The sequence below is a fragment of the Nostoc sp. NMS9 genome (assembly GCF_017114995.1).
GTDB lineage: Bacteria > Cyanobacteriota > Cyanobacteriia > Cyanobacteriales > Nostocaceae > Nostoc.
The window spans coordinates 115,344-230,686 of sequence record NZ_JABXKL010000074.1 but is presented as its reverse complement, the minus strand read 5'-3'; the positions used below and the strand labels follow the sequence as shown (position 1 = coordinate 230,686).

The 115,343-nt window shown below is 41.3% G+C and carries 93 protein-coding genes and 7 pseudogenes (1 of these 100 only partly in view); 42 read left to right on the top strand and 58 right to left on the bottom strand.

The annotated features are described in order from the left end of the window. From HWQ40_RS23400 to HWQ40_RS23385, 4 genes are all read left to right on the top strand, one after another. Positions 1–706, top strand: partial view of a YARHG domain-containing protein gene (locus HWQ40_RS23400; RefSeq protein WP_292782409.1) — the end only. It extends 755 nt beyond the left edge of the window; 706 of the gene's 1,461 nt are visible here — the last part of the coding sequence; its start codon lies off the left edge, out of view; its stop codon occupies positions 704–706. A gap of 687 nt (positions 707–1,393) precedes the next feature. Beyond that, entirely contained in the window at positions 1,394–1,753 is a 360-nt protein-coding gene (locus HWQ40_RS23395) for a Mo-dependent nitrogenase C-terminal domain-containing protein (protein WP_292782406.1), read from the top strand. Positions 1,754–1,775: 22 nt separating this feature from the next. Then, complete coding sequence (locus HWQ40_RS23390; RefSeq protein WP_292782404.1) at positions 1,776–2,048, top strand: cupin domain-containing protein; 273 nt, start codon at positions 1,776–1,778, stop codon at positions 2,046–2,048. 389 nt (positions 2,049–2,437) lie between these two features. Beyond that, positions 2,438–3,184 carry a creatininase family protein gene (locus HWQ40_RS23385; protein ID WP_292782401.1) on the top strand — a complete coding sequence of 249 codons (747 nt, stop codon included), beginning with the start codon at positions 2,438–2,440 and terminating at the stop codon, positions 3,182–3,184. Between the two features lie 212 nt (positions 3,185–3,396). Here HWQ40_RS23385 and HWQ40_RS23380 read toward each other — a convergent pair whose 3' ends face one another. The 11 genes and pseudogenes from HWQ40_RS23380 to rimI form a co-directional block, all read right to left on the bottom strand. Further along, on the bottom strand, positions 3,397–3,948 hold the full coding sequence (locus HWQ40_RS23380; protein ID WP_292782399.1) for a Uma2 family endonuclease: 552 nt from the start codon (positions 3,946–3,948) through the stop codon (positions 3,397–3,399). A 288-nt stretch (positions 3,949–4,236) separates the two neighbouring features. Then, the gene (locus HWQ40_RS23375; RefSeq protein ID WP_292782396.1) at positions 4,237–4,428 is read right to left on the bottom strand and encodes a hypothetical protein; all 192 of its coding nucleotides are present in this window, start codon (positions 4,426–4,428) and stop codon (positions 4,237–4,239) included. 93 nt (positions 4,429–4,521) lie between these two features. Continuing rightward, positions 4,522–4,763, bottom strand: a pseudogene (locus tag HWQ40_RS23370) (Uma2 family endonuclease); the annotation flags it as partial. 335 nt (positions 4,764–5,098) lie between these two features. Then, the gene (locus HWQ40_RS23365; protein WP_292782394.1) at positions 5,099–6,316 is read right to left on the bottom strand and encodes a GUN4 domain-containing protein; all 1,218 of its coding nucleotides are present in this window, start codon (positions 6,314–6,316) and stop codon (positions 5,099–5,101) included. A 337-nt stretch (positions 6,317–6,653) separates the two neighbouring features. Continuing rightward, entirely contained in the window at positions 6,654–6,860 is a 207-nt protein-coding gene (locus HWQ40_RS23360) for a hypothetical protein (protein WP_292782391.1), read from the bottom strand. A gap of 137 nt (positions 6,861–6,997) precedes the next feature. Further along, positions 6,998–7,273, bottom strand: coding sequence for a clan AA aspartic protease (locus HWQ40_RS23355; protein WP_292782435.1), 276 nt, complete (start codon positions 7,271–7,273; stop codon positions 6,998–7,000). Between the two features lie 85 nt (positions 7,274–7,358). After that, a pseudogene (locus tag HWQ40_RS23350) lies at positions 7,359–7,631 on the bottom strand (hypothetical protein). A 159-nt stretch (positions 7,632–7,790) separates the two neighbouring features. Continuing rightward, entirely contained in the window at positions 7,791–8,009 is a 219-nt protein-coding gene (locus tag HWQ40_RS23345) for a type II toxin-antitoxin system HicA family toxin (RefSeq protein WP_292782390.1), read from the bottom strand. A 3-nt stretch (positions 8,010–8,012) separates the two neighbouring features. Beyond that, positions 8,013–8,222 carry a type II toxin-antitoxin system HicB family antitoxin gene (locus HWQ40_RS23340; protein ID WP_292782388.1) on the bottom strand — a complete coding sequence of 70 codons (210 nt, stop codon included), beginning with the start codon at positions 8,220–8,222 and terminating at the stop codon, positions 8,013–8,015. 227 nt (positions 8,223–8,449) lie between these two features. Beyond that, positions 8,450–10,918 (bottom strand): ATP-dependent Clp protease ATP-binding subunit, encoded by a 2,469-nt coding sequence (locus HWQ40_RS23335; RefSeq protein ID WP_100898762.1) that lies wholly within the window; start codon positions 10,916–10,918, stop codon positions 8,450–8,452. A 414-nt stretch (positions 10,919–11,332) separates the two neighbouring features. Continuing rightward, a complete protein-coding gene (gene rimI, locus HWQ40_RS23330; protein WP_292782383.1) occupies positions 11,333–11,884 on the bottom strand; it encodes a ribosomal protein S18-alanine N-acetyltransferase in 552 nt (183 codons plus the stop codon). Positions 11,885–11,976: 92 nt separating this feature from the next. On the opposite strand from rimI, the gene lysA reads away from it, so the two are divergent. From lysA to HWQ40_RS23315, 3 genes are all read left to right on the top strand, one after another. Continuing rightward, positions 11,977–13,380 (top strand): diaminopimelate decarboxylase, encoded by a 1,404-nt coding sequence (gene lysA / locus HWQ40_RS23325; protein ID WP_292782379.1) that lies wholly within the window; start codon positions 11,977–11,979, stop codon positions 13,378–13,380. A gap of 147 nt (positions 13,381–13,527) precedes the next feature. After that, positions 13,528–14,451, top strand: coding sequence for a diadenylate cyclase CdaA (gene cdaA / locus HWQ40_RS23320; protein ID WP_292782377.1), 924 nt, complete (start codon positions 13,528–13,530; stop codon positions 14,449–14,451). Beyond that, positions 14,448–15,197, top strand: coding sequence for an isoprenyl transferase (locus tag HWQ40_RS23315; protein ID WP_292782375.1), 750 nt, complete (start codon positions 14,448–14,450; stop codon positions 15,195–15,197). Before cdaA ends, HWQ40_RS23315 begins: the two co-directional genes overlap by 4 nt. Positions 15,198–15,362: 165 nt before the next feature. On the opposite strand, the gene HWQ40_RS23310 is transcribed toward HWQ40_RS23315, so the two are convergent. From HWQ40_RS23310 to HWQ40_RS23295, 4 genes are all read right to left on the bottom strand, one after another. Further along, entirely contained in the window at positions 15,363–15,524 is a 162-nt protein-coding gene (locus tag HWQ40_RS23310) for a hypothetical protein (protein ID WP_292782372.1), read from the bottom strand. 190 nt (positions 15,525–15,714) lie between these two features. Beyond that, complete coding sequence (locus HWQ40_RS23305) at positions 15,715–16,233, bottom strand: hypothetical protein (RefSeq protein WP_292782369.1); 519 nt, start codon at positions 16,231–16,233, stop codon at positions 15,715–15,717. After that, the gene (locus HWQ40_RS23300) at positions 16,227–18,497 is read right to left on the bottom strand and encodes a DUF4157 domain-containing protein (RefSeq protein ID WP_292782366.1); all 2,271 of its coding nucleotides are present in this window, start codon (positions 18,495–18,497) and stop codon (positions 16,227–16,229) included. Before HWQ40_RS23300 ends, HWQ40_RS23305 begins: the two co-directional genes overlap by 7 nt. A gap of 654 nt (positions 18,498–19,151) precedes the next feature. Further along, complete coding sequence (locus HWQ40_RS23295; protein WP_292782363.1) at positions 19,152–20,168, bottom strand: TrkA family potassium uptake protein; 1,017 nt, start codon at positions 20,166–20,168, stop codon at positions 19,152–19,154. 681 nt (positions 20,169–20,849) lie between these two features. Between HWQ40_RS23295 and HWQ40_RS23290 the strand changes: the two genes are divergently transcribed. Continuing rightward, positions 20,850–21,089: a hypothetical protein gene (locus HWQ40_RS23290; protein ID WP_292782360.1), complete on the top strand. Its 240-nt coding sequence runs from the start codon at positions 20,850–20,852 to the stop codon at positions 21,087–21,089. Positions 21,090–21,561: 472 nt separating this feature from the next. Next, complete coding sequence (locus tag HWQ40_RS23285) at positions 21,562–22,845, top strand: aspartate aminotransferase family protein (RefSeq protein WP_292782357.1); 1,284 nt, start codon at positions 21,562–21,564, stop codon at positions 22,843–22,845. 47 nt (positions 22,846–22,892) lie between these two features. On the opposite strand, the gene HWQ40_RS23280 is transcribed toward HWQ40_RS23285, so the two are convergent. The 6 genes from HWQ40_RS23280 to pgmB all read right to left on the bottom strand — a co-directional run bounded on the left by HWQ40_RS23280 (position 22,893) and on the right by pgmB (position 30,134). After that, positions 22,893–23,498: a DUF4129 domain-containing protein gene (locus HWQ40_RS23280; protein WP_292782354.1), complete on the bottom strand. Its 606-nt coding sequence runs from the start codon at positions 23,496–23,498 to the stop codon at positions 22,893–22,895. A gap of 159 nt (positions 23,499–23,657) precedes the next feature. Then, positions 23,658–24,146 (bottom strand): DUF2243 domain-containing protein, encoded by a 489-nt coding sequence (locus tag HWQ40_RS23275; protein WP_292782352.1) that lies wholly within the window; start codon positions 24,144–24,146, stop codon positions 23,658–23,660. Between the two features lie 97 nt (positions 24,147–24,243). Beyond that, positions 24,244–24,636 (bottom strand): pentapeptide repeat-containing protein, encoded by a 393-nt coding sequence (locus HWQ40_RS23270; RefSeq protein ID WP_292782350.1) that lies wholly within the window; start codon positions 24,634–24,636, stop codon positions 24,244–24,246. Between the two features lie 88 nt (positions 24,637–24,724). Then, on the bottom strand, positions 24,725–25,162 hold the full coding sequence (locus HWQ40_RS23265) for an Rrf2 family transcriptional regulator (RefSeq protein WP_292782348.1): 438 nt from the start codon (positions 25,160–25,162) through the stop codon (positions 24,725–24,727). Between the two features lie 368 nt (positions 25,163–25,530). Beyond that, positions 25,531–26,880, bottom strand: a complete 1,350-nt coding sequence (locus tag HWQ40_RS23260; protein ID WP_292782345.1) for an ATP-binding protein — start codon at positions 26,878–26,880, stop codon at positions 25,531–25,533. 251 nt (positions 26,881–27,131) lie between these two features. After that, positions 27,132–30,134: a beta-phosphoglucomutase gene (gene pgmB / locus HWQ40_RS23255; RefSeq protein WP_292782342.1), complete on the bottom strand. Its 3,003-nt coding sequence runs from the start codon at positions 30,132–30,134 to the stop codon at positions 27,132–27,134. A 178-nt stretch (positions 30,135–30,312) separates the two neighbouring features. Here pgmB and HWQ40_RS23250 point away from each other — a divergent pair, with 178 nt between their 5' ends. After that, a complete protein-coding gene (locus HWQ40_RS23250) occupies positions 30,313–30,489 on the top strand; it encodes a hypothetical protein (protein ID WP_292782340.1) in 177 nt (58 codons plus the stop codon). A gap of 56 nt (positions 30,490–30,545) precedes the next feature. On the opposite strand, the gene HWQ40_RS23245 is transcribed toward HWQ40_RS23250, so the two are convergent. From HWQ40_RS23245 to HWQ40_RS23220, 6 genes and pseudogenes are all read right to left on the bottom strand, one after another. Beyond that, positions 30,546–32,957: a sucrose synthase gene (locus HWQ40_RS23245; protein WP_292782338.1), complete on the bottom strand. Its 2,412-nt coding sequence runs from the start codon at positions 32,955–32,957 to the stop codon at positions 30,546–30,548. A 601-nt stretch (positions 32,958–33,558) separates the two neighbouring features. Continuing rightward, positions 33,559–33,837: a hypothetical protein gene (locus tag HWQ40_RS23240; protein ID WP_366934024.1), complete on the bottom strand. Its 279-nt coding sequence runs from the start codon at positions 33,835–33,837 to the stop codon at positions 33,559–33,561. A gap of 31 nt (positions 33,838–33,868) precedes the next feature. Beyond that, positions 33,869–34,402: a histidine kinase dimerization/phospho-acceptor domain-containing protein gene (locus tag HWQ40_RS23235; RefSeq protein ID WP_292782432.1), complete on the bottom strand. Its 534-nt coding sequence runs from the start codon at positions 34,400–34,402 to the stop codon at positions 33,869–33,871. Between the two features lie 30 nt (positions 34,403–34,432). After that, positions 34,433–34,669: pseudogene (locus HWQ40_RS23230) on the bottom strand (PAS domain-containing protein); the annotation flags it as partial. 12 nt (positions 34,670–34,681) lie between these two features. After that, positions 34,682–35,182, bottom strand: coding sequence for a PAS domain-containing protein (locus HWQ40_RS23225; RefSeq protein WP_292782429.1), 501 nt, complete (start codon positions 35,180–35,182; stop codon positions 34,682–34,684). Further along, positions 35,177–36,010: pseudogene (locus HWQ40_RS23220) on the bottom strand (PAS domain S-box protein); the annotation flags it as partial. The pseudogene HWQ40_RS23220 and the gene HWQ40_RS23225, both read right to left, overlap by 6 nt. A 582-nt stretch (positions 36,011–36,592) precedes the next feature. Here HWQ40_RS23220 and HWQ40_RS23215 point away from each other — a divergent pair. Continuing rightward, on the top strand, positions 36,593–36,844 hold the full coding sequence (locus HWQ40_RS23215) for a hypothetical protein (RefSeq protein WP_292782336.1): 252 nt from the start codon (positions 36,593–36,595) through the stop codon (positions 36,842–36,844). A gap of 1,073 nt (positions 36,845–37,917) precedes the next feature. On the opposite strand, the gene HWQ40_RS23210 is transcribed toward HWQ40_RS23215, so the two are convergent. After that, positions 37,918–38,139, bottom strand: a complete 222-nt coding sequence (locus HWQ40_RS23210) for a DUF4327 family protein (protein ID WP_292782333.1) — start codon at positions 38,137–38,139, stop codon at positions 37,918–37,920. Between the two features lie 735 nt (positions 38,140–38,874). On the opposite strand from HWQ40_RS23210, the gene HWQ40_RS23205 reads away from it, so the two are divergent. Next, the gene (locus HWQ40_RS23205) at positions 38,875–40,107 is read left to right on the top strand and encodes a cysteine desulfurase-like protein (protein WP_292782331.1); all 1,233 of its coding nucleotides are present in this window, start codon (positions 38,875–38,877) and stop codon (positions 40,105–40,107) included. 166 nt (positions 40,108–40,273) lie between these two features. Here HWQ40_RS23205 and glp read toward each other — a convergent pair whose 3' ends face one another. Then, positions 40,274–41,539: a gephyrin-like molybdotransferase Glp gene (glp, locus tag HWQ40_RS23200; RefSeq protein WP_292782328.1), complete on the bottom strand. Its 1,266-nt coding sequence runs from the start codon at positions 41,537–41,539 to the stop codon at positions 40,274–40,276. Positions 41,540–41,562: 23 nt separating this feature from the next. Next, positions 41,563–42,189, bottom strand: coding sequence for a hypothetical protein (locus HWQ40_RS23195; RefSeq protein ID WP_292782325.1), 627 nt, complete (start codon positions 42,187–42,189; stop codon positions 41,563–41,565). Positions 42,190–42,499: 310 nt separating this feature from the next. On the opposite strand from HWQ40_RS23195, the gene HWQ40_RS23190 reads away from it, so the two are divergent. The 8 genes from HWQ40_RS23190 (at position 42,500) to HWQ40_RS23155 (ending at position 48,396) form a co-directional block, all read left to right on the top strand. Further along, positions 42,500–43,057, top strand: a complete 558-nt coding sequence (locus tag HWQ40_RS23190) for an RDD family protein (RefSeq protein WP_292782323.1) — start codon at positions 42,500–42,502, stop codon at positions 43,055–43,057. 43 nt (positions 43,058–43,100) lie between these two features. Next, on the top strand, positions 43,101–43,295 hold the full coding sequence (gene rpmG / locus HWQ40_RS23185; RefSeq protein WP_099100649.1) for a 50S ribosomal protein L33: 195 nt from the start codon (positions 43,101–43,103) through the stop codon (positions 43,293–43,295). A 5-nt stretch (positions 43,296–43,300) separates the two neighbouring features. Then, complete coding sequence (gene rpsR / locus HWQ40_RS23180; protein ID WP_012411240.1) at positions 43,301–43,516, top strand: 30S ribosomal protein S18; 216 nt, start codon at positions 43,301–43,303, stop codon at positions 43,514–43,516. Positions 43,517–43,621: 105 nt separating this feature from the next. Then, on the top strand, positions 43,622–45,682 hold the full coding sequence (locus HWQ40_RS23175) for a ribonuclease catalytic domain-containing protein (protein WP_292782320.1): 2,061 nt from the start codon (positions 43,622–43,624) through the stop codon (positions 45,680–45,682). 56 nt (positions 45,683–45,738) lie between these two features. Next, positions 45,739–46,023 carry a type II toxin-antitoxin system ParD family antitoxin gene (locus HWQ40_RS23170; RefSeq protein ID WP_292782318.1) on the top strand — a complete coding sequence of 95 codons (285 nt, stop codon included), beginning with the start codon at positions 45,739–45,741 and terminating at the stop codon, positions 46,021–46,023. Next, positions 46,023–46,328 carry a type II toxin-antitoxin system RelE/ParE family toxin gene (locus tag HWQ40_RS23165; protein WP_292782316.1) on the top strand — a complete coding sequence of 102 codons (306 nt, stop codon included), beginning with the start codon at positions 46,023–46,025 and terminating at the stop codon, positions 46,326–46,328. Before HWQ40_RS23170 ends, HWQ40_RS23165 begins: the two co-directional genes overlap by 1 nt. 39 nt (positions 46,329–46,367) lie before the next feature. Next, on the top strand, positions 46,368–47,210 hold the full coding sequence (locus HWQ40_RS23160; protein WP_292782314.1) for a 2-isopropylmalate synthase: 843 nt from the start codon (positions 46,368–46,370) through the stop codon (positions 47,208–47,210). A 97-nt stretch (positions 47,211–47,307) separates the two neighbouring features. Then, a complete protein-coding gene (locus tag HWQ40_RS23155) occupies positions 47,308–48,396 on the top strand; it encodes a hypothetical protein (protein ID WP_292782312.1) in 1,089 nt (362 codons plus the stop codon). Between the two features lie 82 nt (positions 48,397–48,478). Here HWQ40_RS23155 and HWQ40_RS23150 read toward each other — a convergent pair whose 3' ends face one another. The 4 genes from HWQ40_RS23150 to HWQ40_RS23135 form a co-directional block, all read right to left on the bottom strand. Then, on the bottom strand, positions 48,479–50,077 hold the full coding sequence (locus tag HWQ40_RS23150) for a B12-binding domain-containing radical SAM protein (protein WP_292782310.1): 1,599 nt from the start codon (positions 50,075–50,077) through the stop codon (positions 48,479–48,481). Positions 50,078–50,347: 270 nt separating this feature from the next. Then, a complete protein-coding gene (locus HWQ40_RS23145; protein WP_292782308.1) occupies positions 50,348–51,307 on the bottom strand; it encodes an NAD(P)-dependent oxidoreductase in 960 nt (319 codons plus the stop codon). A 181-nt stretch (positions 51,308–51,488) separates the two neighbouring features. Beyond that, the gene (gene hemE, locus HWQ40_RS23140; RefSeq protein WP_292782305.1) at positions 51,489–52,550 is read right to left on the bottom strand and encodes a uroporphyrinogen decarboxylase; all 1,062 of its coding nucleotides are present in this window, start codon (positions 52,548–52,550) and stop codon (positions 51,489–51,491) included. Between the two features lie 363 nt (positions 52,551–52,913). After that, complete coding sequence (locus HWQ40_RS23135) at positions 52,914–53,600, bottom strand: PEP-CTERM sorting domain-containing protein (protein WP_292782302.1); 687 nt, start codon at positions 53,598–53,600, stop codon at positions 52,914–52,916. A 652-nt stretch (positions 53,601–54,252) separates the two neighbouring features. Between HWQ40_RS23135 and HWQ40_RS23130 the strand changes: the two genes are divergently transcribed. Both HWQ40_RS23130 and HWQ40_RS23125 read left to right on the top strand, forming a co-directional pair. Then, positions 54,253–54,990 (top strand): hypothetical protein, encoded by a 738-nt coding sequence (locus HWQ40_RS23130; RefSeq protein WP_292782300.1) that lies wholly within the window; start codon positions 54,253–54,255, stop codon positions 54,988–54,990. Positions 54,991–55,023: 33 nt separating this feature from the next. Next, positions 55,024–55,647, top strand: coding sequence for a hypothetical protein (locus tag HWQ40_RS23125; protein WP_292782298.1), 624 nt, complete (start codon positions 55,024–55,026; stop codon positions 55,645–55,647). Between the two features lie 38 nt (positions 55,648–55,685). Here HWQ40_RS23125 and HWQ40_RS23120 read toward each other — a convergent pair whose 3' ends face one another. The 3 genes from HWQ40_RS23120 to HWQ40_RS23110 form a co-directional block, all read right to left on the bottom strand. Beyond that, complete coding sequence (locus HWQ40_RS23120; protein WP_292782296.1) at positions 55,686–57,005, bottom strand: ABC transporter substrate-binding protein; 1,320 nt, start codon at positions 57,003–57,005, stop codon at positions 55,686–55,688. Between the two features lie 52 nt (positions 57,006–57,057). Continuing rightward, on the bottom strand, positions 57,058–58,230 hold the full coding sequence (locus HWQ40_RS23115) for a glycosyltransferase (RefSeq protein ID WP_292782293.1): 1,173 nt from the start codon (positions 58,228–58,230) through the stop codon (positions 57,058–57,060). Between the two features lie 135 nt (positions 58,231–58,365). Continuing rightward, positions 58,366–59,019 carry a glycosyltransferase family A protein gene (locus HWQ40_RS23110; protein ID WP_292782291.1) on the bottom strand — a complete coding sequence of 218 codons (654 nt, stop codon included), beginning with the start codon at positions 59,017–59,019 and terminating at the stop codon, positions 58,366–58,368. Positions 59,020–59,308: 289 nt separating this feature from the next. On the opposite strand from HWQ40_RS23110, the gene HWQ40_RS23105 reads away from it, so the two are divergent. Beyond that, a complete protein-coding gene (locus tag HWQ40_RS23105) occupies positions 59,309–59,485 on the top strand; it encodes a hypothetical protein (RefSeq protein WP_292782288.1) in 177 nt (58 codons plus the stop codon). Continuing rightward, complete coding sequence (locus tag HWQ40_RS23100) at positions 59,482–60,069, top strand: class I SAM-dependent methyltransferase (RefSeq protein ID WP_366934025.1); 588 nt, start codon at positions 59,482–59,484, stop codon at positions 60,067–60,069. The genes HWQ40_RS23105 and HWQ40_RS23100 overlap by 4 nt, the downstream gene beginning before the upstream one ends. Positions 60,070–60,100: 31 nt before the next feature. Here HWQ40_RS23100 and HWQ40_RS23095 read toward each other — a convergent pair whose 3' ends face one another. Both HWQ40_RS23095 and dacB read right to left on the bottom strand, forming a co-directional pair. Further along, on the bottom strand, positions 60,101–61,003 hold the full coding sequence (locus HWQ40_RS23095; RefSeq protein WP_292782286.1) for an LD-carboxypeptidase: 903 nt from the start codon (positions 61,001–61,003) through the stop codon (positions 60,101–60,103). Positions 61,004–61,032: 29 nt separating this feature from the next. Beyond that, on the bottom strand, positions 61,033–62,502 hold the full coding sequence (gene dacB, locus HWQ40_RS23090) for a D-alanyl-D-alanine carboxypeptidase/D-alanyl-D-alanine-endopeptidase (protein WP_292782284.1): 1,470 nt from the start codon (positions 62,500–62,502) through the stop codon (positions 61,033–61,035). A 213-nt stretch (positions 62,503–62,715) separates the two neighbouring features. Here dacB and HWQ40_RS23085 point away from each other — a divergent pair, with 213 nt between their 5' ends. Further along, on the top strand, positions 62,716–63,318 hold the full coding sequence (locus tag HWQ40_RS23085) for a hypothetical protein (RefSeq protein ID WP_292782423.1): 603 nt from the start codon (positions 62,716–62,718) through the stop codon (positions 63,316–63,318). Between the two features lie 49 nt (positions 63,319–63,367). Further along, positions 63,368–63,583, top strand: a pseudogene (locus HWQ40_RS23080) (HAMP domain-containing sensor histidine kinase); the annotation flags it as partial. A gap of 54 nt (positions 63,584–63,637) precedes the next feature. Here HWQ40_RS23080 and HWQ40_RS23075 read toward each other — a convergent pair. The 4 genes from HWQ40_RS23075 to HWQ40_RS23060 form a co-directional block, all read right to left on the bottom strand. Next, positions 63,638–63,787 carry a hypothetical protein gene (locus tag HWQ40_RS23075; protein ID WP_292782282.1) on the bottom strand — a complete coding sequence of 50 codons (150 nt, stop codon included), beginning with the start codon at positions 63,785–63,787 and terminating at the stop codon, positions 63,638–63,640. 179 nt (positions 63,788–63,966) lie between these two features. Beyond that, positions 63,967–64,377: a hypothetical protein gene (locus HWQ40_RS23070; protein WP_292782280.1), complete on the bottom strand. Its 411-nt coding sequence runs from the start codon at positions 64,375–64,377 to the stop codon at positions 63,967–63,969. An 8-nt stretch (positions 64,378–64,385) separates the two neighbouring features. Further along, a complete protein-coding gene (locus tag HWQ40_RS23065; protein WP_292782278.1) occupies positions 64,386–65,765 on the bottom strand; it encodes an AAA family ATPase in 1,380 nt (459 codons plus the stop codon). A 167-nt stretch (positions 65,766–65,932) separates the two neighbouring features. Next, a complete protein-coding gene (locus tag HWQ40_RS23060) occupies positions 65,933–67,534 on the bottom strand; it encodes an alkaline phosphatase (RefSeq protein ID WP_292782275.1) in 1,602 nt (533 codons plus the stop codon). Between the two features lie 249 nt (positions 67,535–67,783). Between HWQ40_RS23060 and HWQ40_RS23055 the strand changes: the two genes are divergently transcribed. Next, positions 67,784–68,686, top strand: coding sequence for an ABC transporter ATP-binding protein (locus HWQ40_RS23055; RefSeq protein WP_292782273.1), 903 nt, complete (start codon positions 67,784–67,786; stop codon positions 68,684–68,686). Positions 68,687–68,688: 2 nt separating this feature from the next. Here HWQ40_RS23055 and HWQ40_RS23050 read toward each other — a convergent pair whose 3' ends face one another. Continuing rightward, on the bottom strand, positions 68,689–69,369 hold the full coding sequence (locus tag HWQ40_RS23050) for a tetratricopeptide repeat protein (RefSeq protein WP_292782270.1): 681 nt from the start codon (positions 69,367–69,369) through the stop codon (positions 68,689–68,691). Positions 69,370–70,022: 653 nt separating this feature from the next. Here HWQ40_RS23050 and HWQ40_RS23045 point away from each other — a divergent pair. Beyond that, positions 70,023–70,349, top strand: coding sequence for a YbjQ family protein (locus tag HWQ40_RS23045; protein WP_094327544.1), 327 nt, complete (start codon positions 70,023–70,025; stop codon positions 70,347–70,349). A gap of 316 nt (positions 70,350–70,665) precedes the next feature. Further along, positions 70,666–71,298 (top strand): hypothetical protein, encoded by a 633-nt coding sequence (locus HWQ40_RS23040; RefSeq protein ID WP_292782267.1) that lies wholly within the window; start codon positions 70,666–70,668, stop codon positions 71,296–71,298. A gap of 608 nt (positions 71,299–71,906) precedes the next feature. Here the strand turns inward: HWQ40_RS23040 and HWQ40_RS23035 are convergent. Together HWQ40_RS23035 and sufR are read right to left on the bottom strand one after the other, a co-directional pair. Continuing rightward, a complete protein-coding gene (locus HWQ40_RS23035) occupies positions 71,907–72,167 on the bottom strand; it encodes a hypothetical protein (protein WP_292782264.1) in 261 nt (86 codons plus the stop codon). A gap of 103 nt (positions 72,168–72,270) precedes the next feature. After that, on the bottom strand, positions 72,271–72,954 hold the full coding sequence (gene sufR, locus HWQ40_RS23030; RefSeq protein ID WP_292782261.1) for an iron-sulfur cluster biosynthesis transcriptional regulator SufR: 684 nt from the start codon (positions 72,952–72,954) through the stop codon (positions 72,271–72,273). A 249-nt stretch (positions 72,955–73,203) separates the two neighbouring features. On the opposite strand from sufR, the gene sufB reads away from it, so the two are divergent. From sufB to HWQ40_RS23005, 5 genes are all read left to right on the top strand, one after another. After that, positions 73,204–74,643 carry a Fe-S cluster assembly protein SufB gene (gene sufB / locus HWQ40_RS23025; RefSeq protein WP_292782258.1) on the top strand — a complete coding sequence of 480 codons (1,440 nt, stop codon included), beginning with the start codon at positions 73,204–73,206 and terminating at the stop codon, positions 74,641–74,643. 103 nt (positions 74,644–74,746) lie between these two features. Continuing rightward, positions 74,747–75,535: a Fe-S cluster assembly ATPase SufC gene (gene sufC, locus HWQ40_RS23020; protein ID WP_292782256.1), complete on the top strand. Its 789-nt coding sequence runs from the start codon at positions 74,747–74,749 to the stop codon at positions 75,533–75,535. Continuing rightward, on the top strand, positions 75,535–76,899 hold the full coding sequence (gene sufD, locus HWQ40_RS23015; protein WP_292782254.1) for a Fe-S cluster assembly protein SufD: 1,365 nt from the start codon (positions 75,535–75,537) through the stop codon (positions 76,897–76,899). The genes sufC and sufD overlap by 1 nt, the downstream gene beginning before the upstream one ends. Positions 76,900–76,934: 35 nt before the next feature. After that, on the top strand, positions 76,935–78,197 hold the full coding sequence (locus HWQ40_RS23010; RefSeq protein ID WP_292782251.1) for a cysteine desulfurase: 1,263 nt from the start codon (positions 76,935–76,937) through the stop codon (positions 78,195–78,197). 391 nt (positions 78,198–78,588) lie between these two features. Further along, positions 78,589–80,643 carry a DNA adenine methylase gene (locus tag HWQ40_RS23005; protein WP_292782249.1) on the top strand — a complete coding sequence of 685 codons (2,055 nt, stop codon included), beginning with the start codon at positions 78,589–78,591 and terminating at the stop codon, positions 80,641–80,643. 86 nt (positions 80,644–80,729) lie between these two features. Here HWQ40_RS23005 and HWQ40_RS23000 read toward each other — a convergent pair whose 3' ends face one another. Further along, a complete protein-coding gene (locus HWQ40_RS23000; RefSeq protein WP_292782246.1) occupies positions 80,730–80,894 on the bottom strand; it encodes a hypothetical protein in 165 nt (54 codons plus the stop codon). Between the two features lie 399 nt (positions 80,895–81,293). Next, complete coding sequence (locus HWQ40_RS22995) at positions 81,294–81,776, bottom strand: tetratricopeptide repeat protein (RefSeq protein WP_292782243.1); 483 nt, start codon at positions 81,774–81,776, stop codon at positions 81,294–81,296. Between the two features lie 220 nt (positions 81,777–81,996). Between HWQ40_RS22995 and HWQ40_RS22990 the strand changes: the two are divergent. Both HWQ40_RS22990 and HWQ40_RS22985 read left to right on the top strand, forming a co-directional pair. Continuing rightward, positions 81,997–82,161: pseudogene (locus HWQ40_RS22990) on the top strand (hypothetical protein); the annotation flags it as partial. Positions 82,162–82,720: 559 nt separating this feature from the next. Further along, positions 82,721–83,125, top strand: coding sequence for a DUF2294 domain-containing protein (locus tag HWQ40_RS22985; RefSeq protein WP_292782241.1), 405 nt, complete (start codon positions 82,721–82,723; stop codon positions 83,123–83,125). Here HWQ40_RS22985 and HWQ40_RS22980 read toward each other — a convergent pair. Then, positions 83,106–83,489 (bottom strand): response regulator, encoded by a 384-nt coding sequence (locus HWQ40_RS22980; protein WP_292782238.1) that lies wholly within the window; start codon positions 83,487–83,489, stop codon positions 83,106–83,108. The genes HWQ40_RS22985 and HWQ40_RS22980 overlap by 20 nt on opposite strands. Positions 83,490–83,887: 398 nt before the next feature. Next, positions 83,888–85,192 (bottom strand): CCA tRNA nucleotidyltransferase, encoded by a 1,305-nt coding sequence (locus tag HWQ40_RS22975; RefSeq protein WP_292782235.1) that lies wholly within the window; start codon positions 85,190–85,192, stop codon positions 83,888–83,890. A gap of 86 nt (positions 85,193–85,278) precedes the next feature. Here HWQ40_RS22975 and HWQ40_RS22970 point away from each other — a divergent pair, with 86 nt between their 5' ends. From HWQ40_RS22970 to HWQ40_RS22955, 4 genes and pseudogenes are all read left to right on the top strand, one after another. Beyond that, complete coding sequence (locus HWQ40_RS22970) at positions 85,279–85,527, top strand: Ycf34 family protein (protein ID WP_118167283.1); 249 nt, start codon at positions 85,279–85,281, stop codon at positions 85,525–85,527. Positions 85,528–85,660: 133 nt separating this feature from the next. Further along, positions 85,661–86,299, top strand: a complete 639-nt coding sequence (locus HWQ40_RS22965) for a 6-aminohexanoate hydrolase (protein ID WP_292782232.1) — start codon at positions 85,661–85,663, stop codon at positions 86,297–86,299. A 144-nt stretch (positions 86,300–86,443) separates the two neighbouring features. Beyond that, the gene (gene tsaB, locus HWQ40_RS22960) at positions 86,444–87,103 is read left to right on the top strand and encodes a tRNA (adenosine(37)-N6)-threonylcarbamoyltransferase complex dimerization subunit type 1 TsaB (protein WP_292782229.1); all 660 of its coding nucleotides are present in this window, start codon (positions 86,444–86,446) and stop codon (positions 87,101–87,103) included. Positions 87,104–87,421: 318 nt separating this feature from the next. Then, a pseudogene (locus HWQ40_RS22955) lies at positions 87,422–87,544 on the top strand (transposase); the annotation flags it as partial. 22 nt (positions 87,545–87,566) lie between these two features. On the opposite strand, the gene HWQ40_RS22950 reads toward HWQ40_RS22955, so the two are convergent. Continuing rightward, on the bottom strand, positions 87,567–88,484 hold the full coding sequence (locus HWQ40_RS22950) for an AEC family transporter (protein ID WP_292782227.1): 918 nt from the start codon (positions 88,482–88,484) through the stop codon (positions 87,567–87,569). Positions 88,485–88,586: 102 nt separating this feature from the next. Between HWQ40_RS22950 and HWQ40_RS22945 the strand changes: the two genes are divergently transcribed. Then, positions 88,587–89,396, top strand: coding sequence for a M15 family metallopeptidase (locus HWQ40_RS22945; RefSeq protein ID WP_292782224.1), 810 nt, complete (start codon positions 88,587–88,589; stop codon positions 89,394–89,396). 47 nt (positions 89,397–89,443) lie between these two features. Here the strand turns inward: HWQ40_RS22945 and HWQ40_RS22940 are convergent, their stop codons facing one another. Next, the gene (locus HWQ40_RS22940) at positions 89,444–90,493 is read right to left on the bottom strand and encodes a serine hydrolase (protein ID WP_292782221.1); all 1,050 of its coding nucleotides are present in this window, start codon (positions 90,491–90,493) and stop codon (positions 89,444–89,446) included. 119 nt (positions 90,494–90,612) lie between these two features. Continuing rightward, on the bottom strand, positions 90,613–92,460 hold the full coding sequence (gene mrdA / locus HWQ40_RS22935; RefSeq protein WP_292782219.1) for a penicillin-binding protein 2: 1,848 nt from the start codon (positions 92,458–92,460) through the stop codon (positions 90,613–90,615). 295 nt (positions 92,461–92,755) lie between these two features. Here mrdA and HWQ40_RS22930 point away from each other — a divergent pair, with 295 nt between their 5' ends. Next, positions 92,756–93,883, top strand: a complete 1,128-nt coding sequence (locus HWQ40_RS22930; RefSeq protein WP_292782217.1) for an ABC transporter ATP-binding protein — start codon at positions 92,756–92,758, stop codon at positions 93,881–93,883. Between the two features lie 219 nt (positions 93,884–94,102). On the opposite strand, the gene HWQ40_RS22925 is transcribed toward HWQ40_RS22930, so the two are convergent. The 5 genes from HWQ40_RS22925 to HWQ40_RS22905 form a co-directional block, all read right to left on the bottom strand. Then, positions 94,103–95,992 carry a PAS domain S-box protein gene (locus tag HWQ40_RS22925; RefSeq protein ID WP_292782215.1) on the bottom strand — a complete coding sequence of 630 codons (1,890 nt, stop codon included), beginning with the start codon at positions 95,990–95,992 and terminating at the stop codon, positions 94,103–94,105. A gap of 336 nt (positions 95,993–96,328) precedes the next feature. Then, a complete protein-coding gene (locus tag HWQ40_RS22920) occupies positions 96,329–102,382 on the bottom strand; it encodes an AAA family ATPase (RefSeq protein WP_292782213.1) in 6,054 nt (2,017 codons plus the stop codon). A gap of 159 nt (positions 102,383–102,541) precedes the next feature. Next, positions 102,542–107,953 carry an ATP-binding sensor histidine kinase gene (locus HWQ40_RS22915; protein WP_292782212.1) on the bottom strand — a complete coding sequence of 1,804 codons (5,412 nt, stop codon included), beginning with the start codon at positions 107,951–107,953 and terminating at the stop codon, positions 102,542–102,544. 73 nt (positions 107,954–108,026) lie between these two features. Then, entirely contained in the window at positions 108,027–113,426 is a 5,400-nt protein-coding gene (locus HWQ40_RS22910) for an ATP-binding sensor histidine kinase (RefSeq protein WP_292782210.1), read from the bottom strand. Positions 113,427–113,499: 73 nt separating this feature from the next. Further along, entirely contained in the window at positions 113,500–115,308 is a 1,809-nt protein-coding gene (locus HWQ40_RS22905) for a response regulator (protein ID WP_292782208.1), read from the bottom strand. Between the last annotated feature and the right edge of the window lie 35 nt (positions 115,309–115,343).

Genomic DNA, 115,343 nt, shown 5'->3' with positions numbered 1-115,343 from the left:
GATCGCATATCATCCGCGCGATCGCTATCCCACAGCCAGAGCAATGCTGGATTCTTTGCAGAGCATAGCAAATCCAATTCCACCGACGCAACCCCTGTTGACTCAACCAACTGTAGTCTCTGCACCGCCACCTCAGACAGTGCCTGTCAAAGCACAGCCTAGCCCTCAAAGTAGTCATAGTCAGAATAATATTCTTATGGGTAGTTTGATTGCAGGTGGGTTAATTGGTGCATCTGTGATTATTAGTCAAGTGTTACCAAAATCTTCTCAATCTACAGCAGACAAAACAGTATTACCTTCAGAAACACCGTCAAATGTTACAAGCCCCGTGATAGAAACTCCCACATTTACACCAACTACGCCATCTGTTCCAACTCAATCAGCTTCCTCAACTACATCAATACCACCAGTTGATACCACGACTCTCAACAATTATTTCTGGCTTTCTCAAAGACTTGTAACTGATGCAGATTTGGATGGTAAAAGCGGTTTTGAACTCGATATTATGCGAAATTCGATTTTTGCCAGTCATGGCCGCCGTTTTGATAATACTGAATTGCAAAGTTACTTTAATAACCAACCTTGGTATCGTGCTACATATTTACCAAAGACATTTCCACCTAAATTACTGTCAAAATTAGAGCAACAGAATGTAGAATACATTAGCAAATATCAGGTTAGTACTGGGTTAAGATATTTTAAATAACTCAGTTTTTCATAATCGGGGAGTGAAAATTGGGGAAAATAACCTATACTTTTTTTCTACAAGAGGCTGTGCTAACGGCAAAATCTCACAGTGAGTAGTTGGACAAAGCTGATTATAAAAACTGTAGAATTACTCAGTACAAGTGCCCCTTGCTTTTGTGTAAGTCCTTGTATTAGTTTTGACTTATCAATCGATTTATTGCTATTTATTAGATAATATCTAGGTTAGCTTGTGTAGTATATCAGACAAATTTATGGATATTCAATACCCTAAAATCTAAAGATATTAGGGGCTAATGCTAGCGAAATGTATGTATGGTCAGAACAAAACTGTGTTTATCTGCCATAAACTACATCTCTAGATACTAGTCAGTTTCCGAACCAGGCATTTATATTTAATATATAAGATTGCTATCTGCAATATTAGAAATCTATAAGTTAAAGAAATGCCATTTTTATATTTTCTTTGTTATTTTGTATTTAACGGGACAGTTCTTCATGATTTGGTGGGCTTAAATAACAATTAGTTAAACCATTTCTCTTCCCAAAGATGCATGTAAATTGTTTGCATTATGCTTACTTTGCTTCTTAATCTACAAGCACAATGCAAATTGACTAAACATATTACATTGTGATATTTTCAATCGGCAAATAGTTCATCTACACAAGGAAAACCTTGCCCAAAACTATGCTTAAAACACAGAATCGGCGTATTTTTCTGCCTGCTTTTATTAAACCTTTAGAAGAAAAGAATCAAACAGGTAGTAAAAAGCAATTTACTCAACCCAAATTAGATTTACTGCAACCATTACGTCAATGGCTCGACAAAATTGAGATTCAAAATCGGAAATTAGCCAAATTTATTGCTAAACTAATTCCCGCCCAGTGTCCATTCGAGCGTGATATCATGCTTTTTGGTCGCAAAATAGGCCATATTCCGCCAATGTGCAAGCTGAATCCGCTTTATAACGAACTTGTCTACTTGCGTTTTCGCGCTTTGTGTTATTTAGTAGACAAGTGTGGAGAGGATATTCAATCTTACTGCTGAATATAACTAGATAAAACACAATATGAAAATTAACATTGAGCATCAACCTAGACAAGAATATCTCAATGAATTAGGCGTATTTAAATGGGAAATTTGGAAAAGGGAAGTTTCAAAATTCCCTTGGACTTATGATTCTCAAGAAACTTGCTATTTTTTGGAAGGTAACGTACTTGTTACTCCTGATGGCGGAGAACCAGTGCAAATGGGTAAGGGCGATTTAGTAATTTTTCCGGCTGGTATGTCCTGTACATGGGAAATTACAAGGGACGTAAAGAAGCATTATTACTTTGAATAGTCAAAAATCAAAATTGATCAACTTCTTTTCTTGATTATCCAGAAAAGCAACATTTCATAAATCAATTTTGATTTCTATTATGGGAAGGTTCCCAGCGAGTATCGTAGGATAAAATGGCAGAATCGGTAAATTGCTTATATCCATCTCTGTCGATGTTGCAACTCCATCCCCTAAACAATATTCTTAGAAATAGCTCGTCTCATTCTCTCCAAATTTGGCAGTAAACAAAGATCCCCGACAACTTTTGCGAAGTCGGGGATCTTGTGCGATCGCCAGCACAGAAAATTCAGAGAGTTCATAATCGTGTTAGTGGGAGTTTAATTACAGAAGATGCTATTTAGCAGCAAAAGGTTTCATCCCACCGCAATTTTATTGAGGAAAATCATTAAATGTTACTGCATTTAAGTACTTGGCAAGAAGTCGAAGCTTATTTACAGCAGTCAAAGGGGATTATTTTCCCTATTGGTTCCACAGAACAACACGGGCCAACAGGGTTAATTGGTACTGATGCTATTTGTGCAGAAGCGATCGCAGCTGGTGTAGGTGATGCAACTCAAGCGCTCGTCGGTCCTACAATCAATGTGGGGATGGCACTGCACCATACTGCTTTTCCTGGGTCAATCAGTCTGCGTCCCAGCACTTTAATTCAAGTAGTGCGAGATTATGTAACTTGTTTAGCCAAAGCTGGTTTTAGCAAATTCTACTTTATCAACGGACATGGCGGTAATATCGCCACCCTCAAAGCTGCTTTCTCAGAAACTTACGCGCATTTAGAAGATTTGCAGATTGCCAATGCTCAACAGGTGCAATGTCAAGTGGCAAACTGGTTTATGTGCGGTTCTGTATATAAGCTAGCTAAAGAATTATATGGGGATCAAGAAGGTTCTCATGCAACGCCAAGTGAAGTTGCTCTCACCCAATACGTTTATCCAGAGGCAATTAAGCAAGCACCCCTTTCACCAGAAGTTGCAAGCGGACATAGGATTTATAGCGCTGCTGACTTTCGAGTGCGTTATCCAGATGGACGTATGGGATCAAATCCGGCTTTAGCAACGCCAGAACATGGTAAGCAATTTTATGATTTGGCAGTTAAAGAACTTAGCAATGGATATTTGGAATTTGTGAACGCAGAATAAAACTCATGAAAATACATTGTAGAGATGGGAGTAAAATCTTGTCTCTGCATCAAATATCTTGAGAATGGTTATTAAACATCTGGTGAAATTAAATATACGTTATCCAGAATCCTTGTAGAGATGCGTTGACGTAGCGGGGCATTCGCGATAGCGTCTCGTAGAGAAGCTCAGTCCAATTTCGTGTCTTTATATATTCTTGTGAGGAAATTATCTTAGCTGTTAATAATTTGTTCCACTGCAACAGAAACATCTGGGAATGCAAGCGGTTGAATTATTCCCCCAGTCAATATCAGTTTTGACGCGTATTCTCCATCTAAGACTTCTCGAAACACCACCAGGTGTAACTTTTTTAGATTGACAACCCAATATTCTAAAATACCAGCTTCTGCATAGATTTTGCTTTTTGTCTCTAAATCTTTTTCTAAACTAGAGTTAGCATATTCAATCAACCAGAAAATATTTTCTGGATAGGGATGATGCTCTCGATACTCGCGTCCTAAAGGTTGGACAATGGCAATGTCTGGCTCTGGTTCCGAGTTGTTGGGTAGAGTAATTGGTTTAGCATCACGAATTTTGACGCGTCCAGCTAATAACTTGGCTAGATAGTCACCCGCTTCACCACTACTATAAGCGTGAGGTTCTCCTTCCGGTGAGATTTCGACAATTTCTGCTTTGAGTAGTTCTACTTTGCGATCGCTCAAAATGCCAGCGTCAATCATGCGGTGATATTCGTCAATCGTCCACTTCGCAACTATCATAGTCATGACGATTGATTCCTCCTGATAATTTTTTATATTCTCCCATTTTAAATACACTTCAGGTCTGATTCAGAATCAGTCAATTGATTGAAGATACAGACCGTTTGTCCTGAAGAATACTAATAAATTACTTATAGCCAAGATCCCTTAGCCAGAATAACTGTGTAGTATGTTGACAAAGTGGTACAAGGGTATCATCCTAGAGTGTTTAGAAGGTAAACCAGATGAATAACCAAATTAAGAGTCTATGCTAACAGCACAACCTATCACTAGCCACTTCATACTTACCTACTGTCATGGTTCATACCCTCCAGTTGGTTTAATCTCAAAGTCCAGATTTTCGCCAGCAAGTACGTATAAGTTTCCAGTACGTTCAACTACCCTAACAAGTTCGATGTTTGTGTATAGCCATCCAGGGTAAATGACATTAGTAAGTCGATAACAAAGCCTGTAGAGTCCCTGAGTTTGTTCGCTTGTGGGCTTCATATCCACTTTACTTGATTTACCTACGATTATATCGGTGAATAATACCTGAAATCAGCTGCGAAAGGCGATCGCCGACTTCTTAGTCCATCTTAAGTCTTTGGGTAGGGTAATTGGTTTAGCTTGACGTATTATGACATGTAGTTACCGCCGTAGGCATCACCTAACAAATTTGTTAGATACTTTGCCGCTTGATGACTACAATAAGCATGGGGTTCTCCTGATGACGACATTTCGACAATTTATCCCTGAAGTAGTTCAACTTTGCGATCGCTCAAAATGCCAGCGTCAATCATGCAGTGATATTCGTCAATCGTCCACTTAGTACAGCCCACCATAAATGAGGTACGGAATTCACTTCTGCAATGAGTAGCGTCTAGTGCGATCGCAATTTTTATTTCCGACCCCTTTTTCCGGTGACGTGTACTTAGCAACTATCACAGTCATGACGATTGATTCCTCCCAATGATTTTTTATATTCTCCCATTTTAAAGACACTTCAGGTCTGATTCAAAAGAAGTCGATTGATTGACTATAGATATAGGACTACTATTTGATTTTTGAACAACTAAGCTGCCTAGAAGCTTGACATACAAAGCTTTACTTCTCTGTATACTGAGGAAGATTCAATTAGGACTCCTATAGTCTATTCATTAACTTTGCTCAGTGGATATTAATATCCCCAACCAACTTCAGCAACGAAATCATAAAGTATGTCTTTAACTTCCGGTCTCTCTTTAACTTTTTGCCAGATATCTCTTTGCACGCTGTAACCAAAGAGACCATTACTGTGATCTTTCCAAAGTTTATCAATTTTACGTATATCTTTACATGGAATTTGCTTAAAATTATTTTCATTCAAGTAATTTTCCTGAACATTTACTACTTTCAACAATAGATTTTTAGTAGTTTCATCTGCTTCTCTCCACTCTCCTTTTTGAAGCGAATACTCTAATTCAGCATAGAGTAATATTTCTTCAGCGTCCTTATCGCTTAGTCCCAAATTATTTTTAAGTTCTTTCAAACCAGAAAGGATGTCATCACTAAAAAACTCTTCTTTTTCTAAACTTTCCATCGCAAGCTTATGATATTCTTGCAGGTTTTGTTTGTATTCTTCGTGCCGTTGACAACGTAATTGAAGAACATCATTTTCAATCAATTTAGCCTTATCGGGATCTAGCCCTATTCTCTCCCTTATTGTTTTTAAGTTAGTCTGATTAATTTTATAAATCTCATTATAGGGTTCAGAGAGTCGATCATTGTAAACATAGCCTTCAACCTTTTTACGGTATTCAATCTCCTTAGGAGTCTGCTCTAAACGAGATTTTACTGGCGGTTTCTGAGGAGAAAGTAACATTGGTTCAGAAGGGAGTGCTAGAGGCTCCCCTTCAATTTCTGGTTTTATAATGGTACGTTCTTTTCTAAGACGATAGCAAAGCTCTTGAAAGCTGTTATCATCATTAAGGACATATTTATCTCTGGTATATAGTATAGAAGGAACATAGCCCAAGTCAGATTCAGAAAATACAACTGGGATAAATTTAGTGTCTCTTAACTGAGCGTTGTAAATATCGTTTCTGATAATTGTTCCTTCCCACGAAACCCCTAAACCTTTTCCAGTTTCCTCCTTACCCTCAAATCGTCGCTTGTATGTCTCAGTAAAGATGATAAGCACAAACTCAGCCGACTCAATTCGGTTTGACATCCAAAGATCCCATCCTTGAATAGGAGTATAAGGAGGCTCTGCTCGAACATAACGATCTATTTCTGCGTCAATCCTCCATACTATGCGTAAGGTATTTGCTAGTTTCAACACATTTTCTTTGTGGTCTTCTGAGTCCCAGCTATAGCTAATGAAAACTTTTGTTGGTGTTTGTCCTTCTTCTATCATCTTTGTCTCTCAAGCATAGATAAGCTGTTGCGATCGCTCTGCTTCAAACCCTATTATTTCAAATTTAGGTCAAAATTAACGAGTCTGTTAGTAGCGCAGGGAAGGGGTTGCATGACGATTGATTCCTCCTAATGATTCTTTATCTTCTCTCATTTTAAAGGCACTTCACGTCTGATTTAAAATCAGTCGATTGATTGAAGATAAAGACACGCTGGAAAAGATGTGATAAAACTGATACACGAGTTGAGGTGACAGCTTAGAATCTACAAAATAGTCGAGTATGCAATTATGTTAAGTAGCCTCTGTTTAAATGAAGAACTGAAACTTACTTTTAACATTACTCTTCTATCAGTTGTCTCAGTTCATCCATATTCGAGGAAAACTTTAGTTCACTATTTTGCTGTTCTACTTGCGCCGCCTGAAAATTTTGATAAATCTCTTCACGCCTTTCTTCCCATAGATATTGCTGCAATAACAGTTGAATTTCTAGTTTTTCTTCGCTGGAAAGACTTTTAATTGCTTCAACTACATCACTGAAGATCATAACTGGGAATACCTTTTAGTGCTTATCCGATCAATCTAACATGGTAACGATAAAGCTAAAATTTTAAATCCTATTCAACCCCTTGGGGTAATAATTCTCATTGCTATTGATAGAAAGTCGATATATCCAGAAAGCAACTACAATTCATCAATTGTTACTAAACCACCCTCGATAAACTGTATGACAAGTTCATGCTCATCAAGTAAAGCAGTTCCTAATAGAGGTAGCCGTCCTGTCGCAAGTACATTCACTTTCCGTTCTTCTCCATTCCAAATAATGGTAGCTTGATGTACTGGCAAGATTACATTACTATTGTCAGCTAAATTTGCATACATATCATACACAAAAGGAAAACCCAACAGAGTAACTGCTGCTGGAGGTAGGGAAAGAAACTCTGTAAAACCTGTATCGATAACAAATTCAATAGTCAGTCTGGTTTATTTTGGAGTCGAAATATTATGTTAACGGTTGCGCGTCCGTTTTTGACAATACCAGAAATCAACGATAATCACGCTCCATTTCACCACTGAAGGAAACAGCAACTTTGTAACCGATACGAATACCGAAAAGTCGAGCAAATGGATTATTTTTGCGTAATAGATGTGCCGATTCTAAGCCTGTTTTGTCAACTGCGTATTCACCTGTTTCTATATCAATAATCATCATTTTACTGATGTTTTATTGTCGCTCTACTTGTTGACGAATGCTATTTTCATATAATTCTTTTGCACGTCGTGCAACTTCTTCACGGCTTAGAAGTATGCTTTGCACGTTCTTGCTCCTTGGTTCATGGTGTGTACTTATTCTACTACCAAGCTATACTGCAATGTAGTTGAGCTAAAGATAAAAACAAAGAACATTTTCATAATGTCGCTAGACTCAGCACCAGAAGTTTCGGCTATCTGTTAGAAGTAATTATTAGTTTAACTGCTACCCCAACATTTCTTCAACAGTCAAACCAATGTCACTTGCAATTTGCCGTAGCAATTTAGGTGAAATATCACGTCCCTTATGAAAAGGTACGGTTGTTCCTCGACCATCTTCGTGGCGAAACTGCTTATGTGAACCTTTCTGACGCACCTCTACAAACCCAAGGCTTTCTAGTATCCGAATAACCTCTTGTGGTTTCAAAATCGGTATCTTGCTCATAATCTATTGGATTACAATTTGTTGTGTACCAACAAATTCTGTATCAAATACTAAATTTTCATCCTCCAGAAGCATCTCAATTACTTCACGCAGATTCTCTTGTAATTCATCCAATGTTTCTGCTTGGGAGTGTGCTCCAGGAAATCCGGGAACATAGCCAACATAAAGCTTTGTATCAGAATCTCGCTCAACAATTGCAGTGAAAGTTTTCATAGTTTTAGCATTAAAGCAATGTCAAATATTCACAGCATAGCACTTGCTATTTGGGTAGAGTCACAGCCCCGTCAGAATACATTTTTATATTTAATTTTTCACATTCCTTTAATGGAAAAATCAAGAATGTTAACTCCAGGTATTTTTACACAAAAAAACGGTAGAGAAATAAACACTCTACCGTTTTCTAATTTTCTATTTGAGAATTAAATCCCAAACCCTAAATCTTACTCAACACCTTGGGGTAACAATTCCCGACGCTGTTGAGAACTAACTTGCACAACGCCATTCTCATCCACATCAACTAAGGCTGTATCGCCATCCTTAATGCGACCAGACAGAATTTCTTCTGCTAGGCTATCTTCTAACAGGCGCATAATTGCCCGACGTAATGGCCTTGCGCCGTAGCTGGGACTGTAACCTTCAGTGATTAACCGATCCTTGAAGCGGTCTGTGACTTCTAAGGTGATACCCTTTTCGGTCAGACGACCAAATACTTCCTTGAGCATAATTTCGGCGATTTGGGTCACTTCAGGCTTGCTCAACTGACGGAAGACGATAATTTCATCGAGTCGGTTGAGGAACTCTGGACGGAAGTACTGCTTGAGTTCTTCGTTCACCAAAGAGCGAATCCGGTTGTAAGTTGACTCGCTGGCATCTTCGGAGAATTCAAAGCCGATACCGCTACCGCCTTTTTCAATTACCTTAGAACCAATATTGGAAGTTAAAATCAGCAAGGTGTTCTTGAAGTCTACCGTGCGACCTTTGGCATCAGTTAACCGTCCGTCTTCCAAAATTTGCAGCAGCATGTTGAATACATCGGGGTGGGCTTTTTCGATTTCGTCGAATAACACCACGGTGTAAGGACGCCGCCGCACGGCTTCGGTCAGCTGACCACCTTCGTTATAGCCAACATAACCTGGAGGGGAACCAATCAGCTTGCTGACGGTGTGACGCTCCATGTATTCGGACATATCTAAGCGGATCATCGCTTCTTCGGAACCGAAGAAGTAAGCAGCTAAGGACTTTGCCAACTCGGTTTTACCTACACCAGTAGGCCCAGAGAAGACAAAGCTAGCTATGGGTCGGTTGGGATTTTTCAAACCGACACGAGCGCGACGAATTGCCCGTGAAACTGCTCTCACAGCTTCATCCTGACCAATTAAACGCTGGTGCAAGGTGTCTTCCATGTGCAGCAGCTTTTCAGATTCAGATTCGGTGAGTTTGTTCACCGGTACCCCAGTCCAGGAAGCGACAATGTGGGCAATGTCTTCTTCTGTAACTACAGGTTCTTCACCTTCTGTGCCAGTTGCATTGGTCTTGCTTTGAGCGATCGCCCGAATTTCGGCTTTGATTTCCATCTCGCGATCGCGCAATTCTCCAGCTTTATCAAAATCCTGAGAGCGCACCGCGTCATCTTTTTCTTTTAATATCTGACGCAGTTCTTTGTCTAACTCCTTGGCTGCGGGTGGCAGTTGGGAGTTAATCAGGCGCACCCTAGAACCAGCTTCATCAACCAAGTCGATAGCTTTATCTGGGAGGTAGCGATCGCTAATGTAACGGTCTGATAACTTCGCCGCCGCTACCAATGCTTCGTCGGAGATTTTCAGTTTATGGTGTTGCTCGTAGCGTTCGCGCAGACCATACAAAATTTCAATTGTTTCATCTACTGTCGGTTCGCCAACCATCACTGGTTGGAAACGCCGCTCTAGCGCTGCATCTCGCTCGATGTGCTTCCGGTATTCATCTAGGGTTGTAGCGCCGATGCACTGCAACTCACCCCTAGCCAAAGCTGGCTTGAGGATATTTGCTGCGTCAATAGCACCTTCTGCTGCACCCGCACCAATTAAGGTGTGTACCTCATCAATCACGAGAATGACATTACCCGCCGAGCGAATTTCATCCATGATTTTTTTCAAGCGTTCTTCAAATTCACCCCGATACTTGGTTCCTGCTACGAGCAAACCAATATCCAGCGTGACGACGCGTTTATCTTCTAGGATGTCAGGGACATCTTTGGTGGCAATGCGGGAGGCTAAACCTTCAGCGATCGCTGTTTTACCAACCCCTGGTTCCCCAATCAGCACTGGGTTATTTTTTGTTCGGCGACCCAATATCTGAATCACCCGCTCAATTTCCTTGGCCCGTCCCACCACTGGATCGAGCTTATTGTCAATCGCCATCTGGGTGAGGTTTGAGCCAAATTCATCCAGAGTCGGGGTTTTTGTGCGCCCGGATGAACCGCCTGGTGAAACTTCGGCAGTTTCTCCCAACATCCGAATGACTTGGGTTCTTACCTTAGATAGATCCACACCGAGGTTTTCTAGCACCCTGGCTGCTACGCCTTCCCCTTCGCGGATTAGGCCCAACAGCAGATGCTCGGTGCCAATGTAGTTATGCCCCAGTTGGCGTGCTTCTTCCAATGAGAGTTCTAAAACTCGCTTTGCCCGTGGCGTAAACGGAATTTCCACTGCAACAAAGCCTGATCCCCGTCCTATAATTTTTTCAACTTCAATTCGGGCATCTTTGAGATTGACGCCCATTGATTTCAGCACCTTAGCAGCCACTCCAGTGCCTTCGCCAATCAGACCCAGGAGGATCTGCTCGGTTCCGACAAAGTTGTGACCTAAACGGCGGGCCTCTTCTTGGGCCAGCATGATTACCTTAATGGCTTTTTCTGTGAAGCGCTCAAACATGGCTTTATCCCATCATCTGCGGTCGTGCCGGTATGCTGATTTTAGCACAGGCAAAGCTTTTGGATGCCTGTATAACAGATTATAGACATCCTGAAGCTATGACTTGGGTTGATGGGCTAATTGTTACTATTGACTACTTTTATCTGGCTAGTGTACTGAGGAGCTTTAGTTCACCAGCATTTTTGGGATTTATTACAAATAGCTAACTGCTTAGATTAAGGGTTTCTTGACTCAATCCCAAACATTTATATTTAACATATATATCTTTTAATATCAAGCAAAAATAGTTTATATATATTTTATTTATTTATATACTTTTTTAGATAAAATATTTAAATACAACTAGGTGCGACAAAGTTGCATTTTTTTGCTGAAGCCGCTCACAAGCCCAAATAATTCAAAATTAATTACGAATTAGTTAAAAAGCAAATGCCAAGAGGATTTGTCCAGACGATCGCTGACAATGGAATACCACTGGTCTAAAGTTGCTTGAAATTTGGGGTGTTGTAAATCTGGGAGCCAAAGGATTAAAGCGTCCTCATCGTTATCTTGGTAGTAACGCCGCCGCCGCCCTGCTGTTTTGAAGCCAAATTTTTGATATAAAGATATAGCCCCCAGGTTGGAAGCTCGGACTTCGAGGGTAGCTCGTTCCATTTTGCGATCGCAAGCTGTCTTAATGAGTGAATATAATAAAGCCTGTCCTAAACCTTGACGGTGATATTCGGGATGAACCGCCAAAATTGTAATGTGGGCTTCCTCTAAAATTGACCAAAAGCAACCCATCCCCAGCAGTCTCCAATTAGAGACAGGAGAGAATAAACCCAGTAAATCGCTGTTAGGACTGTCCAACTCTCGTTGGTAGCCCTCCATTGTCCATAGACCACCAAAACAGGCTTGATCCAGTTCCAACAATGCACTTAGATGTTCTGGAGTCAGTAATTTAATTTCTAAGTCTAATGAGATCACATTTATTGAATAACGTTACAAACCCTTTGTAAACTGGGAATCGGGAGACGAACTCAAAGCCCGTAATTTGAACAAGGAAAACTTTTATAGTTATGGTATCGACTCACCCCACTGGGGTTCAACATTCTGGAAGTCAATATTTACCTCAAAGACACGACACCAGCGCAAATCCATCGCCTAATCAAGAACTTTTACCCTTGACTGCCAGAGTTCATCATCATGACCTCTTGGAAATTGGTGGGTGTGATGTCACGACCCTAGTTGAGCAGTTTGGTTCACCTTTATATATTTTAGATGAAGAAACCTTGCGTTCAGCTTGTCAGCAATACCGAGATGCTTTCAAGCAATACTACAAGGGTGAATCTCAAGTATTGTACGCCTCAAAAGCTTGGAATTGTTTAGCAGTTTGTGCGATCGCCGCTTCTGAAGATTTAGGAATCGATGTAGTCTCCGGGGGCGAACTTTACACCGCCTTGCAAGCGGGTGTTAGTCCCCAGAAAATCTACCTTCATGGAAATAATAAATCTCGTGAAGAATTAATTTTAGCGATCGCGTCTGGTGTCACCATTGTGGCGGATAACTGGTATGAATTGCATACCCTTGTCGAAATCGCCCAACCTGCTCAACCAATTCGCATCATGCTACGGCTAACTCCCGGTATCGAGTGTCATACCCACGAATATATTCGCACGGGACACTTAGATAGTAAATTTGGCTTTGATCCCAACGATTTAGATGAAGTTTTTACCTTTGTCAGTCAACAATCTGCCCTGAATTGCGTAGGAGTACACGCTCATATTGGTTCCCAAATTTTTGAGCGCCAACCGCATCAAGATTTGGCCGTTGTCATGGTGCAGTGGCTACGAGATGCTACGAAGTATGGGTTAAAGATTACAGAGTTAAATGTTGGTGGCGGTTTAGGGATTAAGTATATAGAATCAGACGATCCCCCTAGCATTGAAGAGTGGGTAAAGGCGATTTGTGAAGTAATTCAAGAAGCTTGTGCAGCTGAAAATCTGCCTTTGCCGAAATTACTGAGTGAACCGGGGCGATCGCTAATTGCCACAGCTTGCGTTACTGCCTATACTATTGGTTCATCCAAAGTTATCGCAGAAATTCGTACCTACGTGGCAATTGATGGCGGAATGTCTGACAATCCCCGCCCCATTACTTACCAATCAGTTTATCGGGCAGTCATTGCCAATAAAATGTCTTCTCCCCTAACCCAAACAGTCACAATTGCTGGTAAACATTGTGAATCAGGAGATATTCTGATTAAAAATGCTCTACTCCCAAAGACTGAAGCAGGGGATATTCTCGTAGTTATGGGAACTGGTGCGTACAATTACAGTATGGCATCTAACTACAACCGCTTGCCCCGACCGGCAGCAGTCGTAGTGGCGAATGGCGAAGCAAATTTAATTTTGCAACGTGAAACTTATGAAGATTTAATTCGACAAGATCGCCTACCAGAAAGACTGAAAAATCAAGAGTGAGGAGTTAATAGTTAGAAGTTAGGAGTTGTGAATTTTAAGTTATGAGTTGTCAATTAAAGTTTTTTTCATAACTCATAACTCATAACTCCTAACTCATAACTCATAACTCCTAATTGTAATTAGAGGCAAAAGTTTAATCCAGATGTCATGAGAGATTGGTGGAAGCAATGGCTGACAAACCTGGGGTGGTCACAGTCCTTGCTACTTGGGACTCTGGATATTGTGTTAGTGCTGGCGCTGACGTACATGATACTAGTTATTATTAGTGAGCGCCGGACACTATGGATGGTGCGGGGATTCATTATCTTAATGCTAGCCTCAGCACTAAGTGGCAGATTCGGACTACCTCTGCTAAGTTTTGTACTAGAAAAGTTGGTGATTGGTTGTGCTGTGGCGATGGCAGTTGCTTTACAGTCAGAATTTCGGCGGTTTTTGGAGCAATTGGGGCGTGGCGAATTCCGCCAGCTGTTTCAACCCGACCGTCTGGCAATCCCCAAATCTGATAGTGTAATTGATGAAATTGTTGAGGCTGTTAAAGAATTGTCAAAAAACCGCATTGGAGCTTTACTAATTGTGGAAACCACAGGGCCAATTGATGAGCGAGATTTTTCTGTGCCAGGAGTAAAGCTAAATGCGGAAGTTTCTAAAGAACTAATCCAGACAATTTTTCAGCCGAAAACTTTGTTACACGATGGAGCGACATTGATTCGTGGCTCACGGATCGTATCATCCGGTATAATTTTACCACTTTCGGGACGCACAGCCTCGCGCCAGTTGGGAACACGCCACCGGGCAGCAATGGGAATTACTGAGCGGGTCGAAAATTGCATTTGTGTCGTTGTCTCTGAAGAAACGGGTTCTATTTCCTTAGCGGAACGGGGAACCCTAAATAGACCGCTGACGATTCGGAAACTGAAAGAGTCATTAGAAGCTCTTTTGTCCCCAACCGTGGATAGGGAAGCTGTTGCTCCTGGTCTGTTGAGTTTTGTTCGTCGGATAGGTGGGAAGACACTAGCACTGGTTTCACGTTTACTCAGATTACCATCGACCGCTTCTCGAGATAAAAAATGACAGCACAACAAACTAAACTGCAAGATTTACCTACTGATTTAAAACGAGAATTATTGCCGCAGCATGTTGCGGTGATTATGGATGGTAATGGTCGATGGGCTAAACGTCAGGGTCTACCCCGAATTATGGGTCATAAACGAGGAGTAGATGCTCTTAAGGATTTACTTCGCTGTTGTCAGGATTGGGGAATTCAGGCATTGACAGCTTATGCTTTTTCAACGGAGAACTGGAAAAGACCGCAGGAAGAAGTAGATTTTTTGATGACTCTATTTCAAAGAGTTTTGCGCCAAGAACTGCGGGAAATGGTCGAAGAAAATGTTCAAATTAAGTTTGTAGGGAATTTGCAAGACCTGCCGCGATCGCTCCAACAAGAAATTTCCCGTTCAATGGAAGAAACTAAGGATAATCGTGGTATCCGGTTTTCGGTAGCAACTAATTATGGCGGACGGCAGGAAATTTTACAAGCTTGTCAGGCGATCGCAAAACAAGTCCAGCAAGGTATGCTACAACCCGATGAAATTGATGAACAGGTATTTGAAAGCCACTTGTACACAACCGGAATTACTGACCCAGATTTGTTAATCCGCACAAGTGGAGAAATGCGCCTCTCAAATTTTCTTCTCTGGCAAATGGCTTATGGAGAAATTTATATTACCGATGCTCTCTGGCCCGATTTTGACCGTGCTGAGTTTCACCGCGCCCTGTGTGCCTACCAGCAACGGGAGCGGCGATTTGGGAAAGTTTAGGGAATGGGGCATAGGGCATTGGCCAAACACGGAGTGTTGACTGTTGACTGTTGACTGTTAACTCTTAAGTGCTGAGGCCAGGAATTTTCCCCCCGTCCCGCATTAGGATTTCCTGCCATAGACCTCTGCACCTCAGCTCCCCATCTCCCTCATCTCCCTCATGGGTCATGCTTCGTCTGTTGTTGCTGTTTGGATTAGATTATTCGTTGGTAAACCAAAGCTTCGTACTGGGTTCGCCAGTGTCGGAGTAGTTGGTGATATTAGCGACGAATTTGAAAAAGTTGATGTACCTGCTTTCTTGTGCCCAAAGGTGTAACTATCACTCATCTCACCCTTCCTTCATTGATGGGTAAAGCCTGATTCTTGCTGCCAAGCATTTTTAACTAGCAAATTTTACAATTTGTGAAAATGCGATCGCTATCGACTTTCGTCTAAATTTACAGTCAGAACCAGCCGCCAATTTCTGCGTTTTTGTCAGCTATACCGACTTTACAAGATTTGCAATCATATTTAAGCACTACAAGATCGGCGATTGCATTTGCGGAGGCAAATCCTCCACCGACAACGCCACAATTAGGTCGATCTGTTCTTGGGACAAGGCAAGTAACTCTCGGCACGAGGCAAGGTAGGAACAGAACTCCACCAAGGTCTGTCGGCACTCCGCAGGCAGGTAAGGGCGGATAACTGTCTGCCAGAAGTCCGGCTCACTGAGACAGTGGATAGTATGAGCGCGTGTGAGTATATCGTAAAAGATGCCGCAATCTTCCTGAAACTTCAGTCCATCCAGCAGCGACAAAAGATACGTCCCCAGATACGCAGCAGCAGTAGCAGGTGGCAAATCAAGCAACGGCGTACACGCCAAGAAGCCTGGCGATGAGATATCCACTTCCACGGGTGCGATACCGACGAAAGCCCGCCAAGCTTCCTCACCCCATCCCCATGCCATGTACTGCAAGTCCTCTACAGGCGGTGGTGGGATGAGGGACCACGCGGTGCGGACAGAGGCGATCATGGTGTCTGTGTTCATCATCAGCATGAGATTTTTCCGCGCAACTCCTTGAGTTTGTCCAATTGCCTGTTAACATTTTCTAATTCGCCAATGTGACGCATTCGGCGATATGACTCAGTAGTACCTCTCTTAAACCAATCTATTTTGTCACATCCATCATCTATGTAACTCCGCCGCATGTTGAGCAGACGTTCGACCTCAGGAATTAGCTTAAGAAGGAGTGCACACAGCTCTAGTTTTTTCTCGGGTGTGAGTCGATTGTTATTGTAGTCATCTTGAAGGGATTTAATTTGACTGGAGAGTACTGCGTTACTATCCTGTAGGTCTTTATACTTCTCGTGCAGTTCGTAACATTTCTTCCACATTTCTTGGTCGCTTGAGGAAAGACCCTCCTCCATCACAGGTATAGTACGTGGTTTTCCTGATGCAGAGTCGGTTACTGGTTCAGTCTCATCTCTTTTCCAATCCTCATCTCTTTTCCGATCCTCTTCAAGCATCTTATTCTCGTCTTTATCTTTGACGATTGTGGTTGAACTCCATGTTAAAACTGCAAGAATAATTAGTCCTAAAATAGCCAAAAAACCAATACCAACAGCACCAGCACCAGTAGCAGCACCAGTACCAGTACCAGCACCAGCACCAGCACCAGCACCAGCACCAGCACCAGCACCAGCACCAGTTCCAACTGGGTATACACCGCTGATTGGACCAGGTGTACCGCCAGGTCCTGGTAGTGGTGTTAAAGCCGGTTGCATGTTCACTTGTGTAACATCCGGTGCTATATCCATTGGTGTTACACTCTGTGCCGTGTTCGTTCTTGCTTGTTTTGCTAATTCTTCAGCTGCTTGCTGGACTTGTTGAGGAACATCTACCAAGTTGTACAGATCTGCGGGATTTTTGCCACGAATATCCTGTGCAATCTCTGGATCGAGATGACTAGCCCAAGCTTTCAATATCATCCCAGGTCCGCTATTCCAATCCACTTGAATATTAGACGGATTGGAAATCAAATCTAGAGCTTGTCCGCCAACGTCGGTAGCTAAATCTACAGCTGCGCTACCTTTCTCTTTCGCCCAATCATAGGCATCGCTTCCAGCTTGAGTGACAGAATCTACGGCTCCACTGGCTTTTTCTTTCGCCCAGTCATAGGCATCGCTTCCGGCTTGAGTGACGGTATCTACGGCTGCACTGCCTTTCTCTTTCGCCCAGTCATAGGCATCGCTTCCGGCTTGAGTGACAGTATCTACGGCTGCACTGCCTTTCTCTTTCGCCCAATCATAGGCATCACCTCCAGCTTGGCTAACAGTATCAACCGCTCCACTGGCTTTCTCTTTAGCCCAATCTAAGACACCTCCACCGGAACTATTTTCTGGTTCTTTTTTTTCTTCTTCATCATCATCATCAAACCACGATCGCTGTACTCCCATTTCCGAAACAGACGATATTTTGACCGATCGCTGTACTGTTTCCTCTTCATCACAAGCTGAACACTTTAGCTGAACATTTGGCTTTTTAGGAGCTTGATTTGTTTGAACCACACCTGTTTGCTGCACCACATGGGTTAACTCATGAGCAGTCAAAGCATCCTTCGCAGGAGCCTTTCCTGTACCAAAGTAAATATCCTGCTTGTGCGTGAAGGCTTGGGCGTTCAAATCTTGATTCATCTGAACAGATTCGTTGCCTGTATGGACTCGCACGTGGCTGAAGTCGGCACCAAAGCGGGGTTCCATGAATGATCGCACCTCATCCGCTAAGGCACTCCCCCCACCTTTACTACTATTGAGCCGACTCTCAATATTATCCTCTGCTTGTAAGCCCCCATCAGTAGCCGATTCGATAGATGGCTTAGTTTGTACTTTGTCTTCTTCCTGTTCACAGGCTGCACATTTGCGCTGCAAGAAATCTTGTACAGGCTGTACACTAGGAGCGTTAAGTTTCTCTGGCACAACCATCCGCATCACCTGATTTGCCATCCAATCTGCTTCCTGCTCATACTTGTCCCCTGGTTCTCCCACCGTCAGTTTTGCCTGGGGACGATGCAACGATATGCGACTAATGTCGTGACTAAAAGACCGTTGCTGAATGGCTTCTGATAACAAGGATTGCTCGTCAGCAGACTGCGCTTGTTGCTGGTTGATTGATTCCTCAGCTGCTGTTTGAATGACATTATTCGTTGGTAAACCAAAGCCGCGTGTTGGGTTTGCCAGCGTTGGAGTATGTGGTGAGACAAGGGACGGATTTAAAAAAGTTGATGTACCTGCTTTTTTCCACCCAAATGTGCGATCGCTCATCTCACCCTTCCTTCATTGATGGATAAAGCCCTAATTTATACTTTCAGGCATTTTTTATTAGCACATTTTATAATTTGTGGAAATGCGATCGCTATCGACTTTCGTCTAAATTTACAATCAAACCCAGCCACCAATTTCTGCTTCAGTGAGTTATCTGGGCATTACCACAAAACTTGTTAACTAAGGGGAAGAATTAGTTTTAACACTGCGATCGCACATTGGCGCGAATTTGAGCCATTGCAGTCGAGCCATCAACGACTTTGCCCCGCTCGGAGGCTTCCCACCCAACACATGCTTCTTGTTGAAGGTCTTGCAGTTGTCCTTGATAAATGTCTTCTTGTTGTTCTAGGAGTTTTATACCCGTAAGAATAACTTTGATCGCGTTCTGATACTTACCGAAGCGTCAGTTGACGTTGAACTAGGGCTTCTACTTCAGGTGGCAGAAAGAAAGATTTGCATAGATTTTTGGGCGAGTAGGAGTCACATTAATTGTAAGCGATGTCTATCGACAAGCCGTTGCGCGTCTACGCTTTTGATGGGGGCTTTTGTCAGAGGCGATTCCTAAAGTAAGTTTTATTGCATGATATTATACTATTTATTTGTGTAATTACACTATGAAATTTTGGTATAAAAAAGTAATGAGGAAAAATAAAATCAGTTATTTTTCGGTCGCCGCAGTTGCTTGGAACCAATTGGGCCAAGAATTTGATTCAGGCTACGCAACTGCTCTTCTGTACCCATACCAATTAGCCGATCTCCCGGCATTAAAATCGTGTCGCCAGTGGGGCCACCGATTAAAGTCCCATCAACACGGCGAATTGCCAGAACTAATGCCCCAGATTGCGACCGCAATCTCGCCTTTTGCAAACTTTGACCCACAAAAGGACAGAAAGCCGGGTCGAGTAAAAATTCTTCCATATACAACTGACGGTCTGCACCTGTCAAAATCCCGTCTACAAAGTCCAATACTTGGGGTCTGAGAGCCGCAGCAGCCATGCGCTTCCCACCAGTAATATAGGGGGATATCACTTCATCTGCACCACCACGTCGTAACTTCTGCAAAGCTTCTTCTGTACTTGCCCGTGCGATCACCCGAATTGCCGAATTCAATGTTTTGGCTGATAAAACAATATATAAATTTTCGGCATCTGAAGGGAGGGCTGCAACAATACACATCGCCCGTTCAATGCCAACTTTTAGCAGTGTGTCATCTAAGGTTGCGTCACCTTGGTATGCTGTGTAACCTTCTGTCTGCGCCCTTTGCACAGATTCCATATCTGAATCAATCACTACAAAAGATACACCTTCTGCCCGAAATTCCTTGGCAATTTGGCGACCAGTCCGACTAAATCCACAGATGATGTAATGTTCTGATAGGGATTCCATTAACCGCCTCTGTTGCTGTAGCCGAATTCCTTGTTGAAAGTAGCCTTGAATGATCGCTTCTGTAAATCTGTTGACAATGTAACCGATATTGACTACACCCAACAAAATCAGGGCAATTGTAAATAATCGTCCTCGGCTACCGAGTGGGTGCGTCTCTCCATATCCCACAGTCGCTAAAGTTATGACTGTCATGTAAGCCGCATCTTCCCATGACCAGCCCTCCACTAACGAGTACCACAAAGTGCCAATGAAGAAAACACCGCCAAGAGCGATCGCCCCAGCCATCAACTCCTTTTGGATACGTTGATATTTTTGCTCAAGTGTTGAGAATGAGGTAAAAATAGTACTTTTAACCTACTTTTTCTAGTTTTCTGTTAACTTTTTAATATTCGTCCTTTTTAGTATATTTAAAGTAAGTAAGTGGGCAAGAATAAATCTAACTAAGTTATGCCATGTAAAATTAATTAAATTGCCTCTTAGCAAGGGCTGGAGCCGCTTACTACAAACCTTTAATTATTCATACCCACTTGCTTTAATTAAACATGAAGAAAACACTGCCAAGAGCGATCGCCCCAGCCATTAACTGCTCAATCACCATACTGTACTGTGTAGATAGTAGCTGCAAGGTAGATAACTAGAGATGATTGCTGCTGTTGTTCGACCTCTGAATTTAGTAGTTGCTTTGCTGCGATCTTGTTGTTTCTTGCTCACAAGCTGTCATCCGACACAGATGAAAAGCAAAGCATCTCTGGCTAGTCAAGGCTCATTTCATCGGTTTAACCAAGGTACTCCAGTAGGAAAACCCCCACTCTAAGGATGGGTAGTTTCTGAATGGGAGAGAGAAATAGGTAAGAAAAGTGGGTTAAGTAGGAAAAGTAGGTAGTTTTGTATAAATACTTTACTAGCTTGTTGATATGCAGTAATATGATGTACTAAATACAAAATTATATATTTTTAGAGAAACTCATGGCTGATATCAAAATCGCTGATTTACAAAAAATTGATGCAAAAGCCGCAGTGATGGAAGAACTGTCCGAAGAGGAAATGAGGGCAGTGATGGGAGGAGCAGAGGATGGAATACAGAACGATTTTGCAGGAACAGGGTTTATGTTCAGTCTAGGCAACATTGTCGTAAGCGGTGGGAGCAGACTGAAGTTGTTTAACCAGAATTCTGATAACATAGCAGATCCAAATAGTACACAATAGTACACAACTTCTTTCATAAAAGTAATCAATAGTTTTGAAAATAAATAATAATTTAAAAACTAATACCTTTTGGGAGCTTTCCTAGAGGGTATTAACTGTGATGAAGTGATTTCAGTTGAACAATGTTACAGTTTTCCCAGACACAGCAAAGGTAATTTCGTCATTTGCCCTAGCACTGTCAAAATCGCAGGCTAGTATTTGACGAGTTAGGCTTGGACATCAGTGAGAAAACCCCTGGAGCTACCCAAGACTTGCAATACCAACGACGGGCTGCGCCTATGCAAATTGCCTGTCGCTCATCCTCTTGATCAAATGTTGCATACAAAATTTTTTCACCACCGCCATGCGTTTGAAGTGATATAAGCGTTAATTTAAGAAGAAGTACGAGTTGTCTAAATAAAAAGTATTTTTTAGGGATTTCTAGGAAACTAGTAAATAACTATATAATGAAAAACTTTCAGGAGGAGCGGTAGTGAGCCTAGAAACTCTCGTTGAACAAACCACCATCCCCCCAGATTCAGGGTCTGTAGCATCTAGTCCCTTTGATACAGATAGCTTTAATGAAGCTGTCATGTCTACCTACGCCCGGTTTCCCTTAGCCCTGGAACGGGGTGCTGGATGCCGGGTTTGGGATACGCAGGGGCGGGAATATTTGGACTTTGTAGCGGGAATTGCTACTTGTACTTTAGGACATGCCCACCCAGCAATGGTAGAAGCGGTAACACGCCAAATCCAGAAGTTGCACCATGTCTCTAATTTGTATTACATTCCTGAGCAAGGTGAATTGGCAAAATGGCTTGTCGATCATTCCTGTGCCGATCGCGTATTTTTCTGCAACTCTGGAGCTGAGGCTAACGAAGCCGCAATTAAACTGGCGCGGAAATATGCCCACACAGTATTGGACATTGAAAAACCGATTATTTTAACCGCCAATGCCAGTTTCCACGGACGGACTTTGGCAACGATTACCGCTACAGCACAACCGAAGTATCAAAAATATTTTGATCCTTTAGTTCCTGGGTTCCACTACGTAAATTACAACGATATTAACGCTGTAGAAGTGGCGATTAGCGAGTTGGATGAAGGCGATTATCGGGTAGCGGCGATTCTGATCGAGCCATTGCAGGGAGAAGGCGGTGTGCGTCCGGGAGATGTTGCCTATTTCAAAAAGTTACGGCAAATTTGCGATGAAACTGGTATTTTGTTGATTTTTGACGAAGTGCAAGTTGGTATGGGGCGCAGCGGCAAATTATGGGCTTACGAACATCTTGGCGTTGAACCGGATATTTTCACCAGTGCTAAAGGCTTAGGTGGCGGTATCCCCATCGGTGCAATGATCAGCAAGAAATTCTGCGACGTTTTTCAACCAGGAGAACACGCCAGCACCTTTGGCGGTAATCCTTTTGTGTGTGGTGTAGCACTCAGTGTTTGCCAGACATTGGAACGGGAAAATATTTTGCAGAATGTGCAAGACAGGGGTGAACAGTTGCGATCTGGATTGAGAGCGATCGCAGCAAAATATCCTCAGCAAATTGGTGAAGTTCGGGGTTGGGGTTTAATCAACGGTTTGGAATTGCGAGCCGATATTCAAATAACCGCAGCAGATATCGTCAATGCTGCCATCAAAGAGGGCGTATTGCTAGTACCAGCCGGGCCAAAAGTAGTCCGATTTGTGCCACCACTTATTGTCACAGAGGCAGAAGTCAATACTGCTTTGGAAGCTGTGGATCGAGCGATCGCGATTCTTACCAAATAGAATATTGTTTGTTTTATGTAGAGACGTTGCAATGCAACGTCTCTTTTTCATTCCGGGGAAATTTCTCGATAAGCTTGCCGACACTGCTGATAATTGTCTGGCAAAATTTCGGCATTACCAAAACATAATTGCTCGTGAGTAGTAATTAAAGTTTCATAAGGCTGTATGGGAGTCACAGAAGCTCGCAGCAATTGCAGATATTCTCCATCAGTACGGCTGAGTTTGTGGGGTGCGATTGCATTTTTATCCAACTGCTGCAACATCGCTAAATAAACACAACGGCAAGCCTCACGGTAGTTACCTTGACGATAAAATTCTTGCGATCGCTCCAACAAAAGAGCAATGGATGACTCATTGGAGCGAGTTTTTACACGAAAATCAGTGAAATTGCCACTTCTATTTAGCCAAGAATATATATAGGGACTGAATTCTCGCCATAATCGCCAACCCACCCACGCTATAAATAATCCCAGTACCAGCCAAAACAGGAATTTCAGCAATTCACCTAGCCTTGGGCTAATTGACCATCCAGTAGGCAATTGTGGTAAGGCCTTTTCAAAGCGGTAAAACTGGTATTCCCACCATTCACCCGCTTGTTGTTGGAATTGAGACAAATGCCAACTCCAGCTAGTTTTTTCAAAAGTGTCTGTCATAGAGGTGCAGGGGAGCAGAGGGGCAGGGGGGCAGAGGGGCAGGGGAGACAAGGGGCAGGGGAGACAAGGGGGAATTATTGAACAAGTCTCTCACTTATCTCCCGCTTCTTCCTTGTCTACCTTGTCTCTTCCCCATGCCCAATGCCCAATGCCCAATGACTAATGACTAATGACTCTTGACTCTTTTTTTATCATTAGCCAGCCGATGAGAACAAGTAGGGCACCGAATGCCAGAAATCCTAGATCCCAAGCTAACTCATTTGGACCTGGTTTAACATGATGGACACCAAGAATTTGGTGGTCAATTAAACCTTCAACCAAGTCGAACAATCCACCACCAATCAGTATCGATCCAATAAAGGTCTGTGATGACCAAGGAACATCATTACGTCTTCCAGCACGCCATAGTAACACAAGTCCAGTCGCGGTGAATACCCAATCCAAGGTATGAAAGAACCCATCCCACACCATATTCAAATCTATATTCGCCCTGTTTGTCAGAGGTCGAATGTTACTGAGCATGTGATGCCACTGGAGGATTTGATGCAGTAAAATTCCATCAATAAACCCTCCAAGACCCACACCAAGAAAAATTCCAGCAGTGATTAGTGGTGCGTGTCGGTTGAGGGTTTCACTTTTTGCCTCCATTGTCAACCTCATAGATAGGCTTTTTTACCAAGATACAACTCTTTTGAGAGAAATATCTTCTATCTTGAGGCAAGTACGCTCGTTTAACTTAAATTAATCAATCTTCAAATTTAATCTGTATATCCGCTTTCGCTGGGTCGAAATCTTGGGGAAAATGGGTGTTGCGATCACAGTCTGCTTTTTCCAGGTTCGCTCCTTTGAGAGCGGCTTGACGAAGATTCGCTGACATCAATAATGCTCCCCTAAGATCGGCATCCTTCAGATTAGCTTGACTAAGAAAGGCATTGCTCAAATCAGTTCCCCTCAAATTAGCGCTACTCAGGTTAGCTTCACTCAGGTCAGCATAACTCAGGTCAGAACCTTTCAAGTTAATACCTTGCAAATCAGCATTACCCAGTTCTGCTTTACTAAAGTTCCGTTTCCCTGCTGCATAACTTTCCACGAGAGTAGGGGCACTATTTATAGGCTGTTGAAAATTGACTTCAGGCATATAACAGCGTCACAGGTTGTCTCGTTATTACTTTCACGTATCCTTTTTAATTACGAATTACGAATTAGTAATTATTTGGCCATCCTTGTTAAATGTAATACATTAATTCCTTCTGTTGTCGGATCGATCTTCGTTCACAAAGGTCTTGGAGTGTATATTTTTCTAAAACGGAGTTAGCAGCCTGACGTGCTTCCTGCCAAACTTCCTGAATTAGCTCACCTTCTACCGTGTTGGGAGTCGGCTCACAAGGAGAGACAACAATATCTGTCCCTTCCATGCAGCTAAAAGCATCCAACACTGTGATTTTTCCGGGATCTCGTGCCAGAACATAGCCACCTTTGGCTCCGCGTATACTCTTAATTAAACCTCCACGTCTTAATGTTGCCAGGAGTTGTTCTAAATAGCGGTTCGGGATGTCTTGCAATGCCGCTATTTCTCGAATTTGTAGGGCTTCACCGTTAGGGTAGCAGGTTGCCAACTCTAACAGGGCTAGAAGTGCGTATTCTGATTTGTTAGAGATTACCACAGGCGTAATATTTTAAGCTCATATTTTTTTAAAGATACAAAGTGTTTGAGTTCGTTTCCCTAAGCTACTGCGAAGAAAAACTTTACAATCAACCTATTGTTGACCGACTTACTCCACTTTAAAGACCTTCTAGCATACAAGCAACTACTTTTTTTTTTAAATTCGATAAATAAAAGTGATTGATTAGAGTACAGTCTTCCTAAAGGAAAACTGACTTAAAAGTTTAAACTGTCTAGTTTTCAATCAAATTACAGTGATTATTGCATCAACCAAAAGCCCTTACCCTAAATCCTTCTTCCAAGCTTGGGGGAGGAACTTTGAAATTTGAATATCAAATGGGAGCGCAGCAAAATTCTGAGTGCAAGCCGCTATGCATGGAAATTTATTGAAAATGGCAGAATGACTTTAAAGGTAGTTCCCGCACCGATCGCACTTTCGACTGTAATCTCGCCGCCGTGTAAATCTACAGCTTGCTTGACGATGGACATCCCTAATCCCATTCCTGGGATATTGGCTGTATTATTGGCGCGATGGAAGGGTTCAAAGATGTGTTCAATGTCAGAAGCGGGAATGCCAATACCAGAGTCTTGAGTCTGGAATATAGCTTGCTCGTTGGCAGTGGTTACAGAAAACCTAACTGTACTACCAATGGGAGAGTATTTTAGACAATTCGAGAATAAATTACTTAAGATTTGCCGTAATAGTTTGGCGTCTAAATTAGCTGGTGTACATTGGCACTCACTGCTAAAAACGATCGCATGTTGTGAGCGATCGCTCTGTTGTAATTCTTCTAATAAATCGCGGCAAAATTCCACTAAATTTATGGGTGTTGGGTTAAACTCTAACTTGCCTGTTTCATCCTGACTTACCACCAATACATCATTCAACAACTGGGTTATGTGCATCACTGATGTTTGAATGCGACGTAGATGGGTCTGTTGTCGCTCTTCGCTCCAGAGGTGGCGATAATATTCTAGTAGTTCCGCAGAAGAGTGGATGGTAGCCAAAGGAGTACGAAACTCATGGGAGGTGATGGTAAGCAAGCGGGATTTAAGTTCGCTAAACTGCCTTTCTTTAGCAAGCGCTTGTCGCATCGCCTCTTCTGCCCATTGCAGCTTGGCTTGGGTTCGCTTGCTTTCGCTAATATCCCGCAATAGCCAGCGCAGACCAACTAACTCACTATATTGATTACGGATAGCAACCACCTTAACCGCAGCCATAATAGGTGTTTTATCACGCGGTCGCAGGTTTACTTCCCACTCTTGCATTTTCCAGTCTGGGAATTGGGCGCGATCGCGCAGATGAGTTAGTTTCAAATGAAAAGCAATTCTTTCTTTCTCAAGTACAAAAATCCCTATGGATTTGCCCAACAACAAACTTTTAGAAATGTTAAGCAGAGTGGTGGCGGCTGAGTTAGCTTCCTGAATTATTCCTTTTGTATCAGTCACAAAATAAGCGTCTGGTACTTCCTCAAATAGTTCTTGGTAGCGCTGACCTTCTGCTACCAAAGCCTGTTGAGTATTGGATAATTCTTCATTCTGCTGCTTTAAATCTTCATTTACTAGTTGCAGTTCTTCCAAAGCTAGGTAAACTTCTTTGAATACTGCGTTGACGAGTTCAATATCTGCTTGTGCTTTTTGCTGTTCACTCTGGCGTTGCAAGAGGGCGACGCGCTTACGCATATTCTCTATCTGCAAAGCTAAATCGTCCAAATTCACGCTCTTGCTCCTAATTTTTAAAGTTGGGTTTTATTTTAGATTCCCTACTTGGACGATTTTAGCTTTTGGAGTTTAGCAGTTATCAGTAATTTCAGTGTAGTTTTAGGTAATTTTAGTTCTTTGGGGTGATTAGGACTGAATACAGCAGAATTCAGAAGTAAAACACTCTTTCTACCTGGCTTTAAGACGAATCGTTGTGTACTTCACCTTCCTTCAAATCTGCTGTAAGTAATCAAGCGCTTCTCATTTGTTCACTGTTTTTGTCTGGAAATGTTACTCAATTGCTCTCGTAGGTCTGCCCATTTAATACCTGCTAGGCTGGGTAAAACAATATGAGCGGCTCCAACTCGTTCAACAGGGCCGAGTCCTACTGCCCACATACCAGCGGCTAGAGCGGCTTCAACACCTGCTGCGGCATCTTCTACAACCACAGATTGCCCTGGTTCGATTCCTAGCTGCTTGGCTGCGTACAGAAATAGGTCGGGTGCTGGCTTGGGTTCTTGGACACTGTAACCGTCTGCGATCGCATCTACTTTGTCGGCAATCCCCAATCGCTCTAGCACTGTGCGAGCATTTTTACTCGCTGAACCAATACCGATCTTAATATCAGCTTGCCGCAGTTCATCCAACAAGGCGATCGCACCTGGCAATAAATCCTGGGGTGTCATATTTTGGATAAATTCCACATAGTAGCGATTTTTACGCTCCATCATCTCCTCGATTTGTGCTTCCGAATACGGCCTATCCGCAATAATTAGCATCAGGGAAGCACGACGAGATACACCCCGCAACGCTTCGTTAGCCTCCCGATTAAACGGTATACCCTCTTCATCTGCTAGCTTTTTCCAAGCTAGATAATGAAGTTCTGCTGTATCTGTTAACACACCATCTAAATCGAAGATGAATCCTTGGATGTTGGGTATTGGGGATTGGGCATCGGGCATAAGAGGCAGAGGAGCAAAGGAGCGGAGGGGCGGAGGGGAAAAACTTACTGCAACTTCTCCCCTGCTCCCCTGCTCCCCTGCTCCCCTGCTCCCCTGCTCCCCTGTCCCCACTCCCTCATGCAGATCGAAGTCGTGCCATTTCCCGCGCCAGTGCAGTTTAAACTTTAGGCGCGTCCAGCCAGGGGGAAGATGGGGATTGGCTACGGGGCCATTTTCGGTTAGCTGGATGCCACCGAATCCAAAAATTACAGCTTGCCAAATGCCACCTGCACTAGCACCGTGAATTCCATCGTTGGTATTACCTCGGTTATCTTCAAGATCAACCATTAAGGCTCGCATAAACTGTTCGTAAGCTTCGGTTGATTTGCCCAAGTCTGAAGCTAAGATGGCCTGAACTGATGGGCCAAGGGACGAACCATAAGTAATATCAGTCCGGGGTGCGTAGTAGTCCCAGTTTGTCTGCAATGCTTTTTCGTTATAGGGAAAATCTGCTGATTCCCGCATTAAATATAGGAGCATTAATACGTCTGGCTGCTTGAGTACTTGACATTTGTTGGTTTTATCAATACCCAAGATCGCTTGCATGGAGCGATCGCGTGGTTCATAATCTGCTAAGTTGATATCTTCCGATTGGAAAAATCCCTCGAACTGCTCGATTAGTTCTGTTGATGGGTCATAGAGAAACAAGATTTTAGCGACGATCTCTTGCCAGTGCGATCGCTCCTCTGGGGTCAGCTTTAAATTCTGTTCTAGTTCGGTGGCTCGTTCGGGAAACTTGTGAGCCAACCAATCATAAATTGTGATCGCTTTTTCTAGATGCCATTGCGCCATCCGGTTTGTAAAGGCGTTGTTGTGGACGAATTCATGGTATTCATCTGCTCCGATTACTCCCCGAATTTCATACCGTTCGCGCTCAGGATTGAATTCGACTCGACTACCCCAAAAGATCGCGGCATCTAAGATAATCTCTGCGCCGCATTTTTGCATCCAGTCATCATCACCGGTGGCTTGCCAGTAGTTCCAGACTGCGTAGGGGATATCTGCATTGATATGAATTTCACGATCGCGGCACCAAATCCGCACGTCTTCACCATAAAAATCACTGCCGATGGCCCAACGTGGTGTCACTTCATCTCCGGTATCAGCACTTTCCCACGCAAACATTGCCCCTTTATACCCGTAATGGGCTGCCTTGCGTCTAGCTCCTGGTAAGGTGTGCCAACGGTAACTGAGTAAATTGCGGGCGATCGCTGGTTGGGTAAACAGAAACAAGGGCTGCATAAAAATTTCTGTATCCCAAAAGATATGACCGCGATAGCCAAACCCAGAAAGGGTTTTAGCAGGAATGCTCACCTTGTCATCATGCCGTGGTGCAGCAATCAGCAGTTGAAACAGATTGTAGCGAACAGCAAAAGTAGCTGTGCTATCCCCTTCAATGAGGATGTCACTTCGCTGCCAAACCTCATCCCACGCCTGCTGATTGGCTTTTAGTAATGTTGCGTAGTCTGGCAGGTGGACGAGTTTTTCTTGAGCAGCTGGCACTGGTGTGTCAATTTCCCGTGAGGTAAAAACTGTCACGATTTTTTCTACCGTCACGGTCTGTTGCACTTTAGCTAAAAAGCTCGTACTTAAGGTCGGATAACCAGGTGCAGTATTGACTTGCAAAGATGCTTCACTGCCTAATATTGTCACCTTAGCTGCCATACCGAGTTCAATTCGGGAACTGCGGGTGCGGCGTTGCAACCAGATTCCTTGGTCGATTTTGCCCTGATCTAGTCCTTCCCAGTGATTAAAACCCTGATTTTCTGGATAGCCGTTGATACTAGCTTGAATTTCGATTAACCCTTCAAAATCTACTGGGGTTATATGGCAGCGTAACGCTAGCACATGCGGATCTGCAAGACTAGCAAAGCGTTCAAAGCTGATGTCTATGGTATTCCCACTGGGAGAGCGCCAACGCACGGCCCGGATCAGTAGTCCTTGGCGTAAATCAAGTTGGCGATCGTAGCGCAATATCTCACCTTGATCGAGACGGAAGCGATCGCCATTTACAATCACTATCAAGGGTAGCCAGTCAGGGCAATTTACCAGTTCAGTGTATACCACAGGTACATCATCGTAGACACCGTGGATAAAAGTAGCTGGCAATGCATGAGGATAACCTTCTTCAAAACTGCCTCTTGTTCCCAGGTATCCATTGCCGATTGTAAAGACGGTTTCTTTGGAGTGCAATTGCTCAGGATCAAACTGGGTTTCGATTAATATCCAGTCTGTGTAGATAAAATGGCGAGAATGACCTTTTGTTTGCATAAGTTGGCGAGTAGAGATTTTGAGTCTTTGAGCTAGATGAACGAGTATCTGAGGTGGATGAATCCAGTTCCGAGGTGGATGAACGGAGTTCCGAGGTGGATGAACGGAGTTTCAAGGTGGATGAATCCAGTTCCAAGGTGGATGAACGGAGTTCCAAGGTTATGAACTGAGTTCCAAGGTGTATGAACTGAGTTCCGAGGTGGATGAACCGAGTTCCAAGGTGGATGAACCGAGTTCCAAGGTGTATGAACTGAGTTCCAAGGTGGATGAACGGAGTTCCGAGGTGGATGAACGGAGTTCTGAGGTGAATGAATCCAGTTCCGAGGTGGATGAACGGAGTTCTGAGGTCGGATGAATCCAGTTTTAACTCTCCCCTGCTCCCCTGCTCCCCACTCCCCACTCCCCACTTCCTCATCCCCCCTTATGCTTTTCCAAAATCTTTTCGACTCTGGGTTTATAAATGAGATGAAATAAGGTTTCCATGTAGCGATCTCTGGCTTCGTTATTTTCGGGAGCAACAAAGTTCCAAAAACTAAACATTTTAGCAAGCAATAGTAATTGAGTGCTATGTAAATGCCAATTATATTTGTGATGAATTCGCTGACTCATCCATTCTGAAATTTCTTGCCAGTATTCAGCATGAGTATCACATTTATCAAGAAAGTCTAAAATTTTCGTTGCTGTTCCTTCTAAATCTGTAGGATTAACATGAAATCGGTTTTCTTGGCTCTGGATAATTTCTAAAGAACCGCCAAATTGAGTAGCAAAAGTTGGCAAACCAGAAATCATAGCTTCCAAAATACTGCGACCGAAGGATTCAAAACGGGCAAAATGGACATAAATTCCCTGAGAATCGGCAATAACTCGGTAGGCTTCGCCGATGTCGCTGCTAGAGATACGCATTCCCACCCAACGAATCTTGCCATCGAGATGATATTGATCGATAATGTCATGGAGTTTTTGAATTTCTTCTGCCTCTTCTGGATTTGTAGCTTCATGTAAATGCAGTTTAGTGGTTAAGAGAATCAAGTTGCAACGCTCTTGCAACGCCTGACTTTTACCAAAACATTCAGCTAAACCAGTGAAATTTTTGATTGAATTTATGGTATCAAGGGCAAATATTGGTCGCTTATAGGGGCGGTCTAAATGACCAAGGATTTGTGGATCTTCGCGGTTAAATAGTAAGTCGTGAACTTGTGTGCAAAGGTTAGAATCTCGGTTTTCTTGTTGGCTGTAGGGAAAGAAAATATTTTCATTTACTCCCGGCGGTACTAAGTTAAATTTAGGACTAAACAAATCAATTCCATCAACCACGTGATACAACTGCGGCATCGTAAACCACTTGTACGACTCATATTGACCTATAGTGTCGGGCGTGCCGACAATTTCTTGATAGGACGAGGTGATGATAAAGTCGGCTGCATTCATGCTAATCAAATCAGCGGTGAATTGTGCTGAGAAATGATATTTATCTTCTAAATCTTGCCAATATAAATTGCTAAATAGATATTTAGGTTTTTCCAAAGAATGGGCAATGTTACACTGGGTGACTTTCATTCGGCGGGATAGCAGAAAGGCCACTAAGTTACCATCGCTGTAATTGCCAATGATGAGACTAGGTTTGCCTTTGAATTGAGCTAGTAATTCTCTTTCTGCATCTATCGCAAATTGTTCTAAATAAGGCCAAATGTCAAATTTAGAAATCCAATTATTCGTAATTTCTGGATTGAATTCACCAAAAGGAACGCGCAATATCCAAGCATTTTCAGTATCTTGGACTTTTTCTAAGGGCAGGTTACAAAATGTGCCTTCACAGTTAGGAATTAATCGAGTCAGAATAATCACATGGGGTTTAATACCTAGCTGGTCGAGTCCAGCGAGTTTGATTTGTTCGCGCAGTTCGTTTTCTAAGCTGCGAGCTTGTTCGAGGACGTAGATAACTTGACCGAGTGTTTCATCTCTTCCCAAAACATCCTCCTGTCCCACCCAGCCGTGGATGGAGATGAGGACGACGCGAAAGACGGCGGGGACGCGGGCTACAAATGTTTCTAAGATGCCAGGTTCTGGGGAGTAAATAAGTCGATCGAGAAGTTCTAAAGTTTCAGAGACTCGCGCCGCAGTGTTACCCCAACCCGGCTCAAAGCCGAGTTCTTGGAGGTCAAAGCTAAATTTTTCATAAGGTTCATCAGGCGATCGCTCGCTCAGAAATTTGAGCGCTAGCTTAATTTGTTTGGCTAACTGAATACCGGAAGGAATGCGATCGCTCAACAATAGGCGAATACCATTGCATTGCAGCCCATGTAACGCTTGAAATAACATTTCTACCCAATATTGGGGGTCAGTCAACAATTGATTGCACAGATAACGGTTGAGGAAGGCTAAACCTTGACCTATATTTCTAGCATCGTCGATTCTTGGAGAACTCTCATAGAAGGGGTGGAGGTCGATTTCGAGGATATGGGGTTGGTAGCGGTTGACTAGACGATCTCTCACATCTAACAGTGCTTGAGGCGTCATCTGCTCGAACCTGCTAAAATCGGCTGTCAGTTGCCAAACTTCTTGATTCGCAATCCTCGGTCGAATCACAAACCATGTACTTTCCTCTTCGAGAATTATTTCGTGGGTGTATTGTATTAGTTTGCCAACAGAAGAAGAGTAGTAAAAATAGGCTGGCTTTTGGGATTGATGACAGTAGTCGGCAAAAGCTTGCAAAATCTCATTTCTTAGGAAGTAATGCTTACCTGAAGTACTCAACGCATAAATCAACTGATGTAGAGCAGTTTTTTCATCACCGTTGGAGAGAGCTTGAACTAGTTCATACATGATGACGAATTCCAGAAATTTAGCTAGGTAACAACCTCATTTTTCTTTCCAGTTTTCGGTTTGATGAGGTATATTCCCCAAATGATCATAAATTACTATAATAATCTTTGCGTCTAGCTCTGGGATGAAAGGCTGTGAGAACTTCAAATCTATGGGATGAGGAACTAGAGCAAGGTAGACATGGGAGAATTATTGAACAAGTTTCTTTCTCAATCAGGTATAAAACACTATTCTCGATTAAGTACTAAAGCAAAATTGGAGCGATCGCTACTAGAACATCACGCCATAATTAACAATTAAAAATTAAAAATTAATTTACAATAAATTAAATCCAGCAATTTTTAGCAGAATCCAATCTAAATGTGAGCAGATTAAAATCTGTTTACTACTTTATCATCTAAAACTGTGAGTTGATATAGCGCTTATCGTTTGCGTGAGGTACATCCGTAGGGGCACGGCAGTGCCCCTACACCCCGCGATATAATGTTGTACCGCATCTAAATGGGAACCGCTATAACTATATAAAAATACCATTTTATTTCTGAAAAAATCCGTTAATTCCCTATTCCCTATCTCTACGAGTAATTGAAAAACTCAAATACTAGTCTGATATCAAGCCTAAATTAATAATTTTTTGTAGTGCTTTTTCAAAGCCTATACCCTGTTGAAGAGCGATATGCAAAAATACTATTGCAGCTGAACGAATTAAATTATCACAATATATCAGAGTCGGTTTGGGTAATTCAGTGATAGTCTGATATATCTGGAGCGTACTTTGATGATTAATGTCTTCACATTTAGTTGGGAAATTAAGATAATACAATCCCAAAAGCTCAGTCTTTTCCTGTTCATTCGCGAGTATGCCTGTTTCGTCAGCCAAACGTAGATTCACTACAGACTTATAACCCTCATCAGCTATTTGTTGCAGCTATTCCGTTATCAGCAACGGTAATCACAATATAATGCCCAACCTTGGCATCAAGATTCATTCTGGTATAAGCTTCATCAATAAACTTATTTTCCACAGAAATATTGATATTGCCACCATCTGGTAAAGCATCGCGGGCATTTACTAACAGATTCATTAACACTTGATGTAGTTGTGTAGTATCCCCAGCGATCGCGCAAATGTCTTCTGGGATGACGGTGAAAAATTCAATAGATTTGGGAAATGTCTGTTTAGCAATTTGGATAATTTCTGAAATCAGATACTGGACTTGGATAATTGTCGGCTCTCCTTTATATCCTCGCGCAAAGGATAAGACCTGCTTCACTAAAGCTGCTCCGCGTTTGGCGTTGCTTTCTATAAGTGTCAGCAATTGCCCAGAACGCTCCTCGTCTTGGAAAAATTTTCCCTGTAATAATTGAGCCGCTGCCAAAATTGGTGTCAATATATTGTTCAAGTCGTGAGCAATACCACCTGCAAGAGTACCAAGGCTTTCCAATCGCTGGGTGCGAAAAAACTGCTCTTCGAGTTGTTTCTTTTGGGTGATGTCAGTGTCAACAGTCAGGATGGATCTGGGTTCTCCCGCAGAATCACGCATCAATGTCCAACGGCTTTCCACAATAATTTTCTGACCGGATTTTGTAACTTTATGTAACTCACCTTGCCACGAGCCACTCTCAATTACGCTTTTTAGTGGTTCTTTCAATTGCTGCTGAGTTCCATCTGGGTATAAAATCTCGTGGAGGTCTTTTCCCATAACCTCTGTAGAAAGCCAACCCTACATCCGCTCTGCACCTTGATTCCAGAATAAGATTTGAGACTGGAAATCTCGAACTAATATGGCGTCGGTAGCGATATCAAGTAGAGCGGCTTGTTCGGAGATTTTTTGTTCCGCTAGCTTGCGCTCAGTGATATCCCTATTTGTACCGATGAGCCGGATCGGCTGACCGATTTCGTTATAGTAGACCTGACCTTTGCAGTTTAACCAGTGTAGGCTGCCGTCGGGCCAGACAATTCGATATTCTGTAGATCCCTTTCCTTCCTCAATCATACGAGCTATACTCGCAGCTACAGATTCGCGGTCTGCTGGATGGATTAAATTGAAATAGTCTTCAAAGGTTGGACACAAGGTATTGCTTGGCAGACCATAAAGTAGCTCCATATTGGCAGACCAAATACAAGTATTGGCAATCAGGTTCCGATCCCATATACCTATTTGGACAGCTTCGGTAGCTAAACTCAATCGCGCTTCACTTTCTTGGAGTGACTCTTCAGCCAGCTTGCGTTCAGTGATATCTTCAGAAATGCCACCATAGTAGTTAACTTTTCCTTGGTCGTCATAGACAGCAAAGCCCCGATTCCAAATCCAGCGGATCGATCCATCAGGTCGCAAAATCCGATATTCTGCTGAAATGGATTGACTACCACTAAGCAGTTGCTTGATTGATTAGGTGGCGCGATCGCGATCGTCTGGATGAACTGCGTCTACCCAAGATTTTGGCTGCTCAAATAGACGTTGGGAAGATCGACCCCAAATCTTCTCATAAGCAGGACTAATATACAAAGGGTAGAATGAATCTGCGCTAGCAATCCAGATCATTGCGTGGGTATTTTCGGAAAAAGTGCGAAATTTCTCTTCACTTTGGCGTAGTGCTGCTTCGGCAAGTTGGCGGTCGTGTAGCGCGGCTTGCTGTTCGGTAATATCTCTGCCTACCTGTTGTATTTCAACAACCTCTCCTTTGTCATTAGGAATTGCGATCGCATTCCATTGAAAGTAGCGGATACCCTTGACTGTCAATGCACATCTTTCACAATTAGTCAAGGGATAGTATGAAGTTGCTAAAGCTGTGATACTTTCCATCACTTGAGGCAAGTCATCTGGATGAAGAAGCTGGAAAAATGACTGACCACGAAACTCATCTTGTTTCCAGCCAAAGGTTTGACAAGCTGCCACATTAGCAAAGGTAATCTGCCCCTGCAAATCAATGCGGATAATTATGTCAGTTTGGCTTTCCACGAGTTGGCGATAGAGGTTTTCGCTCTGCCGTAATGCAGCTTCTGCGCTTTGGCATTCAATAATTTCTTGTTGCAACAAGACGTTAGACATCACAAGTTCTGCTGTCCGTTCCGTCACTCGTTGTTCTAACTCCTCGTAAGCTTGGTGCAGTTTTTCTTTCACAACCTGGAGTTCTTCGAGGGCTTTCTGAAGTTCCTGATTAACTTGCATCATTTGCATTTGAGCCGATTGTGCCTCAACCGATAATTTTAAGTTATTTTGACTTTGGCTGCGGACTTGCTCTATCTCAATTGGCTGAATATTTTCTGACTTACAAAACTATCAGGGCTAATCGATCGTAGAGAATGATTAATAACATAATTTAAGCTTGCTAATTTAAGCAGTTGCTCGTTGAACCTTATGGTTAATTTGTAAATTATAGTGATCTTCCTGAAATTTCTCTGAAGATAATTTGAGGATTTTCTGAAAAACCACTAAATCAGCCTGAAAGTATTACTTAAAAAATATGTATAAGTTTTGCCAAAATATTAAGTATTTTAACTATCCTCACAAGTTCCTCATATTTAAAGACTATAGTCAAAATATAGACAGTTTCTTTTAAATATCTACGGGCTTATCAAGTAGCTGCCCTGAATTGCAACAACACTTTTATAAACAGGATTTGAGAAAAATATGAATTACTGCCCTTGCTGCTCAAGTTTACTTTTAGAACATATACGCGGTGCAGAGACTTACTGGTTTTGTCGCCACTGCTGGCAGGAAATGCCTATTTATAATTGCAACGAATCGAGTTCATTCGCTGATGTTGTCATGGGAAAACTACCTAGAAAGCCTCAAAAAGAAAAACGTAGGAATACTATTGTTCACGCAAGCCAATGGCAATCGATTACCGAATGGATTGGGCTAGAGGAGTTATCTACCTAATCCAATTTACTGGAATCGATTAGTCTAATTATTTTTCTTGATTTCAGTAATTAATTGCTCAAGAATGTGAGACTGTAGCCTAAGCATCAGGTATTAACTGACACATTTATAAAAAGAAGACAGAAAAATTTCTCAAACCCACAGCCAAAGAGGTGAGGTTGCTTCTGAGGTTAGGCTATGTCTGACTGGAGGTAGCAACCCCTAACTAACCATTCCCATGCATAGTAGGCGAACGAGAGGACAATGATAATACCATTTCTTTGTGAGGCTGCGCCAAACCCTCTTAACTTCTTCTTTCTTTCTTTGTGTCCAACTCTTACGAGACGCTGCGCGAATGCGGTTCGTTTTTCTTTCTTGTACTTAAATATGGTTTAGCCCATCTTCATACAGAATTGGTATAAGTTTGTAGGACAACTCTAAAAAACTTGTGTGTACACCGTAGCTCGGTGTCAATAATTCTTGTTGGGATAAAGAAGGGAGAAAAAGGGTTTGAGTCTTGTTTACTTTTTTTCACACAGCTTGTTTTTATTGTGTAAACTTGCTTAACAGAGAATTATTACTACGCTAGCGATGGTTCTCTTACAGGGTTTTGCAAATATATGAGGTACACGCCTCTTCAACCCTCCCCTTACCAAGCAGGGCTGTTTCATTCCATTTAAAACAGGATTTGTCAAGATGGTTAGCAAGAAAATTGTAAGTAAGGGTGACGATGAGATGAACATTTAAGCACTTAAATACCAGTAAAATAGTTCATTATCTCAGCACGCTGGTAACAAAATAACCAATTTTTAATTGCTAGAACCCTTGATTTTTAAAGCTCTTTGGGGAATGAAACAGTCCTGCTTTCCAAGGGGAGGGTGCGCGATAGGCGGGTGGGGTATTTCTTATACCTCACCAAGTTGAAATCTGCTGTATCTTTTCAAACCTAAGCCATCGATCAAGATTTATTGCTTACTTTAATAATCTTTTGCTTATAGCCCCCGATTAATTCGAGAGCTTTTAATTTTGAAAAATGAATTTGTAATTTTGATTTTATTGGGATGCAGCTAATAGTGGTTTAGCTTCATGCAGCCTCAATCATCTTCCCAAGATTCGTGATTCAGTAAATCGATAATTCTATCTCTGAGTAGAAATTCATTTTTTTCTAACTCAAGTTCAAAATTAACCCAGTCACGATGAGGAATATATTTACAGAGGGTATAAATTGGCTGCTGACGGTTAACAAGTCTCTTTTTAACAAGTTGAAGTGCTTCTTGCTTGATAACCTTGATGTCATATTTAACCGTAGTGTTCATAAGTCGTTCCTTTATTTTCAATCAAGGAATTAAGACTCAAAACAATAGTTGCTTTGACTCTACCTTAAACTTATCAAAGAAAATTGGCGAGAATTGTGAAGAATCAAGACATTAATAGTTGCTGAAAGTTAAATACAGGAGATTTCAACTTCTTTACGAACGCGAACAGCGTGTTGGAGACAGAGGCTACGCCAACATGAGATACAGAAATACCCGACCACTTTCCCCTTGTAAGGGTTGCCACTACGTTGGTCAGCCCGACTGACTTGTTCGCTCTTAGCCTTCTTGCTATAAAAGCAAAGCAAGTGGAGTGAGGTTTGGGGAGGGGTGTAACTTGTATAGTTACAAATAATAAAATAGTCTTTATGGGTTTAAGTATACCCTCTTTAGATAGGTTCTTGTAGAAGACATCTCCAGAAATTAAATAATATACATTATCTAGAACCCTTGTAGAGACATCGCACTGCTACATCTTTTTCACCAGATATCTAGAGCAAGAAGGCTGGCACAGCAAGCTGCAAACATCAAAAGAGAATATAGATGTTCTCTAGGCGACTTATCAGAAGGTAGGCTAGGGTAAAGAACATTCGACTTCTTGCATAAATCAAAAAAAGAACCCCACTCCGCCTTTGACTTACGTCAAATTCTCCCCTCCCCGCCTGTGGTGAAGGGTTGGGGATGGGGTATTAGGGGACTTTTGCAAAAGGTCTATTCTCTAGAAAACTTACTTATACTATGATCCTGAATCTTGATAAAGTTCGTGAATATTTTCCTGCTCTAGCTGGTGAATGGACTTTTTTTGATAATGCTGGTGGGTCACAAACCTTGAAAAAAGTAGTAGATAGAATTAGCCAATTTCTTCTAAGTTCTGATGTCCAGTTAGGAGCCTCTTATACGATTTCTCAACTTGCTGGAGAACGATTGGCTTTAGCAACTAAGGGAATGGCTACTTTCATTAATGCTAATTCTTCTAAAGAAGTGGTTATGGGCCCATCTACTACAATGATGTTGAAAGTTCTCTCAATGTCTCTGGGTCAAACCTTTACACCTGGTGATGAGGTTATTGTTACTAATTGTGACCATGAGGCTAATATTGGTGCTTGGGTCGCTCTTGAAAAACAAGGAATGAAGGTTAAAGTGTGGCAAGTTCGCCCAGATACTTTGGAACTTCATTTAGCAGATTTAGAACCATTGATGAGTCAGCGCACAAAACTGGTAGCCTTGACTCATGCTTCTAATGTTCTGGGAACCATCAACCCAATCAAAGAAATTGCTGCATTTGTACATGATCGCAATGCAATGATTTGTATAGATGGTGTAGCTTATGCACCTCACAGATTAGTTGATGTCCAAGATTTAGATGTTGATTTCTATACTTTGAGTTTTTATAAAGTCTATGGGCCGCATCATGCCTTACTTTATGGTAAAGAAGAACATTTATTAAGATTGCCTGGTCTTAATCATTATTTTATTACACAGACAGATATACCTTATAAATTTCAGTTAGGGAATGTCAATTTTGAATTAAGTTATGGAATGTTAGGTTTATGTGATTATTTAAGTGAATTAGCACAATTGCACTACGGGGATGAAACTGCACCTGATTTGAGAAATCAAATGGTACAAGCATTTGATTTAATTAGCATACATGAAGAAAAGATTAGCGATCGCCTCCTAAATTACCTTAACAATAAGCCTAATGTGCGAGTCATTGGTCAATCAAAAGCTGACCGTCAAACCCGTGTGCCAACTATATCTTTTGTCGTCGATGGAATAAATAGCTCAACTATTCCGGCAAAAATTGACCAAAATTATATTGGGATTCGCTATGGGGACTTTTATGCTAGACGGCTCATTGAATACTTGGGGTTAGCATCCCAAGGTGGAATAGTTCGGGTGAGTATGGTGCATTACAACACCCTTGAGGAGGTTAACAGCCTAATTGAGGCTTTTGAGCAGATATTTTAAGATTGGGCATTGGGCATTGGGCATTGGGCATTGGGCATTGGGCATGGAGAAGAGACAAGGGAGAGACTTGTTCAATAATTCCTCCTTGTCCCCTTGTCTCCTTGTCTCCTTGTCTCCTTGTCTCCTTGTCTCCTTGTCTCCTTGTCTCCTCACTCCCTACTCCCCATTACCCGTTACTAAGCTGCAAAACTTGCACTTCTTCTTGTGGAGAAATAAATGTTTCACCCACTGGGAGAACACCTAAGGCATTGGTTTGAGCTAAATTAATTAAATTGCCAGAACTGTGACTACCTCCAGCTTTGTGAAATTCATAAACACCATTAATTAAATGCAATTTACCCCAAAGGTAAGTTTCACGTTTGCCATCTGATCGCAATTCATCATGCGATCGCACTTTCAAAAATACTGGTTCCCAACCTTCAGTAATTCCCGAAAGTTTCTTGATTGCTGGTAGCACAAACCGCCAAAATGTCACCAACACAGAAGCAGGGTTTCCTGGTAAACCAAAGTATAGTGCTGAGTAGGGAGAGACGCGATTAATCGCATTTGTACTGGGGAAGGTGGCGACAGTGAGGGGTTTTCCTGGCCTTATCTGTACAGCCCGAATGTGGATTTTTGCTCTTAGTGACTCTAAAATTTTGTCAACATAGTCATAATCTCCCACTGAGACACCACCAGAAGAGAGAACTATATCAGCGATCGCAATGGCGTGGTTAATAACTTTCTCCAGAGCAACTGGATCGTCTTTCACAATGCCTAAAATTAACGGTTCTGCGCCACTTTGTCTCACCAAAGCTGCCAGTGCATACTGATTAGAATCCACAATTTGCCCTGGTTGTAACGGTTGCTCAACTGTCACCAACTCATCACCAGTGGAAAAAATTGCCACACGCGGACGACGATAAACACTTAATTGCGGACACTGTGCTGCTGCTAATACGGCAATTTCTGAGGCATTTAACTTAATTCCTGCTGGTAGTAGTTGTGTTCTAGCTTGATAAAAAGATGCTTTATGTCTGACAAATTCTTGCGGTTTTGGCGCATCTAGGATAAATACGCGGTTTTCCTCGCGGCGTGTCTTCTCTTGCATGACTATAGTATCTGCACCTGCTGGGATCACCGCACCTGTAAAAATTCGTGCAGCTTGCCTTGGTTGAATCGTAGACTTGGGCTGATACCCAGCCGGAATCTCTTCAACAATTTCTAAAATAGCTGGTTGTTCGGTGCTAGAGTGCTGTACATCTTCGTAACGAACTGCGTAGCCATCCATTGCCGAATTATCCCAATGGGGAAAATCTAGCGGACTGGTGACAGGTGTTGCCAAAATGCGACTATCTGCTGTCAATAAATCTACAACTTCTGTATCCCGTTGACAATCCAACGGCTGCACCAAATTTAAAATAATTGCTTGTGCATCGCTGACTGATAACATAGCGATCGCCTCCAACTTTTCTTTTATTCTTGGGTAGCTTTGTCTAGATTTCTATAAGCGGTAAATCCCAAACTACACACTGCTAGTAAACCGATAATTATGCTTCCTTCAGGGACTTTGGATACCTGAACCGAATTGTTGCTTAAATCTAGTATTTGCTTTGTGCCTGCTGCATTTCTGTTATACAAACCAAATTCTTTAGCTACAACTTCATCACTCGAATCTTCATCTATGAGTGCGAGATTATTATTAAGCCATGTGTCACCAGCAAGATCATTATCCTTGCCAACATCAAAGGGGCCAAAGATTTGCTCTTTAGTGCTATCAAAGTTGAATCTCAAATAGCTGTAGTTAGATATACCACTAAGTACGGGAGTGAAACTATTTATGAGATTACTCAAGGGATCAAAGAAGGAAATTGAGAGAGATTGCAAGTTCTTCGTAGCTCTCAAGCCTGTTTCAGAAATGACGCTGGGAGCAGTTGATGTATCGTAGTTAAATGAACCTTTAGCTGAATAACCTGTGTCTCCTTTCCAGTTAAAGTTGAACTCAGCAGCATGAGCTAGGTCGTTAGTGGTTATGGCGATCGCTAAGGCTAAAGCAGTAGTCGTCACCAGACTAATAGCTGTTCTAGTAAATAGATGTGTCATCAATGCAACCCCGAAATTAATTAAAATTAAGTTTCTACAACAATACAATACAGATGTACAACCCTGCTGTGTGTTGCATCCATGACGTGTAACGGCTACTCTGTGAGATGCTTACTAAGTATCAGCAGAGTATCAAAACTGCCATAAAAGCTTAATCCTATTTTTGAGTTATGCAGTTGTTAGTTGCACAAATTTTTGTTAACTGGTTTTTGTTCTTTTCTAGCGCAGCAACTAGCCGAGTCATCATCTTAATATTAAAAACAGGAGCGATCACTATTTCCTAACCCCTAAATAAAAATACTTGTTTTGTATGACAATCGAACGAGTTCCCCAAAAACACTATCCCAAGGCTGAGATTGGGCGACGAGGTATGGCATTGGGACTTGATTTCCTTGGTGTCTGGTTAATCAGTTCTCTACTGGGAGGCAGCGATATCGGGATTCAATTTGTTGAAATCTTAGTTTTTGTAATACTTTGGCTGGTTTTGCGGGTGCTAGTGGTATACAACAATCAAGGGCAAAGTTTAGGGCGTTGGGCGTTCGATTTAAAGGTGTTGTCAGTCGAAGATGGAGAAGTAGTGGGCAGAATTCCAGATTTGCTCTCACTAATGAAGCGAGAAGCGATTATCGGCTTGGGTGCTTTATTAGTGTCAATTGCCCTGAGCAATATTAGAGCCAATCCCACTGCTATACTGCTAGTAATTCCCCTAGCAATTGATTGCGGGACTGCCTTCTCTGATACCCAGATGCGGCAGGCTTTACACGATCGCTATTGTGGAACTTTCATCGTTTCGTCGCGTCGTGGCTACTCGCTCGATATAAAAATTAAAAGATTAGTTGAAAATATGCGGCGGAATGTGAGAAGATAGTCATTTGTGTTAATTCTCTTCAGGCTTCACTGTTTGTAAGATTATGGCTAAGAGTAAAGGTGCCCGCATTATTATCACACTAGAGTGTACTGAGTGCCGGACAAATCCAGATAAGCGTTCTGCTGGTGTTACACGTTATACCAGTACCAAGAATCGCCGCAACACCACTAACAGGCTAGAACTGAAAAAGTTCTGCACCCACTGCAACAAACATACCGTTCACAAGGAAATTAAGTAAAAAAGATGAGTTATTTCCGTCGTCGCCTTTCTCCGATCAAGCCAGGAGAACCAATCGATTATAAAGATGTTGATTTATTGCGTAAGTTTGTCACCGAGCGGGGAAAGATACTGCCACGTCGGATTACTGGACTTACATCTCAGCAACAGCGAGAGTTGACATTAGCAATTAAACGTTCGCGGATTGTGGCTTTGTTGCCATTTATCAATGCGGAAGGCTAAAAAGAGTTATGAGTGATGAGTCATGAGTTAAGAATTAAAACTCCTAACTCCTAACTCCTAACTTAAAACTATTTAAACTGTTCACCAAATTAGAGTGCGAGAGTTGTGGAGAAGGGGACGCTAGTTGAATTTAGGGTTCAAGGCGATCGCCGTCTGGGCATCGTAGAACGTCCAGACGGAAAAACCCGCTGGTTTGTGGTAGACGAACGTGGTCAATCCCACAGCCTCGCGCCTAGACAAATAACCTATACAGTTACCGGACAGACTTACAAAGCTTCTGAGATTGCCAGCTTTTTGGAGCAGATCAAGCCTTATTTAGACCCATCTAGTTTAGAAGTGGCTTGGGAATTACTGGTTGAAGATGGCGAAACAGTTACCCCAGACCAAATGGCGAATCTGCTATTTTCAGAATCAGCCGCACCTCCTTGTTATGCCGCCTATTGCTTGTTATCAGACGACAAACTTTATTTCAAGCAGAAAGGAGACGCTTACGAGCCGAGAACTGCTGCTCAAGTGGCAGAACGCAAGCACCAACTGGAAGTAGAGGCACTAAAAGCTAAAGGACAGCAGGAATTTTTAACTCGTGTAGAGCAAGCACTCAAAGGTGAAGCAGTAGAGTGGCAGCGCCACGATCGCCAGCGCTTAGAAGGACTAGAAAAATATGCAGCGCTAATAGCTGACACCGTGCGGACGGGAGTTAATTATGACTCCTTGGCTCGTGCTTATCCGCCTAGTGCTGCGGTATTAGAAACTATGACCATGCTGGGACGACCCACAACACCCCAAGGAGCCTTTCAACTATTGGTGGATTTGGGTTGCTGGAGTCCTTATGAAAACTTGTTCCTGCGTCGTTCTTCAATTCCAATTCAATTTCCTCATAAGGTATTAGAAGTGGCGCAACAGCGTTTGGATTTCCCGCCGATTGACTCAGATACAAACCGCCTTGATCTGACTCACCTGAAGGTTTACACCATTGATGATGAAACTACCACGGAGATCGACGATGGTCTAAGTTGGGAAGTACTCCCCGATGGACGGGAACGCTTGTGGGTGCATATCGCCGATCCTACTAGATGGTTAGTACCGGAAGATGAATTAGATTTGGAAGCCAGAAAGCGCGGTAGTACAGTCTATTTACCGACGGGAATGATTCCCATGTTTCCAGAAGTGTTGGCAACTGGGCCAATGAGTCTGATCCAGGGAAAGGTTTGTTGCGCCCTCAGTTTCGGGATTATTTTAGGTACAACTGGGGCAGTAGAAGATTACAGCATTCATACCAGCTTCATTAAGCCGACTTATCGCCTCACCTACGAAGATGTAGATGAAATGCTGCAATTACGGGTACAGGCAGAACCGGAAATTGCAGCGATCGCAACTTGGGCACAGCGGCGTAAAGCTTGGCGTTACGCCCAAGGGGCAATTAGCATCACCATGCCCGAAGCGACAATCAAAGTCAAAGGTGAGGAGATCTACATTGATATTTTGGACGATTCCCCATCACGGCAACTGGTAGCAGAAATGATGATTGTTGCCGGTGAAGTTGCGGCTCGTTATGGTAAAACTCATAACATACCTTTGCCCTTTCGCGGTCAACCGCAACCAGAATTACCTCCAGATGAGGAATTGCTTCTACTTCCAGCCGGATTCGTTCGCGCTTGCGCTATGCGTCGTTGTATGCCCAAGAGTGAAATGAGCATTACGCCGCTGCGCCATGCAGGTTTGGGTTTAGATACCTACACCCAAGCAACCTCTCCCATCCGCCGCTACAGTGACTTACTCACCCACTTCCAACTGAAAGCCCATTTGCGGGGTGAAGTTCTACCATTTTCCGCAGATCAACTTAAAGAAGTGATGATGACTGTCACCAGCATCACCCAAGAGGTGACGATGGTGGAACGACAAACTAATAGATATTATGCTCTAGAGTATTTACGCCGTCATCCAGAGGAAACTTGGGATGTGACAGTGTTGATGTGGTTGCGAGAAGACAGCAACTTAGCCCTAATTTTGTTAGAAGATTTGGGCTTGCAGTTGCCAATGGTTTTCAAACGTTCTGTGAACTTGGGCGAACAGATAGTGGTGAAAGTTAGCCACGCCGATCCACAAAAAGATATGATCCAGTTTCAAGAAATAATTTATCAAGAAGCCCAAACAGCGGCGAATTAACTTTGCTCCAACTCCTTTCGGTTAGGATATAGAGTAAATGGAATGAGGTAATAATTGTGAATGTATCTTTGACCCCAGAACTGGAGCAGTTGGTTAAGGATAAGGTTAATAGTGGTCGATACCACTCAGTGAGTGAGGTGATGGGTGAAGCATTGAGATTGCTAGATGAACGTGATCGCCTTCAAGAAAAACGTTTAGCAGAATTGAAAGCTAAAATCCAAGTTGGTATTGACGAACTCGAACGTGGTGAAGGAATTGATGGTGAAGAGGTATTTGCGGAAATAGAGGAAGATATTCGACGCGCCCAAGCCCAAATGCAACAAGCTGAGGCTGCTAAATAATGAGTAGGTGTATTTTAGCGCCTTCAGCTAGATTAGATTTGAAAGAAATTAGCAGCTATATTGCCCGCTTTAATCCTGATGCGGCTGGAAGACTCAACGAGAAAATTAAACAGCAGTGTAAATTGTTGGCTGATTTTCCTAATATGGGGCAAAGTTGCGATAATTTTGGCAGTGGTTTACGGAGTTTCCCGATAGAAGATTACTTGATATTTTATCGTCCCATTGATGGCGGTGTAGAAGTTGCACGTATTGTCAGTGGTTATCGGGATTTAGAGACAGTTTTCTTAAGTGAGGATATTCCTTAATATTGCATTTAACAAAAGCGATCGCTATCTCTAGCCAATATGTCAGGAAATAATCACAAAGTAATTATTTTTGATACCACCATGCGTGATGGAGAATTGACGCCTGGTGTAAAGATGAATTTACAACAAAAAATCACTATCTCTCAATTACTCGAAGAAATGGGAGTAGATATTATTGAAGTTGGTTATCCAGCAAGTTCTCAAAAAGATTTTGATGAAGTCTTTAATATTTCTAAAATAATTAAAAATTCTACTATTTGTGGGCTAGCTAGTTCCAATTCAAATGAAATAATCACTCTTGCTGAAGCAATTAAACCAGCAATCAGAGGTAGAATTCACACTTATACTCCGGTAAATCTTAAAAATCAGTCTAAATTAACCAAAGAAGAAGTATTAGAAACAATCAAAGAGAGTGTTTCTCTAGCACGCAATTACTGTGATGATGTAGAATGGAGCGCTTTTGATGCTCCCAGAAGTGAGCCAGATTTTTTGTGTAAATCTATTGAAACTGCAATCAAAAGTGGTGCTACTACTGTTAGCATTCCTGATAGCTTAGGTTTGGCATCGCTAGAAGAGTTTTCGCAACTTCTACAAATGATTTTTAATCGAGTACCAAATATTGATCGAGTTGTCGTTTCAGTACACTGTCATGATGATTTGGGTATGGCGGTAGATAATTCACTCATTGCTTTAAGTTGTGGCGTGAGACAAATTGAATGTGCAATTAATGGTTTGGGTGCGAGGAAAGGTAACGCAGATTTCAGTAAAGTTGTGATGGAGATTTTAAAACAGGGGAATTATCAACTTGAGATTAACACTTCGCTAATGAGTAAAGCCGCAGAGTTAATTTTTCAAATCACTGGGATGGGAAAGGCAAAATAGCTAATACAAGTAAATACAAGTAGACATAAATCAAGATAAGTATAATTTTAAACAAAAATTAGAAAAAGAGGATAGCATATTAGTTTTAAGAAACAGTATGCAAAAGCAAGACTTTTATCGCGCTGATCCTGTTGCCCGTTGGTTAATTGACAAATGCCAATTGACACCTGTCAGTTTAGGAATGCTCTCAATCGTCATTACATCTGGTCTTTATTTAATTGCTGCTACGCTAAGTAAGACGTTGATATTACATGAAAAACATTTAGGATTGCTACAGGATTGGTTCGCCTGGGTATGGATCTGCCTGCTCAATCCAGTTATCTTTGGCTATTACCTGTGGTCATTTAAGGCAATCTATCAGCTAATTGAATACCTTGAGCAATCGGATATTGTTGACACTACCGAAGCAGAAATTAATTTGGTATTATTGCCTTACCAAAAGTCGTGGCGTCAATTTTTTGGATTAGTAACAGCGATCGCTTTTGGAATCTGGTATTTCTCCGTACAGCAAGATGTTTCTAACTGGACAGGATCTGATGGAGGAATTCCTGCCTTGACGGGTGCAATTAACGCTGTTGCAATATTTTACGCAGGAAGTGTATTAGTCTTGAACCTAACAACTAATGTTTGGTTACTGCATGAACTTTTGGGTAAGAATAATAAGCAACTTAAAATTAATCCACTCCACCCCGATCGCTGTGGCGGTTTAAGTCCGTTGAGCCGATATTCATTGAATACAGCTTATCTAGCAGCTATATTTGGTACGATGATCACATTGAGTAAGTATCAATTTATTAGTCAAGGAATCGCGCAGGAGTATTGGTATTTTAATTTCACAATCCTACTCTATATTCCCATCTCCTTAGTATGTTTTTTTGGCCCTCTCCTTGCCGCCAGCAGAGGTATGAAAAAAGCTAAACAAGAATTACTAGGCGAGATTGCCAAGCAGTTTCAAATAGATTATAAACGCATTCACACAAGCTTGAGTAGCGATGGAGAAACTTTGAAGAAAGAAGCTGTGAAACTTCAAGAATTGCGTTCTATCTACACATTGACTAATGATTTTCCTGTGTGGCCTTTTGATGTTACAACCTTCCGTCAATACTTGCTTTCTGTAGTGACACCACTTCTACCCCTGCTAATCAAGTTAGGAGAGTACTATTTTAAGCGCATGGTTGTAAAGTAATTTAAACTCAAATATTGGATTTGCATAATTTTAATTGAGAACGGGTAATAAGTAATTTATTTACTATTACCCATTACCAACCTTAACTAACTACCGCTTCCGCTTTTTCCTCAGCTTTTTCTTTCACTAGTACATAAGGCGTTTCTGCACCTTGTGCCAAATACTCAGCTAGCTGACTTTCAATCTGATCGCGCACAATTTGGCGATACTCCAGAAAATGCTCGTTGTGGGCGCAAGCAGAAATGTAATGTTCAATCACTCCAGGGTTACGCTTGAGAATGCTGAACAAATGATGCCAGAATTTCCAGCGGGTTTCCCGTTTGATTCCTTGTCGCCAAATTACAATCAGCAACGCTTTCACAACTACCCACTCTGGCATTTTTGCTGGGGCTTTCCAACTGGGCAAGCCCATCATCAAGAAGCAGCGATAGGTGCGATCTAAATACTGTACTGGGTCATATAAAGTACAGAATGCTTCAATATATTCTCTGGCAAGTTCTTCCAGGGGACGAGTAGGCAGGAAGTTCATCAATGTTGTTTGGTTGATGTTACCATCTTGATTTTCCCGCAGTCGTCCTTCCTTTTTCAGGCGATGCCAAAGCGCAGTGTTAGGTAACGCTTGTAACATCGCAAAGGTCGTTGAGGGAATTGCTGCTTGTTCAGCAAAGCGGACAATGCGATCGCCTGCACCTGCTTTTTCGCCATCAAACCCAATAATAAACCCAGCCATTGGGCGCAATCCCGCCCTGGTGATGGTTTCCACTGCCTCAGTTAGAGAACTGCGAGTATTTTGAAACTTCTTGGTCATTTGCAAACTATCCTCATCCGGCGTTTCGATTCCCAAAAACACCGCCGAGAAACCAGACTCAACCATCAACTCCAACATTTCTGAGTCTTGTGCTAAGTCAATTGAAGCTTCAGTGTCAAATCGGAAGGGATACTTATGTTCTGCCATCCAGACTTTTAACTCTTTCAGCAACAACTTCACATTTCGCTTGTTGCCAATAAAGTTGTCATCAACCATGAACACACCCCGCCGCCAACCCAATTCATAGAGGCAATCTAACTCTGCTAAAAGTTGGGCTGGGGTTTTGGTGCGCGGTTTGCGCCCGTAGAGAACAATAATGTCGCAAAATTCGCACTGGAAGGGACACCCACGCGAAAACTGCACCGACATCATGTCATAAGCATTCAATTCTAATAAATCAAAGCGGGGTATTGGTGTACTTGTGACATCAGGTTTTTCTGTGGCGCGGAAAGTCCCAGAAGTTTCACCCCGTTCAATTGCCTCAATAAACATGGGCAGCGTGATTTCCCCTTCATCCAGAATTAGAAAATCTGCGCCAACATTTTCAACTTCGTGAGGTACAGATGTGGGGTAGGGGCCGCCAACTGCGACTAACTTGCCACGTTTTTTTGCTTCCTGGATTTGCTCAAGTAAATCTTGTTTCTGGACAATCATCGCAGAGAGAATTACTACATCTGCCCATGCCCATTCTGCTTCTGTTGCGGGGCGGATGTTGCGATCGACCAGTTTGAATTCCCATTCTTGGGGCAAAATCGCCGCTACTGTTACTAAACCCAGAGGTGGTAATAAAACCTTGCGATCGACTAACTCCAAGATTTTTTCGTATGACCAAAAGGTTTTAGGAAATATCGGATACACTAACAAGATTCGCATGTAGTATCAATCCTCACACTTTGATTGTTATCCCACTCTAACGAAAATAAAGAGTTATTGACTTTTTATTAAAGTTGTTTTATTTTACCATTGATATTTTTAACTCAAATGAAGGCACTGGGGAGCAGAGAGGAAAGAGGTAATTTTCCATTCTTCACCCATACTCAATGACGCCAGTCGCTAATGGAGAAAACCCCAGAGGCTCTCTACGAGATGAGGATAATTTTCTGCTAATATTTTACAAACGTTGTCAAAAGCCACAGATTATAATCAATTTTTAGCCTTTTCAACACCGCTAATTTTCAAAACATCACTCATGGTTGCACAATAATTTGGCAAGCCGAAACTATCGGGATTGATGAATTTTTCATAGGTAAAATGCCGATAGTTCATGCAGAACCGATCCCAAGCGGCCATCCGAATGCGGAACAGAACAATAATCAAATTAGCCAATGCTATAGATATGGGAATGCGAAAGTAAATCTTTTTGCCCAGATAAGCACAAACTTGTTTCACTGCTTGATTAGCAGTTAATGGTGCTTGACCTAAAACAAGCCGACGTGGTTGATCATTTTTGGCAGGATGATCAATTAAATATCGTACGACAGTGGCAATATCTCGTCCGTGGATAAAGTGAAAACTGCCATCTGCTTCCAAAAAGCGAATCAAATTAATATATTTCGTAACTTCTGGAATGCCAGATGTGACAGGAGAATAGGGTTTATTAGCATCCCCACCCAATACTAAAGTCGGAAATACTGTGGTAATTTTGGGTGCGATCGCTAATTTTTCTTTTTTCTCTAAGCACTCATATTTAGAACGGATGTAATCTGTCCCAATTTCCCCGGCTTCTTTCAATGGTTGATTGTAGCGATCCAAAACGCTAGCTGTCGAAAAATAAATCACCTGTTGGCAACGTTCTGGATCTAGCAGTTCCAACAACTCTATAGTCTTGACGACATTAATATCAAATGTCTCATCACCACCCCAAGCTGTGGCTGTGAGTACCGCCGTATCAATTGTGGATAGCAAATCGGCAAACTGGCGAATATTTTGCATATCACCTTGTAAAACGTTGATACCTGAACGTGCCTTAGTATCAACTTGTAATTTGCTTGGGTTCCTAACTAGTAGATACAGTTCGTGATCTGTTTCCTTAATTAAGGCTTCTGTTAAATAATGACCTACACAACCACTTGCACCAGTCACTAAAATCCGTTTCTGGCTCATAGATAATTTATCAAACGTTAGGAGTTAAAACTAAAGAGTTAAAAATAAAGTTAAAAGTTCCGAATCAGGAGTTAAAAATAAAGTTAGGAGTGAGAAGTGAGGAGTTAAAAATAACTTTGCACTTCGCAACTGATAACTCCTAACTCATAACTCCTAACTCATAACTCATAACTCATAACTCTTAACTCTTAACTCCTACAAGATTCAATTCCTTTGCGGTTTCAAAGAAGAAAGCGACATTTTCTTCGGGAGTTTCTGGTAAGACACCGTGACCGAGATTGAGAATATGACCCCAATTACCAGCTTTGCGAACCGTATCGAGAATGCGATCGCGGATAAACTGTTTAGAGCCAAATAGCACGCCTGGGTCAAGATTTCCTTGAACTTTCACTTGCTTACCCAATCTGGCTCGTGCGTCTGCCATATCCACTGCCCAGTCTACACTGACTATATCGGCGCCAGATTGTCCCATTCTTTCCAACACACCCGCACTACCACTAACTAGCAAAATCAAAGGTGTATCAGGATGGGTTTGCTTGACTTGCTGGAAAACTCTTTGCTGATAGGGGAGAGCAAAAGTATCATAATCTTGAGGACTCAATTGACCCGCCCAAGAATCGAACATTTGCACAACTTGAGCGCCAGAGTCAATTTGGTAGCGGGCATAGATGGCGATCGCATCTGCTAATTTAGCTAACAGTTGATGCAATATCGTCGGATCTGAAAATGCCATGTTTTTGATGATGGAGTAGGTTTTAGAACCTTTTCCCTCAACCGCATAAGCTGCTAACGTCCACGGCGCACCCACAAAGCCCAACACCGTTGATTTATCGCCTACTTCCGAACGCAGCGCTTGCAAAATTGTTTTGATAAATGGTAGAGCTGCTTCTGGTTCTAAAGGATGCAAACTATCAATTTGTTCTTGAGTGCGGAGGGGTGAGTGAATAATTGGCCCTTTACCTTCCGCAATGTCCATGTCAATGCCCAAACCAGGTAATGGCGTGACAATATCAGAAAATAAAATTACTCCGTCTGGTTGGAAGGCTTTCCACGGTTGCAAGGAAACTTCAATTGCTACATCTGGAATTTCCGAGCGATCGCGAAACGAAGGATACTTATCTCTTAAGTCTCGATATGCTTTCATATATCGTCCCGCTTGTCGCATCATCCATACAGGGGGACGATCTACTACTTCACCACGAGCAGCCCGTAAGAGATGAGGAGTTGTTAAAGAAACACCCATTTATTACTTCATCCTATTTATGCCACTGTTTAGCTTATCATTCTGGGATTACGCTTTTCCAGCACGTTGTTAGGAAAAGGTGAGTAGCAGGGCATAAAGTAATATTATTTTATAATATTTTGATTATTGGATATGAGCGCTCGGTTGGCTTGACTACAGTAATTAATGCCACCAAGTGCCACAAATTATTCTTTTTTTGGTTTATCTGATGAAATCATCGCTTTGAGTTCCACGTAGAAATGCACCTCTGGCTTATACATCAAGGGAACGCATGAGGAAAACTGCATGACAAATAACAAATGTGTCTCTACGCTTGACGTAGAGACACATCCTTAAGGGTTTTCAATCGGTATCGCGATCAATTTATCCTTTCACTGTCGCTTTATGTTGTGAGCGTTTGAAAAGTGAAGTCATACCACAAGCACCTATTGCTAACACACCTAACATCGCACTAGGTTCGGGAACGCTCTCGGCTAGTCTATAGGCGTGGTTATCTGTTTCAAAGGCAATACCATTTGAGCGCATCACAACTCGGTCAAATGTTTCTCCTGTATCAGCTACAAGATTGACAAACATATTAGCTTGAGAGCTAGTCCAACTACCATCAGCTATAGCAGTTGGCACATCTGCACCACTAAAACTCTTTAACAACTGATTGCCTTTGTAAATGTCAACAAAGTTGTAACTATCCAATGAGCCTGCATAAAAACCGAAGTAATTAACAGCTTCTTTGAAGTTAATATTAACAAAACCACTGTCACCTGCAACATTACTACCTGATGGAGAAATTGTTAGATATTTGGTGTTATCCCCATAAGGTGAGGCGTATTGACCAGATACGCTACCTTGAACAATGTTAGAAGTAATATTAGAATAAGTAACAAATCCATTAGGATCGTTTGCTGTGCCATCGTCAAAGGTGACAGTTTTGGCATCAGCGTAGCTAGAAAACGGGCCACTGTTGACTTGCATAGTCACAGCACTAGCTGGATTTGCACTCACGATCGCAATAGTTGTTCCGATTAAAGCCAATGATAATTTTTGCAGCATTCTAGTAATAGAGCTTGAAGAACACAAAGAGAATTAAGACTGAACTTTTCTTGAAACCTAGCTATGAAAAGCTGGTTTCATTACTCCAACAAATTAGAAGAAAATCACAAAGATTGTTAGGTCTTTATATCTGACTGTTGTTGGGTAAAACAAGCTCGAAGATGTAAGTTTATCTTGATGCTTTGTAATCCTATTTTGATTTTTATAACTCGCAAAAGATACGGTGTATATACTAAAATTTCTTTAAAGATTAAGTGAAGGTTATTGTGCAATTGTAGTGGGCAGAACAAACGCATCTAAATTACTCTTGATCGCAACCAAGGTTAAGAACCAACCAAAAATCACCATTTATAGTTTGATTTAGTTTCCCAGACTCAAAGCGATGTCTAGGATGGGCTACTCCTAAATCTTTAGCAAGAAGAATAGGTTAATGAAATTCTATTGAGAATAGACTGTTATTATTGACATAATATTCTCGCCTTGGGGAAGTGACGAGTGGTGAGTGGGGAATAGAAAATAGGGACTGGTGATTGAGAAATAGGGTAAAACAAGAATCAATATTTAATTGAGGATTGGGCATTGGGCATTAGTTATTCTCCCTCTGCTCCCCTATCTCCGTGATCTCACTATTCCCTCACTCCCCTAACTTGTTATGCAAACTGACTCTAATAATCCCGATCATCTTGCATCTACTAATAACAAGCCTAATCTAGGAAAGTTTTTGATTCCGCGATCGCAGCGACAGAGGTTCTTTATTCAGTTTACCTTAATGACCCTCATCGGATGGGTTGTGGGTGGCGTTGCCAGTATCGCTTTAGAGAAAATTATTCTCCAAATTCTCTCACCTAGCGTTGTTATCCAACCACAAACATGGAGCATTTTGGTTAGAAGTCTTAGTAACGTTGTATTTGCCGTGATTTTCGCTGCTGACCAAGCTTTTGTGCTTTACCGATATTTACCGGGTTGGCAGTGGCTATTTGCTACTAGTGTAGGTTGGCTGATTGCCAATGGTGTTTCTACAGCCTGGATTAACTACATTTCAACCATTGCCTCATCATCTTCTGAAGATACTTTGATTTTTGGATTTTTGTCTGCGATCGCATATATAATTTCTGGAATTTGGCTAGGGATTTGCCAATGGCTGGTATTGAGGCGATATACAGCAGGCATTTGGTGGTGGAATTTTTTACCCTCAATCTCTTTCTTCTGGATCACTATTTTGGTTTGGTTACTTTTTATTATGCAAAATTTTATTCCAGAAACCTACCGTACTCCCATACTATATTGGAGTGGACAAGGACTTACAGCAGCTATTTTAGGAGCCATACCAGCAATTGGTTTGTGTAGATTAAAAAGAAATTTACATCCCAAAACTGGAGTCTCTTCCTAACTTTTATCGATATATTCCACAACCTTAATATTTATGACTCGCCCGCGCATTCTCCAACTTGGTCAAAGTTATACATTTAGTAAGTATTTTGAATTACCTTATGCCCCAGCAGATATCTTGGCGGAACTGGGATGTAGTTACGAACGCGCATCGCTACAACTACCACAATATTCAGGTATAATTGACTATTTAGAGTTTTTACAGCGTTACTTACGGCGCAATATCATGCACGTAAATCCTATCAGTGAAGCTGCAAAACGTGAAGTTTTAATTGCTCCTATTTTGTTGGAAATTTGCGACCAAACGCAAACTCAACTAAACATTGAGTACCCCATTAATGTTAGCGAACAACTCAAAGGAAGTTTTGATTACTATATTTCATCTTCCAATTCACTGTTAGTAGTTGAAGCCAAGCAATCCGATTTAAGCCGGGGGTTTACTCAACTTGCAATTGAATTGATAGCACTCGACCAATGGACAGATTCGCAAACACCAACTTTGTATGGTGCTGTAACAAATGGAGAAGATTGGCGATTTGGAATATTTTATCGGCAAGATAAACGGGTCATGCAAGATATCAAACTTTATCGCGTTCCAGAAGGTTTGGAAGAATTAGTGCGAGTACTTGTAGGAATTCTTACCAATGCTAGTAGTTAATTACAGTAATTTATTTTACATGAACTACTAGTTCTAATTTATTTGTCATCCCAAATCAAATCTAAACGCTCTTGTGCTTTCTTGAGGGCTTTTTCAGCAGACTCTCCTAGTACTGTCGCTTCTATAGCTCGACCAAGACTGTCAGAAAGACGACTATATCCAGCAATAGTTGGTTGAGAATGTGCCACAGGTAATTGGTCAAAAAACACTTTTAACACTGGTTTTTCATTGATGAATTGCTGATAAGCTTTGCTTTGAGCTGATGTGAGGGTAACTGGCAAAAAACCCGTCCCCATACTCCATGCTGTTTGGAATTCCTCGCTCAAAACATACTCTAAAAATTTGAATGCTGCTTGCTCTCTTGCTGGTGTAGTCTTCATCACAAAAAAATTTCCAGTACCTGTGACTGTAGCAGCTTTGACACCTGCTGGTATGGGTAATACCTGATGATCGACCTCAGATTTCATGATTAACGTCCAAGGGCCTGTAATTTGCATTGCAACACGACCTGTAAGAAAAGCTTCCTCTTCATAACCTCGTTCTGGGGCAGAAAGCATTACTGAACCATCTTCGATCAAGTCTTGCCAAAATTTTAAGGCCGCGATCGCACCTGCATTCGTTAAATTCGGGCGATTATTGGTTACTATCTCGCCATCAGCACTATATAAAAACGGCAACCAACTAACCACAGTCCATCCACCTTTTCCTAAAGGCAGTAACATACCATACTGTTCGGGGCGGCCATCCCGATTGCGGTCTATAGTTAATTTTTTGGCAACTTGTCTCAACTCCTCCCAGGTTTTGGGTATTTCTGTAATTCCCGCAGCTTTAAAAAGTTTAGGTCGGTAAAAAATTCCAATATTACTGGTGTGCATTGGCACTGACCAAATATGACCATCTAACTGCATTTCTTCTAATAAGTTAGGTCTAATGTCTGACTTGATGGGCAATTTGTCCAACCAATCTTCTAAAGGTCGAAGTGCCCCTAATTCCACAAATTGACCTGTATATTCAGGGTGGAATGACAGGATATCTGGGGGCACATTAGCAACAACTGATGTTAATATTTTTGGTAAATTGGGTTCCGGTTCAAACATAGACTCAACCTGAATATCAGGATGAGTTTGATTAAATTTATCTACTAATTTTTCAAAAATCTCTCGATGTGAAGGTGGATTAATAGCTTGCCAAAGTGTCAGATGAATTACCCCGTCGTCCTTTTGTCTAATTCCCTGACAACTAGATAAAAATATCAGAGACAAACTCAGAATAATTCCTAAAATTGAAAGCTGACCAGCAGAATTTGTCAATAAACACCAAAAATATCTAATTTTAGAAGTTAGAAAATTAATATTCATACAAACTTTTTAGATATAAAGATAGTCCATTTAGCACATTATTCCTAATTAATTACACCGATTGAGAAACAACTTGCTCAATTAAACTTTCTAACTGGTTGGCACAGCTAGTTTCACTAAAGAATTGTGTAATTTGCTCAGAGCGATCAATCTTCTGCTGAGGAGTTTTTACATGGTCAATGATAGCTTCTGCTAATGCATCAACATCGCTTGGTGGCAGTATCGTTCCACATTTCAGTACTTCAAAAATATCACGAGGGCCAACTGGACAATCACTAGCAATAAATGTTACTCCACTGGCTACAGCTTCAACAAGAACCAGTGGTAAGCCTTCAAAATGAGAAGCAAGTATAACCACTCTAGATTGTGAGAAGTAAGCTCTAGGATTACTTACAAAACCAGCAAAGAGGACAATATTATTAATAGCTAAAGAAGTTGCCAGAGCTTTTAATTCTGTCTCTAATTCCCCGTCTCCTAGCAAAATCAGCCGAATATTTAAGTGATTTTCACTAACTTTAGCAAATGCCTTGAGTAAGGTTTTATGGTCTTTTTGATGGTGAAATCTAGAAGCACATACAAAGGCAATCAACTGCGAATTGTCAAACCAAGATTTGGCTATAGGATGAAGAGGTTGGTTATTTATATCATCTATAGCTGGATTGTAAGATATCACTATTCGACGGTGCTTAAAGCCAATATTTGCAAATCTTTGATAAAGAGCTTTGCATACAAAAACTAGTCCGTTAGATTGCTGAAGAGCCTGCAAATCAATCCGGCTAGTAATACTTATAGATATGTTATTAATCAATTCACTGATAGGGTTTGTTGTGCGTTCAGTCTGTGATTCAGAAATATAATCGCTATGGATATAACTAATATATGGAATAGATAAACTTCCAGGGATAAACTGAGATAAATAAAATAGTTTAGTGATAAATGCACTATGACAAATAATAATATCTGGTTTCTGTTCAGCAATAATCCTATTTAATTGGATTGCTACCCATATTTGATGTATCGCTCTGCCAATATAAAATAAAGTACCTGCAATTTTCATCACAATGACTATTTGGGCTGCCTTAAAAGATACCTTCCATCGTGGATCTAAAATAGTAAGTACCACGGTAGAGACTTTATAGCCAGCTTTGACCTGAGAAGAAATTAGCGAATCCGCTACTTTTGGCGCTCCACCAAGGTTATTCAAAACTATATGACAAATATGCATACTACAGTTAGATTTCACTCACTTTAGCAAAATAGACAAACTCAAATTTAGTAGTACAGAATGATAGAAATAATTATACAGTCAGCAGGGGAGTGAAGCAGCAACTTCTGACTTATCTTCTCTATTTGCCTGATTTTATGAATACTCTTCTAAAACACTTTTGGTAACACTGGTTTCCGCTCTTGTGTAAAGATATGTTTCTGGGACAGTGACTTTTTGCGTTTTAAAAGTTTTTGCTGCCCGATGCCAAAAATCTGTATCCTCTCCATAGTGGATGTTTTCAAAGCCCCCTAACTCAAAAAATACTTTTCTCTTGCCGAAAAATGTCGGGCCTAAAACACATTCTCGCAAATTAATTGTTTTACCTGGCTGAAAATAATCCGCTACAAAAATCTCTTCATCACTGGCAAATCCACCTTCAATTAAATCAATTTCTGGATGATTTTTCATATATTCAAGCCGTGATTCTAGATGATTGGCTTTGTAAGCATCATCACTATCGAGAAGTGTAATATATTTGCCAAAGGATGCCTGAATACCAGCATTTTTAGCGTAGGATTGTTTTTTATTTTGATGTTTGAGATATCGAATATTGGAGAATTTCTGGACATAAGGATTGACAATTTCAAAGGTCTTGTCTTGGCTACCATCATCGACTATAATAAGTTCCCAATCTTTAAAGGTTTGATTGATAACACTATTAATGCCATTATCTAAATATTTGGCGCGATCATAAGTACAGATGACAACTGATATTTCTGGCATTGGGTCAAATTTTATTGGACTCATAATGGATTGTAATTAAAATTAGGTATTAGTACTGAAAAAAAGGGTTCTTAGCATAACCATGCAATCGCTAAATTTACACCCCGTGCGTATAGTACTCTAAATTATCACAAGGCTCCGCTAGAAGGAATTACCCTAAAGGAGGTGAGATCATTCTCCTTTGAGGATTGTATCAATTCTGAAAACTATGATTTTTTCTCAGTATTAACTATTCAACCATAATATGGTACTGTATTCGGTTGGTAAAGCTGACAAAATTCGTAGATAACAAATTCTTTAGAGAAGAACAAATATGACTGAAACTAATGAAATTATTAAAAATGTCTCATTGTCAACTTGGGACTATATTTCACCCGGATTTGAGATAATTTATCCTGATTCCGCCTTTCCCAATATGATCGTTGAAGATCCCAAGAGTTCCTATTGGCCTTATTTACGTCCAATGTGGATAGATAAGAGCCATTCATAGGGTTCCTGAATCGAGATGAAGCACATATTTTATATAATACAGCACTCAAATTTGCTGGAAAAAAAGCTTTAGAAATTGGTTGTTGGCGGGGTTGGTCTGCCTGCCATCTGGCATTAGCAGGAGTGGAATTAGATGTAATTGATCCTGTTTTAGCCAAAGAAGATGTTAATGAAAGTGTAACTACTTCCTTGCGACTGGCTAATGTTCTTGACTCCGTTAATTTAGTGGACGGTTATAGCCCACAAAAGGTAGAGGAATTAGCTAAACAATTACAATGTAAGTGGTCATTGATTTTTATTGATGGCGATCATGAAGCACCAGCGCCTCTCAATGATACGATTATCTGCGAACAATTGGCTGAGGCGGATGCTTTAATTTTATTCCATGATTTAAATTCTCCTGATGTCACACAAGGCTTAGATTACTTAAAGCAAAAGGGTTGGAATACAATCATTTACCAAACTATGCAAATTATGGGGGCTGCTTGGCGTGGGAATGTTGAGCCAGTAAGACATCAGCCAGATCCGAAAATTAATTGGAATTTACCACAGCATTTAGCACATTATTCTGTGAGTGGATTATGACTGTTTAACCTTAAGCGGATCTGATTTTAACTTAATGTGGATGCGCGATCGCTAATATTCCTGCATCCCCATCTAAAGTTACCTCTATACCCACTGGTAAGGCTGCATTGGGACTATCATGGCCAAAAGGCAAATCGGAGACAATCGGAATCCCCAAATCGCCCAAGCGATCGCGCAATACTTCTTCTACACTAAAACTAGATATAGTTGGTGGCGCTTCACAACGAGTAAAACCGCCCAACGCAATACCGCAGACTTGAGATAAAGCACCGCTCAAACGCCACTGTGTCAACATCCTGTCAATACGATAAGGTGCTTCGGTAACATCCTCGAAGGCCAGAATTACACCATCCAGATGTGGCAAGATTGGTGTACCCAAAAGGTGAGTAGCCACTGTCAGATTACCTGGTAGCAAAGTACCATTAATCACACCACCACCCCAACCGCAACCTTTGAGAGGGGTGAAAGAACTACCTTCTAGCCAATCAAATAATCGCTTAATTGACCAATCTGGCTCATCTGCCAAAGTTGTCATTACAGGACCGTGAACGCCGGAAATTCCTGCTATATAAAGGCTCCATAATAAAGCTGTGATATCAGAAAAACCTATAAGCCACTTGGGAAGCGCTGAAGTTGGCCAATTCCAATTTTCTAAGATGCGGGTGCTGCCAAAACCACCTCTGGCACAGAGAATACCACGACAATCAGGATCTTGCCATGCTGCTGCTAGCTGTTGACGGCGGTTTTCGTCTGTTCCGGCTAGATAACCCCATTTGTCATCTATCTGGGGACTGATTTCTAATTGATAACCACGCGATCGCCAAATTTCTAGACTCTGTTTAAATTCCTCGAATTCTCGCAAAGCACCACTAGGGGCAATTACTCGTAGTAAGTCTCCAGGTTTTAGGGGCGGTGGTAAGATTTTGGCTGGCATGAAACAAGTTAGGAGTGAAAAGTATAATATTAACAATGCTGCAACTGTGTTAACAACACAACAACTTCATCAATTGCCTGCCGTATTACTGTTGCAGATTGATCCGACTGATTCACGATAATACTAAAAACTAGCGGCTCATATTTCGGCGCATTCATATATCCAGATAGAGAAACTACACCCGTTAACGTACCTGTTTTTGCTTGCACAATGCCCTCAGCAGGTGTATCTTGAAAGCGGCCTTTCAGAGTTCCACTTTTACCAGCCACGGGTAAAGATGCACGATATATATATGCAGTTGGGGTTTTTGCCATTCCCCGCAGAGTTTGTACAAAAGCTTCTGGTGTCACTAAGTCACGACGTGATAAACCTGAACCATCGACCAAAATGTAATTAGCTGGATCGACCCCCAATTTAGTTAAACTTGCTTTGACAACTTCTAAACCGACATCAGCACTAGTCTGATTTTTCAGTCTGGTTTTTTTCACAGCTAATGCTCTCAGTAATGCTTCAGCATAAAGATTATTACTATTTAAATTAGTTTCTGCTAATAATTCAGCTAAAGGTGGCGACTCTACAAATGCTATTTCCCCTTGATTCACACCACCATTTACTACTAATGTTTGTCCCAAAGTAATTTTTTCTGTTGCTAAGGCAGTACGGAAACGTCGTAAGAAGTAATAATTAGGGTCAACTACAGGCAAATCTATTAAAGATTCTTCAGAATTCGTTGTCAGTTGTCCTTGAATTCGTAATACTGTTCCTGATAATTCGCGGGTGACATTGACGTAGCTCGGTTGATTTTGAGGGACGGTTACTGACTGATTAATTATCCGCCACTGTTTTGCTTCGCCAGCATCAATCCACACCACTTGCAAAGATTTACCTACAGCCTGTGGTACAAGTTTGAAGCTAAAAATATTTTGATTTAGAATAAAGCTGCTGACTGGTACGCCATCACTTGACTGCACATCTTCCCATTGCCAGGTGGGATTAACAATATCACCTTGAATATAACTATCATCAGCAATCAACCGCTGAATTTGGGTAATACCTTTCTGTTTTAACTGCTGTGCCAATTTTTGCAGTTCAGTATCACTTAAGCTAGGATCTCCTCTTCCGACAACACGTAAAACACCATTGTCATTCTGATAAATAGAGGTGCGAATCCGAAAATTAGCACCCAATTCTTGCAACGCAGCTGCTGTTGTCAGCAATTTGAGGTTAGACGCCGGAGTAAAATATTTTTGAGCATCTCGACTGTAAAGAGTTTGTCCAGTTGACAGGGGTTGTATCAAAATTCCCCAGCGCCCCCGACTAAATAAAGGACGATTGATTACAGCATCTATAGCTGTTCCCAGTTGGCTAGAGCAAATTGATTTTGTGGTAGTTGTTGGTGCAACTGGGGTTTGTGCTTTTGCAATAGAACTAAATCCTATCTGGCTAGTCAAAAATATTAATAAAACACATAGTGGTTGATTTAAAGTCTTAAGTCTCACCAATTTTTCTTATCCTAAAGACAGATATTTTTACCTTGCGAACAATTTCTTTCCGGAGAAAGAAGAATTGGCTCAGTAAAGTTACTTAATTAGTATAAGGAAGATGTTCACATGTTTCATATATAGGCGATCGCACAAACATAATTTATGGGATTACAAAATAGAAACGTAAGTCAACCTGCATATACAGAAACACGAAATCGAGGCAACGGTGTGAGTACATTTTTATCTGGTGTAGCTGTATTACTCTCTACTTTGGCTTTGGGATGTAGCGGCTATGTAGCTTATGAAGTTTTCACGTTACGGGAGACACTAAATGCTACTAATACAGTCGTCAGTAGCAGCATTCCTACTCAAGTGCCAAGTCCTACAGCTACAACTTCTCCACAAGCAACGGCCTCACCATCTCCAGCTAGTGCGACAATTTCAGCAATTAGCCCTGGTCAATTTGTGCAGCCTGCTTTTGGCAAAAAGGCAGAAGTTGAGTTACTTTCAGCAAAACGAATTAAAGATCCAGAAACTGGAAACCGTGATGTGGTAAATCTGCAAATGCGTATTCGTCGCCTTGCCACAGACGGAGTTGTTGGTAGCGATATTATATCGGTTGCTAGTACAACAGCCCGCAATCCTGACACTAGCGTAACCTACAAAGGAGTTGCTCTTAATCGCTCAACAGGAAGTGTTTCTTTGTTCCAAGTACGTCCACAAGCCTCCGCAGATGCTTATATCTGGCTAAGAGTTCCCGATGGTATCAATAATTTAGACATTTTTGTGCCAGATACAGCCGCATTTAAAAATGTACCAATTTCATTTTAGCTAGCTAACTGATATTAAATAACTCCCCATCCAGGGGAGTCACTAGTGATTAGTCGATAATGGTACTGGAATTCCCAAGGATATACAAAAGCGATTATTTGACCCCTTCTTCACTACTAAACCCGTCGGTAAAGGCACTGGATTAGGGCTATTTATCAGCTATCAAATTGTTGTGGAAAAACATTGTGGTCAACTGCAATGTATATCTACTGTAAAAGAAGGAACTGAATTTATTATTACAATTCCGATGCAACTTAATTCCTGACAAGTTAGTTAAAAAACCTCTATTTTGGGTAAATAGTAATCGCTCAAGGATATTTTATGCTTTTGTTCGGCTGCTTCGGCGTGTAGGTGGCTGTGGTGGAGGTGGTTCTTGAGATTTTAGCTTGTCATCATCAGTCAAAAATTCTACATGGAAACCTTTTTGGTAATAGTGCCAACCCAAGATGACAATACTAGCATCACCCATAGAAGTCTTTTCTACAGCTTGATTGGGGAATTTAGCGGCTAAGTCAGAACTAGCCCTTTCAAGGTGAACGTTTGTACTATAAAATAAATGATGTTTTTAACCCAATTTTGGGATTTTGGCGATTGCGATCGCTTAATTTACAGTCGAAAAATTTGGAGTTTAATGCATAGATTCTTTGCTCAATTCCAACCGATGCCTGAAATGCCGTAAAAACTTGGATAGTACAGATGCTCACCTTGAAAGGGCTGGTTCTGTAAGTTTTTCAATTCTTCCTCCTCCCAAAGAACAATTTGCTCACGGAACTTAGCCCAAGGTGTGGTTTCATCAGCTGCATAAGTCATAATTTCGGCAAATTTTTCAGATGCTATACGTTTACTTTCTGAATTTGCTGTTTTAGCCTGTGCAATGTGATTACCTGTTTCTATAACAGCAGCTAAAGGTAGTACCAGCGTTGTTGATTTGGCGATTTCTACCTGGATTTTTTGATTTACACGCTCAAAATCCCATTCATTATTACCAGCAGTTTCTCTACCTGGAACTTTTAACCAAACGCATAAAAGCGATGTATCGATGAGTAGCACCTTTCTCATATTAGTAACTATTCATTACGAGAAAGGCTTCTTTCAATTGCACCCTTAGTTGTCATATCGCCCAAAGAATATGATGCAAATAGTTTAGAGAAATTATCAATATCTTCTAAAAGTGTAAGTTTGCTTTCTCCAGTTTCTTTATCGCGGTGTGCGACAACCACAAAAGGAACTATCTCTGGCCCTAAAGCATCAAGTAAAGCTGGATTATGAGTAGTTATTAAAATATCAATTTTTCTTTTGCTACCAATTTCTCGCAGTATTCTTACCAGCAATTCTGCACGTGAGGGATGAAGACCATTATCTATTTCTTCAATTACTAGTTGACTACCTTCTGGTCTAGTTAGTAGTGCTGTGAGAATTGCTAGAAAGCGGAGAGTTCCATCTGACATACTTCTAGCATCTATTAGTGTCATCTCTCCAGGCTTCCATTCTTCTTCACAGTAAAGCATCGCATCAGTTTTAAGTCTACCAATTGGTTCTGCAAATACTGTTTTAATATCGCCTTCAGGGAAATCTCTGATGTAGGCTGATAGAGTTGATTCGACTTCGGCTTTTTGTTCACCATCCAATGCTGCTAGTACACCAGCAATATTAGAACCATCGCTTTCTAAGATGTCAGATAAGCGTGAATAATCGCGCATCGTAGAAGGAACGGGATTTAATATAAAAATACTACTAATTTTATTAATTATAATATTTATTATGTCGAGATAATTACTAAGTAAATTAAAGTTATCATCATCTTCATAGTTTCTTTCAATTAAATCATTTGTTTGTTTCTTGACATCTTCTATTTTTTCAATAATTACTTCAAATTTTACCTCATTATTAGTTATTTTTTCTTTTAGTATATTAACTTTTTGTAATAACTCTTGGTTGGCATTATGTAACTTACTAAGTTTTAGCTTCAAGTTATCATGTTCCTTTTTCCCTTGTGCAAATAAGTAGTTAACTTCTGACAAATATGATTTATGAGTTAATAGATTATTATTGATTAACTTTTCATAATTACTCTGAGAATTTGATGAAATTTTTTGTATCTCAAGAGATTCTTGGACAATATGAACATCTGGTTTAGTCTGTACTGTAATACTATAAAAATAATCTGTATTGTCATCTTCACCTTGAACTAGTAGTTTTAATATAAATTGAGTTTCTGGTTTAAGAGCAGCCCATTCAACACCGCCTCGAATGGAGGAAAGAGTTTTATTTCCTTCTAAAGCTACTTCAATATCCTCACCTCTAACGATTCTTTTGAGCAACTCTAACGTTTCAACCACATTAGACTTACCACTTGCATTTGTACCAATCAGAACAGTCAAAGGGTCAAGTGGAAGCTCTGCATAACGGAAACTTTTCCAGTTTTCTAAGATGAGTTGCTTAAGCATGATCAACTCCAAAACTCTACCTACTTAAATTTAGCTCCTACCAATAGCGATCGCACAAATTTTTCATCCTTCAAAATCTCACCAAAAACAACAAAGCCAGCAGACAAAGTAAAAAATTGCGTAATTACTCTATCTAACTGGCTACATCTCACTATGATTTTGGCGATTTATTTTTCTGGCGGTAAATCTACACTGTAAACAGTCTTCCCAGCCAAGTTACGCAATGTTACCGTCATCACCTTTGTATTTCCATCAATTTTAACTCCTCCAAAGAATTGCAAACCTTCACTTGGCGGTCGATTTGCTTTTGTACCTGGAGGAATGCTTTGAAATATCAATTGTGGCCCAAAAGTATTTTCTAATTCGTTTGGCCCAAATGTGCCAGAGTTAAGCGGCCCAGCAACAAACTCCCAAAAAGGCTTGAAGTCGGTAAACTGAGCTTTGGCGGGGTTGTAATAGTGGGCTGCTGCGTAATGTACATCAGCAGTTAACCAAACAACATTCTGGATATTCTTGTTTTTGATAAATCGTAGTAAATCGGCAAGTTCTAGTTCTCTTCCTAATGCTGGACCATCTCCATTAGCCCAAGCTTCAAAATCTGTGCTACCGTCTGGAACTATCAGCCCCAAAGGCATATCACTAGCAATAACTTTCCATGTCGCTTTTGATGATAGCAATTGCCTTTTCAACCATTGCACTTGTTTTCTGCTCAAAAAATCTGTTTTTTTACTTGGTACTGGCTGATTATTAGGGGAGTTTGGTCCCCGGTAGGTGCGCTCATCCAACATGAAAATGTCTAATAATGGGCCATAGTTGAAAGAGCGATAAATTTTCGCTTTATCTGGATTATTGCTTTCATATCCAATAGGCAAATATTCTAAAAATGCTTGTCTTGCTCTTTCGGCTAGCAAGTTAACATCCTTAACTGTATAACGGTCATCGTTGACGATAATTTGCCCAGGATACCAATTGTTTCTTGTTTCGTGGTCGTCCCACTGTGCCAATATGGGAACTTCAGCATTGAAACGCTTGATGTTTTTATCCAGCAAATTGTAAATATAGTTGCCACGAAATTCTGTGAGAGTTTCTGCTACTTTGGATTTTTCTAGTGTAGTGATGTTTTTCCAAATAGTGCCGTCGTCTAAAGTCACTTCTGATTGAATGGGGCCATCAGCATAAATATTGTCGCCAGAATGAATAAAAAAGTCGGGATGAAGTTGGCGCATGGTTTCGTAAATTTTCATCCCACCAAAATCAGGATTAATCCCCCATCCTTGACCGGCGGTGTCGCCACCCCAAACAAAGAATACATCTCGTCCAGATTTGGGGGGAGTTCGGAAAGTACCATAAAAAGGAGCGCTGCAAGTACGCTGATAATCTAAATCTTGGAAAATCACCCGATAAAATAATTTTTGGTCTGGTGGCAGGTTCCTCAGATAAAGTCGTGCTGTAAAGTCGCTATTTTTTAAAGCATTAGGCCCGACAACTCGTTGCACATTTCTAAAAGATTCGCTGGTAGAATATTCTACGATCATTTTGGTGGGGCGATCGCTCCGACTCCAGATGACAATGCTATCGTTAGATATATCTCCGCTAGCTACACCATAAGGTATGTCAGGACGCATTTTATCAGAGGTGATAATTGCAGGTGCTTCGCCAAAAACTGGTGATTTGGCTACAAGGTTTGTGGAAATAATTCCACCGGCTGTGATAGCTGAACGTAGCAAAAACTGACGCCGATTTAGCTTCAATGGGTGATGCAATTTCATACTAAATAATAGCAACCTTAAACTAAAGTATTACAGGATAAGTGTTTACCACACGTTCTTATATCAACAAGTAAAGATTGAGTTATCTAACGGTTAATAAAATATATTTAGTTTGATGTAATTAGAATGGTAGTCTTTATTAAGAGCAAATTTATCCATGACCGAAGCAGAAAAGGATACAGAGCAACTAAATTTATTTATGAGCTTGTTAATTTTTAATTTTTAATTTTTAATTCGGAGCGAAGCGACGTGACTGCTGCTGTCTTTCTAGAAAATGTCTACAAGTTTTACAACAATGTACCTGTAGTTAATGACCTGTCATTCCAAATTGAAGCGGGGGAGATATTTGCTCTACTTGGCCCAAACGGTGCGGGTAAATCAACTACAATTCGGATGCTGACTACACTCACGAAACCGTCCCAAGGACGCATAGAAGTAGGTGGATATGATGTGATAAGCCAAGCAACGTTGGCAAAACAGAGTATTGGCGTAGTCTTGCAACAGGTCAGTGTGGATAACGATTTAACCGTCTGGGAAAATATGGAACTGCATGGGAGACTACATCACATTAGTAACCCGCAGCGACAAAAATTGATTAATCAATGGCTAGAGTATGTTGAGCTAGCACAAAAACGTGATGATTTGGTAAAAACCCTGTCTGGGGGTATGAAACGACGGTTGCAGATTGCGAGAGCTTTATTGCATCAACCGCAAATTTTGTTTTTGGATGAACCAACAGTAGGACTAGACCCCCAGACCAGGCGACGCCTCTGGGAAATTATTCGGGATTTAAATAAACAAGGGATGACGATGCTACTGACGACCCATTATATGGATGAGGTCGAATTTTTGTGCGATGCCTTTGGTTCTACCAAGCCAGGACGCATCGGTATTATGGATAGCGGTAAGCTGATTTCTTTGGGAACTTTACAACAGCTGCGTTCTGCTCACGGTGAAGGTTTGGTGATGAAACAATTAGGTATATCTAATGTGGGAAGTGATGGCGCTCGTAATTGGGAATATCTGTTTTTCCCATCCTTGGAAGCAGCAAATATCTACTTGAATAAACAGCCCGATAAAACCGGAATGATGGTGCGTCCCTCTAATCTGGAAGATATTTTTGTAGAATTAACGGGACGCCAGTTAGATTAACCTCATCCTCCTAACTGCCTTAGCATGGCTTCTACCCTTTCTACGCCATCTGAGTCATTGCGCCGCTTGTACAAGTCACGGGCTTTCTGAAGCAGGCTGTTTGCTTGTTTGGCTTGTCGTCGTTGTTTATACATCGAACCCATCAACTCATAAGTCTGGGCGTTGTTTTTATCCAAATCGATTGCTTGTTGGTATGCCCAGGTAGCAGCAGAATAGTCTCCCATACGCGATTGGGTCACAGCCAATCCTAAATAGGCGTTGACGTTGTTACGGTTCAGCTGTATGGCACGACGATAACCTTCCTTTGCCCCACGTGTGTCGCCCAAATTGGCTTTGATGTAACCCACAGCGTAGTAAAAATCACTATTGTTAGGGTTGATACCGATCGCCCGACGATAAGCTGTTAATGCTGCCTGGTAATTTCCCTGTTGAGCGTATAAATACCCAATACCTGAATGGATTTTAGCATTCTTCGGATCTATACTAGCTGCTTGCTGATAAACAGCGATCGCACCACCATAATCCCCGGCATTCACTAACCTCCGTCCTTCCTCCAGTAATTGCTTTAACTCTGGGTTTTTGGCTTGCGCCACTAATACCTGAGCCTGAGCTACTGAAGGTATGGTCAGAGTAAAACATCCTAGTAACACCACACTAAACACGAATGATGTTGGCTTGTACACAGTAAATTTCCTGAAATTTTAGAGGACTTTTTTCTTGTACATTAAAACAAAAATATGGACTTTTGAAAACTGTATTTCTTCGTATTGATTAAGATGTTAATAGTTCATTTTCCTTTCCTTTACATTTAGCAGTACATAACAGAGTTTTTACTGAAGGATGAAGTGTAAGCGATCGAGGAGCAGGTAAAAGTACTCTACATATAAACCAGTACTATAGCAAAATAACACCTTTTTTCATCAGTAGTTATACGTGTTACCCGGAAACACTCAACAGGCATCTGACTTAAACCTAGATTCTGATGCAGCAAGCTTATAGGCTTTGACATTTATTCCTATTTTTATTTCATTTCAGAATTTACTGACTCTGTATCCAATTTTTTTTGACATTTTTAATCCTTGATACTACCCTTTTAGAAGTTATCATCCAGGCATTTACATCCTTTTATGGTCATTCAAAGGTAAGATAAATTTAAATTGTAAAATATTCCATTAATCTGTTTAGGACAACACTAAAGCCCAAAGTGCAATCTAAAATTGTGTGAGAGGATGTTTATCAAACCTGTATTCTGTAATAAGAGTTACAATTATTAAAGCATTTATCAAAATACTTTAATAATAAATATCAAGATGTATCCCATATCCGAGGTTAATTTATGATTATAACTACCACTGATGTAATTCAAGGAGCCGTGATTGAGTCATATTTAGGCATTGTGACAGCAGAAGTAGTCTACGGCAGCAATTTCTTGCGGGATTTTTTGGCTGGTATTCGAGATATTATCGGTGGACGCACTGCTAGCTATGAGCGTCTATTTGAACAGGGTCAACGCAAGGCATTAGAAGAATTAGAACAACGCGCACAACGTTTAGGAGCAAATGCTGTGATTGGGATTGAAATTGATACTGGCACAATAAATCTTGACCAGTCAGGAGTTCTTTTGCTGATTACTGCCACAGGCACTGCTGTGAGGATGCGTTAGTTTTTGATAATTTTTACTTTTGACAATCATTAAAAAGTTTTAATTAGATTAAGTCTAATTGCATACATAGTTAAAGCTACTTTCTGATAGTTGTATTTTAAGTTAAGAATTTTTATATGAAAATAAGACATAAATAAGTACTAAAATATATTAAAAATTATTAAATCAAGTTTGTTTTTTTCTAGCTAAAGATAGACCTATTAAATCTTTCTATTGATAGAGACTAAAACAGAACATTTAGTTATTTAATTTGAAGCATAAAGATGAATATACCCGAGCAGGAACTTTGCTGAAACAGCACTGGAGAACATAAGCGATGTCATACGTAAATCGGACAGGCAATGACGTTATATCTACTGATACTGGGGTAGCAGGTAGAGTAGCTGAATATCATGATCGTGTTCGCTGGGGGCCAATTATTGCTGGTTTGTTGGTTTCTTTGGCTACACAATTAATTTTGAGTTCTATCATTGCTGCGGTTGCGGCAGGCACAGTTGCGGGTTCAGGTGCACCTAGAACAATTGCCCCTAACGCTGCCGGTAATGCGGGGCTTTGGTCAACTATCGCTTTACTAATTTCCCTATTTACTGGTGGTTGGGTTACAGCCCGTGCTTGTGGCCCGATGAACCGCAATACAGCTCTTCTTAACGGCGCAATTCTTTGGGCAACGACTTTGGCAGTTAGCTCATGGCTTTTAGCAAGTGGAGTATCTGGTGCTTTTGGTGTTGCTGCTTCTAACGCAGGAGAAGTCATAAACCAGGTACAACAGCAAGGTGGTGTTAATGTACCACAAGCAAACATAAGTGCCCAACAAGCTCGTGAAACGGCAGCTAATATACGTTCGGGATTGTGGTGGTTTGTGTTTGGTTCTTTGTTGGGTTTAATAGCCTCAATGATTGGAGCTGTAACTGGTGCTCGTACTCCTCGTACTAACAATTACAATGCCTAAATCCTAAATAATTATTTGAAAAATCAAATGTTATTTATTTTTAAATAAAGGCACCTTTATTAAGGTGTTTTTTGTTTATTATTTCAGGTTGGCATTTGTAGCGTCTAATTAATTCTGCTGTTGCTAAAACTTGATAGGTAAGTAAACTCGTAGTAATGACTTTAGTCCTTATTTTTTAAGCACTAAAGTCATTACTACAAAACCCTCTTAAAAGCTTGATAAAGTATTAATTTAGTATAAAATAAAAAATATTTAAACATTTTTAGTCAAGACTGTGGGCTTGATATTCATATATTTTTTCTACATTCTACATAAAGCATAAATTTTACTGTTTTTTATATAGTAAATTTACCAGTAAATAGCAACAAAGGTTCTCGTTCCAATACGGTTGAGTTAAGAAATTTTGGTATTGATTTTAAACCTGTAGAGATGCAAAATTTTGCGTCTCTAGTAATAATCTTGGGCTGAACTGAACGGTATCGCAGCATAGCAGCATACTTTATCTCTTAAGATCGCGCTTCTAAAAAACAGAAATGTTTCTTAGAAGCGTGATATTTTGTATGGTTATTTTTTCTAAGTAAATGCAACGAAAATTTTACTACCGCAGATCACCATTTCAGATATGAACCTTCAATTCCCTGCTCACGTCGAATTTTGCCATCTTTTTCAAACCAGGCAATTACTTGCTGCGCTGTCAAATCTTCAATAGTAACACCGTATTCTTGGGCAATATGCTTCAAAAGCTTCAGTGATGAAATTGTCAATCTTGTTAAAAACTTTTCTGGGGAAGACAACAAGGCTGCATCTACTTTTGCTGACTCTTCCAGAGTTAAAAATTGGGCTGATGGTTGCTGTGGTGGTACATCCATAAATGCTATCTCAAACTTAGTTGATTATTGATAATAGGTAGTTACTATTCAGCTATTATCCATTACCACGGCTAGATGTAAACCGAGTTTATCTATGATGATTTTACTGGCGAATTTGTACCAAATAGCCACAACGGTGTTCGCCATCAATAATCCAGTGGGTGCGTTCTACGGTACAATCAGGTAAGACGGCTGCAAACATTTCTAATTCGTGACCACAAATGCTGGGGAAAGACTCGGCAACGTTAGAAATGGCGCAGTTATGCTCCATTAAGATAAAGCGATCGCTCTCAAAGCAGTCATTCACATCAACCGGGTGATACTCCGCCATGAAGCCTTCAGCTTTTCTCAACTCTACTAAGTTGGCTACACGTTCTCGCAGTGAACCGTTACCGACGCGATCGCGGTATTCTTTGGCTTTGCGCTGCCACTGTTTCTCTAAAATCGATTTAAATTGATCGTGTCCTACCGTTTCGGCTAAGGTGTCTAGCAGCGAAACCGCAAAATTTCCGTGGCCATCACCAAAGCGATCGCTCATTGTTCGATGCAAGCGATCGCGTCCTTGACGACTCAATTCATAAAGGTGTTGCGGACGCCCCATACCCGCAGCCTGCACTGATGTAGAATACAAAACTAGCCCTTCCGTCTCCAAATCTTTGAGATGGCGACGAATCGCTTGGGGGGTAACGTCTAAAACTTCAGCTAGCTCCAAAGCCGTTGCTTTTTCGTGTTTGTGCAGATACTCAAGGATATCTTGCTTGGTTGAGGACTGGTGGGTAGTCGCCATCTTCATTTGGTGCGAGACGTTCAGCGAACATCACAAAAAATTTTTGGAAAATTTGACTTTGACAACATTGTTGTTGTTAATCTAGCGTAAAATGAAGATAGGTTAAACAACAATGAAGTTGTTTTAGTCTCCACCACTATTCTAACAGCCGTGTAACCATTCCGTAACGCGAGATGGGAATCGGCTAAAGAAAAGTCCGACTCCCATCCTTATAGAGATTCAAGTTCCGAACACGAGAGATTATTACTGATGAGTGCCACTGTCAAAACCTTAGTCAACCAACCCTACAAGTACGGCTTTATCACCGATATTGAAGCCGACACTATTCCGCGTGGACTAGACGAGGACGTTATCCGCTTGATCTCTTCTAAGAAGAACGAGCCGCAGTTCATGCTGGACTTTCGCCTCAGAGCTTATCGCCAGTGGCAAAAAATGACGGAACCAACTTGGCCGAATGTCAAGTATCCGCCAATCAATTATCAGGATATCATTTACTACTCAGCGCCGAAACGTAAGAAAGAAAAACTAAACAGTTTGGATGAAGTTGATCCAACCCTTTTAGAAACCTTCGAGAAGTTAGGCATTTCCCTATCTGAACAGAAGCGACTGGCAAATGTCGCCGTCGATGCGATTTTCGATAGCGTCTCTGTCGCTACTACATTTAAAGAAAAGCTAGCGGAAGATGGCGTTATTTTCTGTTCGTTTTCCGAAGCGTTGCAAGAACACCCAGAACTAATCAAAAAATATTTGGGTAGCGTTGTTCCCATTGCTGATAACTATTTTGCCGCCTTGAACGCCGCCGTATTTAGCGATGGTTCCTTTGTCTACATTCCTAAAGGCGTGAAATGCCCAATGGAACTGTCTACCTACTTCCGCATCAACTCTGGTGACACGGGACAATTTGAGCGGACTTTGATTGTCGCCGAAGAAGGTAGTTATGTTTCTTACCTCGAAGGTTGCACCGCACCGATGTATGACAGCAACCAGCTACACGCCGCCGTTGTGGAACTTGTCGCCCTCGACAACGCCGAAATTAAATACTCCACCGTCCAAAACTGGTACGCTGGAGATGCCAACGGTAAAGGCGGTATTTACAACTTTGTTACCAAGCGCGGTTTGTGTCAGGGCGTAAATTCCAAGATTTCCTGGACTCAAGTAGAAACAGGTTCGGCAATTACTTGGAAATATCCTAGCTGTGTTTTGGTGGGTGATAACTCTGTGGGTGAATTTTACTCGGTGGCGCTGACAAATCATCAGCAGCAAGCTGATACCGGCAGTAAGATGATTCACGTAGGTAAGAACACCCGTAGCACAATTATTTCTAAAGGAATCTCCGCAGGTAAATCCAGTAATAGCTATCGGGGTTTGGTGAAAGTTAACCCGACGGCGAAAGGGGCGAGAAATTATTCTCAGTGTGACTCAATGCTGATTGGGGATAATGCCCATGCGAATACTTTCCCTTATATTCAGGTGCAAAATAACGGTGCGAAGGTGGAGCATGAAGCTTCTACTTCTAAGATTGGGGAAGATCAGTTATTTTACTTCGCTCAACGGGGTATTTCTTCTGAAGATGCTATTTCGATGATGATTAGCGGCTTCTGTAAGGATGTTTTTAATCAGCTACCGATGGAGTTTGCTGTGGAAGCTGATAAGTTGTTGAGTTTGAAGTTGGAAGGCAGTGTTGGATAAATGGAACTAAAGATAAACACAGATACATCAGCGTTCTGTGTTTATCTTTAGGAAGAATAACAAACCGCCAAAACTCCAAGAGCGCAAAGAGAGAAGAGAGAAGATGATTATTGAAAATAGTGAAGTTGTGCTGTCAGTAAGGAATCTGACGGCTAATGTTGATGGGACACCGATTCTTAAAGGTGTGAATCTTGATGTGCGATCGGGTGAAATTCATGCGATTATGGGGCCGAATGGTTCTGGTAAAAGTACCTTTTCTAAGGTGTTGGCTGGGCATCCGGCGTATGAGGTGACTGGCGGTGAGGTGATTTTTCAAGGGCAAAATCTGTTGGAGTTGGAACCGGAAGAACGCGCAAGAAGTGGTGTATTTTTGGCGTTTCAGTATCCGTTAGAAATTCCTGGTGTGAGCAATTTGGATTTCTTGCGGGTGGCGTACAATTCCCGGCGCAAGGCGCAAGGTTTAGAGGAAATAGACGCTTTTGATTTTGACGATTTGATTGAGGAAAAGCTGGATGTGGTGAAGATGAATCCCAGTTTTCTCAGTCGGAGTTTGAATGAAGGGTTTTCTGGTGGTGAGAAGAAGCGGAATGAAATTCTGCAAATGGCGCTGCTGGAACCAAAGTTGGGAATTTTGGATGAAACAGATTCGGGTTTGGATATTGACGCGCTCCGAATTGTGGCGAATGGGGTAAATCAACTGGCAAATCCAGAAAATTCTACAATTTTGATTACCCACTACCAACGGTTACTCGATTATATTGTGCCTGATTTTGTGCATGTTATGGCACAGGGGCGAATTATTACCAGTGGCGGTAAGGAACTGGCACTAGAATTAGAGTCTCGTGGTTATGACTGGGTGCTGGAAGAGTTTGCAGCTGAGGTGGGTGTGTAATGAGTATTCAAGTATCTCCTAGTCCAATACCTAACTCGAATTTAGTCAGTTTGACATCGACTCTGTTAGATAAAGATACCTATCTAACGGAATTGTTAAATCAGGTAACTGCACCCAAAACAGAGGGGTGGTTACAGGAATTACGTGAAGGTGCTGCTAGTTGGGTACGCCACTCGACTATTCCCACCACCCGCGAGGAAGAATGGCGATTTACTGATTTGTCGTCTCTGCGAAAGCTGCAATTTAATGTAGAGACGGTAAATTACGCGTCTTTAGAATTTGATATTTTGCCAGAAGCGGCTAATAGTCGTTTGGTATTTGTTAATGGCGTTTATGCGCCGGAGTTATCAGCAGTTTCAGATTTGCCATCTGGAATTGTGGTGAGTAATTTGGCTGGCTTACCTGCGGTTGAGCAGCAAGCTGTACAGCAGTATTTAGCTCAAGCTGAGGGAGCGCAGGAGGTTTTTACTGCTCTCAATACGGCTGGGATAACTGATGCAGCTGTGGTGTGGGTGAAGAAGAATGTGGTAGTTGAAACGCCAATTCATTTGGTGTTTATTTCGGTTGGGGGGGAGACGGCGACGATTTCGCAGCCGCGTTGTTTGGTGGTGGCGGAAGCTGGTTCGCAGGTGACGTTGGTTGAGGAGTATACGAACCGCAGAGGCGCAGAGAAAGGAGTCTATCTTACCAACGCGGTTACAGAAGTTTGGGTGGGTGACAATGCCGAGGTGAGCCACACTAGGGTTGAGCAAGAAGGTGCAGAGGCTTTTCATATTGGGAAAACTGCGATCGCACAAGCTCGTGATAGTCGATATACTTGTCATGCCATAACTTTAGGTGCGAAGTTATCGCGGCACAATTTGGAGATTTTGCAAACTGGTGAGCAGACACAAACTTCTCTCAATGGTTTGACGATAATTTCTGGTAAACAGTTGGCGGATACTCACAGTGCGATCGCACTCAACTATCCCCACGGTACAAGTGACCAATTGCATAAATGTATTGTAGGCGATCGCGCTCATGCGGTGTTCAATGGTAAAGTTTTTGTACCCAAACCAGCGCAGTTGACAAATGCAGCCCAGTTGAATCGCAATTTACTGCTATCATCTAAAGCCAGAGTTGATACCAAACCCCAATTGGAAATTACGGCGGATAATGTAAAGTGCGCCCACGGTGCTACCGTTAGCCAATTGGAAGATGATGAAATATTTTATCTGCAAAGTCGGGGAATTGATGAAAACGATGCTCGGAAGTTATTAATTAACGCCTTCGCTGCTGAAGTTATCAACCAAATACCAGTTCCTTCTCTGCGAGAAATCCTGTTAAACACAGTCAATAATCTTAAGTCTCTGACTAATGACTAATGACTAATGACTAATGACTAATAACTAATCTACCAATGACTTTCACCTCTACCAAAACCCTTGCTGATCAAGTTCGCGCTGACTTCCCGATATTGCATCAGGAAGTCAACGGCAAACCCCTGGTTTATCTCGATAATGCTGCAACATCGCAAAAGCCTTTGTTGGTGTTAAATACCCTACGGGATTATTACGAACACTATAATGCTAACGTGCATCGAGGTGCCCATTCCCTGAGCGCTAAAGCTACTGATGCTTATGAAGGTGCGCGAGATAAAGTTGCCAAATTCATTAATGCTGCATCCCGTCAAGAAATCGTCTACACCCGAAACGCAAGCGAAGCGATTAACTTAGTAGCCTATAGCTGGGGAATGAATAATTTGCAGCTTGGGGATGAAATTATTCTGTCGGTGATGGAACACCACAGTAATATTGTGCCTTGGCAATTGGTAGCACAAAAAACGGGTGCAGTACTGAAGTTCGTGGAACTGACACCAGAAGAAACTTTTGATTTGTCACAGTTTAAAAAGCTGATTTCCGATAAAACAAAGTTGGTGTCGGTGGTGCATATTTCTAATGCTTTGGGTTGCATTAACCCAGTGGAAGAAATTGGTGCGATCGCTCACCAATACGGAGCTAAATTCTTAGTTGATGCTTGCCAAAGTGTTCCCCACTTCCCGATTGATGTACAGAAAATAGATTGTGATTGGTTGGTAGCTTCTGGTCACAAAATGTGCGCTCCAACTGGGATAGGATTTTTGTATGGCAAGTTGGAATTGTTGGAATCAATGCCACCATTTTTTGGTGGTGGTGAGATGATTGCAGAGGTATATTTAGACCATTCCACCTATGCAGAATTACCGCATAAATTTGAAGCTGGTACACCTGCAATTGGAGAAGCGATCGCACTTGGTGCTGCGATCGATTATCTTAGCAGTATTGGCATGGATAAAATCCACGCCTACGAAGCAGAATTAACAGCTTATTTGTTCCAACAATTAGAGCAAATTCCCCAAATACGGATTTACGGCCCCAAACCAAATGCTAAAGGGGAAGGTAGAGCCGCTCTTGCGTCATTTACAGCCGGGGAAGTGCACGCCAACGACTTATCTACATTATTAGATCAAGAAGGCGTTGCTATCCGTTCTGGACACCACTGTACTCAACCATTACACCGCTACTTAGGTCTTGCTGCAACCGCACGAGCAAGTCTATCTTTCTACAACACCCGCGAAGAAATTGATATTTTCATCAAAGCACTGAAAGAAACCCTGGAATTTTTTGCGGGTTTCCTTGCTTAAAGTTACAAAATATTCAGATCCTAATTGTGCCGATTATCAGCAACATAACTTGCTAATAATTGGCACAATTTAATTATTTGGCTTTTTTAGAGGAGCAACTAAAGTGTCATATAGTGACTTTAATTTATATATAGTTAGAAAAACCTTTAGCTTAACAGAGTAAAAGAATTGGGTAAATTGCTTTGTTGAAAGTTTTTCGTGCTTGGGTGTAGGAGAAATTAGGATAGTTTGGTGAAGTTTTGTACTGTGAAAACTGTACGTAACAATTAAATTACTAATAAAATTTTAATATTCCTTAGAAACACTAGTAATGCAAATCTGAGTGGTATCGATTTGAGGTTAACTGAACAACTTGGTGTTACATTAGAGGGTTAGATAAAATAGCAAACTTATGAGTAAACTGATAGCATTCGGTTGGTATGGAGGGAAATACAGTCATCTTGACTGGCTTCTACCACTCTTGTCAACAACGACTCATTACTGTGAGCCTTTTGGAGGTTCAGCAGCAGTTTTGATCAACAAAGAGCCATCACCTGTAGAAACTTATAATGATATTGATGGCGAACTAGTTAACTTTTTTCGTGTACTAAGGGACGAGAAAAATGAACTCATCAGAGCTATTACTTTCACTCCTTTCTCAAGACGTGAGTTTGAACTTGCCATTTCTCTACCCACTCAAGAGTTATCTAATTTAGAGAGAGCTAGACGATTTTTTGTTCGAGCTAGACAAGTCAGAACAGGATTAGCTCAGACAGCAAGTTACGGTAGATGGGCACATTGTTTGTTAACAAGTCGTGCAGGTATGGCTGGGGCTGTCTCAAGATGGTTAGGAAGTATAGATGACCTTTCTAAAATAGTTCAAAGATTTCAGCGAGTTCAACTAGAAAACTGTCCAGCAATTGAAGTTATTCAAAGATATGACAGCGAAGAAACACTCTTTTACTGTGACCCTCCTTATCCACATGATTCCCGTGGAGACAGCAATGCTTATGGGTATGAGATGACAGATGAAGAACATTATAAACTAGCTTATGTCCTTCACAATGTTAGTGCTAAAGTTGCTATCTCAGGATACGACTGTACCCTGATGGAAGAACTATATGGTGACTGGCGACGTATTCCAGCACCGTCAAAGTCGTGTCACTCTGTTAAAAAGTTACGCACAGAAGTTCTCTGGACAAACTATGACCTAGAATATCAAACTGTACAAATATCTCAAAGTAAGTCCAAAAAGTTTAAAAAAGCTATTATGTCAATGCCTCCAGAGATTCTTAATTCAGCTTTTCATAGAGCATCTGAATCCATTAGAACGGGCGATTCAATAATAATTGCTCCAGAAATTGTTGATAGAGTCGAATTTGTATGTAGACACCCTCAAAATAAGGCTGGCATAAGGCTTTTATTAGCTTGCTTATTAGCGAAAATTTATCAACCTCATCTAGATATTCGTAAACCGTTCACTGAAATTGGCACAAAAGATTCTTACTCAGGTCGTTTTTATGATGAATCATATATAGCATTTTTTATTAATGAACGTAACTTACAAGATGTATGTAATCCAACAACTGCTTTTCTGACACCCGCACTTCGTACTAAAGCAATACCTTTAACTTTAGATGCTAAGTTGATAGGAAAACCTATAATATTATACGAGACTGTTATTCAACTATTTGACGATGTTTTTACAGAGCGTGTAGCAACAGAAGACCTGCTTGTAGAAACTATAAAATGGCTTTTGATTCTTAAAAAAGAGAAGGCTCAACGAATTCAAAGTCTTATTGCTAATTTAAATACTTTAGATGATCAGGCAATTCCTCTTTCTGCTGAAGCAATTGTAAAACTTATTAGACAGCATTTGGATTGTCCGAGAGCAAGTCGTTTACCAGTGCTTATTGTAGCTGCTGCTTATCAATCAGCCTCAGAACATTTAGGAGAACGAGGTTTACCGCTTGAAAGTCACAATGCCGCTGATAAACAAACTGGTTCTTTAGGTGATATTGAAATCAGGCTCATAAATAGTAACAATTTAGTAACTAGCTATGAGATGAAAATGAAACGTATTACTATAAATGACATCAATAATGCCCTTCAAAAAATTACACTAAGAGTAGAACAAACTGGATATAAAATTGATAATTACATATTTATAACTACTGAAAGTATAGATAAAGATGTAGAAGACTATGCTGCTAGTATGTATGAAAGGACAGGAGGTATAGAAATTGTAGTACTTGATTGTCTTGGTTTTTTACGGCATTTTTTGCACTTGTTTCATCGCTTACGGATGCAATTTGTGGAAGAATATCAAAAGCTTGTGCTTGCAGAACCCGACAGTGCAGTTAGTCAACCCTTAAAGGAGGCTTTTTTAGCATTGCGCCAAGCTGTTGAGAGTGTTGAAGTAGAAATAAACTCAGATGTTGAGACTGAATTGGATACTCTACTTTGAAAGCTTACTTCTTGTAATAGCCTACCCCTTTATTCATAAATTGCTTTTTGATCTTCGCTAAAACCATACTTTGCTTTGAGTAATGGTCAATAGATAATCTTAGCAGAAGCAGAGACATAAATTGGTTTGCCTTTAAGATCGGCAAGAATTTTAATTGCTGAGTTGGGATGTGCAATAAGACACCAGGGGTCTTTCTTGAAAATTGCTGTAACTGTGGCTATGACATTCACGGCATCTATGCCATAAATCATAAAGAAATCTACCGTACCCCCATCAACAATTGAGTACCACTGAGAACCTAGAGACCACTCATTTTGATAGTTACATCTAAACTATAGTCTTTGTAAATACCAGTGGCGTAGGCGCAGCCCGCACTTCTCTACGAGACGCTGCGCGAATGGCACAGTGACCATCGTAGACATTGCTTAGTAAAATCCACCATGTTCCGCTTGTGCTATCTAGTTTGTACTAAGGTTAGCTTTATTCAACCGAGAATTGCTAGTTGACGGTTGGTTACTGTTAGTACAAGCAGCAATGACGCTGCTATTAATTCAGATAGAAGCGTATTGAATAAAATTATGGCGACTAAGGCGATGAATTGTTGTTGATGAGGATGATAACGGATTCATAAAACAGTATGATGCTCTCTCCTATCTGCCGTTGTAGCTGAATCTAAATGTACATTCTAGAATCAACTTTTGATTCACTAGCGAATAGGGCTGAATTTCTAAAGCACGTTGAAAAGCTCGGATAGCTTGACCATACTCTCCTATTGCTGCATAACATAAGCCCATACCATGAAGCGCCCCAAAATGTATTGGATTTATCTGTACAACCATTTGACAATCTGCCAGAGATTTTTGATAATCGCCAATACTGTAATAGAGGAAAGCTCGACGATTCCAAGCTTCGGCAAAATCTGGCTGGTCTTTAATTAATGTTGTCAGCGCTGTTTCAGCTTCAGCAATTTCACCTGCATCCAGTAACTTTTGACTGCGGTCAATTATTTCCAGCCCATAGATTCCCTTTTGCTGAAACCAGATCCGCCATATTTTTCTGGTTGCCTTGTCGCGCACTGTGGCATCCGGGTTTTTCAACTCTTCAAGTAAGGAATTGATAAATAAAGAATCCATGAATTTGAGATCAGTGAATATACCTTTGTATTAACTTTCTCACAAAATATATCGATTAAATCATTTTTAAAGTCATCTTTAAATTAGCCGTGATTAATCGCTGATTATGAAATTCCTGTGTGATTTATTGTATTCAACAATACGACTAATACCACACTAGATATTTAGAGTCATAAAAATAAAAACTGACTAGAAGTAGGTAACAGATCCTTTTGGCGACATCAATATGCCAGAACTGCATCTTGCAGTAGACAAAGGTTGTTTGCAGGTAGATGGCAAGATTATGAAACCAGGCGGTAATTTGGTTATCACCAAAGCCGCAGTTGAGCCAGTTTGGTATTTACCAGGAATTACTAAGTGCTTTGACATTGCAGAATCACAGTTGCTTTGCCCGTAAAGAATGTGTCACCAGAGTGGAAGATATGGGCTTCTAAGAATTAATGCCGAATATGTTGTATTGGTTTTTCACAAATTGTCTTAGTGGCTAACATACTCTTTATTAGAACCTAAATTTATCTGCTTACTCGCTGCACCGGAAGCTATAGAGAGTCTTGTAATGTACATTACATTCTGATGTGGCACTGTATGCTTCTGTCATTGATGACCATTTGAATGAACATGGATTAAGTGCTGGGTTGTGAGATACAGGCACGGCGGGCTACACCTAAGCTTATGTATGTAGCACAAAATAAGCTGATTACCCATGACAAAATGACGATCAAATCCAGTTATTAACCTAATACTGCACAAATCATTAGTTAATAAATTTTACTTCATCCAATTTGGAAATATTCTTAAATAAATGCATACTAAATACATCACATTGATACACTAACTTCATATAAAATAGTCATTAATTTTCTCAGCTATTCCATAATAATCTACTATAATATTGGATACTTCAATTCCCCGCTTAGAACGATAAATTTACATAGTAGGTACTAATGCTACAACCGACTATCGGACAATTAGAAACAGAAATATCACAGCGAATCATAAATTTATATAATGATAAACTAGGGAAATCTCCTAGCAAAATCATTTGTCATTTTTTTGATACTGAAATCGTAATTTCTATAGAAAACTCTGTTACCCAAGCTGAACAAACTTTACTGAAAGGAGGTTATGATCCTTTAGCTGAACAAGTACGATTATATTTAGACAAAATAATTAAACCAGATTTAAAAAATTTAATTGAGGAAATTATTGGTCAACCTGTTCTCTACCTGATGACAAACACAAATTTAATAACAGATCGTACTGGGATTGTTGTAATTCTCAAGGAATTACCTGAATTTCGTAATCCCGAATCTATTCCCAAGATAAATGTTAGGAATTTAGCTGACTGATGTGGCGACTGATTACCACTTCTAATTGATTAAAATCATAGGGTTTAGTAATGCAATCATCAAATGCCGTGAGTATCGTGGAGCGATCATCTTGTACCGTTGTTAGAGGTGTGACTGCAATGATTGGAATGGTAGCAGTTTTTGAGTCATGTTTGAGATCGTCAATGACTTGGTTCGCACTCAAATTAGATAGCTTCATATCTAGCAGGATTAAATCTGGTTGATGAGTTTGTGCTAACATCACAGCCCTCACCCCTTGTTTGGTACAAATACATGAAAAATTTAATATTCCTAGATGAGAATTAAGTAACTCTAAATCATGTAAACTCTGTTCTACAACCAAAATTAAAGGCTGTCCATTCATAAGCAGTTAGTCCTGTCCAAGAAAAGCTAGGCATAAAAATTCTACCCAGCAGGAAAACCTGAAAGTCTTTGTTTCTAGTAAATGTTTAATTCAATATACGACAGTATCTTCAGACGACCAACTAAGGCATAAAAATCAATAGGTTAGTGTATACTTCATTCTGTTATCCATCGGCGCTAAATTTTAGGAAATAACATAGCAAAGCAGTCATAATATCAAGCAAATAGTAGCATAAATGATGTATGTAATTGCAAGGATTGACTATAAAGATCGGTATTTTCTAGTAAGTAGGGGATACTTAAAGTACTTGAAGTTGCAGATTTACCAGCCTTAGCCAGGAGTGCTAAAATTGCGTAGGCATCGCCTTTGTTACATTACCATAAATTAATTAAGTATATTTAACCATCAATTAACTGACGTGCATAAGCGATCGCCTCTGTTGGTGTTGAAAGTTTCCCCTCAGCTTGTGCTACGCCAATTTCTGTTAACAGTTGACCGATGACTGGCGAAGCTGGAATATCTAATGCTATAATCAACTCCTTCCCGCTTACTAGTGGAGTGGGATGAGCGATCGCATCATCAGGGTTGAGGTAGCGGTTGATCAAAGGTGCTAAGACTTGGTAGCTCATTGCCTTAGTTTCCACTGCTGTGTGTAGTGGCTTGTCACCAGATATTGCCTCTACCAAATTATTAATTGCTACAGCTAGCACTGCCGTAGCGGGGAACACAATATCTGCGTCATGAAACAAAAAGTATTGTTCCCGCAAGGACATATCAACTACTTGAAATTGCGGTAACAGTTTCAGAGCAGTAGTTACACCTCGGATTTCGGCACGACTATAAGTTAGTTCCTGTAGCTCTATTTCTGCTAATACTGGATTTGGGTTGACAAGACAAGCAAGTTTGGCAATACCTAGCCAAGTAGTTTTAATACTATCGCGGACATATTCTTGCAGTTGTATCCCTAGTTGTTGCCACTTTTGTGTGAGTAAGGCGGCGGCTGTGTCAACTGCTGCTAGTTTGAGCAAGCTTTCACGGGTGGCATTTTTGAAGAAAAGGGCAAGTAAACCATCTTCCCAAGCCTTTGTAATCCAAGGAGTACCCTGAGAATTGCTGAGTAGATAGCCAATTTCTACCCTAACTCTTTCGGCTGCAACTTTGCCAAGATGTGATGCCAAAGAACGAATTGCGGCTTGGGTAACTGGCTCAATAGTAAAACCTAGTTGGGCGGCTTGGCGATAACCTCGCATTAACCGCAAAGGATCATCTTCTAGGTTCGCGGATGATACCATTCGCAAAATGCCCTGTTGTAAGTCTACATAACCTTGCAGAGGATCGATAATTTCTTGCGTATGGGGATTATAAGCGATCGCATTTACTGTAAAGTCTCGTCTGTGCAAATCAACTTCTAAACTATCTCCTTCCTGTTGGGCAAAGTCAGCTGTAGCGTGGGGAAAAACCACACGCGCAATTTGTCGTTTTGCATCGAGTAACACAAAACCAGCTTTGTAATGATGAGCGATCGCTCTCGCTACCTTTACCGCCTTGGATGGTATAACAAAATCTAGATCCAGATATTCGCGAGTTCTGCCAAGGATTGCATCTCGGACAGCGCCACCTACCATGTAAGCGGGTTGTGGCAGAAATTCCAAACTAAAAGGCCAATTTTCGGGAGCTAGGGTAGAAGGAATTGATTCATGCATTGTAATAAAAATCAACCCAGCAACTCATGAATAACAGTTGGGCTTAAGTTAGATTAACAATAAAGGCCCCTGGAGTTGGTTCTATTATGTGTATTTGCGTGAATTGCCACTATGTAGACAGCTGTGTTACCTATCATGCCGTAGAAGGGCAGCACCAACAGCCTCACTTGACTGAAACACCAAATTTTGATCCAAATGAACCTTCTATCAATGTCAACATTCGGACTAAAGATGATGTAATTGAAATGGAATGGGATGTTGTTGGTTGTCTGAGCTTTAAGCGGGAAACAGGTAAGTGGTCGAAGTTGCGTCCTGGTGAATTAGTGCCGACTTGATAGAAAATGAACAAGAGTGGCAGTACTTAGAACGATGGGCGGCAAGAGAATTTTTAAGCGTCCCATAACTAACAAAAGTTATTGTCACTCAAGTAATCGCAGAAGATAAAAAAGCCAGCCAAGACAAAACAGCATGATCAACGCACAGCGACTAGAGCATGTAGAAGATGAACTCGAAACTGTTAAGCGATTGCTAGTGTCTACTGCTAGCTACGGAGAATCAGCAAGCAGGCGGCTTAATGAGTTGACCATAAAACAAGACCTTACCCAATCTCACCTTGATGAGTTGACTATAAAACAAGACCTTACCCAATCTCACCTTGACCAGATAGGGGGCAAGGTTGACCAGTTGACCATAAAACAAGACCGTAGCCAATCTCACCTTGATGAGTTGACTATAAAACAAGACCGTACCCAATTTCACCTTGACCAGTTGACCATAAAACAAGACCGTACCCAATCTTACCTTGATCAACTAGGGGCACGTCTTGACCAGGTAGGGGGAAAAGTTAACCAACTTTCTGATAAGATTGATAGTTTTATCACTCACACGCAACGCCTATTTACAAAGACAGGCAGTGAGATAGAGGAAACAAAGGCACGAACTGAGCGATTAGAAGCACTCATGCTAAAGCTTGACCGAAACTTTGAGGAACAAAAATCTCAGTTTCAGGAGTTTCAACTCACCACGGGTGCTGCCTTGGACCGAATTGACCGAGTTTTGGACTATCTATTGAGACAGCAAGGCGGTAATCCAAATCCCCCATCCTAGTTGCGATCGCACAGAGGAAGTAAACAGTATTGGCTCTCACAAACCTTGGAACAAGACCGTTTGACTGATTTCAATTAAGGAGCACTATGTTATATGCTGGAATAAGTCACATTAACTCTATAAAAATAGATATTTTAAGTAACTTTGACAACGGAACAAGAACACCTTGTAATAAATAAATATGCCTTAGCACTACACACTACAACTCCCGAATTGGGTTTGGTAATTAGTAATTTTACAGGCGAAACTCGCTCTCAAGTTTGGAATTTGGGGCGTGATTTATCTAGCTTAGTGCATCAATATTTAATTGAATTTCTCAAACCGCAAACTTGGGCAGATTTGTCCTTTATCGCAGTTGCAAGAGGTCCTGGCGGCTTTACGGGAACTCGGATTGGTGTTGTTACTGCTCGTACTTTAGGGCAACAGTTAGATATTCCTGTATTTGCGATTTCAACTTTGGCTGCGGTAGCTTGGTCAGAAGTAGGCAAAAGTCAAAATTTAAAAACTTGTGCTGTGGAAATGCCAGCACAACGAGGTCAAATTTTCGCTGCTATTTATCAGTTTGAGCCAGATACTTCTAAACTAAAAGTGTGTTTGTCAGATAGAGTGTTGACACCAGAAGTATGGCAGCAAACTTTAGCGAATTGGAACACTAATTATCAGCTGATTCAAGCTCAATCTGATCTAGCAGTGACAGTGACAAGTATTTTGGAACTAGCTAATCTCGATTGGCAAGAGGGCAAATTTCCTAATTGGTCAGAGGCTTTACCATATTATGGGCAGCATCCAGTACAGGATGCATAGCCATCATGAACGTGGAAAAGCCACGAAAAACCTAACCCCCTAGAACACCGATTCATTAATAAAACACAAGACTGATAAACCCTGTTTTAACCTCTTTTACAACCAAATTTTCCTTGTTGCAACCCAGCGAAACCTAGTGTTTTCGTCATGATTCTGAATACGGAATCGGTGTTCTAGTAAATACATAAAAATTACTGCTTTCCCAAGTATTAATATTTTTCTTGACTTCTAGTAACTAAAGCAGGAAGAAGCATCTTTATCTTTTGAAGCGCACGAGTTTTACGCAAAACCTGTCATTTGTTTACAAAAATACATGAACAAGGTTCTGTCGGCTGGTATTTTGGTTTCAAATTACACCTAATTATTAACGTTCTGGGTGAAAGAATCGCCTTCAAATTGACAGCAGCCTATGTCGATGACCATACTCCTGTTCCAGATATATTTTACCAATGATGGCATTGTTCTAAAATAGCCACAGCCAAATAGGGAGAGTAACCAGCAATACTATAGCTCCAGCAGCTAAGGCAGTTACTGCCAGATCGCGATCGAGATTGAATGTCTCAGCAATTACCAGTGTGGCGAAAGCTGGAGGCATGGCCATTTGTAGCACGATTATCTTTGCTATCGGCCCAGTTAATCCAAACAGTGGTAAGATGCTGCCCAATATCAAGGGAACTAGCAGCATTTTGATTCCCAAGCTCATCCCTGCTTGTGGTAGGCTACCCCAAGATTTGAGCAGCGCCAGTCGCATTCCAATTAACACCAAAGATAAAGCTACACTACTCCAAGCAAATTTCTCCAGGTAAAATTCTGCGATTGTGGGAATTGTCACCTGCCGAAACAGCAAGCCAAATCCGAAACCCCACAGGGCAGGATTAATTAAAATCGCCCTAGTAATCTGCCAATGATTCTGGACACCGCCACCAAAACTAGCTGCTAGCAACACACCCAGGGCATAAGTTCCTGGGAATGAACCTAGCAAATCGTAAAATAACGCCCAAGCAAAGTATTCCTTGCCTAGCATTGCTAAGGTGATGGGAAAGCCAAAATAACCTGTATTACCCAACATTGCGGCTAATATCAAGCTAGCCTGAGTTGGTGCTTGGGGGACAGTATTTCTAAAATAGGCTTGTGCTTTAATCCCTAACCAAGCTAAAAATGCTCCTAGTAAAATAGCTAGGTAAGCAATCGCAGGTGCAATCCAAATTTGTCCTGATAAACTAGATTGACGCAAAAACGATACTATGCTTATGGGTACTCCCACCCAAAAAAGAAACAGTCCCAAACGTGTAGGAACTGTCACAGGTAGTTTGCGTCCCAGAATAAAACCTACCAGGACTAATCCTCCCAGCTTGACGTATAGTTCTAAAAGGTTTGTCAAGATTGCGCCTAAGAACCACAGATGTAAAATGCTACCTGTTACGTTTACTTTTGTCCAGTGCAAAATCTGTTATGGCTATTCCACAAAAACAGGAGTTTACCCTTGAATAAGGCAGGGTTTTCTGGAAAACCGCAAAACTCATCGAATGATCTTGGTGATGATATTCCAGTGGCTGTACGCGATACCCCTGATGCAACACCTAAAATTTGGTTGCAAACCCGAATTGTGCTGATTGGGGGAGTAATGGGATTTGTTCTGCTGGCTTTAGTTAGCGGTTTTTTGTTTTTCGTCACTGCACCCAAAAAAACCGCCGATTCTCAACTTTTACCAGCTACTTCTACTCCTACAACTCCAAATCCGACAGCATCTAATAATTCCAGCGATACTGTGTTAGGGCATTTTCCATACCCAGAAGCCCCTGAATCAGAACTAGTAACCATCTCCGCAAATAGGGGCATTAGAATGCGAAAAGCTGCTGCCCAAAAGTTTGAGGAGATGGTAGCAGCAGCCCGGAGTGCAGGTGTAATTTTAGTACCAATTTCTGGCTTTCGCTCAGTCAAAGACCAAGAGCAGTTGTTTTTTGCTGTCGGTGCCCAGCGAAATCAAACGCCAGCAGAACGAGCCGCCCTCAGCGCTCCTCCTGGTCATAGCGAACATCACACAGGTTATGCTGTGGATGTTGGAGACGGAGCAGTACCAGCAACTAATCTCCAAACTAACTTTGATAATACCAAAGCTTATCGGTGGCTGCAAGCAAATGCAGCGCGTTTTGGCTTTGAAATGTCTTTTCCCAAAGATAATGCTCAAGGTGTGAGTTATGAGCCGTGGCACTGGCGTTTTGTAGGCGATCGCAATAGCTTGGAAATGTTTTACAAAGCCAGAAACTTGAAACCCGCTAAGATATCACGATAAAAGACAACAGACAGGAGTCAGGAGTAATTGGTTTTACCCCTCTCTCCCTACTTTTTCTCCCCTAGTGGTGGCTGAAGCACTAGTTCTGTAAGGGCTGGACAGTAGTATTCAGCAATTTTCTTAGCGATCGCATCTGGTCGAGAAATTTTATCTAGATTGCAAAGTAAAATCACGGTAATTTTGTCATCAATAAAGCGGGTAATGTTACTTGCAAATCCTAATATCGAACCATTATGACCAACTACTTGGCGATCGCCATAATTCAATACCCACCAACCTAATCCTGCAACGTATCTTAACTTTTCCCAATCATCGCCCTGATTTGGAAAATGAGGAGTCCACATCAAATCAAGGGTTGATTGTTTTAACAGATTTGCACCACAAAGCGCCTGTTCCCACTTCACCATATCTTCCACACTGGAAAGTTGACCTCCAGCAGAATAGGTAACAGAAGGACTGTAGTAAGGTTTGTTAACGAGTTTGCTGTTTGTCAACCGATAGCCAGCAGACCGGCGTGGCACTATGTCACTGGGATTATTCATCACGGTTGCATTCATTCCCAAAGGAGCAAAAATGCGCTCTTGCAACAAATCTCCATAAGATTGTCCAGTTACCTTTTCTAGGATCAAACCCAGTAGATAGTAGCCTGTGTTGTCATAGGCGCTAAACTCACCCGATTGGAACTTGAGGGGTAGGTGAGTAACTAGAGCCAAAATTTCAGATTTCGATAAATTAAGATGGGTAATTTCCCAGTAGTTTGGGGCATCGGTATAGCTGGGAATTCCAGACTGATGAGACAAAATATGCCCAATTGTGACATTTTGCCATGTTATGGGTAGATGATCGAGATAGTCTGCGATCGCATCTTCTAACGAAATTATCCCTTGTTCCACCAGCATCATTATGGCTGTAGCTGTGAAAGTTTTACCAACAGATGCAATTTCATAAACTGTATGTTCAGTAGCTGGAACAGAGTGTTCAATATTCGCCAGTCCATAGCCTTTAACTAAAACGGGTTCACCTTCCTGCACCACTGCAACAGAAAGTCCAGGAATCTGGTTTTGAGTCATTGCGGCTCGAATATAGTCGTCAATCATAATTGACCTGTCTCATTAAATACGATCAGTTTGTAGTAAGCACAAAGCGTGCTTAAAAATCCAGGACTAAAGTCCTTACTACGAACTTATTCACCCCTTGTAACTCATGGGACAGACCACTAGTCTCCAGTACCATGTCCTGAACTCTGAGTTTTAGCTTCTGATGGGTCAGGCTGAGGTTTTTTATACTTACCTGGATACTTATGCTGAAAATAAGCTTCTAGTACTTGTAAAACCATCGGCCCGCAAATAGTACCGCCATGTTCGCCAGTATTTTCACCAAAGGCCACAACCACAATTTCTGGCTTATTACTGGGCGCATAAGCACCAAACCAAGTATGATTTGGGCGACCAACACCAGCTTCAGCTGTGCCACTCTTCCCAGACGCTGGGGCAATTGTCGGCACGTCCAAGCGCTTACCAGTGCCTTCACTTACCACCTTCCGCAGTCCGTCGCGGAGAACTTTGATAGTTGTCGGCTTCATATTTAAGGATTCTCGCCAACTTTTTGCTTCTTCGTTATCTTTAAGCAAATGCGGCTGAACTCGATACCCACCATTAGCAGGGACAGAAAACATAATCGCCGATTGCAGAGGTGTCACTTGCAAAGCGCCTTGACCAATTGACATATTAATGGTGTCGCCAACAGTCCAAGGTATTTTCCAAGTTTTTTGCTTCCATGTTTCATCTGGAACCAAGCCTACTGATTCTTCATCACGAAATTCAATACCAGTTCTTTGACCAAACCCGTATTTGCGACTCCATTTAATTAAAGTTGGGCCGCCGACTTTTCTACCAACTTGATAGAAGAAAGTATCACTACTCATAGCGATCGCTCTGGGAAATCCCAATGGCCCGAATCCAGCGTGGTTCCACTCACCAAATGTCACGCCACCTACGGTAAGAGAACCAAAGGTCTGTAATATTGTATCAGGAGAAAATTCACCTGATTCCAGTCCGGCTGTCGTGGTGACAATTTTAAAAGTACTGGCGGGTGGAAAGGCACTCAGGGCACGATTAACCAAGGGATGATCTTTACCTTGGACACTTTCCCAATCTTTCTGGGAGAGTTTTTGTTTAGAGAAGATATTCGGGTCAAAGGTGGGGTAAGATACCAACGCGAAAACAGCACCATTATTTGGATCGAGTGCTGCGATCGCACCTCGGTGATTTCCCAAAGCTTTTTCGGCTGCCTTTTGCACATCCAAATCTATGGTTAGGTGCAAATCATTACCAGCTTTTGCCTGTTTCTCTCCTATAACCCGGATTGGTCTACCTGCACCATCCACTTCCACTTGCTGACCGCCCCATTCGCCCCGTAGAGCTTTCTCATAAGCTTTTTCCACGCCCATCTGACCGATTACATCTCCCAGTCGGTAGCCTTGCTCCTTCTTGCCCTTCAACTGGTCGGCGGTCAACTCTCGTGTATAACCTAGTACGTGCGCTAATTCCTTGCCGTGGGGATAATAACGTACAGAATCTGTATTGATTTCCACTTCTGGAAGTTCATTTTTATACTCCTTTAATGCCGTGATTTCTGCTTCATTTAAATCGCGAGCAACCCGGATGAGTGAAGAAGAATTAGCACCTGCTTGTTCTAATTTCTTTTCCATCTCATCTTGGGGAATGTTGAGAATTTGCGCTAGACGCGGGCCGACTACAGACCAGGAAGGCTTAGTATGTGCCATTGGCCACAAATATACTGAGCTAGGATAGCGAGTGCTGGCTAAAAGTTTGCCATTCCGGTCAAAAATATTGCCCCGTTCTGGTTGTTTGGGAATCATCCGAATTCGGTTTGCTTCAGCTCGTTCCCGGAGTTTTGGCCCTTCAACTATTTGCAAGTAAGCCAAACGAGCCTCAATCCCAGTGGTCATTAATAGGGTAAATACGATTAAAAATATTGATTGGAAACCACGTCCAACTGTACGTGTATCTTTTTTGCTGCCAAGTGATGGGAATAAAGACATAAGTATCAATTCAAAATTCAAAATGAATAAACGCAATTCCAGCCAGGCTTTTAGCAATTGCTAATATGCAATTTTAAGGTTTGTTAACTTAATCGCAGAATCTCTAAGTAGTAAGATGGGTATATAAATTTACCATAATGTTATTCTCGTTACTGGGTATGAAAGAATCGGGCGAGTATATTCTTGAACAATTGTTTTTGGCGGATACAATAAACCAAAGTGTCAAATATAGTCTGCCCAAAAGACTAGAGCAATTGACAAAATAACGTAATATCACGGCATTCTACTGAGGATTATGGCTCAAATTGTCATGCAAAATCAGAGGGGGATAACAAGTTTTCAGCCACTTGATGTTGAACTGCGTAACGTCTTCAAGTTTTTTAACCAAGAACCAGCAGTAAATGGAATTGACTTGGATGTCAGACAAGGAGAATTTTTTAGTATTTTAGGCCCCTCCGGTTGTGGTAAAACAACAACATTGCGCTTAATTGCTGGGTTTGAAATTGCTGACGCTGGCAAGGTGTTTATTCAGGGTCAGTCCATGACTAATGTGCCCCCTTACCGCCGACCCGTCAATACTGTATTTCAAAGTTACGCTCTATTTAACCACCTGAATGTCTGGAATAACATCGCTTTTGGACTGCGGTTAAAAAAAATACCCAAATCGAAAATTGAAGCTAGAGTCCAAGAGGCTTTAAAACTCGTGAAAATGGAAAGTTTGCGATCGCGCTTTCCCAATCAACTTTCTGGTGGTCAACAGCAGCGAGTCGCTTTAGCAAGGGCTTTAGTCAACCATCCCACTGTCGTCCTACTGGATGAACCTTTAGGGGCGTTAGATTTAAAACTACGTAAGGAAATGCAGGTTGAGTTATCAAATTTACACAAAGACTTGGGGTTAACCTTTGTGATGGTGACACATGACCAAGAAGAAGCATTGTCTTTGAGCGATCGCATTGCCGTGATGAATCAAGGCAAAATTGAACAAGTTGGCACTCCCAGCCAAATTTACGAACGTCCCTGTACATCCTTTGTTGCTGATTTTATTGGTGATACTAATTTATTCAGTGGTGAAATCGTCGCGGTAGACTCCTCTAATATTAAAATTTCAACAAAAATAGGACTCTCAATTGTTATTAGCCGCGCTGAAGATACACCAACTGAATTATCACAAGCTGTAGTAGTGAGTGTGCGTCCAGAAAAAATACAGCTTTCGCTTTATCCACCTAATTTGCCAGCTAACTGCTTTGAAGGACGGCTTGTCAACGTTATGTATTTGGGCACACATATTAATTATGTTGTGGAATTAACAAATGGCGTTAGCATTAATGTGTTGCAACCTAATACTTTTGGCATTTTACCAGACCGCGACACACCTATTTACGCCTGGTGGGCAGAAACTGATTGTTTAGCTATTAGTCAATAGTCAATGATCGTACAAAGCAGTGGCAAACCAGTACCGCAAGGCGGAAGTCAAAAGTCAAAATAATTGTATTCCGAGCTTCTTGCACCATTTGAAATGGTATGTTTATTTGCGCCGTGCTGTACTAGTACAACTTCGTGGTTAAAAAGTAAAAAGATAATTCTGATAAATAAGTTTAGAGGCTGACAACCATTCTTTATTTTCTGTTTTTGCCTTGTTCGGTCAATGCTGAATTGGAATTGTAATTACAAACTCTGTTCCTGCTGCTGGTGTTGAATGACATTCCAGTTTGCCACCATGTGTTTCTGTGATGATTTGATAACTGATAAACATTCCCATACCTGTTCCCTTACCTACAGGTTTGTTGGTGAAAAACGGATTAAAAACTTGTTTTTGAATCTGTTCTGACATACCTATTCCATTATCAGCGATCGCAATTTTTACCCAACCGGAATCGATCACTGAGGTACGAATGGCGATTGTGGGAGTTAACAAACCAGATGTTAAATTATCTATTCTTAATTGTGCATTCTCGATTGTCCATTCTTCTAAAGCATCAATGGCATTTGCTAATATATTCATAAACACCTGATTGAGTTGTCCGCCATAGCATTCCACTAAAGGTAATGTGCCGTAGTCTTTGATGACTTGAATGGCTGGAAGCTTTGTTGTTTCTTGGAAGCGATGTTGCAATACCATTAAGGTACTATCGATGCTTTCGTGAATATCCACTGCTTTAAACTCGGCTTCATCTATGCGTGAGAAGGTTCGTAACGACAGCACAATCTGACGGATGCGCTGAGTGCCAACTTTCATCGAACTCAATATTCTTGGTACATCTTTCTGGATGTACTCTAGGTCAATTTCCTCACACAAAGCCTGAAATTCCAACTTATTACCAGACTCTTGCTGCTGATGGTAAATTATTCGCAACAGGTCTTGAGTATATTCTTCAAGATGGCTGAGATTACCGTGAATAAAATTAACGGGGTTATTGATTTCGTGAGCAACTCCAGCCACAAGTTGACCCAGGCTGGACATTTTTTCTGCTTGAATCATTTGTGCTTGAGTTTGTCTGAGTTCTTGAAGAGTTTGTGCTAAATTTTCTGTTTGTTGTCGCAGTTGGTCTTCCATCTGTTTGCGCTCATTAATATCCCTGGCGACACAAACAACAGTGTTTTCGCTCATGCTGGCAATATTCGCCTCAAACCAAACCTCTCGGTCGCCTATAGGCAAGCTATATTCTACCTTCACAGTTTTTTTAGTTAAGAATGCTTGTTGAATAGAGTTAAGAAAATAGTCGGCACAAGCAGAGGGTAAAACCTCATGTATTTTTCTGCCCAGCAATTCCGCAGGAGGTTGGTAGAGTAAGGGCGCACCACTAGGAGCGATTTTGAGGTATCTTCCTTCGGCATCCAAGACAAGAATCACATCCTGCATAGCATTGAACAAGGCGAGTAATTCTGCTTGCGAGGCTTTAATTAATTCTTCAGCTTGTTTGCGACTGCTGATATCGCTAATAGCGCCATGAAGACCAATAATTTCACCGTCTGAGTCGAAAATTGGCGAAGCTACTGACCTCATCCAGCACCAATTTCCATCCTTTTGTCGGTGGCGAAATTCTATTGCGATCCGCTGCCCCTTGGTTTCCACCATTTCTTGGATTTTTCTCTGAGCTAGAGGGAAATCATCAGGATGAAGCAGGGGAGCAAAGGGTTGACCAAGTAGGTCTGAAGGTTCCCATCCTAAAACATTTTTATACTGTGGTGAGACATAAGTAAAAAGACCTTGCACTGACATGGAAAAAATCAGATCGCTGATATTTTCCACGAGTTGGCGATACTTAGCTTCACTCTCAGCCAAAGCAGTTGCTGCCGCTTGGTAATGCTGTCCGCGAATTTTCTTTGCTGATTCCACAAAGGCAGAATTATCTTGCAATTTCGACTGTAATTCTATCAGTCGTAAATCCTGTGGAACTTCATCAGTAACTAATTCCTGTTCGGCTAACAGCGTAGTTGAATAAAGGTCTTGCAAAGCTCCTAGCTGTTGCAGCAATTGGGCATTTTGCTGACGTAAAAGCGATATCTCTTCATTAATTTTGTTAGTACACATGTTCAACTCCGATTTACTTTACTTAGTGCTGTTTGCGAATAGCTAGGGTTGAGACAGTCCTGAGTCAGGCAGGACTTATACCATTTCACTTTTAGATTGATCCAAATGGCAGCAGGGGGAAAGAGTTAGAGACAAATCATTTGTATCAAACATTTTGTGAAATGGTATTACGCAAAAATTGCTCAAAAGCTTAATTTGTTGAACCGCCTTCTCTGCGGCTTCCGCCAACAGTATCCGTCTCGTAGAAAAGACACCTTTCCTGCGTGAAGGCTACGTGCCCATGAGCAAGTGGGGTGACAGAATCTTCTTAGCTAAAGTTGGTCTACTCAGCACTGTTTATTGCCGCACTGGAATTGCAATCACAAACTCTGTACCTTTTCCTGGGGAGGAGTTGCAGTGTATTGAACCTCCGTGTTTTTCCACAACAATTTGACGGGCGATCGCTAATCCTAAACCCGTTCCTTTTCCCACAGATTTCGTCGTAAACAAGTGGTCAAATATCTTTTGCTTGACTGCTTCATTCATGCCATTAGCATTATCAGCAATCGTTATTTTCACCTGATTATCTTTCAATGAGGTTTGAATTGTAATCTTGTGAGGATTTTCTTGGATTTCTGCAAAATCCCGCCCAGTATTCGACTCATCCAAGGCATCAATGGCATTAGCTAGGATATTCATAAATACCTGGTTTAATTGTCCAGGAAAACATTCAACTTGAGGCAAAGTGCCATAATCGGTTATTACTTCAATTGCTGGACGTTGCTCATTGGCTTTGAGGCGATGTTTGAGAATTAAAATTGTACTTTCAATCCCTTCATGAATTTTAAATGGCACTTTGTAATCTTTATCAGCACGGGAGAAAGTTCTTAAACTAGTGCTGATATTTTTGAGGCGATCGCACGCCATCACCATTGAATCTATTGCCTTGGGTAAATCTTCTAAGCTATAATCTAAGTCAATTTCTTCTGCATGGTCAATAATTTCAGCACCCGGATTAGGTAAACTTTCTTGATAAAGTTTCAAGTGTTGCACGACATCAGCAATAGTGGGTTTAGCTTGTTTAAGACTCGCAGCAATAAAGCCCAAAGGATTATTCATTTCATGGGCAACTCCAGCAACTAAATTACCCAGTGCAGACATTTTCTCACTTTGAACAATTTGTAATTGAGCTTGTTGTAAATCTTCTAAAGCTGTTCCGAGTGCTTGAGATTTTTCTGTCACTGCTGATTCAGCTTGTTTGCGATCGCTAATATTAATAGTTGTTGCAACTATGCGATAAACTTTGCCCGTCTGATCTTTTAATGGACTGAGTGTGGTTAACCACCAAGTTTTCTGGTCATTAAATGTTAGACATTCTTCATAGGTGATGGGTATTCCACTTTGGAAACAACGCAGATAATTTTGAGATACCACTGCACCTTCATCACCATGTAATTCTTGGGGAGTTTTACCCAGCACTTGGGAAGCAGATATACCAACTGCTAATTCGCACGATTTACTCCATCCTGTGTACTCAAACTTACCATTATCCCGGACATCAATCACACAGATCAGACAACCAACACCTTCGTAAATACTACTGAGGAACTTTTCTCGCTCCTGGAGATGATTATATAACTGGGCATTTTCCAAAGAAATTGCGGCTTGAGTGCAGAGGAAATTTACAAGAGAAAGGCGATCGCTAGTAAATACCCCTTGAGTCAGTTGATTTTCTAGGTAAAGAATCCCTACTAAACGCCCTTGATTAAGAATCGGGGTACATAATACACTCTGGGGTTGTATTCGGTGCATATATTCCCCAATCAACCCAATAATATCTGTTTTGCAATTGTCTATAACAACTGTTTGTTGAGTATTTTTGACGTAATTGATAATTTTTGCGGGAATCTCTTGACAATTAGCGAGTGATTGTGGCTCAAGAATGGTTTGTATTTGGTCATGATTGATAAAGGTAATTGCCCTAACTTGCCAATTATCACCAGACACTTTCTTCAATAAGGGTTCCCCCCGCACGGCAGTGTCCTCATCTTGGGGAAGAATTAGTACAGCTTTCTTGGCGCCAGAGTTTTCTAGGATAATGTGGGTCAAGCTGGCAATCAGTTGATCTAATTCCAGAGAACTGGAGATAGCTTGAGCGGCTTTGAGGACAGAGGTAAAATCTAGTGTCTGGGAAATACTAGTGCTGCCAGTGGTAGAAGTGCGAGTAGATGAGGAGGTGCCACGAAAGCTAATAGTTTCTAGAGTATTGAAATTGATTCGTTGCTGTTGCAGAATGGATTGGAGTAGTTGGGGATAGCGTTTTTCTAGGTCTTCTATTTTGGCTTTTGCACCCCAACGAGCGTAACAGTAGTATGCTTCTTGCATATATGCTTGGGCAACTCTTTCTTTACCCCAATCGAGATAAAATTTGGCTACTAGTTCATTGCTAAGTGCTTCTTCTTGGATGTAGCCGTTGGCTTTAGCTAGAGTTATGGCGCGATCGTAATTTTCAAGTGCTTCTGCTTTATTACCCAACACTCGTTGTTTTTCAGCCTCAACTAAATGCCATTTATGCAGATGATTTGTGGGAGCATTTTGCGCCCATTGGTGCAGAGTGGTTTGATGGATTTCTACCTGGGCGAGAATTACGGAAAGTTCAATTTCTGGCTGGGTGGAAAATCGGGCTAGGTATGTCAGAGCTGCATAGAAATGGGAAATCGGAATAAAAATCAATCCTGATACCGCAAGTAAATACTTTTCCCCTTCCTCAATGTAAGCGATCGCAGCTTTGTAATCACCAAAAGAATAGGCAAGCAATAGTTTGTAGATATACAACTCAGCCATCACCGTGAGTTCATTAGCCTGACGATGTTTGGGAATCATCACCGTTTCATCGTAGATACTGCCGCTCAAACAATCGGGCTGAATTTGGGTTTCCCTGAAATTCTGTGCCGCCTGCCGCATAATACTTACATAAGTTTGGGCAGAATGTTGCTTCGCCTGAGTTAAAGCGGCGTTGTAACTTGCTATATCTAATTCCAAATTGCTAAGTTCAGAGCCACTCCAAAAGACTGCATAGCTGTAACAACATACGTTATAGCCAGCGTGTAAAAAATCGCCAGTTTCCATACCAGAGGTAAAACCAGCTTTCAGCAACGGTATCGTTGCCGAGAGAGCTTCTTGGTGATGTTGAATAAAGCCACCAAACAACATGGAAATTGTGGATTTGAATTCCCGCGCATTAAACCGATCTAGCAAATTCAATGCCAATTGCCCAAAGCCGTAGCCCCCTTCAACCTCTCCTAAAAATGCACACAGCACCATTCCATGCAGCCCATATCCCACCGTGGAGGCAGGCGTATTCCCAAACTTAAGCGATAGGCTGACCATTGTGCAGCTAATTAGGGGCAATAAACCCGGTATTCCCTGAAAAACGGGTGCAAACAACATTCCTAACAGTTGCATGGCTGCCTGTGCTTGGAGATCGGTCATCACTGGGAGGTCAGCTAGTTCCTCAATTCGTTTGCCTGTGAGTTGACTAGCAAGGACTTGTAAAGCTTTACCAATCTCAGCATTGTTTGGCTCAATGGGTAGCTCAACTTCCAATTGCTTTAAGGCATCTCTGCCAACTGCGATCGCTTCTAATAGTCTGCTTTGGGCTGTCTGGGCAGCAATTTGAATTTCGTAAATTTTAACTTTGTCTAAAATCGTCTGGGCTGATTGCAACACCTGTACCGCGATCTGTTCCATGCCATCAAAGTCAGCATTTAAGTAGGCGGCTTCAGTGGCGGCAACATAGAGACTCAGGGTCAATTCATATTGATCTTGCCAGCAATTCACTGTGAGTAGCTCAATCCCCGTCTGTAAATAGACTCTGGCCGCAGTGTATGCGGTGGAATTTTTGGCTTTATCTCCTGCTGCTAAGTTAAGTCGAGCCAAGGCTTCTCGCTCGTTTGATTGGGCAATCAACTCTTGCCCTAAATTCAAATGTCCAACAATATCAAACAGTTTTTCTTCTTTTTCTATTTGAGAAGAGTTTTGTAGAAGTAATTGACCAATTTTGAGATGAGTTGCTTGTTTTTGGTTATCAGGAATTAGAGAAGAAGCCGCTTGTTGTACTCTGTCATGTAAAAATCTGTATTTGGCTAATTGTTTATTAGTATTCCCAGTTGACAGCGCCAATCGATCGTGATTTTCTCCCTGATAAAATTTATAAACATCACTAATTGGTAAAATCAACCCTTCTTGTAAAGCTTTCCATAAACTAGCAGCTGTTTCAATTTCTGATGACTCCCAAACAATCGCCAAAGTTGCTAAATCAAATTGATTGCCAATGCAAGCGGCTAACTGCAATATATTTTGAGTTGATTGAGGCAGTCTTCGTAATTGAAATACCATGAACTTAACAACATCATCTGTAACCGCTTGCTGATTTATTTGGGTGATATCACATTGCCACCCCCCCGTAGCCCCCCCCTGGTAAGGGGGGGTGAATTCAATTAATCCATCTTGGTGTAATGCTTTGAGAAACTGTATGGCAAAAAACGGATTACCTTGAGTTTTCTGAAATACCAATTGAGAAACAGGTAATGCCGAATCTTTTGTACATTTAAGTGTCTCAGCGACTAATTGATTCACTTGCAATTGACTCAGAGGCGCTAAAGTAATCGTATTAATTGTGGCTGCTGTTTTTTGGATATCATTCAAAGTCAACATTAATGGATGTGCTGAATTGACTTCGTTATCACGATAAGCACCAATTAAGAAAAGATGTTTGGTATCAGCCATTAATAACTGGATTAACATCAACGATGCTGAATCTGCCCATTGCAAATCATCTAAAAACATCACTAATGGATGTTTTTCACTGGTAAAAACTTGGGTAAATTTCTGAAATAATAAATTAAACCGATTTTGGGCGGCAGTTCCTGATAATTCTGTAGCAGGTGGTTGTTGACCAATAATTCTTTCTAATTCGGGGATGACTTCAATAATCACCTGGCCATTATCACCTACAGCCGCTAAAATATTGGTTTTAAATTGCTGGATTTGAGCATCACTTTCGGTTAATAATTGCCCCATTAAATCGCGGAAGGCTTGCACAAAAGCACTAAAGGGAATATTTCGTTGAAATTGGTCATATTTCCCTTTGATAAAATAACCGCGTTTTTTGACGATTGGTTTATGAACTTCGTTAACTACAACGGTTTTACCAATACCCGAAAAACCAGCCACCAGCATCATTTCTGTCGCACCTGTACTAACGCGCTCAAATGCTTGCAGGAGAGTTTCTACTTCTGTTTCTCGTCCATAAAGTTTATCAGGGATAATAAAGCGATCGCACAGATCCCGTTGAGCAATTGGGAAATGCTTAATTTCACCAGTTTCTTGGAGTTGAGATAAACAAGCTTCTAAATCAAATTTCAGTCCTAATGCACTCTGATAGCGGTCTTCAGCATTTTTTGCCATCAATTTCATTACGATATCTGACAACACTTGCGGAATCTCTTCACTTTTGAGAGCCAGTTGCTTCTCCTGTTGGAGACGCTGCGCGAACAAGTCGGCAGAGCCGGACGCCAGTCGCTCATGGGGGAAACCCCCATCGCCCTTGGCGTCTCCCCTTGGGAGAAGACCGCGCTGGCTCCCCAACACACTGGCTCCTTTTGACTTTTGACTTTTAACTTCCCGCAGGGATGGTGGAAGTTTTGCTAGATGACAATGTACCAACTCCATCGGGTCGTTTGAATCGAACGGTAGCTCACTCGTAAGTAGTTCGTAAAAAGTGACACCTAAAGAATAGAAATCAGTCCGGTAGTCAATCCCCCGATTCATTCTTCCTGTTTGTTCAGGAGAAATATAACCAAGTGTCCCTTCCAAGACATTGGGATTCATCAGTGTTTGAGTTTCGCGTGGTAGTAGGGATGCAATACTAAAGTCAATTAATTTAACTTGTTTAGTTTTTGGATTAATTAAAATGTTGGCAGGTTTGATATCTTTATGAATAATTCGATCACGATACAATATATCTAAGGTATTGCACAGTGCGATCGCTATTTCTAAAAACTCCATTAAAGATTCTACGCTTTTGCCCACTTCCCACTCCCCACTTCCTACTCTCCAATCCTTGAGAGAAATCCCGCCAAAATCTTCCATTACCAACGCATAGCCATTTTGGTAGGGTTCCAGGCTGTAGGTTTGAACGATCAGAGGTGAGTTAAGATTTTTGGCAATGGTGTACTGATTACGAAACGACAAGAGTTCGCTGAAACTCGGATAAGGATTTTTCAGCAACTTAATCACCACAGGTAATGAGTCAGTCTCTCGATACCCTCGATAAACGATGGTTCTAGAACCATTGTAAAGTTCTTCGCTAACCTTGTATCCAGGAATATTGACTCTTGTACTAACCATACTGCTAAATCTTTAAGACTTCAAGATATAGTGTTCCCAGATATAAAGCGAACCCGTCGCTCCACGACTTGAAATTTTGAAGATTTAGAGTCAAAGAAAATCGGCGCTAATCCCATCCCTTCTCTACGAGACGCGGCGCAAACAAGGAGTGTCCCGTATTCATACCGGAATTTCAATCGTAAATTCTGTACCTTGACCCAGAATCGAGTTAAAACTCAATTTTCCACCGTGGGTTGATTCGACAATTTGACGAGCGATCGCCAACCCCAACCCCGTCCCTTTCCCAACAGCTTTGGTAGTAAATAAATGGTCAAATATTTTCTCTTTGACTGATTCACTCATCCCCTTACCATTATCAGCAATACCAATTTTAACCAGATTATTTCCGACTGAGTTTGTAATTGTAATGCAATTAGGATTAGCTTGAATTTCCTCAAAAGTCCGTCCCTGATTAGATTCTTCTAACGCATCAATGGCATTCGCTAAAAGATTCATAAATACCTGATTTAATTGACCAGGGAAGCATTCAATTTGAGGTAAATTACCGTAGTTGGTGACAACTTTGATTGCTGGACGTTGTTCGTTTGCTTTGAGACGATGTTTCAAAATTAAAATCGTGCTATCAATGCCTTCATGGATGTTAAATGGCACTTTGTAATCTTTGTCAGCGCGTGAGAAAGTGCGGAGACTAGTACTGATATTTTTTAGGCGATCGCACGCCATAGACATAGAATCAATCATCTTGGGCAAATCTTCTAAGCTATAATCTAAGTCGATTTCTTCGGCATGGTCAATGATTTCTTCACTTTTGTTGGGGAAACTTTCTTGATATAGTCCGAGATGTTCAACAATATCAGTAAACGTAGGTTTAGCTTGTTTGAGACTGGCAGCAATAAAACCGAGGGGATTATTCATTTCGTGAGCGACACCAGCAACTAAATTGCCTAGTGCAGACATTTTCTCACTTTGCACCATTTGTAATTGGGCGCGCTGGAGTTCTTGTAAAGCGGCTTCTAGCTGTTGGGCATATTCGAGCGATCGCTCATAAAGTTGGGCATTTTCTAGGGAAATGGCAGCTTGAGCGCAGAGTAAATTCAGTAGTTCGACGCGTTCGCCCTTGGCGTTGGCGGAGCCATCGCTCGTGAACGCCCCCGTCGCTAAATTATTCTCCAGATATAAAATGCCCAGCAACTTACCTTGATGCAAAATCGGGCTGCACAAGATACTATGAGGCTGCTGACGAATGATATAGGGATCGCTGGCTAAAGTCCGATCGGTCGTCACATCCAGCAGCACAACAGTCTGCCTTTCGTGCTTCACTTTGTAAATCAGTCTTAAGGGAATGTCCAGGCTGTCCTCAATGGGAAGACGCTGCAACACAACTGGCTCCGAACCCTCAGTAATTGACCCTTTAATCAGCAGGCGTTCGTCTCGCACGAGCATTAACACGCATTTATTAGCCCCCGCATTTTCGATAACGAGAGAAAGCAATGATGAAACCAGTTTTTCCAGTTCAATTTCCCCTGAGATAATTTGGGAAGCTTTGAGAATGGTAGCTAAATCTAAAGCCACAGAAACAGTGCTGCTGGAAGTGGCGGAACTGGTCGAGGTGACACTCTCCCATGTGAAGATAGTTTCGTTAGTTGAGAGGGGAGAACGGGTTTGTTGGAGGATGGGGGCGAGGAGTTGAGGATAACGAATTTCCAGATCGACGACTTTGGCTTTGGCACCCCATTGGGCATAACAATAGTAGGCTTCTTGCATATAACCAGCAGCAACTTTTTCTTTACCCCAGTTGAGATAAAACTTGGCAGCAAGTTCATTGGCAAGGGCTTCATCTTGAATGAAGTTGTTAGCTTTGGCGCTGCTAATAGCGCGATCGTATGCGTCAATGGCATCGGTTTTGTTTCCTAGCACGCGATATTGCTCGGCTGCTACCAGTTCCCAGCGATGCTGATGATTACTAGGAGCGAAGGTTGCCCAATTGTGCAATTTGTCCTGATGCTGTTGCACTTGGAAAAGAATTGCCTGACGCTTTTCTGGGGATGCTGCTGGGTACTGGGTTAATTGAATCAGCGCATCATAAAAGGAGTAGAGGGGAATCATAAACAGCCCCACGCCACCATCTAGGTATTGGGCAGTTTCAGCAGAGGTTTGAGCCGCCTCCCGCTCTTGTCCAAAAAGATAATAAAGAACGGCTTGGTTAATGTGCCACATGAACAATGCGGATCGTTGATTGCCTGCTTGCAGTTCACAGAGAGATTTTTCCTGGTTAAAGATTTCTCCAGTCAGGAGATAAGGAACCTCAGCCTGCCCCAATAAATTAAGTACAGTTTGTTGATAAATCTCTTGATAATGGCGGGAAGCTGCGTGTTTGTATTGATAAATAGCTTGACGATAGGTATCTATTGTCCGAGCCAGTTCTGCTAATTCCTGCCCCGCATAATAAGCATAATAACTGTATGATGTCGCACTTAGGCAAGCCGTCTCAATATCTCCGGTTTCTAGTCCGCTGCGGTAGGCTTCTTGTAACCCAGGAATCACTTTAGAGAGGAGAATTTTCCAATGTTTAATGAAGACGTGAACCACATACCAGTTTCGGCATTTTAATGATGCCAGTTGGAGGCTTTCTCGAAGGCTTAATGCCAATTCTCCAAACTCGTAACCGTTTTCGAGATCGCCAATGATGCCACACAGGATTAAGCCATATTCACTATAAGCAAAGACGGAAATGGGACAATTGCCCGATTGAATGGATAATTCAACTTGCTTGAAAATCAGCAATGGCATTAAGTTAGGATCTACGGCATAGGCAGCAGGCACCAAAGTTGTCAAGATTTCCATCGCCGCCAAAAGCTGGGGATCGCGCATGGTGGGTAAATCTAGCAAACTGCTGGGTGCTTTATCTGCCCACAGCGATCGCGTTACACCAAATGCTTGCCCAATATCTTCTTGGGTGGGTTGTTCTGGAAATTCAATCCCCAAGGAGTTTAACACCGACAACCCAATCTGAATCGCCTCTCGGAGTTGCCCTTGGGCTTTCGCCCCCAAAATCCGAGTTTGCTGAACTTCGATCGTGTCTAGGAGGGTTTTGGCCTGTTGCAACACCACGCTCACCCACCGTTCCATCTGCTCAAAATCGGTGTTGAGATAGCTCGTCTCGGCAATGCCTTCATGGAGTGCCAGAGTCAAGGAATAATGGCTCTCCCAAGCATCTTTGGGTAAAAGCTCGATTCCCGTTGCAAGATAGGCACTTGCCACACTATAGGCGGTGGCGGTTTTCGCTTTGCGCCCTGCGGCTAGATTTAACTGTGCCAGATTTTCTCGCTCCTGGGGTGGTGTAATTAGGGCAATGCCAATATTTAAATGATTGACAATTTCAAATAATCGCTCTTCGCGATCGCTGATGGAAGCATCGCGTAACAATAGTTGCCCCATTGACAGATGGGTTGCTTGCTTGCGATCTTCAGCAATCAGAGAATAAGCCGCTTGTTGAACGCGATCGTGCAAAAACCGATAAATTGGATTCGCTGCGGCATCAGAAACCGAGGCACTGTCAGATTGAATAAAAAACTTATAGACTTCCGTATTCGGAATAATCAAACCTTCTTGCAAGGCTTTCCACAAATCAGTTGCGGCTGCTTCTAGGGACTTTTCTGAAACAATTGCCAATGTATTCAAATCAAACTGCGCCCCAATGCAGGCTGCTAATTTGAGAACCTCCTGAGTTGGGAGCGGCAATTTCTTCAATTGCAGAGCCATAAACTCCACCACATCATCGGTGAGTGCTAACGCTTTGACTTCAGCAATATCGCACTGCCAATGTCGGATCTCCCAATCAAAGGTAATCTGTCCATCTTCATACAATGCTTTGAGAAACTGCGTGGCAAAAAATGGATTTCCTTGGGTTTTTTGGGACACCAATTCAGTTAATGGTTGAGCTAGGGATAATTCGCAATTTAGCGTATCCGCAACCAACTGATTCAGATCGACTAGACTCAACGGTTGCAGTGTAATCGTATTGACTACACCCCCTGCTTTGACTATCTCATCGACTGTTAAGATCAAGGGATGAGCGAGTGACACTTCGTTATCCCGATACGCACCCAATATTAATAAATACTTGCTGTCTTGCATCAATAATTGCAGTAAGTTCAGAGAAGCCGAATCTGACCACTGCAAGTCATCTAGAAACATCACTAATGGATGTGATTGACTCGTGAATATTTTCACAAATTTCTGCATCAGCAGATTGAAACGATTTTGGGCAGCACTTCCCGATAGTTCCGTAGCTCTTTGTTGAGTGCCAATAATCCGTTCGAGTTCTGGAATCACATCAATTAAAACTTGTCCGCTGTCTCCAACAGCCTCTAAAATTTTAGTCTTCCATGTTTGCAATTGGGCATCACTTTCTGATAATAATTGCCCCATCAAATCTCGAAAGGCTTGGACAAAAGCAGAAAAGGGAATGTTGCGCTGAAATTGATCGTATTTGCCTTTGATGAAATAACCCCGCTGACGGGCGATCGGCTTGTGTACTTCGTTGACAACGGCGGTTTTTCCAATGCCTGAGAAACCCGCCACTAGCATTATTTCTGTATTACCAAGACTGACGCGATCGAAAGCATCCAGTAAAGTCTGTACTTCAGTTTCTCTGCCGTAGAGTTTTTCGGGGATGGTAAAGCGATCGCACACATCCCTTCGGGCAATTTCAAAACTCTTAATTTCACCAGAAACTTGTAGTTGATGTAAACAATTTTCTAAATCAAACTTCAGTCCCAATGCACTTTGATAGCGGTCTTCGGCATTTTTTGCCATCAATTTCATCACAATATCTGAAATCACCTGCGGAATTTCTTCCCTTTTCCCTAAAAGTGGTGGTTGTTTTGCAATATGAGAATGTACCAACTCCATTGGCTCGTTTGAGGCAAAAGGTAACTCACCGGTGAGTAACTCGTAGAATGTCACACCGACTGAATAAAAATCAGTTCGGTAGTCAATCCCCCGATTCATTCTTCCTGTTTGTTCTGGAGAAATATAAGCGAGTGTGCCTTCTAATACATTGGGGTTGATTAGTATCTGCGTTTCCCGTAGTAGTAAAGATGCAATACTAAAATCAATTAATTTAATTTGTTTGGTTTCGGGATTAATTAAAATATTGGCAGGTTTAATATCTTTATGAATAATGCGATCGCGGTAGAGTATATCTAAGGTATTGCAGAGTGCGATCGCTATTTCTAAAAACTCTTGTAGAGATTGTCGCCTGAGCCTCACTGCCCAATCCTTGAGAGAAATTCCCCCAAAGTCTTCCATCACTAACGCATAACCATTTTGGTAGGGTTCTAAGCTGTAGGTTTGGACAATCAGAAGTGAGTTAAGGTTTTTGGTAATGGTGTACTGATTGCGAAACGACAAGAGTTCGCCCAAACTCGGATAAGGATTTTTCAGCAGTTTAATCACTACTGGTAATTCGTCAGTCTCTCGATACCCTCGATAAACTAGGGTTCTGGAACCATTGTAGAGTTCTTCACTAATGCGATATCCGGGAATACTAACAAGAGTGCTAACCATATTGCTAAACCCTAACGATTTCTGGATTTAGTATTCCCAGATACTGAAGTTGTTTACCAAAAGAAGCCAACAGTTATACCGGAACTTCAATGATAAATTCTGTACCCTTACCCAGAATAGAGTTAAAACTCAACTTTCCTCCGTGGGTTTCTTCGACAATTTGACGAGCGATCGCTAACCCCAACCCCGTCCCTTTACCAACGGCTTTCGTAGTAAATAAATGGTCAAATAGTTTTGATTTTACTTCTTCAGTCATCCCCTTACCATTATCAGCAATGGCAATTTTAACCAGATTATTTCCGACTGAGGTTGTAATTGTAATGCAGTTAGTATTAGCTTTAACTTCTTCAAAACTGCGTCCGGTGTTAGATTCTTCTAATGCATCAATAGCATTAGCTAGCAAGTTCATAAATACCTGATTTAATTGACCTGGGAAGCATTCTACTTGAGGTAAATTACCGTAGTTGGTGATAACTTCAATCGCTGGACGTTGGTCATTAGCCTTCAGACGATGTTTGAGAATGAGAATGGTGCTATCAATGCCTTGGTGGATATTAAACGGCACTTTATAATCTTTATCAGCGCGGGAGAAAGTTCTTAAACTAGTACTGATATTTTCCAGGCGATCGCACGCCATCACCATTGAATCAATTATCTTGGGCAAGTCTTCTAAGGTATAATCCAAGTCAATTTCTTTGGCATGGTCGATAATTTCATCACCTGGATTGGGGAAACTTTCTTCATAGAGTTTGAAGTGTTTAACAATATCCGCAAGGCTGGGTTTAACTTGTTGAAGGCTGGCAGAAATAAAGCCTAAAGGATTATTCATTTCATGGGCTACCCCAGCAACTAAGTTACCCAGTGCCGACATTTTCTCACTTTGGACAATTTGTAATTGGGCTTGTTGTAAGTCTTGTAGTGCAATTCCTGCTTGTTGATACAGTCGAGCATTTTCTAGGGATACTGCTGCTTGGGAAGAAAGTAAGTTAATTATACTGAGGCGATCGCTGTTAAATACCCCTTGAATCATTTGATTCTCTAAATAGAGAATCCCCACCAAATGCCCTTGATTAATAATCGGAGTACAAAATACACTTTGGGGTTGATGTGACAACATATATTCCTCAATTAAACCAGGAATATCTGTTTTGCAATTGTCTATAACCACTGTTTGTTGGGTATTTTTGACGTAATGGATAATTTTTACAGGAATATCTTGACAATTGTCTAGTAATTCTGGGCTGAGGCTGGTTTGTATTTTCTCATGATCAATAAAAGTAATTGCTCGTACTTGCCAAATATTTTCTTGGGGAAGCAGCAGTACAGCTTTTCTCGCGCCAGAGTTTTCTAAGATAATCCGGGTGAGACTGGCGATAAGTGTATCTAATTCCAGAGAACTGGAAATAGCTTGAGCGGCTTTCAGGGCAGAGGTAAAATCTAAAACGTCGGAAATATTGGTGCTGCCAATGGTATTCGTGTAAGTAGATGAGAAAGTCCCACCAAAGCCAATAGTTTCTAAGGGATTGAGATTGAGATGAAGTTTTTGTTGTTTCAGGAGAAATTCGAGTAGTTGGGGATAGCGTTTTTCTAAGTCGGTAACTTTGGCTTTTGCTCCCCAACGGGCATAACAGTAGTATGCTTCTTGCATATAGACTTGAGCGATTTTTTCTTTACCGCATTCGAGGTAAAATTTAGCCGCGAGTTCGTTTGCTAAAGCTTCTTCTTGAATATAGCTGTTTTGTTTTGCCCCCGATATTGCCAGGTCGTAATATTCTTGTGCTTGAAGTTTATTGCCGAGAATGCGATCACGTTCTGCTCTAATTAAATCGCATTTGTGTTTAATGTCGGTAGGAACTAATTTTGCCCGTCGTTCTAGGTTGTGCTGAATTTTGGTAACTCGTTTGAGTAGCTGCTTTTTTCGTTGAGGTGAGGAGTTAGGATAAGCAGCCAATCGTGTTAAGGCATCATAAAACCAAGTAGATATAATACCATTGACGCCAATTAATTCTTGTTCGTAGGGAAGGGAAGCATCTGCGGCATCAAGTGCTACTGAGATATTACTAAACAAGTATGCAATAAGTACTTTGAAGCAATAAATAATAGAAAGAAAGACAGCATCATTACTGGCTTGAAAGTGGGGAATTAGCTGTGTTTCATCGCACTCTGTGCCAACTAATATATGGGGTTGGGGAGATGCCTCCGTCAGATTTAGCATTACCTGCCGCAGTATAATAATTTGTTGTAGACTCACTTCATCGGGTATTTCCGTTGTCAATGCTTGATGGTAGAGTTCAGAGATTGGTAACAACTCAGTGAGTGGCTTTCCTAAGAAGAAACCTACATTAATTTCACTGAAGTATCCCGTACCTACGAAAGCAAAATCTCCACAATTCAAGGCTGCCTGTTTGCCTTCTTGAATCAAGTGTAAGCTGTTGCTGAGTGGTTGTTGCCACATTTGGCTGAAGATTGCTATGCTTACTTTTATTTTTCCTTCAATGTAGAGGTTTGGTAATTTATTTAGTAACTTGAGGGAAAATTGCCCCATTTGATAACTTGCTTCTAATTCCTGCAAATTTGATAAAATAATGCTATAGATTGTATAAAAACTAGATGACCAGATAGAATTACCCTGTTGAAGGGATTTTTGGACACCCAGAAAGGCCAATAGTGCCAGTAATGGCTGCGAACAGAAATATGCTGGATAGGAAATTAAATTGCTCATTCGCAGTACGACAATAGTTTCTGGATTTGTCATCACAGGTAATTGCAACAGCTTTTCTAAGGAATTACGATGCAATAAAACCTTAGTTTTGATTAATTCTGCCAACACTTGTAATTTACTTGGCTGCGATGGTAATTTAATCCCTAACAATTGGAGAAATTCTAAACCCGTATCAATCGACTTTTGATAATTCTTCTGGGCACTATAAGCTTGAATTTGAGCCTCATAAACAGCAAGATTATCTACTACTGTTTGAGAATTAAGTTTTACTAAGTGCATCAATTGAGTAATTTCTGCAAACCTACCCGTCAGAAATGCTGTATCTGCGGCAATATTATGCAAACCAAGAGTAATATTATATTGCCGTTGCCAACTATTATCATCTAACAAACTCATCCCTTTTTCTGCATAACTAAAAGCCGCTGAATATGCCGTTGACCTTCTCGCTTTCTGAGCAGCATTGAGATTGATTTCGGCAACTTGAATTTTCTCAACATCATCGGCGATCAGGGAAATTCCCATATTCAATTGATTGGCAATATCAAATAATTTATCTGTTTGTTTGCCATCGGAAGTATTGGATAATAATAAACGTCCAATCTGTAAATGAGTTGCTTGTTTATCTTCATCAAGAATCAATGAATAAGCAGCTTGCTGAATGCGGTCATGGGAGAATTTGTAATTAACAACATGGGACATTTCTTGTTGATAAATTGCTTCTTCCTCGGCAATATAAAGCTTATAAATTTCACTTTCCGGTAAAACCAAAGCTTCCTGCAAAGCTTTCCAAAGTGCGGCAGCAGTTTCATTTTCTGACTGTTGAGAAACAGCTGCTAAGGTCATCAAATTAAATTGATTGCCAATACATGCCGCTAACTTTAAAATCCCTTGGGTTGAAAAAGGCAGCTTTTGTAACTGTTGCGCCATAAATTCTACCACATCATCAGTCAATGCAGCTTGTTTAACTAGGGTAATATCGCACTGCCAGCATCCTAGATAAGAGTTGAATACAATCAAATTATCTTCATACAAAGCCTTGAGGAACTGTGTACTAAAAAATGGGTTCCCTTGAGTTTTTTGATAAATTAACTGCGTCAAAGGTGTCGCTAGGTCGTGTATGCAATTTAAAGTATCTGCAACCAGTCGATTTAAAGTATTTTCACTAAGAACTTGCAATGTAATACTATTAATAACTGCACCCACTTTATGCATCTCCTCCAAAGTCATCATCAAAGGATGTATTGGAGACACTTCATTATCCCGGTAAGCACCAATTAATAATAAATATCCGCTATCCTCACCCATCAATAATTCAACCAGTTTGAAAGAAGCCGAATCAGCCCACTGTAAATCATCCAAAAACATCACTAAGGGATGTTTTTTAGTTGTAAAAACGCTAATAAATTTCTGAAATATTGAATTAAATCTATTTTGGGCAGCAGTTCCTGATAATTCTGGTACTGCTGGTTGGATACCAATAATTCTAGATAATTCGGGGATGACTTCAATAATTACTTGTCCGTTTTCCCCCACAGCCTCTAATATATTGCTTTTCCATTGCTGGATTTGAATATCACTTTCTGTGAGCAATTGCCCCATTAAATCCCGGAAAGCTTGCACAAATGCACTGAAGGGAATATTGCGCCCAAATTGGTCGTATTTCCCTTTGATAAAATAACCGCGTTGCCGCACAATCGGTTTATAAACTTCGTTGACAACCGCAGTTTTACCAATTCCCGAAAAACCAGCTACCAGCATCATTTCAGTTGCACCCAGGCTCACTCTTTCAAATGCTTGGAGTAGGGTTGATACTTCTGTTTCTCTTCCATAGAGTTTATCAGGGATAATAAAGCGATCGCACACATCCCTTTGGGCAATTTCAAAGTTCTCAATGGAACCCGTTTCTTGAAGTTGAGTTAAACAATTTTCTAAATCAAATTTCAGTCCCAAGGTACTTTGATAGCGGTCTTCACCATTTTTTGCCATCAATTTACTGACAATCTCGGAGACTACAGACGGGATTTGTGGGTTAATTTCATGTACTAGGGGTGGAAGTTTTGCAATATGACAATGCACCAACTCCATCGGATCGTTTGATTGAAATGGTAAAACTCCGGTAAGTAACTCGTAGAATGTCACACCCAGAGAATAAAAATCAGTCCGATAGTCAATTCCCCGATTCATTCTCCCGGTTTGTTCTGGAGAAATATAAGCTAGTGTCCCTTCTAAGACATTGGGATTAATTAGTGTTTGGGTTTCTCGTGGTAGTAAAGATGCAATACTAAAGTCAATTAATTTAACTTGTTTTGTTTCGGGATTAATTAAAACATTGGCGGGTTTTATATCTTTATGAATAATCCGTTCTCGATACAATATATCTAAGGTATTGCACAGTGCGATCGCTATTTCTAAAAACTGTTGTAGAGACGCGATATATAGTGTCTCTACAGAGGTGAAGTAATTTTTGAGAGAAATCCCCCCAAAGTCTTCCATCACCAGTGCATAACTATTTTGGTAGGGTTCCAGGCTGTAGGTTTGGATGATTAGAGGTGAGTTGAGATTTTTGGCGATGGTGTACTGATTACGAAACTGTACCAGTTCGCTGAAACTGGGATAGGGATTTTTTAGCAGTTTAATCACTACAGGTAAGGAGTCAGTTTCTCGATACCCTCGATAAACCAGGGTTCTTGAACCGTTGTAGAGTTCTTCACTAATGCGATATCCGGGAATACTGACTAAAGTGCTAACCATATTGCCAAATCCTCACAATTTATGGATTTAGTATTCCCAGATATCTGAAATTGTTTACCAAAAAAAACAAAAATTATACTGGAATTTCAATAATAAATTCTGTACCCTTACCCAGAACCGAGTTAAAACTCAATTTTCCGCCGTGGGTTTCTTCGACGATTTGACGAGCGATCGCTAATCCTAATCCTGTGCCTTTACCAACAGCTTTTGTCGTAAATAAATGGTCAAATATTTTTGATTTTATTTGTTCATTCATTCCCTTGGCATTATCTTTAATCTTAATAATTATTTGTTGTTTATTGTCACTAATTTGAGTAATAATTGTGATGCAATTTGGATTGATTTTTATCTCTTCAAAACTGCGTCCAATATTTGACTCTTCCAAAGCATCAATAGCATTAGCCAGAATGTTCATAAACACCTGATTCAACTGCCCAGCAAAGCATTCTACTAATGGTAGTTGACCATATTCTTTGATAACTTTAATTTCTGGGCGGGTTTCCGAAGGTTTGAGACGATGTTTGAGAATCAAAATGGTGCTGTCGATGCCATCATGAATATTGCAGGCAACAGCGCGATCGCTATCAGCACGAGAGAAGGTTCGTAAAGAAGTACTAATATCCCGAATTCGCTTCACACCTTCTCGCATAGAACCCACTAACTTAGGTAAGTCTTCGCGGATGTAATCGAGGTCAATTGCTTCGATTTCATCTTGAATTATTCCACTGGGAGTGGAATATTCCTGTTGATACAAATCCATTAAGCCAAATATATCCTTGATATAATCTAAAGCAGGTTGAATATTGCCGCCCAGGAAGCCAACAGGGTTATTGATTTCATGTGCCACCCCCGCTACGAGGTTTCCCAGCGCCGACATTTTTTCACTTTGTACCAATTGCACTTGAGTGCCTTGAAGTTCTGCTAGTGCTTGTTCTAGATTTTGTTTTTGTTGTTTGAGTTGGTCTTCAGCTTGGCGACGTTCGGTAATGTCTTCTGTCACGAATAAAATGCCGAATACATTCCCCTTGGCATCGCGTAGAGGCATCTTGCTCGTATCCAACCAAACTTGCTGACCATCTGGACGTTGCAGTTGATCAATGATATGAAATTCTGCTCGGCCAGACTCCATGACGCGGCTATCCCACATCCTAAACCAATCGGATTCTTCTTTGCTTATCAGTAAGTCATAGTCGCTTTTACCCACAATCTCATCAGGTGAATTTAAGTTTAGTACATCAGCAAAACTTTGATTACAGCCGAAATAAACTGAATTGATATCTTTCCAGCCTACCCAGTGTGGAATAGTATCAAACACTAAGCGCATCAATTGTTGAGTTTGCTTGAGGGTTTCAATCGATGCAAATAGTTCCTGAGTTCGTTCAGTAACTCGTTGCTCTAGTTGCTGGGTGAGTTGTTGCAGTTCTGTATTTCTGGCTTCAAGAGACTGGCTCAATTGGTTGAGTTTAAGATGAGTTCGCACCCGTGCTAAAACTTCACCTTGTTGAAACGGTTTGGTGATGTAGTCAACGGCTCCTAATTCAAAGCCTGTAACTTTATTCACCGATTCAGACAGGGCAGTGATAAAGATAATCGGAATATTTTGGGTTTTTGGATTGGCTTTAATGTGCTGACAGGTTTCAAAACCATTCATCCCCGGCATCATCACATCCAGTAAAATCAAAGACACGGTCGTATGTTCTAATTGTTGTAGCGCACTTTCACCACTGGTGGCGATCGCAACTTCAAAACCAGCATCGGCTAAGGTCTCTGAAAGCACCTTCAAGTTATTTGGCACATCATCGACAATGAGGATAATGCCATTGTCAAAGACGTTAGTAATGGGATTGTTAAATGTAATGGAATTTCCAGGGAATGCCGTCATAGCAAAAATGGGGATTGGGATTACAAGAATTCTTT

Coding starts and splice junctions, on each gene's coding strand:
- HWQ40_RS23150 (WP_292782310.1), bottom strand. CDS start 50,077: ATGCGAATCTTGTTAGTGTATCCGATATTTCCTAAAACCTTTTGGTCA.
- HWQ40_RS22940 (WP_292782221.1), bottom strand. CDS start 90,493: ATGATTGACGACTATATTCGAGCCGCAATGACTCAAAACCAGATTCCT.
- HWQ40_RS23380 (WP_292782399.1), bottom strand. CDS start 3,948: ATGACTATGATAGTTGCGAAGTGGACGATTGACGAATATCACCGCATG.
- HWQ40_RS22975 (WP_292782235.1), bottom strand. CDS start 85,192: ATGCATGAATCAATTCCTTCTACCCTAGCTCCCGAAAATTGGCCTTTT.
- HWQ40_RS23270 (WP_292782350.1), bottom strand. CDS start 24,636: ATGCCTGAAGTCAATTTTCAACAGCCTATAAATAGTGCCCCTACTCTC.
- HWQ40_RS23385 (WP_292782401.1), top strand. CDS start 2,438: ATGTTACTGCATTTAAGTACTTGGCAAGAAGTCGAAGCTTATTTACAG.
- hemE (WP_292782305.1), bottom strand. CDS start 52,550: ATGGGTGTTTCTTTAACAACTCCTCATCTCTTACGGGCTGCTCGTGGT.
- HWQ40_RS23035 (WP_292782264.1), bottom strand. CDS start 72,167: ATGGATGTACCACCACAGCAACCATCAGCCCAATTTTTAACTCTGGAA.
- sufD (WP_292782254.1), top strand. CDS start 75,535: ATGAGTATTCAAGTATCTCCTAGTCCAATACCTAACTCGAATTTAGTC.
- lysA (WP_292782379.1), top strand. CDS start 11,977: ATGGTATCGACTCACCCCACTGGGGTTCAACATTCTGGAAGTCAATAT.
- HWQ40_RS23290 (WP_292782360.1), top strand. CDS start 20,850: ATGGCTGATATCAAAATCGCTGATTTACAAAAAATTGATGCAAAAGCC.
- HWQ40_RS23215 (WP_292782336.1), top strand. CDS start 36,593: ATGAATTACTGCCCTTGCTGCTCAAGTTTACTTTTAGAACATATACGC.
- HWQ40_RS23000 (WP_292782246.1), bottom strand. CDS start 80,894: ATGATTTATGGCATAGATGCCGTGAATGTCATAGCCACAGTTACAGCA.
- HWQ40_RS23205 (WP_292782331.1), top strand. CDS start 38,875: ATGATCCTGAATCTTGATAAAGTTCGTGAATATTTTCCTGCTCTAGCT.
- HWQ40_RS23310 (WP_292782372.1), bottom strand. CDS start 15,524: ATGAGTGATAGTTACACCTTTGGGCACAAGAAAGCAGGTACATCAACT.
- HWQ40_RS23110 (WP_292782291.1), bottom strand. CDS start 59,019: ATGAGTCCAATAAAATTTGACCCAATGCCAGAAATATCAGTTGTCATC.
- HWQ40_RS23105 (WP_292782288.1), top strand. CDS start 59,309: ATGACTGAAACTAATGAAATTATTAAAAATGTCTCATTGTCAACTTGG.
- HWQ40_RS23390 (WP_292782404.1), top strand. CDS start 1,776: ATGAAAATTAACATTGAGCATCAACCTAGACAAGAATATCTCAATGAA.
- HWQ40_RS23125 (WP_292782298.1), top strand. CDS start 55,024: ATGACTCGCCCGCGCATTCTCCAACTTGGTCAAAGTTATACATTTAGT.
- HWQ40_RS23335 (WP_100898762.1), bottom strand. CDS start 10,918: ATGTTTGAGCGCTTCACAGAAAAAGCCATTAAGGTAATCATGCTGGCC.
- HWQ40_RS22980 (WP_292782238.1), bottom strand. CDS start 83,489: ATGAATGGACAGCCTTTAATTTTGGTTGTAGAACAGAGTTTACATGAT.
- HWQ40_RS23040 (WP_292782267.1), top strand. CDS start 70,666: ATGTCATACGTAAATCGGACAGGCAATGACGTTATATCTACTGATACT.
- HWQ40_RS23165 (WP_292782316.1), top strand. CDS start 46,023: ATGAGTAGGTGTATTTTAGCGCCTTCAGCTAGATTAGATTTGAAAGAA.
- HWQ40_RS23365 (WP_292782394.1), bottom strand. CDS start 6,316: ATGATAGAAGAAGGACAAACACCAACAAAAGTTTTCATTAGCTATAGC.
- HWQ40_RS22995 (WP_292782243.1), bottom strand. CDS start 81,776: ATGGATTCTTTATTTATCAATTCCTTACTTGAAGAGTTGAAAAACCCG.
- HWQ40_RS23375 (WP_292782396.1), bottom strand. CDS start 4,428: ATGAAGCCCACAAGCGAACAAACTCAGGGACTCTACAGGCTTTGTTAT.
- HWQ40_RS22910 (WP_292782210.1), bottom strand. CDS start 113,426: ATGGTTAGCACTTTAGTCAGTATTCCCGGATATCGCATTAGTGAAGAA.
- HWQ40_RS23045 (WP_094327544.1), top strand. CDS start 70,023: ATGATTATAACTACCACTGATGTAATTCAAGGAGCCGTGATTGAGTCA.
- sufR (WP_292782261.1), bottom strand. CDS start 72,954: ATGGCGACTACCCACCAGTCCTCAACCAAGCAAGATATCCTTGAGTAT.
- HWQ40_RS23070 (WP_292782280.1), bottom strand. CDS start 64,377: ATGAGAAAGGTGCTACTCATCGATACATCGCTTTTATGCGTTTGGTTA.
- pgmB (WP_292782342.1), bottom strand. CDS start 30,134: ATGCAAACAAAAGGTCATTCTCGCCATTTTATCTACACAGACTGGATA.
- HWQ40_RS23060 (WP_292782275.1), bottom strand. CDS start 67,534: ATGAAATTGCATCACCCATTGAAGCTAAATCGGCGTCAGTTTTTGCTA.
- HWQ40_RS23340 (WP_292782388.1), bottom strand. CDS start 8,222: ATGAAAACTTTCACTGCAATTGTTGAGCGAGATTCTGATACAAAGCTT.
- sufB (WP_292782258.1), top strand. CDS start 73,204: ATGAGTGCCACTGTCAAAACCTTAGTCAACCAACCCTACAAGTACGGC.
- HWQ40_RS23130 (WP_292782300.1), top strand. CDS start 54,253: ATGCAAACTGACTCTAATAATCCCGATCATCTTGCATCTACTAATAAC.
- HWQ40_RS22965 (WP_292782232.1), top strand. CDS start 85,661: ATGATCAACGCACAGCGACTAGAGCATGTAGAAGATGAACTCGAAACT.
- HWQ40_RS23145 (WP_292782308.1), bottom strand. CDS start 51,307: ATGAGCCAGAAACGGATTTTAGTGACTGGTGCAAGTGGTTGTGTAGGT.
- HWQ40_RS23395 (WP_292782406.1), top strand. CDS start 1,394: ATGCTTAAAACACAGAATCGGCGTATTTTTCTGCCTGCTTTTATTAAA.
- HWQ40_RS23295 (WP_292782363.1), bottom strand. CDS start 20,168: ATGGCTGGGGCGATCGCTCTTGGCGGTGTTTTCTTCATTGGCACTTTG.
- HWQ40_RS22970 (WP_118167283.1), top strand. CDS start 85,279: ATGTGTATTTGCGTGAATTGCCACTATGTAGACAGCTGTGTTACCTAT.
- rpsR (WP_012411240.1), top strand. CDS start 43,301: ATGAGTTATTTCCGTCGTCGCCTTTCTCCGATCAAGCCAGGAGAACCA.
- mrdA (WP_292782219.1), bottom strand. CDS start 92,460: ATGTCTTTATTCCCATCACTTGGCAGCAAAAAAGATACACGTACAGTT.
- HWQ40_RS23115 (WP_292782293.1), bottom strand. CDS start 58,230: ATGCATATTTGTCATATAGTTTTGAATAACCTTGGTGGAGCGCCAAAA.
- cdaA (WP_292782377.1), top strand. CDS start 13,528: ATGAGAGATTGGTGGAAGCAATGGCTGACAAACCTGGGGTGGTCACAG.
- HWQ40_RS23190 (WP_292782323.1), top strand. CDS start 42,500: ATGACAATCGAACGAGTTCCCCAAAAACACTATCCCAAGGCTGAGATT.
- HWQ40_RS23315 (WP_292782375.1), top strand. CDS start 14,448: ATGACAGCACAACAAACTAAACTGCAAGATTTACCTACTGATTTAAAA.
- HWQ40_RS23095 (WP_292782286.1), bottom strand. CDS start 61,003: ATGCCAGCCAAAATCTTACCACCGCCCCTAAAACCTGGAGACTTACTA.
- HWQ40_RS23305 (WP_292782369.1), bottom strand. CDS start 16,233: ATGCTGATGATGAACACAGACACCATGATCGCCTCTGTCCGCACCGCG.
- HWQ40_RS23005 (WP_292782249.1), top strand. CDS start 78,589: ATGAGTAAACTGATAGCATTCGGTTGGTATGGAGGGAAATACAGTCAT.
- sufC (WP_292782256.1), top strand. CDS start 74,747: ATGATTATTGAAAATAGTGAAGTTGTGCTGTCAGTAAGGAATCTGACG.
- HWQ40_RS23345 (WP_292782390.1), bottom strand. CDS start 8,009: ATGAGCAAGATACCGATTTTGAAACCACAAGAGGTTATTCGGATACTA.
- HWQ40_RS23120 (WP_292782296.1), bottom strand. CDS start 57,005: ATGAATATTAATTTTCTAACTTCTAAAATTAGATATTTTTGGTGTTTA.
- HWQ40_RS23160 (WP_292782314.1), top strand. CDS start 46,368: ATGTCAGGAAATAATCACAAAGTAATTATTTTTGATACCACCATGCGT.
- HWQ40_RS23280 (WP_292782354.1), bottom strand. CDS start 23,498: ATGACAGACACTTTTGAAAAAACTAGCTGGAGTTGGCATTTGTCTCAA.
- HWQ40_RS23155 (WP_292782312.1), top strand. CDS start 47,308: ATGCAAAAGCAAGACTTTTATCGCGCTGATCCTGTTGCCCGTTGGTTA.
- HWQ40_RS22905 (WP_292782208.1), bottom strand. CDS start 115,308: ATGACGGCATTCCCTGGAAATTCCATTACATTTAACAATCCCATTACT.
- HWQ40_RS23195 (WP_292782325.1), bottom strand. CDS start 42,189: ATGACACATCTATTTACTAGAACAGCTATTAGTCTGGTGACGACTACT.
- glp (WP_292782328.1), bottom strand. CDS start 41,539: ATGTTATCAGTCAGCGATGCACAAGCAATTATTTTAAATTTGGTGCAG.
- HWQ40_RS23135 (WP_292782302.1), bottom strand. CDS start 53,600: ATGCTGCAAAAATTATCATTGGCTTTAATCGGAACAACTATTGCGATC.
- HWQ40_RS22985 (WP_292782241.1), top strand. CDS start 82,721: ATGCTACAACCGACTATCGGACAATTAGAAACAGAAATATCACAGCGA.
- HWQ40_RS23010 (WP_292782251.1), top strand. CDS start 76,935: ATGACTTTCACCTCTACCAAAACCCTTGCTGATCAAGTTCGCGCTGAC.
- HWQ40_RS23245 (WP_292782338.1), bottom strand. CDS start 32,957: ATGTATGAACTAGTTCAAGCTCTCTCCAACGGTGATGAAAAAACTGCT.
- HWQ40_RS23075 (WP_292782282.1), bottom strand. CDS start 63,787: ATGGGTGATGCTAGTATTGTCATCTTGGGTTGGCACTATTACCAAAAA.
- HWQ40_RS22915 (WP_292782212.1), bottom strand. CDS start 107,953: ATGGTTAGCACTCTTGTTAGTATTCCCGGATATCGCATTAGTGAAGAA.
- rpmG (WP_099100649.1), top strand. CDS start 43,101: ATGGCTAAGAGTAAAGGTGCCCGCATTATTATCACACTAGAGTGTACT.
- HWQ40_RS23360 (WP_292782391.1), bottom strand. CDS start 6,860: ATGATCTTCAGTGATGTAGTTGAAGCAATTAAAAGTCTTTCCAGCGAA.
- HWQ40_RS22930 (WP_292782217.1), top strand. CDS start 92,756: ATGGCTCAAATTGTCATGCAAAATCAGAGGGGGATAACAAGTTTTCAG.
- HWQ40_RS23300 (WP_292782366.1), bottom strand. CDS start 18,497: ATGAGCGATCGCACATTTGGGTGGAAAAAAGCAGGTACATCAACTTTT.
- HWQ40_RS22925 (WP_292782215.1), bottom strand. CDS start 95,992: ATGTGTACTAACAAAATTAATGAAGAGATATCGCTTTTACGTCAGCAA.
- HWQ40_RS22920 (WP_292782213.1), bottom strand. CDS start 102,382: ATGGTTAGTACAAGAGTCAATATTCCTGGATACAAGGTTAGCGAAGAA.
- HWQ40_RS23275 (WP_292782352.1), bottom strand. CDS start 24,146: ATGGAGGCAAAAAGTGAAACCCTCAACCGACACGCACCACTAATCACT.
- HWQ40_RS23210 (WP_292782333.1), bottom strand. CDS start 38,139: ATGAACACTACGGTTAAATATGACATCAAGGTTATCAAGCAAGAAGCA.
- HWQ40_RS23065 (WP_292782278.1), bottom strand. CDS start 65,765: ATGCTTAAGCAACTCATCTTAGAAAACTGGAAAAGTTTCCGTTATGCA.